This window comes from Enhygromyxa salina, from assembly GCF_002994615.1.
Lineage (GTDB): Bacteria > Myxococcota_A > Polyangia > Nannocystales > Nannocystaceae > Plesiocystis > Plesiocystis salina_A.
In genome coordinates this window covers 1-93,808 of the sequence record NZ_PVNK01000184.1, presented here as the reverse complement: position 1 = coordinate 93,808, position 93,808 = coordinate 1, and the positions used below count along the sequence as shown (strand labels likewise).

At 70.5% G+C, this 93,808-nt stretch carries 72 protein-coding genes, 4 tRNA genes and 1 pseudogene; 30 read left to right on the top strand and 47 right to left on the bottom strand.

The window, feature by feature from the left end; all coding sequences use genetic code 11:
- Window positions 1–1,265, top strand: a pseudogene (locus ENSA5_RS38010) (hypothetical protein); the annotation flags it as partial.
- Window positions 1,266–1,287: 22 nt separating this feature from the next.
- Complete coding sequence (locus ENSA5_RS21430) at window positions 1,288–2,148, top strand: DUF4097 family beta strand repeat-containing protein (RefSeq protein WP_106393535.1); 861 nt, start codon at window positions 1,288–1,290, stop codon at window positions 2,146–2,148.
- Window positions 2,149–2,208: 60 nt separating this feature from the next.
- Here the strand turns inward: ENSA5_RS21430 and ENSA5_RS21425 are convergent.
- Window positions 2,209–2,292: transfer RNA gene (locus ENSA5_RS21425), tRNA-Leu, on the bottom strand.
- A gap of 60 nt (window positions 2,293–2,352) precedes the next feature.
- A complete protein-coding gene (locus tag ENSA5_RS21420) occupies window positions 2,353–3,558 on the bottom strand; it encodes a serine/threonine protein kinase (RefSeq protein WP_106393534.1) in 1,206 nt (401 codons plus the stop codon).
- A gap of 233 nt (window positions 3,559–3,791) precedes the next feature.
- Between ENSA5_RS21420 and ENSA5_RS21415 the strand changes: the two genes are divergently transcribed.
- Both ENSA5_RS21415 and ENSA5_RS21410 read left to right on the top strand, forming a co-directional pair.
- Window positions 3,792–5,537, top strand: a complete 1,746-nt coding sequence (locus ENSA5_RS21415; protein ID WP_106393533.1) for a serine/threonine protein kinase — start codon at window positions 3,792–3,794, stop codon at window positions 5,535–5,537.
- A gap of 75 nt (window positions 5,538–5,612) precedes the next feature.
- Window positions 5,613–6,263, top strand: coding sequence for a YqgE/AlgH family protein (locus tag ENSA5_RS21410; RefSeq protein WP_106393532.1), 651 nt, complete (start codon window positions 5,613–5,615; stop codon window positions 6,261–6,263).
- A gap of 418 nt (window positions 6,264–6,681) precedes the next feature.
- Here the strand turns inward: ENSA5_RS21410 and ENSA5_RS21405 are convergent, their stop codons facing one another.
- From ENSA5_RS21405 to ENSA5_RS21395, 3 genes are all read right to left on the bottom strand, one after another.
- Window positions 6,682–8,448, bottom strand: a complete 1,767-nt coding sequence (locus ENSA5_RS21405) for a hypothetical protein (protein ID WP_106393531.1) — start codon at window positions 8,446–8,448, stop codon at window positions 6,682–6,684.
- A gap of 37 nt (window positions 8,449–8,485) precedes the next feature.
- On the bottom strand, window positions 8,486–9,121 hold the full coding sequence (locus tag ENSA5_RS21400) for an MlaC/ttg2D family ABC transporter substrate-binding protein (protein ID WP_258182952.1): 636 nt from the start codon (window positions 9,119–9,121) through the stop codon (window positions 8,486–8,488).
- A 212-nt stretch (window positions 9,122–9,333) separates the two neighbouring features.
- On the bottom strand, window positions 9,334–10,476 hold the full coding sequence (locus ENSA5_RS21395; protein ID WP_146155952.1) for a hypothetical protein: 1,143 nt from the start codon (window positions 10,474–10,476) through the stop codon (window positions 9,334–9,336).
- Window positions 10,477–10,564: 88 nt separating this feature from the next.
- Here ENSA5_RS21395 and ENSA5_RS21390 point away from each other — a divergent pair.
- A tRNA-Arg gene (locus ENSA5_RS21390) sits at window positions 10,565–10,638 on the top strand.
- 67 nt (window positions 10,639–10,705) lie between these two features.
- On the opposite strand, the gene ENSA5_RS21385 is transcribed toward ENSA5_RS21390, so the two are convergent.
- The 3 genes from ENSA5_RS21385 to lepA all read right to left on the bottom strand — a co-directional run bounded on the left by ENSA5_RS21385 (window position 10,706) and on the right by lepA (window position 15,925).
- The gene (locus tag ENSA5_RS21385; RefSeq protein WP_106393529.1) at window positions 10,706–11,455 is read right to left on the bottom strand and encodes a hypothetical protein; all 750 of its coding nucleotides are present in this window, start codon (window positions 11,453–11,455) and stop codon (window positions 10,706–10,708) included.
- Window positions 11,456–11,648: 193 nt separating this feature from the next.
- Complete coding sequence (gene lepB / locus ENSA5_RS21380) at window positions 11,649–14,075, bottom strand: signal peptidase I (protein WP_106393528.1); 2,427 nt, start codon at window positions 14,073–14,075, stop codon at window positions 11,649–11,651.
- Between the two features lie 8 nt (window positions 14,076–14,083).
- Window positions 14,084–15,925, bottom strand: a complete 1,842-nt coding sequence (gene lepA / locus ENSA5_RS21375) for a translation elongation factor 4 (RefSeq protein ID WP_106393527.1) — start codon at window positions 15,923–15,925, stop codon at window positions 14,084–14,086.
- 318 nt (window positions 15,926–16,243) lie between these two features.
- On the opposite strand from lepA, the gene ENSA5_RS21370 reads away from it, so the two are divergent.
- On the top strand, window positions 16,244–17,104 hold the full coding sequence (locus tag ENSA5_RS21370; RefSeq protein WP_181198013.1) for a hypothetical protein: 861 nt from the start codon (window positions 16,244–16,246) through the stop codon (window positions 17,102–17,104).
- Window positions 17,105–17,372: 268 nt separating this feature from the next.
- Window positions 17,373–17,744 (top strand): hypothetical protein, encoded by a 372-nt coding sequence (locus ENSA5_RS21365; protein WP_106393525.1) that lies wholly within the window; start codon window positions 17,373–17,375, stop codon window positions 17,742–17,744.
- 47 nt (window positions 17,745–17,791) lie between these two features.
- Here ENSA5_RS21365 and ENSA5_RS38005 read toward each other — a convergent pair whose 3' ends face one another.
- On the bottom strand, window positions 17,792–19,075 hold the full coding sequence (locus ENSA5_RS38005; protein WP_181198012.1) for a cytochrome c3 family protein: 1,284 nt from the start codon (window positions 19,073–19,075) through the stop codon (window positions 17,792–17,794).
- Window positions 19,072–20,589 carry a hypothetical protein gene (locus tag ENSA5_RS38000; RefSeq protein ID WP_181198011.1) on the bottom strand — a complete coding sequence of 506 codons (1,518 nt, stop codon included), beginning with the start codon at window positions 20,587–20,589 and terminating at the stop codon, window positions 19,072–19,074. The genes ENSA5_RS38005 and ENSA5_RS38000 overlap by 4 nt, the downstream gene beginning before the upstream one ends.
- Before the next feature lie 209 nt (window positions 20,590–20,798).
- On the opposite strand from ENSA5_RS38000, the gene ENSA5_RS21355 reads away from it, so the two are divergent.
- Window positions 20,799–22,673: a hypothetical protein gene (locus ENSA5_RS21355; protein WP_106393524.1), complete on the top strand. Its 1,875-nt coding sequence runs from the start codon at window positions 20,799–20,801 to the stop codon at window positions 22,671–22,673.
- A 10-nt stretch (window positions 22,674–22,683) separates the two neighbouring features.
- Window positions 22,684–24,279, top strand: coding sequence for a tetratricopeptide repeat protein (locus tag ENSA5_RS21350; RefSeq protein ID WP_181198010.1), 1,596 nt, complete (start codon window positions 22,684–22,686; stop codon window positions 24,277–24,279).
- Window positions 24,280–24,313: 34 nt separating this feature from the next.
- On the opposite strand, the gene ENSA5_RS21345 is transcribed toward ENSA5_RS21350, so the two are convergent.
- Complete coding sequence (locus ENSA5_RS21345; RefSeq protein ID WP_106393522.1) at window positions 24,314–28,234, bottom strand: hypothetical protein; 3,921 nt, start codon at window positions 28,232–28,234, stop codon at window positions 24,314–24,316.
- A 26-nt stretch (window positions 28,235–28,260) separates the two neighbouring features.
- Window positions 28,261–32,226: a DUF3857 domain-containing protein gene (locus ENSA5_RS21340; protein WP_106393521.1), complete on the bottom strand. Its 3,966-nt coding sequence runs from the start codon at window positions 32,224–32,226 to the stop codon at window positions 28,261–28,263.
- Between the two features lie 68 nt (window positions 32,227–32,294).
- On the opposite strand from ENSA5_RS21340, the gene ENSA5_RS21335 reads away from it, so the two are divergent.
- Window positions 32,295–33,161 carry a decaprenyl-phosphate phosphoribosyltransferase gene (locus ENSA5_RS21335; protein WP_106393520.1) on the top strand — a complete coding sequence of 289 codons (867 nt, stop codon included), beginning with the start codon at window positions 32,295–32,297 and terminating at the stop codon, window positions 33,159–33,161.
- Window positions 33,162–33,165: 4 nt separating this feature from the next.
- Here the strand turns inward: ENSA5_RS21335 and ENSA5_RS21330 are convergent, their stop codons facing one another.
- Window positions 33,166–34,449: a succinylglutamate desuccinylase/aspartoacylase family protein gene (locus ENSA5_RS21330; protein ID WP_106393519.1), complete on the bottom strand. Its 1,284-nt coding sequence runs from the start codon at window positions 34,447–34,449 to the stop codon at window positions 33,166–33,168.
- Window positions 34,450–36,366 (bottom strand): CBS domain-containing protein, encoded by a 1,917-nt coding sequence (locus tag ENSA5_RS21325; protein WP_106393518.1) that lies wholly within the window; start codon window positions 36,364–36,366, stop codon window positions 34,450–34,452.
- A gap of 182 nt (window positions 36,367–36,548) precedes the next feature.
- On the opposite strand from ENSA5_RS21325, the gene dtd reads away from it, so the two are divergent.
- Together dtd and ENSA5_RS21315 are read left to right on the top strand one after the other, a co-directional pair.
- Window positions 36,549–37,001: a D-aminoacyl-tRNA deacylase gene (dtd, locus tag ENSA5_RS21320; RefSeq protein ID WP_106393517.1), complete on the top strand. Its 453-nt coding sequence runs from the start codon at window positions 36,549–36,551 to the stop codon at window positions 36,999–37,001.
- Between the two features lie 40 nt (window positions 37,002–37,041).
- Window positions 37,042–38,235, top strand: coding sequence for a serine/threonine-protein kinase (locus ENSA5_RS21315; protein ID WP_106393516.1), 1,194 nt, complete (start codon window positions 37,042–37,044; stop codon window positions 38,233–38,235).
- Window positions 38,236–38,243: 8 nt separating this feature from the next.
- Here the strand turns inward: ENSA5_RS21315 and ENSA5_RS21310 are convergent, their stop codons facing one another.
- The 5 genes from ENSA5_RS21310 to ENSA5_RS21290 form a co-directional block, all read right to left on the bottom strand.
- On the bottom strand, window positions 38,244–38,816 hold the full coding sequence (locus tag ENSA5_RS21310) for a hypothetical protein (RefSeq protein WP_106393515.1): 573 nt from the start codon (window positions 38,814–38,816) through the stop codon (window positions 38,244–38,246).
- Between the two features lie 20 nt (window positions 38,817–38,836).
- Complete coding sequence (locus ENSA5_RS21305) at window positions 38,837–39,577, bottom strand: SDR family NAD(P)-dependent oxidoreductase (RefSeq protein WP_106393514.1); 741 nt, start codon at window positions 39,575–39,577, stop codon at window positions 38,837–38,839.
- A gap of 31 nt (window positions 39,578–39,608) precedes the next feature.
- Window positions 39,609–41,024, bottom strand: a complete 1,416-nt coding sequence (locus ENSA5_RS21300; RefSeq protein ID WP_106393513.1) for an FAD-binding oxidoreductase — start codon at window positions 41,022–41,024, stop codon at window positions 39,609–39,611.
- Window positions 41,025–41,115: 91 nt separating this feature from the next.
- A complete protein-coding gene (locus tag ENSA5_RS21295; protein WP_106393512.1) occupies window positions 41,116–42,237 on the bottom strand; it encodes a mechanosensitive ion channel family protein in 1,122 nt (373 codons plus the stop codon).
- Between the two features lie 57 nt (window positions 42,238–42,294).
- On the bottom strand, window positions 42,295–43,680 hold the full coding sequence (locus tag ENSA5_RS21290; RefSeq protein ID WP_258182950.1) for a KamA family radical SAM protein: 1,386 nt from the start codon (window positions 43,678–43,680) through the stop codon (window positions 42,295–42,297).
- A 112-nt stretch (window positions 43,681–43,792) separates the two neighbouring features.
- On the opposite strand from ENSA5_RS21290, the gene ENSA5_RS21285 reads away from it, so the two are divergent.
- Genes ENSA5_RS21285 through ENSA5_RS21275 form a run of 3 tightly spaced genes read left to right on the top strand, consistent with a single transcriptional unit; the run spans window position 43,793 to window position 46,288 of the window.
- The gene (locus ENSA5_RS21285) at window positions 43,793–44,395 is read left to right on the top strand and encodes an NADPH-dependent FMN reductase (RefSeq protein ID WP_106393511.1); all 603 of its coding nucleotides are present in this window, start codon (window positions 43,793–43,795) and stop codon (window positions 44,393–44,395) included.
- A gap of 16 nt (window positions 44,396–44,411) precedes the next feature.
- A complete protein-coding gene (gene cutA / locus ENSA5_RS21280) occupies window positions 44,412–44,741 on the top strand; it encodes a divalent-cation tolerance protein CutA (protein WP_106393510.1) in 330 nt (109 codons plus the stop codon).
- Window positions 44,742–44,755: 14 nt separating this feature from the next.
- Window positions 44,756–46,288 (top strand): metallophosphoesterase, encoded by a 1,533-nt coding sequence (locus ENSA5_RS21275; RefSeq protein ID WP_106393509.1) that lies wholly within the window; start codon window positions 44,756–44,758, stop codon window positions 46,286–46,288.
- A 33-nt stretch (window positions 46,289–46,321) separates the two neighbouring features.
- Here the strand turns inward: ENSA5_RS21275 and ENSA5_RS21270 are convergent, their stop codons facing one another.
- Both ENSA5_RS21270 and ENSA5_RS21265 read right to left on the bottom strand, forming a co-directional pair.
- Complete coding sequence (locus tag ENSA5_RS21270) at window positions 46,322–48,589, bottom strand: prolyl oligopeptidase family serine peptidase (RefSeq protein WP_106393541.1); 2,268 nt, start codon at window positions 48,587–48,589, stop codon at window positions 46,322–46,324.
- A gap of 34 nt (window positions 48,590–48,623) precedes the next feature.
- A complete protein-coding gene (locus tag ENSA5_RS21265; RefSeq protein WP_106393508.1) occupies window positions 48,624–52,589 on the bottom strand; it encodes a serine/threonine-protein kinase in 3,966 nt (1,321 codons plus the stop codon).
- Between the two features lie 55 nt (window positions 52,590–52,644).
- On the opposite strand from ENSA5_RS21265, the gene ENSA5_RS21260 reads away from it, so the two are divergent.
- On the top strand, window positions 52,645–53,709 hold the full coding sequence (locus ENSA5_RS21260; protein WP_106393507.1) for a DUF1365 family protein: 1,065 nt from the start codon (window positions 52,645–52,647) through the stop codon (window positions 53,707–53,709).
- A 42-nt stretch (window positions 53,710–53,751) separates the two neighbouring features.
- Window positions 53,752–55,467 carry a C45 family autoproteolytic acyltransferase/hydrolase gene (locus ENSA5_RS21255; protein WP_106393506.1) on the top strand — a complete coding sequence of 572 codons (1,716 nt, stop codon included), beginning with the start codon at window positions 53,752–53,754 and terminating at the stop codon, window positions 55,465–55,467.
- A gap of 84 nt (window positions 55,468–55,551) precedes the next feature.
- Here the strand turns inward: ENSA5_RS21255 and ENSA5_RS21250 are convergent, their stop codons facing one another.
- Window positions 55,552–56,289 (bottom strand): pyridoxine 5'-phosphate synthase, encoded by a 738-nt coding sequence (locus ENSA5_RS21250; protein WP_106393505.1) that lies wholly within the window; start codon window positions 56,287–56,289, stop codon window positions 55,552–55,554.
- A gap of 46 nt (window positions 56,290–56,335) precedes the next feature.
- Window positions 56,336–57,811 carry a replication-associated recombination protein A gene (locus tag ENSA5_RS21245; RefSeq protein ID WP_308726564.1) on the bottom strand — a complete coding sequence of 492 codons (1,476 nt, stop codon included), beginning with the start codon at window positions 57,809–57,811 and terminating at the stop codon, window positions 56,336–56,338.
- 89 nt (window positions 57,812–57,900) lie between these two features.
- On the opposite strand from ENSA5_RS21245, the gene ENSA5_RS21240 reads away from it, so the two are divergent.
- Window positions 57,901–59,016, top strand: coding sequence for a hypothetical protein (locus ENSA5_RS21240; protein ID WP_106393504.1), 1,116 nt, complete (start codon window positions 57,901–57,903; stop codon window positions 59,014–59,016).
- Between the two features lie 2 nt (window positions 59,017–59,018).
- Here ENSA5_RS21240 and ENSA5_RS21235 read toward each other — a convergent pair whose 3' ends face one another.
- The 5 genes from ENSA5_RS21235 to ENSA5_RS21220 all read right to left on the bottom strand — a co-directional run bounded on the left by ENSA5_RS21235 (window position 59,019) and on the right by ENSA5_RS21220 (window position 65,286).
- The gene (locus ENSA5_RS21235; protein ID WP_106393503.1) at window positions 59,019–60,536 is read right to left on the bottom strand and encodes a hypothetical protein; all 1,518 of its coding nucleotides are present in this window, start codon (window positions 60,534–60,536) and stop codon (window positions 59,019–59,021) included.
- Between the two features lie 93 nt (window positions 60,537–60,629).
- Window positions 60,630–60,791 carry a hypothetical protein gene (locus ENSA5_RS37995; protein WP_181198009.1) on the bottom strand — a complete coding sequence of 54 codons (162 nt, stop codon included), beginning with the start codon at window positions 60,789–60,791 and terminating at the stop codon, window positions 60,630–60,632.
- A 39-nt stretch (window positions 60,792–60,830) separates the two neighbouring features.
- The gene (locus ENSA5_RS21230; RefSeq protein WP_106393502.1) at window positions 60,831–63,104 is read right to left on the bottom strand and encodes a carboxypeptidase-like regulatory domain-containing protein; all 2,274 of its coding nucleotides are present in this window, start codon (window positions 63,102–63,104) and stop codon (window positions 60,831–60,833) included.
- A 235-nt stretch (window positions 63,105–63,339) separates the two neighbouring features.
- Window positions 63,340–64,536 (bottom strand): alanine racemase, encoded by a 1,197-nt coding sequence (alr, locus tag ENSA5_RS21225; protein WP_181198008.1) that lies wholly within the window; start codon window positions 64,534–64,536, stop codon window positions 63,340–63,342.
- Window positions 64,537–64,620: 84 nt separating this feature from the next.
- Entirely contained in the window at window positions 64,621–65,286 is a 666-nt protein-coding gene (locus tag ENSA5_RS21220) for a Crp/Fnr family transcriptional regulator (protein ID WP_258182953.1), read from the bottom strand.
- A gap of 315 nt (window positions 65,287–65,601) precedes the next feature.
- On the opposite strand from ENSA5_RS21220, the gene thiS reads away from it, so the two are divergent.
- From thiS to ENSA5_RS21185, 7 genes are all read left to right on the top strand, one after another.
- Entirely contained in the window at window positions 65,602–65,808 is a 207-nt protein-coding gene (gene thiS / locus ENSA5_RS21215; RefSeq protein WP_258182948.1) for a sulfur carrier protein ThiS, read from the top strand.
- Window positions 65,809–65,811: 3 nt separating this feature from the next.
- A complete protein-coding gene (locus ENSA5_RS21210; RefSeq protein WP_106393498.1) occupies window positions 65,812–66,606 on the top strand; it encodes a thiazole synthase in 795 nt (264 codons plus the stop codon).
- An 8-nt stretch (window positions 66,607–66,614) separates the two neighbouring features.
- A complete protein-coding gene (locus ENSA5_RS21205; protein ID WP_106393497.1) occupies window positions 66,615–67,337 on the top strand; it encodes a thiamine phosphate synthase in 723 nt (240 codons plus the stop codon).
- A complete protein-coding gene (locus ENSA5_RS21200; protein WP_106393496.1) occupies window positions 67,303–68,277 on the top strand; it encodes a S26 family signal peptidase in 975 nt (324 codons plus the stop codon). Before ENSA5_RS21205 ends, ENSA5_RS21200 begins: the two co-directional genes overlap by 35 nt.
- Window positions 68,278–68,340: 63 nt before the next feature.
- A tRNA-Thr gene (locus tag ENSA5_RS21195) sits at window positions 68,341–68,413 on the top strand.
- 366 nt (window positions 68,414–68,779) lie between these two features.
- Window positions 68,780–69,151 carry a hypothetical protein gene (locus tag ENSA5_RS21190; RefSeq protein ID WP_146155948.1) on the top strand — a complete coding sequence of 124 codons (372 nt, stop codon included), beginning with the start codon at window positions 68,780–68,782 and terminating at the stop codon, window positions 69,149–69,151.
- Between the two features lies 1 nt (window position 69,152).
- Window positions 69,153–70,649 (top strand): cytochrome c biogenesis protein ResB, encoded by a 1,497-nt coding sequence (locus ENSA5_RS21185; protein ID WP_106393494.1) that lies wholly within the window; start codon window positions 69,153–69,155, stop codon window positions 70,647–70,649.
- A gap of 15 nt (window positions 70,650–70,664) precedes the next feature.
- On the opposite strand, the gene ENSA5_RS21180 is transcribed toward ENSA5_RS21185, so the two are convergent.
- The 8 genes from ENSA5_RS21180 to ENSA5_RS21145 all read right to left on the bottom strand — a co-directional run bounded on the left by ENSA5_RS21180 (window position 70,665) and on the right by ENSA5_RS21145 (window position 77,793).
- A complete protein-coding gene (locus ENSA5_RS21180) occupies window positions 70,665–71,816 on the bottom strand; it encodes an acyl-CoA dehydrogenase family protein (protein ID WP_106393493.1) in 1,152 nt (383 codons plus the stop codon).
- A 16-nt stretch (window positions 71,817–71,832) separates the two neighbouring features.
- A complete protein-coding gene (locus tag ENSA5_RS21175; protein ID WP_106393492.1) occupies window positions 71,833–72,381 on the bottom strand; it encodes a hypothetical protein in 549 nt (182 codons plus the stop codon).
- Window positions 72,382–72,400: 19 nt separating this feature from the next.
- Window positions 72,401–73,564 carry an acyl-CoA dehydrogenase family protein gene (locus ENSA5_RS21170; RefSeq protein WP_106393491.1) on the bottom strand — a complete coding sequence of 388 codons (1,164 nt, stop codon included), beginning with the start codon at window positions 73,562–73,564 and terminating at the stop codon, window positions 72,401–72,403.
- Between the two features lie 14 nt (window positions 73,565–73,578).
- Complete coding sequence (locus ENSA5_RS21165; protein WP_106393490.1) at window positions 73,579–74,379, bottom strand: enoyl-CoA hydratase/isomerase family protein; 801 nt, start codon at window positions 74,377–74,379, stop codon at window positions 73,579–73,581.
- 2 nt (window positions 74,380–74,381) lie between these two features.
- Entirely contained in the window at window positions 74,382–75,242 is an 861-nt protein-coding gene (locus ENSA5_RS21160; protein WP_106393489.1) for a 3-hydroxybutyryl-CoA dehydrogenase, read from the bottom strand.
- Window positions 75,243–75,262: 20 nt separating this feature from the next.
- Window positions 75,263–76,441 (bottom strand): thiolase family protein, encoded by a 1,179-nt coding sequence (locus ENSA5_RS21155; RefSeq protein WP_106393539.1) that lies wholly within the window; start codon window positions 76,439–76,441, stop codon window positions 75,263–75,265.
- Between the two features lie 143 nt (window positions 76,442–76,584).
- Window positions 76,585–77,538, bottom strand: a complete 954-nt coding sequence (locus tag ENSA5_RS21150; protein WP_106393488.1) for an alpha/beta fold hydrolase — start codon at window positions 77,536–77,538, stop codon at window positions 76,585–76,587.
- Window positions 77,539–77,583: 45 nt separating this feature from the next.
- The gene (locus tag ENSA5_RS21145) at window positions 77,584–77,793 is read right to left on the bottom strand and encodes a TIGR04563 family protein (protein WP_106393487.1); all 210 of its coding nucleotides are present in this window, start codon (window positions 77,791–77,793) and stop codon (window positions 77,584–77,586) included.
- Between the two features lie 406 nt (window positions 77,794–78,199).
- Between ENSA5_RS21145 and ENSA5_RS21140 the strand changes: the two genes are divergently transcribed.
- The 3 genes from ENSA5_RS21140 to ENSA5_RS21130 all read left to right on the top strand — a co-directional run bounded on the left by ENSA5_RS21140 (window position 78,200) and on the right by ENSA5_RS21130 (window position 80,380).
- On the top strand, window positions 78,200–78,565 hold the full coding sequence (locus tag ENSA5_RS21140; protein ID WP_106393538.1) for a TraR/DksA family transcriptional regulator: 366 nt from the start codon (window positions 78,200–78,202) through the stop codon (window positions 78,563–78,565).
- Between the two features lie 107 nt (window positions 78,566–78,672).
- Window positions 78,673–79,725 (top strand): prolipoprotein diacylglyceryl transferase, encoded by a 1,053-nt coding sequence (locus tag ENSA5_RS21135; protein ID WP_106393486.1) that lies wholly within the window; start codon window positions 78,673–78,675, stop codon window positions 79,723–79,725.
- A gap of 7 nt (window positions 79,726–79,732) precedes the next feature.
- Entirely contained in the window at window positions 79,733–80,380 is a 648-nt protein-coding gene (locus ENSA5_RS21130) for an esterase/lipase family protein (protein WP_106393485.1), read from the top strand.
- Between the two features lie 18 nt (window positions 80,381–80,398).
- Here the strand turns inward: ENSA5_RS21130 and ENSA5_RS21125 are convergent, their stop codons facing one another.
- The 4 genes from ENSA5_RS21125 to ENSA5_RS21110 all read right to left on the bottom strand — a co-directional run bounded on the left by ENSA5_RS21125 (window position 80,399) and on the right by ENSA5_RS21110 (window position 83,107).
- Window positions 80,399–81,568 (bottom strand): agmatine deiminase family protein, encoded by a 1,170-nt coding sequence (locus ENSA5_RS21125; protein WP_106393484.1) that lies wholly within the window; start codon window positions 81,566–81,568, stop codon window positions 80,399–80,401.
- Entirely contained in the window at window positions 81,565–82,485 is a 921-nt protein-coding gene (locus ENSA5_RS21120) for a 5'-3' exonuclease (RefSeq protein ID WP_106393483.1), read from the bottom strand. The genes ENSA5_RS21125 and ENSA5_RS21120 overlap by 4 nt, the downstream gene beginning before the upstream one ends.
- 58 nt (window positions 82,486–82,543) lie before the next feature.
- Window positions 82,544–82,617 (bottom strand) — tRNA-Met (locus tag ENSA5_RS21115).
- 136 nt (window positions 82,618–82,753) lie between these two features.
- Entirely contained in the window at window positions 82,754–83,107 is a 354-nt protein-coding gene (locus ENSA5_RS21110) for a hypothetical protein (RefSeq protein WP_146155947.1), read from the bottom strand.
- A 514-nt stretch (window positions 83,108–83,621) separates the two neighbouring features.
- Between ENSA5_RS21110 and ENSA5_RS21105 the strand changes: the two genes are divergently transcribed.
- Complete coding sequence (locus ENSA5_RS21105) at window positions 83,622–85,337, top strand: TIGR02996 domain-containing protein (protein WP_106393481.1); 1,716 nt, start codon at window positions 83,622–83,624, stop codon at window positions 85,335–85,337.
- Here ENSA5_RS21105 and ENSA5_RS21100 read toward each other — a convergent pair.
- From ENSA5_RS21100 to ENSA5_RS21070, 7 genes are all read right to left on the bottom strand, one after another.
- A complete protein-coding gene (locus tag ENSA5_RS21100) occupies window positions 85,319–86,743 on the bottom strand; it encodes a hypothetical protein (protein WP_106393480.1) in 1,425 nt (474 codons plus the stop codon). The two genes, ENSA5_RS21105 and ENSA5_RS21100, sit on opposite strands and share 19 nt — an antisense overlap.
- Window positions 86,744–86,749: 6 nt before the next feature.
- Complete coding sequence (locus ENSA5_RS21095) at window positions 86,750–87,496, bottom strand: hypothetical protein (protein WP_106393479.1); 747 nt, start codon at window positions 87,494–87,496, stop codon at window positions 86,750–86,752.
- A 91-nt stretch (window positions 87,497–87,587) separates the two neighbouring features.
- Entirely contained in the window at window positions 87,588–89,033 is a 1,446-nt protein-coding gene (locus ENSA5_RS21090; protein WP_146155946.1) for a hypothetical protein, read from the bottom strand.
- A gap of 42 nt (window positions 89,034–89,075) precedes the next feature.
- The gene (locus ENSA5_RS21085) at window positions 89,076–90,473 is read right to left on the bottom strand and encodes an MlaD family protein (protein ID WP_106393477.1); all 1,398 of its coding nucleotides are present in this window, start codon (window positions 90,471–90,473) and stop codon (window positions 89,076–89,078) included.
- Window positions 90,473–91,411: an ABC transporter ATP-binding protein gene (locus ENSA5_RS21080; protein WP_258182947.1), complete on the bottom strand. Its 939-nt coding sequence runs from the start codon at window positions 91,409–91,411 to the stop codon at window positions 90,473–90,475. The genes ENSA5_RS21085 and ENSA5_RS21080 overlap by 1 nt, the downstream gene beginning before the upstream one ends.
- Window positions 91,408–92,217 carry an MlaE family ABC transporter permease gene (locus ENSA5_RS21075; protein WP_106393476.1) on the bottom strand — a complete coding sequence of 270 codons (810 nt, stop codon included), beginning with the start codon at window positions 92,215–92,217 and terminating at the stop codon, window positions 91,408–91,410. Before ENSA5_RS21075 ends, ENSA5_RS21080 begins: the two co-directional genes overlap by 4 nt.
- Window positions 92,218–92,256: 39 nt before the next feature.
- On the bottom strand, window positions 92,257–92,808 hold the full coding sequence (locus ENSA5_RS21070; protein ID WP_146155945.1) for a hypothetical protein: 552 nt from the start codon (window positions 92,806–92,808) through the stop codon (window positions 92,257–92,259).
- 315 nt (window positions 92,809–93,123) lie between these two features.
- Here ENSA5_RS21070 and ENSA5_RS21065 point away from each other — a divergent pair, with 315 nt between their 5' ends.
- Window positions 93,124–93,600: a DUF6484 domain-containing protein gene (locus ENSA5_RS21065; RefSeq protein ID WP_146155944.1), complete on the top strand. Its 477-nt coding sequence runs from the start codon at window positions 93,124–93,126 to the stop codon at window positions 93,598–93,600.
- Window positions 93,601–93,808 lie beyond the last annotated feature (208 nt).

Below are 93,808 nucleotides of genomic sequence, written 5' to 3'. Positions count from 1 at the left end.
AGCCTGAGGGGGAAGGGGAGGGGGAGTCACCCGCAGCCGATCCCCCCGCCCAGCCCCCAGGTTCGCTGATCCTCGCGCCCGGCGTGGCCGGCCAGTATGAGCTGCTCGACGACCAGGGCCAGCCCATCGTCGAGGCCTTCGAGCTCGGCGCCGACGAACAGACCGAGCTCTCGCTGCCGACCGGGGTCTACTATCTGCGCGGTCCGGGCGAAGGCGACCCCGCGCCCGTCGTCGTCGCCTCGGGCCTGCGCCTGGTCTGGGACGGCGAGCGCGTGCTCGCGGCCGACCTCTGGGAGGCCGACCAAGCTCGGGTCACAGCCGAGGCCGAGGCCGAGGCCAAAGAAAAAGCCCGCGCCGAGGCCGAGGCCAAAGCCGAGGCCGCCCGCGTCGAACAAGCGCGACAGGATCAGCAACTCGCGCCCCCGGGCGACCCTCCAGCACCTCGCGCCCACGGCCACCGTCACAACTGGCGCGCCTGGGCCAGCCCGCTGGCCTCGACCTTCGTCCCCGGCGTCGGCCAGTTCTTCAACGGCCAGGGCGGCAAGGGCACGGGCCTGCTGTTCGGGACCGTCGGCAGCCTCGTCGGGGCGGCGGCGCTCTACAGCCTCGGCAACGACGGGACCCGCGGGCTCGGGGCCGAGTACGCCCGCCTCGTCGGCTACGGTGTGTTGTCGAGCGCGGCGCCCTTGCTGTGGATCTACGCGATCACCGACGCCTATCGGGTCGCGGTCGACGAGGAGGTCGAGCCCGCCCTCGAGCACAACGTCCGGCTCAGCGTCACCCGCATGATGACCGTGGGCTTTCGCGCCGACACCCGTCGCCCCGGCTTCTACGACGACTGGAGCGTCTCGATCATGGGCCAGGCGACCCGGCGGCTCACGGTCGGGCTGTCGGATCTCTCGGTCAAGCCCGGCGGCCTCGACGGGCCCCAGGTCTGGCAGTTTGGCGGGCGCCTCGACTACCGCGTGTTCGATCGCAAGCGCCTGTGGATCGATCTCGGCGTCGGCTCGATCCTCCAGGTCGCCGTCGGCAGCGAGCGCAGGCCCCTCGACCCGACCCTGGCCTCACCCGGCACGACGACCAAGTTCGGGGCGGTGCCCTACGGCCAGATCGACCTGCGCTACTTCGTGCTCGACCGCGTCTCGCTCGAGCTGATCCCGCGCTTGGCGGTGCCGCTCACGACCCGCTACTACTCGGCCAAGCGCGCCTTGCCGCGCTACGCACCCCAGGCCGAGCTCGGCGTCGGGGTCTCGACCTACTTCTGACCATCACAACCTCGTGATCCCCATGCAGCCCCTGCTCGAGCCCTTCGCCCCCCTGGCGCGCCACGTCATGAACCCGAGGCTTCGGGGCGCGCTGGCTTGCGGACTCGGGGCCGCGCTGCTCGGGGCCTGTGTGTTTGGGTTCCGCGGTGAGGTCGACTTCGCCGACGAGGCCAGCCTCGCGGGCGTCGAGACCGTGCAGCTGCACCTGCCCGCGACCGAGCTCGTGGTCGCCGGGGACGGGGCGCGCAGCTTCGTCGACTGGCAGGGCAGGTGGGTCACCCTCGGCGGCAGCGCCCCCGACGCGCTCACGAGCGCGCACAAGGCCGAGCTGCTCTGGGAGACCTGGGAGCAGGTCGGGCGCCTCTCGGCCTCGCTGCCCGCCGAGATCCGCGACATCACGGCGCTCGACAGCCTCGAGGTCCAGACCGCCAGCTACATCGCCCACGAGATCGTCGGCACCGGCGACGTGTTCGTGACCGGCGTCGACGCCTATGTCTCGGTCGAACTCGACGGCGGCGACGTCCAGATCCTCGGGGGCACCGAGCAGCTCCGGGTCCACACCACGAGGGGCGACGTCGAGCTGAGCACCTCGGCGGCGGTCGATGTCTACAGCGGCTTTGGCCGGGTCACGGTCGACGCCGAGGCCGGCCGCGACATCGAGATCGAGACCACCGGGCAGGTGGTCGTCAACCTCGCCAAGGTCAGCGATCTCGACATCGACATCGAGGGCGCGGGCGCGTTGGTCATCGATCTCGACACGGCCTCGCACGTGGGCGCGGGCAACTACCGCCGCTCGATCGGCCAGGCCAGCGCCGCGCTGCGCGTCCGCTCGCACGGCGGCCGCGTCGAGCTCGGCATGCTCGCGCTCGTCGACGATCCCTGAGCTCCTGGGCTCCGAGGTCGAGGTCGAGAAAAAGGCCCGGGACCTCGCGTCCCGGGCCGATACCAGAGGCCGGACTCGAACCGGCAAGGGGTCACCCCCGGCGGATTTTGAGTCCGCTGCGTCTACCAATTTCGCCACTCTGGCGAGCGGAACGGAGCTTTAACACGAGGCCGAGAGGCCCGCAAGCTCAGGCGCGCGGGTGGGTCAGGCGCGCGGGTAGGTCAGGCGCAGCGTGAAGCCTCCAATGCCGAGCTCGTCACCCGCGCCGATCGCCGCGCGCTGCGAGATCGGCTGGCCGTTGAGGGTGATCGTCCGCCCGCCATCGAGCACGCGCAGCTCGGCCTGCTTGGGCGGCCCCTCCCACTCGAGCAGGGCCCAGGGCTGGTCGTCACCCTCGACGCGCAGGCGGATGTCGAGCCCGGGACCGAAGCCGACCCGGTGGGCGCCCGGCGGGACCATCCGGTACGCGACCCCGCCGCCTGGATCGGTGACCAGCATGGTCGCAACCGGCGCCTGCCCGAGCTCGTGGTGGAGCACCCAGCCGAGCGAATTGGCCAGCACGCCCGCGTCCTTGGGCCGCTCTTCGGGCTTCTTGGCCAGGCAGGTCTCGAGCAGATCGGCGAGGTTCTCGGGCACCTTCACGCAGCTCGCGTGCTCGCGCAGCGGCACGATCGGCTGCTTGACGTGGGCGTTCATCCAGTCGACAGGATCGTCGGCGAGCGCGCGGACGACCTCGCTCCGGGGCCGGTCGGCCCAAAACGGGCAGTGGCCCGAGAGCAGCTCGTAGAGGATGACCCCGAGCGAGTAGACGTCGCTCGCGGTGGTCAGGGTCGACGAGTAGACCTGCTCGGGCGGGGCGTACTGCGGGGTCCCGACCAGCACGTGCTGAGTCGTGACGTTGTCGCCGGCCAGCGCGTTGGCCCCGAACCCTCGGGCCGACGCGAAGTCGATGATCTTGAGGTTGCCGTCGGGCTCGACCCAGAGGTTGCCGGGCTTGAGATCGCGGTGGACGACGCCGCGGGCGTGGACCTCGGCGAGCCCGAGGCAGGCCTGGTGGATCAGCCCGACCGCTTGGGCGGCCGGCATCGGGCGATCGAAGTCGTGCCAGTGATCGAGGCGCGCGCCGTCGAGGCCCTCGAGCACGATGTGCCAGTGATCGTTGGCGCCCATGCCCGAGTCGAACACCCGGATCACGTGGGTGTTGGTCAGCTCCTCGAGGACCGTGATCTCTCGCAGCGCGCGGCGGGCTGTGTCTTCGTCCTGGACCGAGTCGAGCGAGACCCGAACCGCCAGCGGCTGCTCGTAGCCCTCGGCTGTGCACCGATAGACCCAGGATCCGTCGTACTTGCGCGCGACGGAGAGAATCTCGAATTTCTCGTACTTGTCACCGGGGTTGAGCTGAAGGGCCATCGGTGTCGAAGCTAGCGCGGAGGGCGGCCGCCTCACAAGCGTTCAGATCCGAGCTCGCGGACCCATCCCAGGTTCGGGACGGGCGACGCGTTCGTGCACGGGCGGTGAGCGGGCATACGTCGCCGCCTCGTCCTCGGCCCTGCGACAGGGCGGTGACCGGCGCGGTTGAGTTTTTGTGACTCGCTTCGGATACTGGACAGGCGTCTCGATAGCGGGGCGATGACAGGCGGCCCGTGAGCGAATCGGCCAAGCTTCACTCGGACCTCGACGCGCTCGTCGGGGCCGTGCTCCACGATCGCTACGAGGTCCAGTCGCTGCTGGGATCGGGGGGGATGGGCGCGGTGTTCCGGGCCCGCCACACCGGGCTCGAGCGCGACGTGGCGATCAAGGTCCTGCGCCCCGAGCTCGGCCGCGACAGCTCGGTGGCCAAGCGCTTCGAGCGTGAGGCGACCAGCGCCTCGCGCCTCGACCACCCCAACTGTGTGCGCGTGACCGACTTCGGCACGACCGAGGATGGGACGACCTACCTGGTCATGGAGCTGCTCGAGGGCAGCGAGCTCGAGGCCCGGCTCGGGCGCCCGTGGGCCCCCGAGGCGATGATCGAGACCGCCAAGCAGATGCTCTGCGGGCTCGAGCACGCCCACCACTTCGGCATCATTCATCGCGACCTCAAGCCCGAGAACGTGTTTCTCACCACGGACTTCCGCGGCGAGGAGCTCGTGAAGCTCGTCGACTTCGGCATCGCCAAATTGCTCGACGAGCAGGGCGTCGAGAAGCTCACCCGTCAGGGCATCGTGTTTGGGACCCCGCGCTACATGGCCCCCGAGCAGGCCGCGGGCGGCAAGATCGACGCGCGCAGCGATCTCTACGCCGCGGGGCTGATCTTCTACGAGATGCTCGCCGGGCGGCCGCCCTTCGAGGCCGACGAGCCGGCGCAGTTGTTGCGGATGCAGATCATGGCTCCGCCGCCGCCGCTGCCCGAGAGCGTGCCCGCGGCGCTCGCCGGGGTCGTGGACAAGCTGCTCGAGAAGTCCAAGGCAGATCGCTACGCCAGCGCCCGCGAGGTCATCGACGCGCTCGAGACCGCGGCGGCCTCACTGGCCCCAGGGCCTCGCTCGGGCCCGAGCCTCGCGCTCACGCCCGCCCCGGGTTCGTCCAACCAGCCCGCCCGCTCGGGCGTCGCGTGGCAGCCCGCCGCGCAGCCGAGCGCCGCGGTCCGAACCGGCGCAACGATTTCGACCAGCCAGCCCGAGGCGAGCATGCCGTCCGGCGCCGGCTCCTCGATCGCGCGCGGCGCCCCGACCCACGCCTACGCGTCGAGTGGACATCTCGGCGTCGGCCAGCTCTCGACTGGCGCCTACGACAGCCTCGGCGCCAGCGCGGCGGCCAGCCCAATGCCCGCGGATCTGGCCCTCGCGGGTTCGCACGCCGAGGTGGTGGTGACGTCCGTGATGGATCTCGACGGCCCGCCGCCCGAGCGCCGCCTGCGTGTGGGGCTACCGATCGCCATCGTCGCCGCGCTGCTCCTGGTCGCAGCCGCCGTCGGCGGGATCGCCAGCACGCTCGGGGGTGATGACCCCGCTGTGGCCGAAGCCGAGGCGACCAACCAGGCCCTCGCCGACGAAGCAGCGCCTGACGAGCAATCGGCCGCCGAGCCCGCTGGGGTCGTGCCCGGCCCGGTCCGTCCCGAGCCCTTCGACGACCGCGCAAGGGGTCCAAGGCGGGGACCACGACCCACGCCAGAGCCTGACGACGCCGGCGGATCAGGAGGGTCCACAACCGATGACAGCGACGCGAGCACTGTCGACGAGGATCCACGCGAGATCGATCGCAGGCGCAAGGCCGAAGAGAACCAGGCCAACGAGGACAAGAAGCAACACAAGGACCGGAAGAAGCACGAGAAAAAAGCCAAGGGCAAGAGCAAGAGCAAGGGCAAGGGCAAGGCCAAGGGCGAAGGCAAAAACAGCGCGCCCCAGTGATGCACAGCGGGGCGGTGCGAGCGGCCGCCGTGATGGGGTGTGTGCGGCCGCGAGGCGATGAGCTAAGCTGGTCGAGTGACGATCGGGGAACGAAGCGAGCGCGGTCTGGCCCGGCACCTCCTGTGTGCGGTCCCCCAGCTGCTCGACCCCAACTTCCACCGCTCGGTCGTGTTGATGCTCGACCACGGTCAAGAGGGCGCGCTGGGCCTGGTCCTCAACAACCCGATGCCCACGACGATCCACGAGGTCGCGCAGTCGCTAACCCTGGATTGGGCCGGAGATCCAGACGAGTGCGTGCGCCTCGGGGGTCCGGTCGAGCAGATTCGAGGGTGGTTCCTCCACGATCAAGGCCGCTGGGACAGCGACGCCGACCAGCTCGCCGAAGGCCTGTGGCTCACGACCTCGCTCGAGGCAGTGCTCGACGAGCAAAACGATCCGGGCAGGGCTCGAGGCGGGGCTCCGGGCGCGCGCTTCGGCGGCGGCGGCTCGCGCTTCATGTTCTTGCTTGGCTACGCGGGCTGGGCCGGGGGGCAGCTCGAGACCGAGATCGCGGCGGGCAGCTGGGTCGTCGTCCCGATCGTCGAAGAGGGCGAGGACGACGTCGGGGTCGGCGTCGATTTCCTGTTCGACTGCGAGCCCGACCACATGTGGGCGCGAGCGCTGGGCGCGATCGGAGTAGATCCCCAGCGCCTCGTCGGCATGCAGGGCACGCACACACTGCACTGAGGCACGCCCTCGATTTTTCCACGCGTTGCGCGTCCCATGGACGCAGCAAACAAGCGTCTCGAGCACGCGTCTAGAGCCCCCTTTAGGGGGCCACGGATCCCGCTGCGAGGCACATGAGAGCCCACCGAGGGACGAGCGCAGCGAGGAGCGACCGGCCGCGCAGCGGCCGTGCGTGGCAAAGTGCAGGGAGGGGCCAGGGGGGTCATAAAAGCCCGGCCAGGGGGCTCATAGAAGCCCCCTTTAGGGGGCCACGGATCCCGCTGCGAAGCACATGAGGGCCCACCGAGGGACGAGCGCAGCGAGGAGCGACCGGCCGCGCAGCGGCCGTGCGTGGCAAAGTGCAGGGTGCCCAGGGGGGTCATAAAGGCCCGGCCAGGGGGGTCATAAAGGCCCGGCCAGGGGGGGGTCATAGAAAACCCTAGGGCAGGTCGACCCCGGTGCACAGATCCAGCCCCGGCGACTGCAGGTCGATGAGCGCAGCGCGGGGGAGCGCCGAACAGCAGGCATCCTCGACCCGCGGCGCCTGCTTGTCCTCGCCCTCGAGGGCGACGCGCGCGATGAGCTCGGACGGCAGGCCGAAGCAGCAGCTCGTTCGCCCGGGCGTGTTCCCCTCGGCGCCGGGAGACTCGGACTCGCAGGTCGGCGCGGCGAGGCAGCGCGGGCCAGGGTCGAGGCAGCGCACGCGCACGCCGGGGCTCTCGACGGACTCCGTGAAGTCGAGCACCGTCTCGGTGTTGGACAGCAGCGCGCCGCCGACGAGGCCGTCGGGTTGTGCGCCCTCGGGCACCACCTCTCGCCGCAGCGCGATGACCGGCGCCGCGGTCTCGGGGACGATGAGGGTGGGGAGCCAGGCGCTGGTGTCGGGTCCGGTCTGCTCGTCGCCGAGCGCGACCTCCCCGATGACCACGACCGAGGCGCCGACCGAGGCCTCGGGCACAGCCGCGGGTCGATAGGGCCGCCCCTCGTCATGGAACAGATCGCACTGCCGCTCGAGGCCCTTGCGTCGATCACGCAGCCGTGTGCAGGGCGAGTCTCCGCTTGGTTGGTCGAGGCCCTCGAGCAGGCCCAGCGAGCGGATCCGCAGCCGTCGAAGCCCGTCGAGGGCGGGCCAGCCGGGCAGCACGAGCTGACCGGCGTCGGACTCGAAGCAGGCGGGGACGTCGGACTCGGGCAGGATCGCGGCGCAGCTCGGGAGCTGGTCGAGCGGACCGAGCAGCCGCCCGGCGCTGTCTTCGAACAGGACCACCCCCGGCGCGCCCGTGGCCACGACCAGCGTCGCGCTCTCGCCCATGTCGTCGGAGCAGCCCGTCGGGTTCAGGCCGCCCGTCGTCTGCTGGCAGGCGTCGTTGATCCAGCTGACCGTGCACGGCGGCGGCGCGACGCAGGCGTCGACGAGCGCGCGGGTGCTCTCGAACAGCAGATCCTGGTTGTCTTGATTGAGGTTGAAGTCCGACAGCCGGCAGTCGAGGCCCGGGCCGAGCTCGCAGCGGTCGTTGAGCAGCCGACCGAGCAGCCGACCGGGATACTGGAGGCGCACGTAGGCGCGGCCCTGATCGCCGAGCACCGTCTCGGTCCCGGGGTACTCCGAGAAGAACGCGAGCGTCGGCGGCTCGCCCACGAGGTGGCGCAGCTCAACCGAAAAGTCACGCAAGATGTTGCCGCCGATGACCCCGCCGACGCCGACCGGCGTGAGCTCATCGCCCGCGCTCCAGTCCCAGCCGTCGACCTCTGTTCCGGGCGCGTGGACCATCGGCGCGTTGTAGAGGCGAAACGAGGCGGTCGTGCCCGAGAGGATGTCGGGGTCTTCGGGCGCGTCGAGCAGGCCTCCAGCTGCCCGCAGCTCGACGCAGTCCTGGCCGAAGCTGAGGGTCCCGTCGCTGCTCGGCAAGATCGAGAGCGGTGTGCCGCTGTCGATCAAAAAGGGCAGGCAGGCCGACGCCGGGCAGCTATCTGGTGGGCCGTCGCAGAAGCTCTCGCAGCCGCCGACCGGCCCGGGGCAGGAGCCCGGCAACCAGGCGAGGCGGGGCAGGGGAGCCGCGGGGTCCGAGGCGAGCTCGATCGCTCGGCTGAACTGGCCCTCGCCGACGACCGTGGAGTCGCTGCATCCGCCCGCCACGGCGAGCACGGCGCCGAGCCCCGAACCAAACAAGACGAGCGCGGTCCGGGGGCGGAGCGCGCTCGTCATGGGTGCTGGGATCAGGCCGGCGATGCGGCCGAGTTTATCAGGGGTTGGCGTCGAGGGAGCCGAGCTTGGCCTCGAGTTTGCGAATGATGCCGTCGATGCCCTCGGCCTTGGCGATCTTGTTGAACTCGTAGCGGTAGGTCTTGGCCAGGCTCACGCCGTCGGTGATGATGTCGCGGACCTGCCATGCGCCGTCGACCTTGTGCATCACGTAGTCGACGGTGATGCTCTGCTCGCGCCCGTTCTTCTCGATCTTGACCCGGGTCGTGACCTTGTAGATGTTGTTCTTGCCCTCGACCTGACCGACGTACTCGACCGGGTGCTTCTCGGCCTTGCGGATCATCCGCAGGTAGTTCTCGCGGATCAGCCGGGTCAGCAGCGCGTCGAACTCGTCGCAGCGCGAGCCACAGACCCGCGCGTAGTTCTTGGGACCGCCCAGGGCAGAGCTCGAGAGGTAGTCGTAGTCGAGCAACCCATCGACCTTCGCCTGGAGTTTGGCGTCGCTCGCGTTGTCTTTGACCAGCTTCACGACGGCCTCGTGCTTGGCCTTGAACGCCTCGATGGCGCTGTCTTGGGCGGCGGCGACGCTCGGGGTCGCGGTGACGACCGCGACGGCGGCGAGGCCGAGGAGTCCGGTCAGGGAAGCGGTGAACACGCGGGCGCGGAGTCGATTCATCAGAGTTCTCGAGTTGTCGGAGTCTGTCGCGGGGGCCAAGACGACCTCGCCGCCGCCAGTATTCAGCATCCATGGCGGTCGGGGAGGGCGCCCGCGCGTGAGTTGATCCGTCGTATCCTGCATCAGTCGCGGCGCCCGCCTCTAGAATTGCTCTCCAAAAAAGACAAGTTAAATCATTGTGTTGAGCTGACGCTTCGAGGTGAGTTCGAATGTCAGCCGAGCGCGCGCAGGGCAATTGATCCGAGCAGCGCGACGGGCGGTGCTGCGAGCGCGACCCCGGCCGCGATCCCTGCGTAGCCGCGCCGTTTCAGCCTCGAGAGGGGCAGGGCGCCCGCCAGGCGTGCGCGGGCTGCCCGCTCTCGGATGAGTGTGCCCGCGGGCACAACCCACGCACCGATCGCCGCCACGGCCACCGCGACCGAGTATCCGCTCGGCGGATCCGCGCGGGTGGCGGTGTGGACTGCGAGTCCCACGACCAGACCCAGGCGAAGGTAGGGCAGCGCCGTGATCCGCCAAAACTGGATGACGACCAGCCTGAGCCAGGGGTCGGAGATCGCTCGGGCCCACGCCGGGCTGGGCTCCGGCTGCGGCGGACCGGCGAGCGTGCGGGTCGCCTCCGCGAGGCGCGGGACCGCCTCCCAGACTCCGCGGCGATACAGCGCAGGGGCCGCGAGACGAAGAGCGATGGCGATCAGCGCGGGGGTGAGGCCGAGGCCGAGTTGAGTCGAGCTCACCGCGTGGCCGTCGACCCAGCGCTCGAGCGAGAGCTGACCCGGCATCGCCAGCAACACCGCCAAGCCGACGGCGAACGCGGGCGCGTAGAGGTGAACCACCGCCTCGGGCGTGGTCCAGCCGCCGCCGAGGCTGCGCTGGAGCTCGTGGGCCCGGCTGGTCTCGGGGAAGCGCCTGCCGAAGATCGCCGCGCTCGCCGACGCGACCGGCTCGAGCAGCCCCGCGAGCGCGGCAAACCAGCAAAATTCGAGCACCAGCGCCGTATCGGAGCTGATCCCACGCGCGCTCGGCCGCCCGGGGATCGCCAACATGAGCGCCGCCGCGCCGAGCGTGGCCGCGACCAGGAAGGGGGGATGGTGCGAGCGGACCGCGGCTTGCCAGTGACGCGCGGCGCCGATCGGCAGGGGGAGCCAGCGCATCCGCGCGGGCGCGTGGAGAAACGCGAACAGCCGCGCGTGGAGCCCGGACAGCAGCACGAGCGGGCCACCGAGAAACACCAGGCTGCGCTGGGTCGCCGCCGGCTCATCCGCGACCAGGGTCATCAGACCCGACCAGATCGCGGCCGCGAAGGCCGGGATCAACCAGGTCGCAGACAGGGGCCGATCAGGTGGGAGCCGGCGCACGACCCGAATCTACCCAAACTCTTGGCTCTCGCTACGCTTGCGTGTAGAGCCCGAGACGGCCACACTCCGCCTCCGTGTCCAGGCACGCGCGCTCGTAGCTCAGTCGGATAGAGCACAGGTTTCCTAAACCTGGGGCCGCAGGTTCGAATCCTGCCGAGCGCAAAGAAAACCCCAGATCTCCGCGGCCGTCGGCCCCGCTCATGGGTCGCGCGGCGCGCGGAACCTCTGGCTACAGTCGGCGCGCGCCGTCACTCTTGGGCTTGGGCTTGGGCTTGGGCTTGGGCTTGGCCGGATCGCAGGGTTCCTTCGCGCCTTCGACTTCGACTTCGACGTCGCCCATCAGATCGACTGGCTCGGGGGGTGCGATCTTGCCCATGATCTCGTGCTTGGGATTGGGCATCGGCGGAGGCTCGACCATCGGCGGAGGCTCGACCATCGGCGCTTCGCCCATGACCAGCAGGGGCTCGGGCGGGGCGATGTCATCCTCGACCTCAAGGATCGGCTCGGGCGGCTCGGGATCGATGGCGATCGTCCCGATGAGCTCGGCCTCGGGTTCGGGCTCGGGTTCCTCGACGGCGGGACAGCTGCCTTGGCCGCGCTCGGCGGCGAAGCTCCACGGGCCGACCTCGTACACGCAGCGATCGTGCTGGATCTCGTCGGGCTCGCTATCTGAACAGCCGGTTAGCATGGCGAGGGTCATGCCAGCGGCGGCGAGGGTCGCGCGCCACACGCTCGGCGCGGGCGCGAGCTCCGGGACGAACTTGATGTTGCCAGCGCCGTCGGCCTTGTAGCGGACGCAGACTCGGCCCTTGGCGCTCTGTTCGGCCAGGACCTTCCGGGCCTTGCGCTCGGTCATCGCCGACAGGTCATGGACGTGCTTCGTGCACATCTCGCAAAAGCGACGACCGTCACCCTCGCGACTCATCGCGTCCCAGTTCTCGTGGCAGGGGTCTTGAATCGGCAGGCGAAAGCGGCTCATGGGTCCAGCAACGAGAGCAGGTCGAGATCATCTTACGCCATATTTTACTTTACATAATCTACCTTATCGGACTTTTATCTGAGGGCCGGAGACGAGGGACATCCACCAGAACCCGGCCCAGCCCGGCTTCCAGCCCATCCCACAGCCGATCTCGCGGCCAACCTCGCAACCAGCCTCGCAACCAGTTGGGCGCTCAGTCGATCTTCTTCCAGAACCGACTCGTCGGCCACCAGATGACCTCGGCGCGACCCTTGACGTTGCCGCGCGGCACGAAGGGTCGCGGACGACTGACGCTCTTTTGGACGAAGTTCTCGGGATCGCGGCCCTTCTCGCTCACGCGATCGGCCAGCGCCCGCGCGGTCGCGCGGTCTGGACACAGGCCCGGCCGACACGCGAGCTCGACGAGCAGATCGGACTCTGGGACCGTGAACAAGAACGTGTGGCCGTTGGCCGTGTCCGCATACCACGCGACCGGCCCCAGCCCCTCGACGGCCTCGGCGTTGGACAACTCCTGCTGACGAGCGCTTATCGCGCCGTCGAGCCCGCCCTCGGGCGCGAGCTCGACCTCGATGTTGATCGAGTGGCTGTCGTCGAGGACCACGCCGACGACGGACAGGTGGTCCCAATAGTAGGCGTTGCGCGGCTCGACCGGCACTTCGGGGAGCTTGCCAACCTCGGCCTGGCCGAGCAGCTCGGGCAGCCGCTCGCGCTCCTTGGCGACGATCGGAAAGCGCGAGGCGACATCGGTTGCGAGCGCGACGGCGTCTGCCTGGGTCTTGCACCGCTTGGGCCCACACGCGAGGACCGAGAGCAGCTCGTAGGTCTCGTCGGTGTGGACGATCGTCCACACGCCCTCGCGCTCGACCACCCACGCGTCGGGGCCGAGATCGGTGACCGCGGCGCGCTCGGCGAGCTCGAGCTCGTAGCGCTCGTGCATCGTCTGGCCGAGCGGCCCGGCCCCAAGCTCGGCCAGCGCGGCGTCGCGCAGGACGGCGAGGCCCTCGTGCGGGGCCCGCCAGGCCCGAATGTGGACCCCCGTCTGCTCGGGCCCGAAGCGACGCTCGAGGAAGCGCGCCTCGGCCTGGCCCCGCCCCGGATAGGTCTTGGCCCGGCCGTACTCGTAGCTGAGCAGCTCGCGGGCGTCGAAGTCGGGGTTGGCCTCGAAGGACTTGAGCACGGTCGCGGCCCGCGAGGCCATGTCCGACGGCCGGTCGCAGCGCTTGGTCCCGCAGTGGAGCCTGAACACGACGTCGGTGTCGGGGGCCTGGAAGATCAGCTCCGAGGTCGGCTCCTCGCGGACGTAGCGCATCTCGCCGAGCTTGGCCCCGAAGCTGGCGAGGTGCGGCTCGACCCGGTCCTTGCCCGTCAGCGACTCGAACGTGGTCGTGCCGTTGGCGCCGTAGTGGTGCGCGAGGCTCTCGTAGATCGCCCGCGCGTCGATCGGCGGCGAGCGCCAGGCCTCGAGGACCAGGCCGCGCGCGGGCTCGCTGCGCTCGGCCAGGTAGCGGGCGCTGTCGCGGCTGCCGTCGTCGTTGGCCTGAATGACGTGGCCCTCGTCGTGGAGCTCGAGGCGCTCGTGCTCGACCTTGGTCAGGTCGCGGATGTCGGGTCGTGACAGCAGCCCCGCGGCGGTGACCCGGTCTGCGGTCACCGTCCACGCGAGCGAGTCATGGGAGGCGTTGCGGTTGTCGCCCATGACCAGGAGGTGGCCCTCGGGGACCAGGAAGGTCCGCATGCTCGGGTCGGTGGTCCGCAGATCGTCGCGGTAGCGGACCTCGTAGCTGTGCTCGTCGAGGGTCTCGCGGTAGACGCTGCAGTTCTCGATGGCCTGGGTCGAATTCTCGGCCTGGCAGCTCTTGTCGAGCAGCTTCTCGCGCGCGACCTTCTCGAAGCGCTCGCTGCCCGCGCGCTTGAGCTCGAGCTTGCGGCGGTCGCTGTTGACCCGGATCGTGTCGCCCGGGAGCCCGATGACGCGCTTGATGAAGTCGTCGGACTCGTCGAGCGGAAAGCGAAACACGATCACGTCGCCGCGCTCGATCCCGGAGATCCAGTCTTCGCCGACGATCCTGGTCGTCAGCGGGATCTGGACGCCGTAGGCGAACTTGTTGACGAAGATGTGATCGCCCGCGCGCAGGGTCGGCATCATGCTGCCGCTGGGGATCTTGAACGGCTCGTAGATGCACGAGCGGACCGCGAGCGCGACGACCACGGCGATCGCTATGTTCTCGATCGTGTCCCGCAGCGCGCTCTTGCGCGCGAACGAGGCGTACTGGTGCAGGAGCTCGTCGAGGTGCTCGGCCTGATCCTCGAGCTCGGCGAGGTCCTCGTTGGGCCGCTGGCCCCGGAGCCGCTCGATCTCGGCCACGGTCGCCTCGAGCTCCTCGACGATCGAGGGGTCGATGCGCGACCGATGCTTGCGGAGGATCTTCTTGGCCTCGCGGCTGAGCATCCGCGCGCCCGAGCGCACGTGGCCTGCGGACCGCGTCGCGGTCCGCCCCGCGCGCTTGACGTTGGCCCGCGCGGCTCGGCCGGCGATCGCAGACGTGACGCCGGTCTCCCCTTCCTTACCCGGGCCGCTCTCGCCCTCCCCGGTCGCGTCCTGGTTGTCGTTGTCGGCCATCGGCGAGCTTACTGATCGATCTTGAGGATCGCATGGAAGGCGCCCTGTGGGATCTCCACGTTCCCGACCGCCTTCAGACGTTTCTTACCCTTTTTTTGCTTCTCGAGCAGCTTGCGCTTGCGGCTGGCGTCGCCGCCGTAGCACTTGGCGAGGACGTTCTTGCGCAGGGCCTTGACCGTCGTTCGGGCGATGACCCGCCCACCGATCGCGGCCTGAATCGCAACCTCGAACTGCTGGCGCGGAATTTCTTCTTTCATCTTGACGCACAGATCGCGGCCGCGCAGGAACGAGTTGTCGCGGTGGGTGATCAGCGACAAGGCGTCGACCTTCTCGCCGTTGACGAGCAGATCGAGGCGCACGAGGTCGGCCTGGCGATACTCGCCGTGCTCGTAGTCGAGGCTGGCGTAGCCGCGCGAGATGCTCTTGAGCCGGTCGTAGAAGCCGAACACGACCTCGGCGAGGGGCAGCTCGTAGGTCAGCTGGACCCGGGTCTCGGTCATGTAGGTCAGATCTTGCTGGATCCCGCGGCGCTCCTGACACAGCTTCATGACCGGGCCGAGGTGCTCCTCGGGCAGCTGGATGCGGCCGATGATCATCGGCTCCTCGATCGTCTCGATGTCGCCGGCCTCGGGGAAGCGCGCGGGGTTGTCGATGATCTCGACGTCGCCGCCACGGTGCGTGACCCGGTACTTGACGCTCGGCGCGGTGGTGATGAGGTCGAGGTTGTACTCGCGCTCGAGCCGCTCCTGGATGATCTCCATGTGCAGGAGGCCGAGGAAGCCGAGGCGAAAGCCAAACCCGAGCGCGTCGGAGGTCTCGGGCTCCCAGGTCACGCTGGCGTCGTTGAGCGTGAGCTTGCCGAGGGCATCGCGCAGATCTGCGTACTGGTTGCTGTCGGTCGGGAACACCCCGGCGAACACCATCTGCTGGACCTCCTTGAAGCCCGGCAGCGGCTCGCAGTGCGTGTCCTCGGCGAGCACGATCGTGTCGCCGACCTTGGAGTCAGCGACCTCCTTGACGTTGCAGATCAAGAACCCGACCTCGCCGGCCTCGAGCTTGGTGAGCTTGAGGGGCTCGGGCGCGAACACGCCGACCTCGAGCACGTCGAAGACCTTGTTCGTGGCCATGAACCGGACCTCGCGCTTGGGCACGAGGGTCCCGGACATGACCCGGACCAGCGAGATCACGCCGCGGTAGGTGTCCCACCACGAGTCGATGACCAGGGCCTGGAGCGGGCCTTCGGGGTCGGCCCGCGGCGGCGGCACGTAGGTGACGATGGCCTCGAGCAGCTCGTCGATCCCCTGCCCTGTCTTGGCGCTGACGGCGATCGCCTGGCTCGCGTCGAGCCCGACCATCTCCTCGATCTCGTTCTTGGCGGCCTCGATGTCGGCGCTCGGGAGGTCGATCTTGTTGATGACCGGGATGATCTCGAGGTTGGCGTCGAGCGCGAGGTAGACGTTGGCGAGGGTCTGGGCCTCGACGCCCTGGGCCGCGTCGACGACGAGCAGGGCCCCGTCGCAGGCCGCGAGCGAGCGCGAGACCTCGTAGTTGAAGTCGACGTGTCCGGGCGTGTCGATGAGGTCGAGCTGGTAGACCTCGCCGTCGTCCGCCCGGTAGTTCATGCGCACGGCCTGGGCCTTGATCGTGATGCCGCGCTCGCGCTCGATGTCCATGCGATCGAGGTACTGGGCGGTCTTGTCACGCTCGCCAATCAGGCCGGTCTCCTCCATCAGGCGATCGGCCAGGGTGCTCTTGCCGTGGTCGATGTGCGCGATGATGCAGAAGCTGCGAATGTGCTCGCGGACCGGGGGCTTCGCGGCGTCACCGGCGGGCTTGGGGGTGCTGGTCATGGGAATCCGCGGCTGCGGATACCATATAGGCCCTCCGCAGGCACCCATGACCTTGCCACGCACGGCCGCTGCGCGGCGCCCTGAAGGGGGCTCGAGCTCTCCGGTGCATAGGTCACGCTTGGCGGGGAGATCGAGCGCGGCCGGCGCCTTCCCCGTGGTGGCCACGATCAGTCGGGGCCGTGAGGCGGTGGATGTCCGGCAGGCGGGGAGCCTTCACGGGGGGTGTGGAGGGCGCATGTGCTTGCTCGGTGGAGGTCGCCAGCCTAACCTTGCGCCACGGTGGGGACTCGAATTCATGGTCGCGCGGGGGTTGCCTGCGTGTTGGTCTCGGCGCTCGCGCTGACCTTCGCGGCGGGCTGCAAGAACAAGGGGAACAAGGGCGAGACCGAGGACCCCGATGGCGCGAGCGCGTCGACCGACGACGCCAGCCCCGATCCCGGGACCCGCGCGGGCGAGGGCGAGCCCGACGGGCCCGGTCGCAGCCGCAACGCCAAAGATCTCAAGTACCTGACCGTCGACGGCGATCGCTGTGATCGCAGCAACAAGCGTGAGCACCAGGTCGACGTCAACCAAGACGGCTACGCCGATCTCGTCACCCTCTACGCGACCGACGCAGGCGGTGAGAAGCTCGCGTGCAAGCAGGCCGATCTCAACTTCGACGGCCGGCTCGACGCCTTCATCCATTACGCCCCCAGCGGCGAGGTCAGCCGCGAGCAGTACGACACCGACTTCGACGGCCGCATCGACATGGGCCGCTACTACGAGATGGGCAAGCTCACCCGCGACGAGCTCGATCTCAACCAAGATGGCTTCGCGGACTCGTGGCGGATCTACGACGACGGGCGCCTCGTCCGGGTCGAGACCGATCGCGACGCCGACGGGCGCGCCGACATGTTCACCTACTACGTCGGCAAGCAGATCGATCGCATCGGCTACGACGTCAACGGCGACGGCAAGGTCGACACCTGGGATCACGACGCGGCCCGCCGTGCCCGCCTCGCGCAGGCCAAGCGCAAGGGCGCCGAGGACCAAAAGCCCGAAGAAGAGGTCTACGTCGACGAGGACGAGGCCGAGGCCGAAGACGCCAAGGGCAGCAAGGGCAAGGGCAAGGGCGCGCAGAAGCCCAAACAACAAAAGCCCAAGCCGAAAGAGCCCAAGCAGCAGGCGCCCACGGGCTGAGAGAGCTCCTGGGGGCCCCTCCCCTCGGCGCTCCACTCGAGTTCGGGGGTGGGTTCGGACATGGGCTCGGGGGTGGGTTCGGGCGTCGTCGACACGATTCGACGCTGGGCCTCCAGGGTTTCGCCGAGCCCAGGCAAAAAAACACGGGCAGCCCGGGCGGGAGCGAGTCCCCGGCGAGCTTGCACACACCGCGCAGCTGCGCGCGGGTCCGGCTTTGGCCAAGTTGACTGCTGTCAGCGCCGAGGCGACGCGGTAGAGTCAGGCGGACATGAGCAACGAAGAGCCCGAAGTCGACCCGCTCGGCGAGGACGACCGCGACGAAGGCGAGATCGACGACTTCGGCGCGCCCTTCGAGTCGCGCTCGTTCGGCGGCGAGTTCGTGTGGGCCAAGGCCGAGGGCTACACGTGCAAGATCCTTCGGGTCCGGGCGGGCGAGAAGGTGCTGGTCTCGACCCGCGGGCGCAAGGACATGATCGTGATGCTGACCGGTGGTCGCGCGATCCTCGAGGTCCTCGAAGGCGACGACATCGACCGGGTCGAGATGCTGCCCGCGGCGCCGATCCACGTCCACCCCGAGCGCGAGCATCGGCTGGTCGCGATGACCGACGTCGAGATGTTCACGGTCTACTCGCCCGAGTAGGCCGCGGGCCCGCGTGAGCGTGGCGCGTTGCGAGCGAGCTCGAGCTCTCAGAGGCACTCGAGGGCGATGTCGCCGGGCGCGTGGCACTTGAGACAGACCCGGCGGTTGCGGCTCTCGAGCGCCGAGCAGCGAGCCGAGCCCGCGAAGCCCGGACCGTGGGGGCTGGCGTTGAGGCCGGGGCTCGCGGCGCCGGTCGTCGCGTGACAGGCGAGGCAGGCGTCCTCGGTGTGGCAGCTGGCGCAGGTCGAGATGTTGCGCTGGGCCGGGAGCGCGTGGCCCTGGGGGCTGCCGGGCGGGCCGCTCCACGCCGCGGGGTGAAAGCGCAGCGGCGAGCCGACCCCAAACGCGGCCTCTTCCCCCTCGGAGGTCACGCCCATGCGCAGGTGGCAGCCGCGACACTCGGTCTGCAGGCGGTGACAGCTCGAGCAGTCCTGGGTGTTCGCGCGCGCGTCGATCGCGTGGCTGGTCAGGTAGTCGCCGGCGTGCAGGCGCATCGGCCGGATCGGCCCGGCGTGGCAGTCGGCGCAGAAGTTGTCGTCGTGGCAGCTCGCGCACAGCTCGGGGTCGGCCTTGGCGATCCCGACGTGATCGCGGACGAAGGCGAGGTCGTGCGTGGCCCCGCGCGCGCTCGGGCCCTTGGGCAGGAGCTTGGGCGCGCTCGCGTCGTCGCCGATCGCGGTGAGCAGGCGCCCGTCCTTGCCGCTCGGGTGGCAGGTGCTGCACTTGTCGCTGGCCTGTTGGCCGTCGTGACAGGTCAGGCAGGTGGCCTCCTTGGGCAGCTGGGCGATCGTCGCGCGCCCGACCTTGGTCATGTCGCCGTGGCAGGTGGCGCAGTCGGCCCCGCGGTCGAGGTGGGCCTGGTGCGAGAAGTTGAGGTTGGGCCGGGGAAAGATCGAGGTCGCGGTCACGCGCTGATCCTCGACGTGGGTGTGGCACTCGGCGCAGCGCGGGGTCTCGCCCTCGGCCACGCGGGGGTGCTGATCGCCGTGGCAGGCGTCGCAGGCCTCGCCGGTCGGGAGGTCGTTTTGCGACGAGAGCTGGCTGCGATCGATGCGCTGGTGGCACTGCTTGCAGTGCATGCCCTCGGCGAGGTGCACGGCGTGATCCATGCGCACGCGGATGTCCTGCTGGGGGTAGACGGGCCCGCCCGGTCGGCGCGGACCCTCGCTGCGCGCGACGGTCGCGGGCGGCTCGCTGATCGGCTGCTTGGGCCCGAGGGTCCAGGCGAGGGTCGGCGCGGCGAGGCCGAGCACGAACGCGAGCACCAGCAAGGTGGCGACCGGGGCCCCGAGCCAGGCCCCGGGCGGCGGCGCGCGGTGAGTCGCGCTCACGAGCCACGCCTCCCCGCGCGAAAGCTCCAGTCGACGGACAAGTTCGCGAGCCCGCGGAAGGCGTGGACGAGGAAGGGCGTGAGCAGCTCCTCGGCGAGCAGCGTCAGGTGGACGCCGTCCCACAGCTTGAAGTCGGCGCCGGCCTGAAACGACAGGCCGTAGCCCTGGCGCTCGGGCACCTGATCGTCGACGTAGCGGGTGAAGTAGCTGCGCAAGTCGATGCCGATGCGGTCGTTGAGCACCCGGACCTGGCTGTCGACGCTGCCGCCCGCGCGCAGGCCCCCCTCCCCGCCCTGGACGAAGGCGTCGGTCCGGACCGAGAAGCGCTTGCGCTGCCACAACGCCGCGAGCGCCCCACCCCAGCCGAGCGCGAGCCGAGACTCGGGCTCGACGCCGAGCGCGGCGGTCGGCTCGTTTCGGAAGATCCGCGTGCTCCCGCGCCCGAGCAAGGTCCAGCCGCCGCCGGCCTGGACCTGGTAGCTCAGGCGGACATCCTCGAAGGGCTGGAGCGTGAACAGGTTGAAGATCGAGTCGAGGTCGAAGCTCGGGATCGTGCGCAGGTACTGAGCCCGGATCGCGTGGCGCTCCGAGACCGCCACGCCGAAGCCGGCCGAGAGATCGTCGAGGCGCAGGGTCCCGAGGTTGAAGCGCGCGGCCGCGAAGGGCGAGAACACGCCCTTGGCCAGGCTCATGTTCAAGGTCGCCGAGACCAGCTCCTGGTCGACGCCAGCGATCACGCCCTCGTTGACCGAGCCGTCCGGGGCGCCGGTCGGCTCGAGGATGTTGCGGTTGATCCCGGCCGGCGTGAAGGTGCGGCGATAGGCCACGCGCGCGTGGATCCAGCGCAATTCGCTGAGCGAGATCGCGGCGCCCATCATCGGAGACCCGGCCCGATCGGCGGGCTCGTTGCCGGAGGTCCCGTCGAGCTCCCAGGTCGGCCAGCCGAACACGTGGGCGCCGTTGACCTGGAGGCCGCCGAAGACCTCGACGGCGAGGTGCGCGGGGGTGTTGGCCCGGGCCCAGCCGCCGTCGAAGGCGTACCAGTCGAGGCCGCTGGTCTCGAACTGGCGCCCCGCCCTGAAGTCGAAGAAGCCGCCGAGGCGGCGGCCCTGGAGGTAGCCGTACATCAGGTCGATCTGGCGTCCGTCGATGCTGTTGAGCACCGGCCCGGAGTCGAGGCCAGCGTCGCGGAGGAAGTCGCCGAAGTCCTGACGCACGCGCATCGACGCGACGATCTCGAGCTGGCCGTCCTCGTCCTCGCGCCGCCACTGATCGACCTCGCGGGGCGGCAGGAGCTCGTAGACCCCGAGGTTCAAGTACTGGACCAGGCGCGTGCGCCGAAGCAGGCGCGGCTCGGGCCCGGGGGCGACGACGACGTAGCTCTCGCCGATCGTGCGGGCGCCGATCCGAACCTCGGTCGCCGCGGCGACACGCGGGACAAACCCCACGCACGCGCCCAGGACCAGGCAACGCCAGGCCTTGGCCAGAGCTGGCTGTGCCGCCCGCAGGACCATCCGTACCCCGCATGCTAAACCTTTTTGGCCCCCGCAGGCGCCCGCAACTTCGCAACGCAGGGCCGCAGGCGGCCGCTCGCCCCGTCCTCGCTCGGTGGGCGCTCCTTTCCACGAACTTTCCCGATCTGCCCATGTCGGACCCGACCGTGCCTGCCCGCGCCCCGTGTGTCTTTGCTGTCAGCTCCCGGTGGCTGACGGCCCTGTTCCTCATGACGAGCAGCGCGTGCGTCGGGCGCGGGGAGCGAACGACGGCGCCGCAGCAGGAGCTGCTCGCGGCCGGGTGGATCGACGGCGAGACCGTCGGCGCGGCGGCGGTAGACGACGCCGAGCGGCTCGCGGTGCTGGCCGAGGCCGGGCTCCGCGGTCGGGTCCTGCGCCTGGATCGCCTCTTGGATCTCTACGACGGCGCGCGCTTCGGTCGCGACAAGGACGCGCGGGAGAGCTTGTGGCTCAGCCTCGGCGGCTACTCGAGCACCCGGGGGATCGACGCCAGCCGCGAGGTCGTCCTGCGCCTGCTCGACGAGGCCTACGCCCTCGAGGATCTCGCCCTCGCGCAGCCCGAGGCGCTGACCGAGGCCGAGCACCGCTTCGTGGCCGACGCGATCATGCTCCTGAGCACCGACATGTTCCTGCCCGACTCGGCCGAGTCGCTGATCACCGCGACCTTGGCCTATCGGGTGCTCGCCGAGGACGGGCACCCGCGCGTGGCCGACAACGCCCACTGGCGCCTCTATGACCACGTCCGCGGAGTGCTCGCGGGCGCGGTGGAGATCGGCCCGGAGCTGCGCCCGGACGTGCTGATCCACGCGCTCTACGCCGAGCGCGAAGATCTCTCGGCCTGGCTCGAGGATCTCGCGCCCCACGCCCGCCCGCCGCTGCCGAGCCCGAGCGAGCTGTGGTCCCTGCTCGAGCGTCACCGCGACGCCCTCGCCGAGCTCCCGCGCTGGCGGCCAGTGCTCGCGGCTCGGGCCCCGCGCGAGGCCGAGCTCCACGACACGGTCATGGCGCTGCTGCCCCGGCCCCGCGATCCCGGCTGGGTGCTGGCGGAGCTGCCCCAGGGCACGGGTCAGCACGAGAGCCTCGCGCCCGTGGCCTTGCTCGAGCCCGGCTCGCTCCGGCTCGAACCAAGCTCGACAAAGCCGCGGGAGTTCGGGCCGCGCGATCCGGAGGTCGTCGCCGCGGTCGAAGGGCTGCTCGCCCGCGATGGTCGAGGGACGATGCTGCTGGCGTCCGCGCCGGACGTGCCGGCGCCCGAGTACGCGGCGACGCTGCAGGCGCTGGTCGCAGCCCGCGCCGCGGTGATCGAGCTCGCGGTCCACGAGCCGGCCCTGGCTCGCGATCAGAGCGACGGTGGCGGCAGCGACAAGGTCGTGGTCGCGCTGCCGCTCTACGTCGCGCGGGCGGACGACCTCGGCGCGGGTGCCCGGGCCCTGCGTGACAGCCGGATCCACGTCCAGCTCAGCGGTCGTGGGCCGCGCGTCCGCGTCGACGGGCGCTGGCTGAGCGCGGCCCCGGCCCTGCCCAGTGATCTGTTGGGTCTGGTCCAGGATCTGCGCCGCGCCTACCCCCGCGAGCACACCGTCAGCCTCGCGCTGGCCGACAACATCCGCCACCAGCAACTCGTCGATCTGCTCGCGACGCTCTCGGGCGGGATCACGCCCTCGTTTTTGGCCGTCGGGTGGCTCCCCGACGCGAAGATCGACGCCGAGATGTCCGCCGATCCTGAGCTCGATCGCGCGCTCGGCCTCCGGATCGGGCTAGGCGCCGAGTCCCTCGCGGTCAGCCGCACGGGCGCCGAGGCGCTGCCAGCTGACGAGTGGGCCCGCGTCGTCCAGGCGACCGACGCGATCCTCAGCTGCGTCCCGGAGCTCGAGACGGCGCTGCCCAAAGCCGGCGTCACGCTGACGCTGTCCTTCGACGCGCGCAAGCTGGTCAGGGTCGAGGCCGACGGACGCCGGGTCGCGCGCGAGCGCCTCGACGCCTACGAAGGCTGCGCCCGGGATGGCCTCGTCGGGTTCCAGCTGCGCGAGCACGAGGCCCCGTTCACGACCTCGCTCGTCGTCCGCGCGCGCGCGAGCGAGTAGGCTCGCACCCGTGGGGACGACGAGCGAGCACGACCTGACCCGCTTCGCCGCGCGCGGGCCGAGGGCGGTGGCCCTGTGGGCGGGCCTGGTCGCGCTCACGAGCGCGTGTCGAAGCGACGATCCTGCCCCCGCCAAGACCCCGATCCGGCGCGCGCCCGAGGTCGCCCAGGGCCGCCCGACACCCGAGCCCGAGCTGCCCGAGGTCGCGGAGCTCGATCTCGAGGTCACGCTTCGGGCCTCGCAGACGCGCGTCGGTGAGGCCGTGCGTGTCCACGTGTCGCTGTGGCGCGCGGCGGCGGGCTCGGGCGAGGTCCTGACCCCGACGCTGAGCATCGAGGGTCCGGCCGAGGCCGAGGCCGTCGGACGCGAGCTGCTCGAGGCCCGCGGCGAGCTCCTGCGCGAGCGCTTCGATTTTCGCGTCGAGCCGAGCGCCCCGGGAGCTGCCACGATCACGGTCGCCATCCCCGGTCGCCCGGAGCGACGCGAGCTGGAGCTCGAGATCCGCGCGGCGCTGGCCAAGGCCGAGCTCGCGGCCCTCATGCGGACCCACGGTGGCCAGCTCGAGCGCGGCCGCTCGCTCGCGCGTCAGGGCGACTACCGCCGGGCGATCGAGGTCTTTCGCGTCGCCCTCGACGAGCGCCCGGACGAGCCCGGCCTCCTCGGCGAGCTGGGCTGGGCCGCGTTCTTGGCCGATCAGCACAACCTCGCGCGACGGGCGACCCGCGAGGCCCTGCGGCTCGAGTCCAACCCCGACAAGCGCGGGTCCCTGCTCTACAACCTCGGGCGCGTCGCCGAGGCGCTCGGGCGTGACGACGAGGCCCGCGTGGCCTATCGCCGCTCGCTCGCGGCCCGCCCGAGCTCGGACATCGTCAGCGCGCGGCTCGCCGCGCTCGAGGCTCGACGCCCGCGCGCCTCGCTGTGCGTGGGTCCCCCCTGTCCCCTGGCCGAGGCGGTGACCGCCTTCGCCGCGTGTGAGCTGATCGAGGAGGAGAGCTGCGCGCTGTTCGAGTCCCCGGGTCACTGCCGCTGCTCGCTCGACCCGCTCGAGGCCCTGGGCCCCTGGCGACTCTTGACCCTCGTCGACCCGGGCGGCGAGCTGGGTGTCGGCCACGTCTACGTGCTCCTGTTCGAGATCGACGATCCGGAGGCCGACGAGCCCCGCTACCACCTCTTCCCTCCCCTGCTCGCGTCGCGGGCCCTGGGGGCGTTTCGCGGCGGCATCGAGTCCGCCAACCTGATCCCGGGTGCCGACACCGAGCTCCTTCGCGTTGACTTCGCCGGTCAGATCGAGCGAGGTGCCGGCTCCGACGGCTCGGACGGCTCCGACGCTCCGCAGCTGCGCGCCCGGGCGTGGACGCTGCTGTGCGCCGAGGGCAAGGAGCGGCCGACCTGCGCGGCCCCGCTGCTGACCGAGTACGAGACCGACTCGGGCGCCTCGTTTGTCGCGCCGGTCACGATCGAGAGCGGGCGCGTGGTCCAGATCGTCGAGGCGGGCGTGGCCCCAGACCCGGCCGCGCTGGCCCGAGACTTCCCCGGCCGTGGCGTCCAAGTGCTCGGTAGGCCCCGTCAGATCGACGAGCTCCTGGCCCCGCCCGGGCCCGGGTGACTCGAGCGAGCTCGTACCGCGGGCCCAGCGGCGCTCAGTGGGCCCGCAACAGCTGCTGCTCCGCGGCCTGGATCCGCGTGGCAAAGGAAGCGAGCGAGCGATACTCGCGGGCCTCGACGATCCCAGGCGTGAGCGTCGAGCGGCTCTCGAGCACGAGCTCGTGCTTGCCCACGCCGCCGGCCGAGACCGTCCGCGTGTAGCTGCCCCAGCTGTCCTCGACCGTGACGTCGGCGGGCACCTCGGTGAAGCTGGGCCCGTCGAGCAGATAGCGGACCTTGGCCTCGAGCACGGGCGCGTAAGGGATGACCATGCCGCTCCAGCGCTTGGGCAGGCGGGTGTAGCCGGTCGCGGGATCGATCGGGACGGCCGACGCGAGCATGATCAGCTCGCCGCCCTGCACGACCCCGCCGTTGCGGGCCCGGGCCGAGAACTCGATGACCAGGGGGAGGTCGAGCTCCCACTGGTTGCCAAACTCGAGGTGCTCGAGATCCAAGCTGGCCCCGGGCAACATCCGCGAGAGCTCGGCCTGGGTGAAGACCTCGGGCAGGCGATCAGCGTCGACCTTGTCGAACACGTCGCGCCAGATGATCGCCTCGAGCCCGCGCAGCTCGATGGTCCCGTGCACGCGCCCGCCCCCGCCCTCGTCGAGGGCGATCTCGACGTCCCAGCGGCGCAGGTCGCCGAAGCGCTCGGGGTTGCTGGGCACGTCGACGTAACCGGCCGCGGGCTCGTCGTCCTCGAGCCGCAGGCGCAGGGCCCGGCCGTCGGCGTAGCTCGGCGACAGGTAGCCGATCGGCACGACCTCGGAGCTGGTTCCGACCAGCAGCGGCGGCTTGGCGCTGCCCTCGGCCTCGCCGTCGAAGATCGCCAACATCGCGGTGTCGTAGCTCTCGACCAGCGGGTTGCCGCCCTCGTAGATCGTCGGGCCGAAGCGGTCGCGCAGCAGCCAGACCTGGCTGTCGATCCCGACCGCCTCACACATGGCTCGCAGCAGCATCAGCCGCCCACCTTGGCGAGCCGAGAGCGTGACCGTGGCCGGCGTCGAGAGGTCGCCGCCGTCCTCGATCTCGTCGACGACCCAGCGCCACAGCGCGTCGACCTTGTCGTGAGTGTTGGTGTACTGCTCGGTGACGCTGTACGCGATATCGCGCAGCTCGGGGTTGGTCCGCTGGGCCGGGCGCAGCTGGACGGCGAGCTGGTCGAGCCAGTCGTCGACCGAGAGCGGGACGTGGACCTGGATCATCGGCAGCTCGTCGAGCATCGAGCGCGCGCCCGGCTCGGTCCCGAGCCGCGGGACCTGGCGGGCGAGAAAGGTCAGCTCGGCGAACTCGCCCTCGCGCAGCGAGACCGCGCGCCGCGTGGGCTTGGGCGGGCTGTTGCGGGCCTCGATCTTCACCTTGCCCTCCATCGACTGGGGCATCACGACGATCAGCTCGGATCGATGAAAAGGAACCTCGGGCGACTGAAAGCGGAACCGGCCGAGATCGACGTGGCCCGGGAGCGCGGCCTCGGGCTCGCTCTCGAACACGAACTCGATCTCGACGACGTCGCCGATCGCGAGGCCGCGCAGGCTCAGGCCGTCCTTGCCGGGGATCGACTCGGGCTCGACGATCGTCCCGTCGGGCTTGATCGAGTGCATGGTCAAGAGCTCGACGCCGGGCTGGCTGAACTCACCGTGGGCGTCGATCGACTGATCGCTGAGCACGTGGAACATCTGGTGGACGATGTGCCGATGGCCGCCGTTCTCGTAGAGGATGCTGACCTCGCGGTCGAGGAGCAGGACCTCGCTGACGCCCTCGGACGCGAGGCCTTGCTCGACGTCGCCGCGGTACTCGGCGAGCGCGTCCATGCCGTCGATCCGCCAGTTCATCAGCTCGTCGGGGATGCCCACGTGCTCGCCGATCTCGCGTAGGCGCGAGCTGTGCGGGTAGCGATCGAGCGCGGCGAGCAAGAACTCGCGGGCGGCCTCGGGGTCGCCCGCGTGGGCGTGGAGATCGGCCAGCTCGATCTGCGACAGCGCGCGGTAGGGCGCGATCGCGAGGGTCCGCTGGTGCCACGCGATCGCGTCGTCGTAGCGGCGATCGGCGATCGCGATCTCGGCCAGGGCGTCCATCGCGTCGATGTCGTCGGGGATCCGATCGAGCTGCTCGGTCCACAGCGCGGCGGCCTCGTCGTAGCGCTGGCGCTGGACGGCGAGGCGCGCGCGAACCCCGATGCTGCCCGGGCACTTGGCCAGGTCCTCGGTCAGCTGGTCCTCGGCGACGACCTGGGTCCGCTCGCGGATCAGCTCGCGCCGGGCCATCAACACGTCGCAGCTTTGGGGGTGGATCGCGGCCGCGACCTCGAGCGCCTGCTCGGCTTGAAAGTCGCTCCCGCGCCGCCGGTAGGCGTCGAAGCGCAGCATCGCGAGCATCAGCGCGCCCGCGCCCGAGACCGCGCTGTCGGGCATCGCCTCGAGCTCTTCGACGACCTCGGCGACCTCGCCCCGATCGAGGCGCAGCGAGAGCAGCGAGAGCTGGGCCCGGGCGAGGCTGGGGTCGAGGGCCAGGCTCTGCTCGAGCTCGCTCTGCTGGCGGGTGGCCGAGCTGGTCTTGCCCCGCGAGGGGTCGCGGAACTCGAAGTCGGACAGCAGCAGGTGAGCCTCGGCGAAGCCCTGGGACACCTCGCGCAGGCTCAGCGCGATCTGCTCGGCGCGGTCGGAGTCGCCGTCGGCGAGGGCGTCGTCGAGGGCCAGGAAGTCACGCAGCGGCGCGTAGACCGGGCCGCGCAGGCCCAGCTCACCGCCGGCCCAGGGCTGGATCTCGAGCATGTGCTCGGCCCCGGCCTCGAGCGGTCGACTTGGGTCGTGATCGAGGCGCCAGTCGCCCTTGGTGTCGGCGTCGGCCCGGACCTTCAGCCCGCGCCCGGCGAGGTCGGTCGCCCGCAGCAGCAGCCACACGCGCTCGCTCGGGATCGCGGTCCGGACCTCGACGCGGTGGACGCCGGGCCCGGCCGGGATCACGAAGGTCGGACCGTCGACGGGGTAGCGATCGGTCCGATCTTTGGCCCAAACCAGCTGGTCGTCGACGTAGACCCGGGCGTCGCGCTGGGCCCCGACCGAGAGCCGAAAGGCGCGCTCATTCGCCGGGACCTCGACGGTCGTGCGCAGCCGACGGATGCCCGAGTTGGGCTCGGGGTTCCAGACCCGAAAGGCACACGAGAGCTGGGTGGCGACGGCGCCCTCGGGGTCGGGGGTGAACGAGCGATCGACCTCGAGCCGGGCGAGCTCGAGCGGCCCGCGGTAGCCCTCGAGCTCACCGACGACCCAGTCTTGGATGCAGCCTTGCTGGGCGTAAAAGGGCCGGTAGTCGGCGCCGAGGCGCCGCGCGATCTTGGCCCGGGTGCTGAGCAGCTGCTCGACGGTCTCGCCCGGGTAGCTGTCGAGATCGAGCCCGTCGAACAGCGCGGTGAACTGCTCGGCGTCGCCGAGGCGCAGGCCGTCGAGCGAGTCGAGCGCGCGGGCGGCGAGGGGCGTGAGCGCGAGGGCCAGGACGCGATCGCGGCGCTTGTCGTGGGCCGGGGCGTCGCGCAGCAGGGCCGCGTACTCGGCCCAGGCCCGGTCGAGGTCGAGGTGGCTCTTGGCGATCGTCGCCCGCGAGAAGCGAGCCAGGGGCGGCGGGCTGTCGAGGCTCGTGAGCCGATCGAGGTGGGAGCTCGCGCGGCTCGGCTCGGCGAGGTGCAGCCAGTAGACGTGGGCGAGCTCGAGCCGGGCGTCGTGGTCGTCGGGGTGCTTGGCCAGCCAACGCTCGAGTTGCTCGGCGTGCTCGGCCGCGGCGCTCTGATCGAAGATCGCGTCGCGGGCCTGGGGCCGGCAGCCCGAGGTGACCGGGACGATCAGCGCGAGCAGCAAGAGGGTCAGCAGCGCGAAGGGGCGGCGCCGGGTCATGGTCGAGGTCGGGGCTGCGGAGGACATCATCAGGGGGCCTGGGCACGAAGGGCGCGTCAGCGAGACGCGCTGGCCTCGAAGGCTTGGGCGAGGGCCGCGTCGACCTCGCGCAGGAAATCGCGGAACGCCTCGTACTCCGCCGGCTCGACGCGCGGGCGCGAGAACTCGAGGCTGGTGGTGATCGTCGCGCTGCGGGCCTCGGCCTCGACCTCGAGCTCGAAGCGCCCGAAGGGCGACTCGACCCGGCTGGGCTTGGGCGTGTGGCTGAGCTCGAGCCCGCGCGGGAGCGTGTAGTGGATCGTGCGGACCTCGCTATTGGGCACGCCGAGGACCAGCGGCTGCTCGCGGCGAGCCTGGGGCGCGACCGAGCGCAGGAGCTCGACCTCGTGGCCGAGCACCCGCCAGCGCAGACCGGCGGCCTCGCTCCCCTGCCCCGCCGCCTGGACCTGGGCCCAGCCCGGGACGCTGAGCTTGGCCTCGACGCGGACCGGGGCGAGGACGTCGTCGATGCCGGGGAAGCTCGCGCTGCGGACCTCGATCCCGGGGAAGGTCCGCGACAGCTGCTTGGTCAGGAGCTCCTCGCGCTGCTCCTTGGCCTCGAGGGTCGCGCGCCACGAGGCCGCGCCGGTCCCGACGAGGGTCATGTCGTGGTCGACCTCGGCGCTGCCCTCGGGCCCGAGGCGCACGCCGATCTCGAACTCGCTGCGGTTCTGATCGGGCGTGGCGTAGGGGATGGTTCGGAAGCTCGCGCCCTCGCCGTCCTCGATCACGACCACGCTCGCGCCCTGATCGCCGGCCGGGAGCTCGAAGGCCCCGGAGTGCTCGGCGGTGCCGTCCATGAACAGGTCGTACTTGGGCACGTAGACGATCGCGTGGTTGAAGGCCGAGAGGCTCGCGGGGCTGTCGTCGATCGTCCCGAGGTCGCGGGTCCGGACCAGGACCAGGTGACTGGCCACGCCGATCTCGGCGAGCATGACCTTGAGCAGCGAGGCCTTGTCCTTGCAGTCGCCGAAGCGGCGGTTGTAGATGTCGGTGGTCCGGTAGGGCTTGTAGCCGTGGATCCCGAACTCGAGCCCGACGTAGCGGGTCTCGCGGATCACGTGGCGGTAGAGGGCCGCGACCTTGTCGCGCTCGTCGGCGTCCTTGGGCAGCGCGGCGAGGGCCTCGGCGACGCCGGCTTGGATCGCGTCGTCGACCAGGAGCTGGCCCTCGACGAGGCCCCAGTACCAGCGCCCGACCTCGTCCCAGGTCGCGTAGGTGCTGACGTGGAGGTAGTCGGCGACCTCGGTCCAGCCGGGCATGTCGGCCTCGGAGCGGAGCCCGGCGAGGTCGTCTCGGGTCAGACGGTAGACGCCGGTCTGGCCGTCGGCGCCGGGCTCGTGGTCGAGCTTGTGGTTGAAGTGGAGCTTCAGGTCCGCGGGCGCCTCGAGCACGTACTCGAGGTGGCGGGTCGGCTCGAGGCTCTGGAGTGGGACCAGATCGCCGTAGTACTCGTCGAACTTGTTGCGCGAGGCCACGTCGCGGCGCACGAACGCGACCTCGACCACGTCGCCGACGCGGAGGCCCGGGAACTGCACGGCGACGCCGCGCTGGTCGTAGTACATGCGGTAGCCCGCGGCCCCGACCGAGTAGTGGCGGGTGATCCCGATGTCCTCGATCCGCCCGTCGCGTCGGTAGACCCGCGCCCGGCGGACCTCGACGTAGCTCTCGTCGGGCTCGTAGCCGAAATCGTGGCGGGCCTGGCTCTCGATCCCGCGCTCGTCGAGGATCTTGATGATCCGGTGATCGAGGCGCTCGCCGAGGCCGCTCTGGCCGATCCGGGTCGCGATCATGCGGTGGAGCACGGCCGCGTCCTTGCCCTTCCAGCTCTTGGGCTCGGGCCCGTCGTCGGCGGCGGCGACGACCTCCTCGAGCTCGACGGCGTAGCGCGTGAACACGTCGTCCCCCGCGGCCCCGAGCGTGGTCAGGAGGTCGCGGAGCTCGGGCTGCTGGGGGTTGAGCTCGAGGCTGCGCTGGAACGCGAGCACGCTGCCGGCCTGGTCGCCCGCGCGGCTCTGCAAGAAGCCGAGCGCGGTGTGCAGCTGCGGGTCCTGGGGCGCGAGCTCGACGGCGGTCTCGAGCGCGGCGACGGCCAGGTCGTAGTTGGTCGCGGCCTCCTCGAGGCCGGCGAGGCGACGCCAGGCCGAGGGCCGCCCCGGGGCCGCGGCGACGAGGTCGCGCGCGAGGGCGACCGCGGGCTCGATCTCGCCGAGGCGCAGGTGCGCCTCGATCCGCTGCTCGATCACCGCCGCGTCGCCGCTGTGCGCCCGGCTGTGCTGCTCGAGCAGCGCGAGGCCCTCGCGGACGCGCCCGAGCTCGATCTCGCGGCCGGCCGCCTCGCGCAGGATCGTGGCCGAGTCGGGGTAGCGACGGCGCAGATCTTCGAGCCAGGTCATGGCCGCGAGATCGAAGCCGTCGTTGGACAGCCGCTCGAGGTGCGCGAGCTCGATCAGGGCGTCGTCGGGCGCGACGCGGCGGGCCTCGTCGAGCAGGGCCTCGGTCCGGCGCTCGAGCCCGAGGGCCGCGTTGGTGTAGGCGAGCTCAATCAGCATCTGCGAGTGCTCGATGATCGCCTCGTCGCCGATCGCCTCGGCTCGCTCGACGCCCTCTTCAAAGGCCGCGCGGGCCCGGGCGGAGTCGTCTTCGGCCAGGCCCAAGAACAGCGCGCTGCGGGCCGACTGCACGGCCGCGTCGGCCTCGCGGGCCTGATCGCGGCCGGTGAAGTCCTCGCGCGAGAAGGGCCCGACCCAGCTGTAGAACTCGGTGAGGGCCAATTCGTCCTCGGGCGCGACCCTCGACCGGAGCTCGTCGTCGGCGGCGTCCTCGAACAGCTTGCGCAGCGACAGCGGAGGCTTGGCCGCGCGCGCGTCGGGATCGATCTCGCTCGAGCTCTGCTCCGGGGCCGCCGCGGGCAGCACGGTCGCGTCGACCGGGGGCGAGCCGTCGGCCTCGAGCCCCGGGATCGGCGCGCCGTCGGCCCCGCTGATCCGGGCGAAGAAGCCCCAGGCGCCGGCCTCACAGCCGACCTTGACCAGGATCCGGTTCCAGCCAGCCTCGAGGGTGATCGCGTAGGCGTCTTGGAGAGGCTGCGGGCGGCGGTAGGCCTGGCCCTCGCCGACGAGCTCGGGCCCCACCCAGATCTTGTGGGCGCCGCCGGTCCCGACGTGGATGACGGCCTCGGTCTGCTTGGGCGCGTGGACCCAGGTCGTCGCGTAGCCGGTGACGTACTCGTTGGGCCGGAGGAACTCGTCGAACGAGACGTAGCCGCCGGCGAGGGTGTTCTCGGGCTCGTAGGGGCGCCAGTCGACGGGCTCGCCCGCGAGCTTGCCCTCGAAGCTCTGCCCCGGCGCCCAGTCTTCGAGCTCGGGTCCGAAGGCGTGGTCGTGGCCGGTGCGGTTGGCGTTGTCGAAGGGTCCGACGATCCGCCACGAGAGCAGCGCGCCGTGCTCGGCGTAGAGCGCCCGGGCCTCGTCGAGCTCGCCCGCGTCCTCGTGGAGCTGAGCGCGGCCCTCGGCGGCGAGCGAGCGGACCAGGGGGTGCCGACGGCGATCTTCGCGGATCTCGTCGACAAAGGAGATGAGCTCGGCGCGATCGACCTCGCCAGACAGCGCGGGCAGCAGACCGAGCAACGCGAGCGCCGCGACGTGGTCGCGGCCGCGGTGGTCGGCGAGCAGATCTCGGCGACGCTCGAGCTCACGCTGCCACCGACCGACCATCCCGGCCGCGGGGTCGAGCACGCCCGGCTCCCACAAGGGCGCGTCGAGATCGAGGACAGCGTCGCTCGAGCTCGGCTGGGGCCCACGATCTGCGGGGATCACGACCGACCCGGGCGCGTCCGCGCCGAACCCGACCCCGAGGACCCCGGGATCCGTGACCGCGCCCGCGACGGGGCCGGAGCCGGCCGCCGCCTCGCTCGAGCACAGCGCCAACACGCTTGCGAGCGCGAGAGAGGAGAGCAGGGCTCGCTTGGGCTGGCGATTCATCGTCTGGTGACCTCCGTCGGCCCGAGGATGGAACATCCGGCGGCCTCATGCCATAGTCTCGCCCCGCCGTGTTCCTGGGCCTGCTCAAGACCCTCAGGCCGAAGCAGTGGATCAAAAACGCCTTCGTCGGCGTTCCTCTGGTCTTCGGTCAGAAGCTCCTGGACCTCGACGCCCTGTGGCGCGTCGCGGCCGCCTTCGCGTTGTTCTGCCTGGTCTCGGGCTGCGTGTACGTGATCAACGACATCGTCGATGTCGAGAAAGATCGCGCCCACCCCAAGAAGAAGAGCCGGCCGATCGCCTCGGGCAAGCTGCCGCCGTCGATCGCGCGCAACTTCACGATCGTCGCGGTCCCGTTCGCGCTCGGGGCCGCGTTCATGCTCGCGCCGCTCTACGCGGCCACGCTCGGCGGCTACTTCGGGCTCAACATCGCCTACTGCTTTTGGACCAAGAAGGTCCCCTACCTCGACGTGCTCTCGATCGCGACCGGCTTCGTGCTCCGCGTGCTCGCGGGCGCGCTGGTCATCGGACTGCCGCCCTCGCCGTGGCTCTTGGGCTGCACCGCCCTGCTCGCGATGTTCCTCGGCTTCGGCAAGCGCGCCCACGAGTTCGCCCAGTCCGGGGCCAAGACCCGCTCGGTGCTCGAGCACTACTCCGGCGACGCGCTGCGCTGGGTCCTCCACACGCTCGCGCTGCTGACCGCCGTGGTCTACGGGCTCTACACCCAAAGCGCGCACGTGGCCGCGACCTTCGGCGACGCCCCGCTGATCTACACCCTGCCCTTCCCGATCATCGGGATCCTGCGCTTCATCCACCTGGTCACCTCGCGGCCCGACGCCGAGAGCCCGACCGAGGAGATGCTCCGCGACTGGCTGTTCATGGGCAACTTCGTGGTCTGGCTGGTGGTGACCGGGCTCGTGCTCTACTGGGGCCAGTAGCCTGCTAGTCCGGGGCGAAGGCCTCGCCGATCGTGCTCGCCCGACCGCGGCGCTTGCTCTCGGCTTGGCGGCGCCGCGCGACCCGAAGCTGCCCGTCCGCGGGCACGTCCTTGCGGTAGCCGAGCAGGCGCAGGACCTTTTTGACGGCGGGCCGGTTGCCGACGCGGCCAACGGTGATCTCGTCGGCGACGCTGTCATCGACCTCGATCCCGGGCAGGTAGGGCAGCAGGCGATCGACCTCGAGCTTGCGCAGCGCGGCCGAGAGCTGGAGCCGCGCGTTGCCGAGATCGCGGGCGATGAAGAAGCCGTCCTCGCCCTGGCCCTGGTAGAGCGGCATCAGCACGCGGCCGGTCGCCGGCGAGCCGATCTCGCCGTCGCGGTCGATCGCCAGGCGCTGGTTACGGCGGACGTCCTGGAAATTGTGAAACCCGGGGTCCATGCGAAACCCGTCCTCGGGGGTGATCGGGTGGCGGTAGACGATCTCGACGGCGCGCGGCAGCCCGGCCGCGGCCTGGGCCAGGCGCGCCTCGCAGCGCTCGAGCTCGGGCAGCTCCTCGCGCGCGATCAAGCCGTTCGCGACCAGCGCGATCCAGATCGCCGCGACATGGTTCTCGACGGTCCGCGGATCGTCGTGTTGACCGCCCTCGAAGCCGACCGCGACGTGGCCGAGGTCGGCGAGGTAGCCGAGCATCGTGCCCCCGACGGCCTCGTCGAGCCCGAAGATGATCGGGGCCCGGAGCTCGTAGGCGAGCGGCCGATTGCGGAGGGTGTCGGCGACGACCGAGAAGGGCGGACCCTCGGCCGAGAAGCTGTGCAGATCCATGACCACCAGCGGGTGGTCGAAGGTCTCGTCGAGGCGATCGAAGATCTTCAGGAGCTCGCGCTGCTCGACGTCCTCGGGCGAGTCTTCACTGTGGGCCTGGTCGCGCAGGCGGGCGAGGTGATCCGGGAACCACCCCCGGTTGAGATCCCGGGTCATGAAGCGGGCGTTGTGGGCCAGCGCGCGCATGTTGCCCGCGAGGCCCAGGAGCCGGCCCTGGACCGGGATTCGACGCCGCCGCAGCTCGTGCAGGACCCGCTGCAAGGCGATCACCCCGCTCGGCTCGTTGCCGTGGATGCCCCCAATGATGACCAGGGTCGGCCCCGGCGCGACGCCCTCGTGCGCGCCGAGCCAGCGCCGGGTCAGGGTCGCGCCTTCGGGCGGCCACTCGGGGGTCGGCCGGCTTGGCGTGGTCGAACCGGGGCCGAGGTCAGCCTCGGACTTCTCGAGCCCCCGCCGGTCCTGCACTCACTCTCCTCGGAGATAATTGTCGAGCAGGCGGCTGGAGACCTCGATCAGGTCGTGCTCGGTCACGATCCCGACGAGCTTGTCACCTTCGACCACCGGCACCGACCCAACCTTTTTGTCGCGCATGAGCTGGAGGACCTCGAGGGTCGTGGTTCCAGGCTCGACTGTGATCGGATCGGTCCGCATGATCTCGCGCACGGCCACCTTCTCAGCTCCAGCACGATCGAGGTGCCCGCGCGCGACCAGACGTAACACGGCGCGGTGGGAGATCAAGCCGACCAGCTTGCCTTCGTCCTCGACGGGGACGTGGCGAATGCGCTCCCAGTCCATGAGGCTCGCCGCGAGGTCGACGAGGTCCTCGGGGTGGACGGTAAACAGGTCCGTGGTCATGAACTGGCCCACGGTCAGGTAGTTCTCGCGGACATCGCTGACCTTCTCGAAGGCCGCCGGTTTCCAGGTGTGCACGGGGTCGCCGGCCTCCTGGTGCTCGAGCATCGCGTGGGTCAGCGCCCGGGACCGGACATCGCGCGGGCCGTCGACGGGCATCTGGGCCAGCGACTGGATCGCCCACCGCGCGCCCGTGACGCCCTCGCGGACGCGATCCTCGACGACGCCGAGGTAGCGATCGATGTCGGCGACGTCGATCGCGTGGGCCTGGAGCCCCGCGCGCGCGAGCGGCAGCAGCGTGTCGAGGATCAACTTCGACGCGTCGTAGGTGCGACCGTCGATCCAGGTCAGCCGGGCGTCGAGGCCGTAGCGAGCCGACGAGAAGAAGTTGTGCTTCGCGTCGTCGAAGTCCATCGCCTTGCGGATGTCGCTGACCTGATCGCCGAGGCCGGACATCAAGCCGAAGTAGAACGCCGCGCTGCCGACCTCGTCGACGACGCTCGGCCCCGCTGGCAGCGCGCGGTTCTCGATCCGCAGGTGCGGGACCCCGTTGGCGACGCCATAGCAGGCCCGGTTCCACCGGTAGACCGTGCCGTTGTGGAGGCGCAGGGCCTTGAGCTCGGGGGCCTTGCCCTGGCGCAGGGACTCCATTGGATCCTCATCGAGCGAGGTCGAGAGCACGACACGAAAGCGGGCGATGTCCTCGCGGAAGATCTCGAGGACCGAGTCCTCGACCCAGCGATCGCCAAAGCCGACCCGCGGGCGGGCGCTGCGGGCCTTGTGGGCCTCGTTGCGGGTGTCGACGGAGTGGTGGAAGAGGGCCACGCGGGTCTCGTTCCACAGCCGCTTGCCCATCAGCACGGGCGAGTTGACCGACGAGGCCAGGACCGGCGCGGTCACGACCTGCGCGAGGTTGTAGAGCCGGGCGAACTCGCCGGCCTCGACCTGAAAGTGGATCTGGAAGCTGGTGTTGGCGGCCTCGAGCATGACGTTGTCATGGGTCAGCTCGAGCTCGTCCTTGCCCTTGATCAGGACGTGGAAGTCCTGGCCCCCGCGCATCCGCTGCATCGCCCGGTTGAGCGCGAAGTAGCGCGGCAAGGGCGTCATGTTGGACATGACCAGATCGGGCTTGCGCAGGGTCGGGAGGATGCCGGACAGCACGACCTTGGCGTCGTGGGCAGCGGCGGCCTTGCGCGCGACGCCGAGGACCTCCTCGACCTCGGTCTCGAGCGCGCGCAGACACCCCCCGGTGAAGTCTTGGGGCGAGAGGTTGGCCTCGAGGTTGAACTGGGCCAGCTCGGTGGTCAGGCGCGGATCGTTGGCGGTCTCGAGCACCTGGGTCGCGACCGGCGCGACCGAGAGCGTGCGATCGACGAGGAACATCTCTTGCTCCGCGCCGATCCGCCGGACGCCCGACTCGATCATGCCCCGCTCGATGACCTGCTCGAACGCGTGGACGTCGGCGAGGATGGCCCGCATGAACGCACGCAGCTCAGCATCATCGGCCCCGGTGACCTCTTGTTCGCCCATCTATTGTCACGGTACGCAAGCGGCAGGCCCGCGTGCAAGTCGCCGCGAGCGGATTGTCGACCTCGACCTCCGGCGGCGGCCCGATGCCAGGACCCGGGTCACCGCCACGGGCGCCCCCAGGCCGCTCCGCAGGCTGTCGGCGGTGGCGAGCCCCTCGCCGCGACCATGGGTACTATCGCCCAGTGAAGAGCGTAATTCAGCGAGTCAGCCGGGCCGAGGTCCGGGTCGGGGGCGAGATCGTCGGGCAGATCGGGCGTGGAGTCGTCGCCCTCGTCGGTGTCGAGCGCGGCGACGGGCTCGCCGATGCCCACATGACCGCACGCAAGCTCGCGGGGCTGCGGATGTTCCCCGGTGACAAGCCCATGGATCGCAACCTCGTCGACGTCGGCGGCGCGGCGCTGGTCATCAGCCAGTTCACGCTCGCGGGCACGATCCGCAAGGGGCGGCGCCCGAGCTTCGACCGGGCCGAGGATCCGGACAAGGCCGAGCCGCTGTACATGGCCGTGGTCGAGGAGCTGCGCCAGCGCGGGATCCCGACCGAGACCGGGCGCTTCGCGGCGGACATGGAGGTCGAGCTGGTCAACGACGGGCCCGTGACCTTGATGATCTTCACCGAGGGCGGCGTCGTGCGCTGAGCGGGTTGCTTTTTTGCGCGCAGATCTCGACAGTGCCCGGGTGCCACGCGAAGGCCTGCAGCGCTACCAGATCATGGAGTCGCTCGGCGCGGGTAGCCAGGGGCACACCTACCGCGCGATCGATCGTGAGACCGACGACGAGGTCGCGATCAAGGTCCTGTCGCTCGAGGGCGCGCGCGAGTGGAAGGCCTTCGAGCTGTTCGAGCGCGAGGCCAAGACCCTCGCGGGCCTCCGCCACCCGGGCATCCCCCGCTACCGCGACTACTTCAGCAGCGAAGACAGCGGCGACTACTTCCTGGTCATGGATCGGGTCCGCGGTCGGACGCTGGCCGAAGACATGGGCGCGCCGGGCCGCTTCGACGAGGCCCGGCTGCGCCAGCTGATGCGCGGGGTCCTCGACATCCTCGCCTACCTCCACGGGCTGACGCCGCCGATCATCCACCGCGACATCAAGCCCGCCAACATCATCGTCGACGATGAGGGCGTGGTTCACCTCGTCGACTTCGGCGGGGTCCGGGTCGCCACGCGGCTCGAGGGCGGCTCGACGATGATCGGGACCTTCGGCTACATGGCGCCCGAGCAGCTCCACGGCGACGCCGGGCCGGGCGTCGATCTCTACGCGCTCGGGGCCACGATCGCCGCGCTCGCCAGCGGTCGCCCGGCCGACGAATTGCCCCACGAGGGGCTCGCGATCGACCTCGAACAGCTGGTCCTGCCCGACAGCCTCCGCCCGGTCCTGCGCGCGCTGCTCGAGCCCGATCCACGGGCGCGGGCGCGCTCGGTCGCGCAGGTCCGGGCGCTGCTCGACGGGCGACAGCCTTCGCAGCCCCGTCGGCCGACCGCCCGGGCCGAGCCGAGCGAGACCAGCGCGCTGGCCGTGCCCGGGATCGTCCAAGAGCTGGCCGAGACGCCCAAGCCGATGTCGATCCTCGTGTGGCTGGCCGCGCTGCTCGGGGCCGGGGTGCTGATCGTCGTCGAGTTCGCGGTCCTGCCGATCGTGTATCTGATCCTGCGTGCCCTCGCCGACAACAAGCGCAACAAGGGCGAGGCGATCGACGATGACAGGGCCGGCATCACCTCGCTGCGGGATCTTCGACGCTCGGCCGCGCGTCGGCGCGAATTGGTCGCCCACATCATTCAAGGCACCTCGCCGCTGCGCGATGACCCCCCTGCCCTGCCGCCCAGCGCCAAAGATCGCCAAGAGGCCGGCTCTGACGACGCGACTCCGGACTGAGCGCCGCGCTAGCGCGGCTCCGGCAGCGGCTTGGGCGGGCGGTCGAGGTGTTCGCTGCGCTCGACCAACATCTGCACGCTCGCGAGGTGGCGCTCGACCAGGGCCTCGAGGTAGGTCTCATTCGACGCGAACACGCTCGCGGCCTCGCCGGTCAGCACGCGCAGATCATGGTCGAGGCAGGCCTCGAACTCCCACAGATCCCAGCGCTCGTCGGGCGACACGTACAGCCACCCCCCGAGCTGGATGGCCGCGTCGCGCAGGCACCTGCTGCTCCAGACCAGGACCGAGAGCCGGACGCCGAAGGCCCGCGGATCGACCCCGCGCTGGCGGTCGAGGGCCCAGCGCAGCATCAAGAGCAGCATCTGGGCCCGGCGCAGGCTGTTGAGCGCGGTCTTCCACCGCTCGGGCTCCCGCGCCTCGGGCAGCTGGTCGCGGGCCTGCAGCCAGCGGACGCGGACGAGGTCGCGGCCACCTGCGAGCCCGCACGCGCCGCACTCCCAAGCCTGCTCGCCGGCTGCGAGATGATCGAGCAGATCGGAACCACACGCGCGACAGCGCTGACGTTGGAGGACGGGACGCACGGGCCAGGCAGAGCTTACGCTCAAAAGCCGATCCGGCGCATCACGAAGCGCGGCAGCGAGCGGATCACGAGCATGATGTAGCGCCAGATCCACGGCGCGTAGACGACCGGCTTTCCGCGGTCGATCGCGCCCAGCACCCGGGCCGCGACGGCGTCGGCCTCACCCGCGAAGGGCGGCGGCTTCAGGTTCGCGGTCATCCCAGTCTTCACGAACCCGGGCTTGACGCAGATCGTCTCGAGGCCCTCGGCCCGGTACTTGTGGTCGAGGCCCTCGAGGTAGGCCGAGAGCCCGGCCTTGGCCGCGCCGTAGATCACGACGGGCTTGCGCCCGCGATCGCCGGCCACGGAGCTGAACACGCACAACTTACCGCCGCCGCTCGCTAGCAGCTTGACCCGGGCGTGCTCGCAAAAGCCCACGGTGTTGGCGAAGTCCACGGTCACGAGCTTCAGCGCGAGCTCGGTGTCGGCCTCGAGCTGGTCTTGGGTTGCGAACAGACCGGCGGTCACGACTACGCAGTCGAGCTTGCCGAGCGCGGCCTCGGCTGCGTCGAGGGCCGGCCCGAAGCCGCTCGGATCCGCGAGATCGCAGGCCACGGTCTGGACCTCGCGCTCGTCGCCTGCGCGGGCCTCGAGGTCGCGGGCCGAGCGCTCGAGCTCGTCGGGGTTGCGCCCGAGCAGCACCAGCCGATCTCCGCGCGCCGCCATCAGGCGAGCGAGTGAGCGACCCATGCCCTTGGTGGCGCCGAGGATGGCTACGTGCATGCGCCCTAGGTACCGTGTTTGCGCGCCAGCGTCAGCTCGGATCGCCCAACACGCGGACGGACTGGGCGCTGCGCAGGCGCAGGTCCGGATCCCAGCGGCGCCGGACGGCCATGAAGCGCTCGAGCCGCTCGCCCTCCATCGCGCGGAAGTGCTCGGGCCGAGTGAAGGCGTCCTTGGCCAGGTAGATGCGCCCGCCCTCGGCCAGCGTGGCCTCGTTGAGGCGATCGACGAGGGCCTGGGTGTCCTTGCGAACGGGGATGTCGAGGGCGATCGAGATCCCGCGGGTCGGGAACGAGAGCATGGCCTCGCTCTGCGGCCCGCAGTCCTTGATCACGCACAAGAACGAGGCGCCGCCCTTGGTCGTGGTCAGGACCTCGAGGAAGCGCCGCGCGGCCTCGGGCCCGGCCGCGTCGGGCAGCACGCACTGATACTGGGTGAAGCCCTTGCGCCCGTAGGCCCGGTTCCAGTGGCGGACCTTGTCGAGCGGGTAGAAGAAGCTCTCCCAGTGCACGGGCTTTTGCCGGTGGGTCGGCTTGCGATACACGCCCGCGTTGAACACCCGGACCGTCAGGGGGTTGAGCGTCCAGCTCGGCAGCATGAAGGGCACGGTCAGGCGCGAGAAGGGCTGCGCGGGCTTGGCCCGGGCCTCGTCGGGGGTCGCCCAGCGGCCCCGAAACAACACCCCACGCCCGAGTCGTCGGCCCCTCGACACGCAGTCGATCCAGCCCATGGTCATCGGCCAGTCGCGGGCCGACTCCTTGAGCAGGCGGATGTAGTCGCCGATGTCGGGCACGCGGATCGTCTCGCCCCAGATCCAGGTGCTCGGGATCTTGTCCATGCGGAACTCGACCTCGAGGATGTGGCCCGTGAGGCCCATGCCGCCGATCGTGGCCCAGAACAGATCGGGGTGGTCCTCGGGCGAGCACCACAGCACGCGGCCGTCGGCGACGCGCATCAGGAGGCGGCGCACGTGCTGGCCGAAGCAGCCGGCGACGTGGTGGTTCTTGCCGTGGACGTCGGCCGCGACCGCCCCGCCGAGGGTCACGAACTGCGTGCCCGGGGTCACGGGCGGGAACAGACCCCGGGGGATCATCAGGCGGTTGATCTCGTGGAGGCTGAGCCCGGCCTCGGCCCGCATGATGCCCGTGTCCGGATCGAAGGCGAGGATCCGATCGGCGAGCACGGTCCCGGCGACCTCGAGCTCGCCCGGTGGCGGCAGCGCGGAGTCACCGTAGGCGCGGCCGAGCCCGCGCGAGAGCACCCGCCCGGCCGTGAGCGCGCGCAGATCCTCGGACCGGACCTCGACCCCGGGACCCGGGAGGTTGCCCCACCCGACGAGGGTCGGCTGCCCGCCCGGCCCCAGGCTCGGCCCGGGGACCAACCTGGCGCTCGGGTCACGCAGGGGAACCAGGGTCTGGTCGGCGGCGACGCTGTCCGCGGTCTCCATCAGCTGCGAGCTTAGGGGGGAGCCGCTGGAGTCAGCAAGCGCCGCGGGGCGCTTGCACGACAATGGCGAGGGTCGGGCACACGCTCGCCCCTCAGCGGGGCAGCTCGCGCTCCATGGCCTCGGGCGCGCCGGGCGGGAGGCTCTCGATGTACAGGCTCTGGCTCGGGAACGCGAAGCTCAGCCCGATGTCCTGGAAGCGGCGCATGATCTCGAGCAGCAGCTCCTCGCGGATCTGCATGTACTCGTCCCAGCGCGTGGTGAGCGTGAACGCGTAGACGAAGATGTCGAGGCTGCTCGCGCCAAAGTTCGTGAAGTTCACGAGCATGAAGTCCTGCGAGACGCGCTCGTCGCCCTGGAGGAGCTCACGGATCGACGCGACGCCCGCCTGAACCTGGCTGGGGTTGGCGTCGTAGGTCACGCCGATCGTCAGCTTGATTCGGCGCTTGCGCATCCGCGACCAGTTGTTGATCGCGGTCGTGGTCAGCGCCGAGTTCGGCACGGTGATCAGGCTATTTGCGAAGGTCCGGATCCGCGTGACTCGCAGACCCACGGCCTCGACGGTGCCCTCTTGGCTGCCGATCTCGACCCAGTCACCGACCATGAAGGGCCGGTCGACGAAGATCACGATCGACCCGAACAAGTTGGCGATGGTGTCTTTCGACGCGAGCGCGATCGCGGCCCCGCCGATCCCGAGCCCCGCGAGGACCGAGCCGACCTGACCGCCGAGGTTCTGGACGATGACCAGGACCCCGACGACGAGGATCGAGATCTTGGCCAGGGTCCGCACGACCGGGACGAGCTGGTCGTCGAAGGTGCTCGCGGTCTGATCCGCGCGATCGCCCCAGATCGCCGTGAGGCCGTTGGTCAGGCGGGTGCCGAACCACATCAAAAAGGGCATCTGCGTGGCGAACAGCAGCTTGAGCGAGCCCAGGGCGGTCGCCGCCAGCGCGCGGTCGCCCGCGCCGTCCGCCATCATGATCACGTAGGCGATCCAGACCGCAGACACGATGATCGCCCAGCGCAGCGGGCCGTCGAGGGCGATGATCACCGCGCCCCGGATCGAGTCGGTGTTGGCCTTGTCGGCGACCCGCGACAGGACCAAATTGATGACCCAAGACAGCGCGAGGCCGATGATGATCGCAAGCAGGACGTAGCCGACCTGGTGCACGCTGATGTCGCTGCCAAGCAGCTTGGTCGCTAAGAATTCACTCATGGCGGCGCCGGGGCTGAGACTCTACATGTCCAGCCAGGAGCGTCAAACCAACCGGGTTCAGTGGACGATCTCGAGATGGAGCGGGCGCTCGCCTCGACCCTCGCGCGGGCCGGACTCGAAGCCGGACTCGAAGCCAGACTCGGAGGCGGACTCGAAGAAGAATTGCTCGGCTCCGAACGCCGGTCGCAGGTCGCTAAACCACGACGCCTGCGGATCAAATTTTGCGTAGAAGGGCTGCCGAACCAGGCTCGGGTTGCGAGCCTGCAGGAGCTGGAGCGCGAACACACGCTCGCCCGCGATCTCGGCGACGCCGTCGATCAGGACCTTGCCCGGGAACGCCGACATCGTCGGCCCGCGGACCGTCCGCGCGAGGCCGGAGACGCGCTGGTAGGCGGCGCGGAACACCTCCCACGCGCGGACCAGCGGGACCTCGAAGAAGCGCTTGGGCCCCGTGTCACGCTCGACGAACATGTAGTAGGGAATGCAGCCCAGGCGCACGCCCGCGCGCCACAGCTGGGCCCAGGCTTCGGGATCGTCGTTGACGCGCCGGATCAGCGGCGACTGCATGCGGATCTGTGCGCCGGTGCTGCGGATGCGGGCGACGGCGCGCTGGGCCACCTCGGTGCTGAGCTCGCGCGGGTGGCTGTAGTGGCCCATGATCGCGAGGTGGCGCCCGTTGGCGGTGATCCGCTCGAACAGGCGCAAGGTTGGATCGGCGTCGGCGTCGGTGACGAAGCGTTGCGGCCAGTAAGCGACCGACTTGGTCCCGATCCGGATGTCGATGTGCTCGAACTCTGGCGTCAGCAGCGGCTCGAGGTAGCGCGCCAACACCTTGGCCTTCATGACCATGGGATCGCCGCCGGTGACCAAGACCTCCCGAACCTCGGGATGGGCCCGGAGGTAGGCGGTGAGATCGGCGGTCTCCCGCGACTCGAATTTTGTCGAGGGGTTGCCCACAAACTGCGCCCAGCGGAAACAGAAGGTGCAGTACGCGTGGCAGGTCTGGCCCTGCGCCGGGAAGAACAGGACCGTCTCGCGATACTTGTGCTGCATGCCCGCGAGGGCACGGCCACCGAGGCTCGGCACGTTGTGGGTCATCTGCCCCGCCGGGTGCGGGCTCAGGCGCCCGCGAATCTCGTCGGCGGTGGCCTTGATCTGCGCCTTGGGTGCGTCGCTGCGGACGAGCTCCGCCATCTGTGCGTAGTCGGCGGCGTCCAGCATCTCGCGCTGGAGGAAAGTCAGCGCAAAGATTGGGTCGTCGGGGACCCGATCCCAGTCGATCAGTTCGCGGACAACGTACGCGTTGGTCTTGAACGGAAGGACCGCCGAGACCACCTGCAGGCCGTCTCGGAGCTCCTCGGGCAGCCGACGCCACTCGGGGAGCTCGTTGATGTTGGCGCGAGTGATAGCGCGGTATCGATTACTTTCAGCGTGATCCGGCAACAGCCTGCCATATGCCAGAGAATCACGGGCTTTTCAAGTCGCGCACCGGCCCAGCGGCCGTCAGCGGCCACCAAGCATTGCCGACCCGCGACCGGCGTTCTACACAGCACGCATGGCGCCGAAGATCCTGGTCGTGTGCGGCTCGAGCCGTGAGGACGGAAACCTCGAGCAGGTCGTCGGTCTCGCCGCGACCGCGGCGCGCGCGGCCGGAGCCGAGGTCCGAGAGCTGTTCCTGCGCGAGGTCCAGCTGCCGATGATGGTCTGGGGGGACCCGCATCAGGCGATGGCCGACGAGGTCGTACAGGTCCGCGCGCTCGCGAGTTGGGCCGACGGCTTCGTGATCGGCACGCCCGAGTACCACGGCAGCATGAGCGGCGCGCTCAAGAACTGGTTCGACTTCCTCTACGCCGAGTTCGCCGGCAAGTTCGCCGGCGTCGTGGCCACGACCGGCGGCGGCACCGGGGACATGTCGATCACCGCGGTCAAGACCTGCTTCCAGTGGTGCCACGGCTTCGTCCTCCCCTTTCACGCCGCCGCGAGCGCGGCCGCGTTCACGGGCGCGCAGCTGACCGACCCCCGCGTGATCGATCGAGTCGAGCGTGTCGGTCATGACGTGGCCCGCTACGCCCCGCTGCTGCGGGCGAGCTTCGACGCCGCGCGGACGATCGAGGGGCCCGCCGGGGGCGTCGCCAGCCTCCACGGCGACGCGGGTTGATGTCACACTCCAGTCCATGCCCGACGCCGGCCTCCGCTTGCTGTTTTGCACAGCCCCGAGCGACGCGGCCCCCGACATCGCCCGCGCGCTGCTCGAGGCCAAGCTGATCGGCTGCGCCAACCTGATCCCGGGCGTCCGCTCGCTCTACTGGTGGGAGGGTGAGATCCAAGACGACGCCGAGGTCGTGATGCTCATGGAGTGTCCGCGCGAGCGCGTCGACGAGGCCGTCGCGGCGCTGACCCGCGCGCACCCCTACGACGTGGCCAAGATCGTCGTGCTCGAGCCGAGCGCGGTCAACGAGCCCTACCTGGCCTGGCTGCGCGCAGCCTGCCCGCCGGCCTGCTAACATCAAGCGGCTCCATGCACGATCTCGTCGTCGTCAGCGACCTCCACCTCGGGCGTGGCAAGAACCTCCACACCGGGCGCTACCACGAGCTCGAGGCGTTCTTCTACGACGATGATTTTCGCTCCTTTTGCCAGTGGTTGATCGACGACGCCCACAAGCGCAACGCGGACCTGCGCCTGATCATCAACGGCGACGGCTTTGATCTGCTGCGCATCGATCGCCCGCCCCAGACCCCCGAGGCGACCTTCGTCGAGCGGCAATTTGGCCCGTTCATGACCCCCGATCGGGCCGCCCGGGACATCGCCGACGTGCTCGACGGGCACCCGGGCTTCGTCGACGGCCTCGCGCGGATCCTGGCCGCCGGTCACGAGGTCGTGATCTTGCCGGGCAACCACGACATCGAGATCCAGTGGCCGCCCGTGCGCCGACAGATCGAGCGCTCGATCCTCGCCCGCCTCCACGAGCAGCTCACGAGCGCGCGCGAGGTCGACGAGGCCGGCACTCGCCTGTTTTTTCCACCGTGGTTTTGGTACGAGCCCGGCCGCGTGTGGATCGAGCACGGCTGCCAGTACGACCCCGAGAACGCCTTCACCTACTGGCTGCGCGGCGCCCTGACCGAGGCCCCCCGCGAGGTCCACGAGGCCGAGTACGACATGCCGCTGGGCAACTTCTTCCAGCGCTACCTGTTCAACGGCTTCGGGGCGATCACCTTCATCGTGCCCAGCACCCGCGCGCACATGCGCTACGCCAAGTGGCTGCTCGCCAACAGCCCCCACCTGATCTCTCGCGCCGTGCTCAGCCACGCACGCTTTTGGCCGCAGGTCATCCGCCGCATCGCCCAGAGCCAAAAGCGTGCGCGCTCGGTCTACAGCGAGACCCACAAGCGCGCGCTCGCGGAGCTCGCCGAGCACCCCGAGGCCGGCGCGCTCGGTGACAAGCTCTACAAGATCGACGCGCTCAAGGAGCGCGGCGCGAGCGTGGTCGAGGCGGTCAGCACCCTCACGCGCCAGGCCCTGCGCGTGCTCCTGGTCATCGTCGCCCTCGCCGGGCTCGCGTTCGGGCTGTGGTTCGCGGGCTTCCACGCGATCGCCGAGCTCAAGGGCGGGTTCATGGTCAAGGCGATGCTCTTCATGCTGCTCGACTTCGCGTTCTTGATGGCCGCGATCTTCGGCATCGGCTGGGGTCTGTTTCGCAGCCCGCGAGAGCGCTCGGCGCCGCTGCGGCGCGCGGCGCAAAAGATCGTCGAGCTCCTCGACGTCCCGATCGTCAGCTTCGGCCACACCCACGACGAGGTCCTGTGGCGCCTCCAGCGTCCCGACGGCAAGCCGGCTTGGTACTACAACACCGGCACCTGGCTGGCCGTGTTCACCCACGACGTGCTGATGCCCCGCGAGCGCGTGCAGTTCACCTTCTTGCATGTCCAAGGCCACGACGCGCAGCTGCGCTACTGGAGCCCTGGGCGCGGCAACGCGGCCCCGGTCGTGCTCCTCGACGAGCGCAACCCCGAGGCCGAGCCGCGCCGCCAAGCTGGGCTCGAGCCCCGCTGACCCGGGTCCTGGCCGCCGCTGGGTCGGCTCGTCCTAGTCCTCCGGAAACCCCTCGGGCAGGGTCATGTCGAGCTGATCGACCAAGAAGCCCCAGAGGTCGGCCCACTCCTCGATCTGCTTGGCCGTCGGCTTGCCCGCGCCGTGGCCGGCCTTGGTCTCGATCCGGATCATGACGGGGTCCTCGCCCTGGTGGGCGGCCTGGAGCCGCGCGGCGAACTTGAAGCTGTGCGAGGGCACCACGCGGTCGTCGTGGTCGGCGGTGTAGATCAGCGTGGCCGGGTACTCGGTCCCGTCGACGAGGTTGTGATAGGGCGAGTAGTCGAGCAGGGCCTGGAACTGCTCGGCGTCGTCGGCGCTGCCGTAGTCGCTGACCCAGGCCCAGCCGATCGTGAACAGGTGAAAGCGCAGCATGTCCATGACGCCGACGCCCCCGAGCACGGCGCCGAACAGCTCGGGCCGCTGGGTCATGGCCGCGCCGACCAGGAGGCCGCCGTTGCTGCGCCCGCCGATCGCGAGCTTCTCGGAGTTGGTCCAGCCGCTGTCGATCAGGTACTCGGCCGCGCCGATGAAGTCATCGAACACGTTTTGCTTGTCGAGCTTGGTCCCGGCCTCGTGCCAGGCCTCGCCGTACTCGCCGCCGCCGCGGAGGTTGGGCTGGGCGTAGATCCCGCCCATCTCGAGCCAGACCAGATCGGGGACCGAGAAGCGCGGCGTGAGTGAGATGTTGAAGCCGCCGTAGGCGTAGAGGTAGGTCGGGGCGTCGCCGGTCGGCTGGAGGCCCTTTTTGTGGACCAGGAACATCGGGACCTTGGTCCCGTCCTTGCTCTCGTAGAACACCTGATTGGTCTCGTAGCGGCTGGCGTCGAAGGCCAGGGTCGGCTCGCGCCACGGCTCGCTCTGACCGGTCGCAATGTCGTAGCTGTAGATCGTGTAGGGCCGCGTGAAGCTCATGAGCCCGTAGAAGGTCTGCTTGGCGTCCTGCTTGCCGCCAAAGCCGTAGACCGTGGCGATCGGCTCGGGCAGCTCGATGACCCGCTCCTGCTTGCCGTCGAGCCCGTGGACCCGGACCTCGTTCTTGGCGTCGACCATGTAGCGCGCGAACAGGCGGCCGCCGGTGAAGCTGACCGACTGCAAGGTGTGCTGATCTTGGGGGATGACCTCGACGAGCTTCGGCGCCGGGGCCTCGGCCTTCGAGCTGGCCAGGGTCTTGGCGTAGGCGTCGACGTCGATCTTGACCACCCGCCCGCGCGGGGCGTCGAGGTTGGTGAAGAAGTAGAACTCGCTGCCGACGTTGCCGATGAACGAGTAGGTCGCCTCGAGCTGGTCGATGAGCTTGACGACCGCGCCCGAGAGCGCGCCGCCGCGGCCGAGCTTGGCGAAATACAGCATGTTGCGGACGTCAGTCCCGACCGAGACGTCGATGATCAGGTACTTGCCGTCCTCGCTGACCTGGCCACCAAACTGCCGCTCGGGGTGCTCCGGATCGGCGTAGATCAGCTTGTCGGCGCTCTGCTTGGCGCCGAGCTTGTGATAGTAGAGCTTCTGGTTCTTGTTGACCTGCTCGAACTCGTCGCCCTCGGTCGGCGGGTCGTAGGCGCCGTAGAAGAAGCCCTTGTTGTCGGGCGTCCACGAGACCCTGGTGAACTTCGACCACTCGAGCAGATCCGAGCGATCCTTGCCGGTTGCGATGTCGCGGACCTTCCAGCGCTTCCAGTCCGAGCCCGCGTCCGACAGCGCGTAGGCGACGAGCTTGCCGTTGTCGCTGACCTTCAAGCCCGCGACGGCGGTCGTCCCGTCCTCGCTCAGGGCGTTGGGATCGAGCAGGACCTTGGGCTCGGCGTCGAGCTTGTCGGCCCAGTAGTAGACCGCCTGGTTCTGGAGCCCGTCGTTCTTGGTGAAGAAGAAGCGCCCGCCCTCTTGCCACGGGGTCCCGTAGCGCTCGAAATTCCACAGGCCCTCGAGCTTGGCCTGGATCGCGGCGCGCTCCTCGATGGTCTCGAGGTAGGAGAAGGTCACCGCGTTCTCGGCCTCGACCCACGCCCGGGTCTCTTCGGAGTCGAGGTCCTCGAGCCAGCGGTAGGGATCGGCGACGCCGACGCCGTGGAGGTCGTCGACCTGCGGTGAGACCCGGGCCTCGGGGTAGGCCCAGCGCGAGGTCGTGGTCGGGGAATTCAGGTCGTCGTCTTCGCCCTCGGTCACGGCGTCGGTCTCGTCGGGGTTTTGGGTCTGGCCCCGATCACACGCGAGCGCGAGCAGGCAACACACAGGAACGGACCACAAGAGAGGCTGGCGCTTGGACATCGGCGGGCTCGGACCTCGCTTGTAGCCCCGAGGCTCACCCGCGCGCAAGCGCGCGCGGGCCCCGGGGCTCACAGATCCGCGGATGAGCCGGCGCGGCGATCCTCGCGAAGCCCTCGCTGTCTTCGATGTCCTCGAGCTCGAAGTAGCCGGCCGCGTGAGCGGCAAAGTCCGGGCCCTCGCCCTCGTCGCCGAGGACCCAGGCCGAGCGCGCGCGGACGACCGCCAGATCCCCGCGCATGCCGTGGGCCTCGAACACCGCGGCGGCCTCGGCCCAGCGCCGCAGCGCGACGTCGCGATCCCCTTCGAGGGTGGCCAGGCCCGCCTCGATCACCGCGACGTGTCCGGTCAGCACCGGGTTGTCGACGGCGCGGAGCTTGGCCGCGAGGCGCCGGGCGCGGCGGGCGTGGCCCCGGCGGGCGCCGGGCGCCTCGTCGCGCTCGATCGCCGCGGCCAGGTAGCTGCGGCACAGGAGCTCCTCGACGTTGTGACGCGCGAGCCGATGCTCGGCCAGGAAGGTCCGCTTCATCTGGGTGAGGGTCTGCTGGGCCAGCGCGATCGCCTGCTCGGGCTCACGCGCGTGCAGGAGGATGCGGACCTGGGCGTAGAAGGCCCAGACGTCGCCGAACAGGTAGCGGCCGGGCTTCCACTCGTCGAGCGCCGCGCTCAGCACCTCGCGCGCGCGCTCGACCTTGCCGGCCGAGATCAGCGCGACGGCCATGAACGAGGACACCTCGACCAGCTCCTGCATGTCGCCGCGCTCGCGGGCGCCCTCGGTCGTGCCCTTGGCCCGCGTCCAGAACTCGCGGAAGCGGCCCTGGCACACCAGCGTCCACATGTGGTGGATCTGAGCCGTTCGCCGATCCCAGCTGGCTCCGGCCACGCCCTCGAGGCGCTCGATGATCTCGCTGTGGAGCTCGGCGCTGGTCGGGTAGCGACGCTCGAACCAATGAATGCTGGCCTCACACAGATCGATGAACCCGACCAGCTGCGGATCATCGAGCTCGGCGACCAGGCTGCGCGAGACCTGCAAATGATCCTCGACCCGCCGCCAGTCCCCCCCGGCCACGTCGATGACGCACTGGTAAGCCAGCGCCCGGGCGACGCGGTAGGGCTCCCCGGTAGCCAGCGACAGACGCAGGTTGCGAAAGTGGAACAGCGCGCTGAGCAGCGTCTCTTGGGTCGAGAGGCCGTTGACCACGGCGAAGCAGGTGTCGACCTGGTCGAGGCGCGCGGGCGCGACGGCCTTGGCCTCGCGGCGCACGAACGCGAACCCGCGCACGCGAAGCCGGAGCTGCTCCCACACCAGCGCCGCGACCGCCCCCGCCCGGGTCGCGGGCAGCCGCATGCCGACGGAGCGCAGCTGGTTGTCGAGCTCGGCCAGGCCCTCGTCGACGTGGCCGGTCTTGATCAGCTGGTCGGCGGCGAGGCGCCGATACTCCCGGGCCCGAACCGCATCGGCCCGCCCGCGCTGCTCGGCCTCACTCGCCAGCGACAACAACAGCTGCGCGGCCTCGTGGCCCCGACCGACGTTGATCAGCTGGGTCGCGAGGCGGACCCGCAGCTGCTCGATCCGGGCCGGGTCGCTGGCTTCGGGCAAGAGCTCGAGGGTCGTGCGCAGCAGCGCCACGGCGCGCAGGAACGCGAGCGAGTTGGCGGCCTGCGCGGCCGCGCGCTCGTAGTAGTCGGCCGCGCGGGCACGATCACCGCCGCGATCGAAGTGCTCGGCGAGGGCCTCGGGGTCGCTGCCGTGGTGCTCGAGCGCTCGCGCGAGCCGCAGGTGGGTGGCCCGGAGCTCGTCGCGCTCGAGCTCTCCGACGGCGACCTCACGGATGCGGGCGTGGGCGGTCTCGAGCACCTTCGACCCGCTGTCCCGACTCCGCGCGACGAGCAGCTCGGCGCTGCGCAGGTCCGGGAGCAGCGCGGCTGGATCGTCGAGCTCACTGGCCGTGAACGCGACCTCGCGCGCGACCGGTCGGCCGGCGACGGCGACGACCTCGAGCAGGCGCCGGCTGTCGGGGTCGAGCTGGAGGATGCGACGGACCACGAGCTGATCGAGCTGGCCCGGCGTCGCGCCCTCGGTCGAGGCCCCATGGACCATCTGCGCGACATAAAAGGGGCTGCCCTCGGCGCCGCGAGCGTAGCTGTCGGCGGTCGCGGAGTCGTAGCTGTCGCCCATCAGCGCCTTGGCCAGCGCGTGGGCCTCGTCGTCGGCCAGCGGGCCAATTCGGATCTTGCGCACGTCCCTCCCGGCGAGGGCCGCCGGGGCCAACAGCGCCCGGAGCGGCTCGTTGCTCGCCTGCTCGTCGCGGTAGGTCACCGCGAGCAGCATCGGCGGAGCCTCGGGCGGGGACACGAGCGAGGTCAGCAGCCGCGCGCTGTCGACGTTGGCCCAGTGAAAATCGTCGATGAACACGATCAGCGGTCGGCGCTTGGCGACGCCGTCGAACAGCTCGCGCAGGGCCGCGAACGCGCGCTGGCGCAGCTCGTGAACGTCGAGGCCGCTCGTCCGCGACGCTGGCGTGCGCCACAGATCATCGAGGACGGGAAACAGCCGCGCGAGCGCGACGGCGTGGGCCGGCTTCAGCGACGCGAGCGCGTCGGGCGGTAGCTGGCGGAGGTAGACCGAGAGCGCGTCGATGACCGGATCCAGGCCCTTGTAAGGCACCGACTCGCGCTCGAGGCAGCGGCCCTGGATCACGACGACCCGCTCGCGTCGGCGCACGCGTCGGATGAACTCGCGGACGATCGCCGACTTGCCGTAGCCGCTGCGCCCGCGGATATGGACCGTGACCTGGTGACGATCGGGCCCATGGATGCCCGCGAAGGCCCGCTCGAGCTGGGCGAGCTCGGGCGCGCGACCGACGAAGGGCGCCCGCGCTCGGATCATGCTGTCGCCCTCGAGCGTGAGCATGCCCCAGCTGCTGCCCGAGGCGCTGCCCAGGCCCGCGCCAGAGCCCGTGTCAGTCCGGCCATCGAGGATCGCGAGCAACTCCACGACGCTCGGACGCTCGACGGGATCGCGCGCGAGCAGCCGTCGGCACAAGGCCGCGAGGTCGGGTGGGATGTCGGGGACGATCTCGGCGATGTCCGGGGCGTCGACGTCCCGCTTGGCGAACAGGATATGGGCCACCGATCCGCTGTGGGGCCGGACCCCGCACAGACACTCGAACAACATCACCCCGACCGCGTACCAGTCTGCGGCCGGGCCGGTCGGCTCGAGCCCGGCCTGCTCGGGGCTCATGTAGGCCGGCGTGCCCATGATCTGATCGTCGGCCGCGCCATGCTGGGCCTCGGAGTGATCCTGGATGAGCCCGAAGTCGAGCACGACCACGCGCCCCTCTTCGGTCACCAGGACGTTGGACGGCTTCAGATCGCGGTGGATGCAGCCGTGCTGATGAAGCTCGCGGACCCCGGCCGCGAGCTGTCTGAGCGCGCGACGCAGGCGCGCGAGGTTGGGCAGCTCGCCCTCGGGGGTCCGCCCGCGCACGTACTCGTTGAAGGGCACGCCATCGATCAGCTCCATCGTGAAGAAGGTCGTCGCGTCCGGCAGGACCACGAGCTCGCCGAGGCTCACGAGGTTGTCGTGGGTGACGCCCGCGAGGGCGCGGAACTCTTGCTTGAAGCGGTACAGCAGGTTCGCGCTGCTTTGCTCGAGGCACTTGAGCGCGACGAGCTCCCCGGCACCCTCGCCCGCGAGGCGTCGCGCGGCGAACACCTGGCCCATGCCACCGGCGCCGAGCGGCTTCACAATCTCGAATTCAGCGTCAGCCTGGCCGAGGCGCTCGCCCACTGCCAACGCCGCCTGCTCGGACATACCGGGCGTCGCGAGGGTCGCGAGCGCCGAATTGGGCGCGAGCTCACCGCGCGTGACCAGCTCAGACTCGCTCTGGGTCGCCGACCTTGCCGCTGTCGCTGTCGCCGTAGCGAGGGCCCGCGCGTCGCCTGTACCGCTGTACTCGGGTCGGCCGTCGGCCGTCTCCGGGCCTTGGACAGACGCCATGGCCGGGAAGGTATCACGTGTTAAGCCTCGCCCAAGCCCGTGCTAGGTTGCGCCAATGCCGATCGATGGTGAACGTGGGCCGAGCGAATCTGGCGGTGACCTGGGCGATCTCCTCGACGAGTTGTTTGAAGATCTCGACAAGGTCGGTCGCGTGCTCCAGCGGGCTTTCCCGGGCGCGCGGCCCCAACCCGACGAGATCCGAGCGCGGCGCGAAGAGCACCGCCGCGCGACCTTGGACCTGGGACCGGGCGTCCCGCGCAACGGCGTCGACTCCGGCGACAGCCGCAGCGAGGCGGCCCGGCTGCAGGACCAAGCCTGCGGGAAGCACACGATCTACGCGGTCACCGCTCGCCACAAGCGCAGCAAGCCCTTCGCCTCAGACTGGGTCGGGCACACGCAGTCCGTGCGGGTCACGCTGCCCGCGACCCGGGCCGAGGCCGCGCCGATCTGGACCCACCTCGGCGTCGTAAAAGCCGAGGACCACCTGCTGTTCTCGATCGAGGAGCTCGTCAGCGGCTACGCCGAGGCCTTCGGCGCGCGGCCCAAGGTCGAGCGCGTCGACCTGATCACCGGCGCCCGCCACTACGACCTCGATCGCTTCTCTCCCCTGTCGGTGTTCCTCGCCTACGAGCGCGCTGACGATCGCCAGGCCAGCTTCTACGTCTACGAGAGCGGCAGCGCGATGGGCAACCCCGCGGTGCTCTACTGGGCTCCGACGATGGACGCCAAGATCGTCGCCAAGGGCGGCTTCTTGTTCACGCCCTTCGCCCGCGTGGACAACACCTACACGGGCAAGCTGATCATGAACCGGGCCAAGACCGAGCCCAGCATGCTCTCGATCGCGATCTCGCAGCACCCCGACGGCGGGCGCCACTACATCGACATCAGCGCCAGCTTCGAGGTCGTCGAGCCCGGCAAGGTCATCTGGCCGGTCGCCGACCAGATCCAGGCCGCGCTGCGGGTGTTCGCCATCGCCCAGGCCATGGGCTGCAAGCTCGAGGTCTGGGAGTGGGGCCTGGGCCAGATCGCCCGCAGCACCTTCGACTGGATCGTCGAGCCGCCCCAGCGCGGGCGCGAGCAGGGCTACTCGACCTGCTCGATGGACGAGCTCCCCCGCTAGCGGCGTCGAGGCCGCGACGGACTTGCAGTATAAGCAGCGTCCGTGCCCCGCCAATTTCAGAGCCAGGCGCAAGAAGGCCGCAGCGTGTTCGCCCTGCTCCGGGTGCTCGCGGTCGTCGGCGGAACCTTCGCGGTCCTGCTCGGGCTGCTGTACTCGGGCTACGTCGGCTACACCGAGCTCGAACCGACCGAGGTCGAGGTCGGGCAGCACGAGCTGATCGTCGACGAGACCGGGCGCCGCGTCGACTACGGTCGCTCGTGGCTGGCTCGTCGTGGAGGCCTGTGGGTCCTGCACTTCGAGGGCTCGCCGGTCGACATCGGCGACGCCCACGGCCACCTCGCTGGGCGCCTGTTCCGCAACGTCGACAGCCGCGTCGAGGAGCTGCTCGAGGCCCGCTATCGCGGCTTCCTCGCGAGCTGGGCCGAGCTCATGCTCCTGCGCTGGGACTACCGCGAGGCCGACGCGGCCCTCGGCCCCGACCACCAGCGCGAGCTCTCGGCCCTCGCGGCCGCGCTCCCCAGCGACGGTGAGGGCGAGCTCGAGCCCTACCATCGCCTGTTCCTCTACCAGTGCTTCCTCGATCTGACCCAGCGCCTCCAAGACGTCGTCGTCGAGGGCAGCATGTTCGCGGTCGCGCCCCGGGCCACGAGCGCCGGGCTCGAGGCCGGCAACCTCATCATCGGCCGGACCCTGAGCGTCGACTTCGGGCCCAAGTTCGAGGCCGACCGCGTCGTGGCCTTCTACTACCCCGACGGCAAGTACCCCTTCGCCTCGATCGGCTGGGCCGGGCTCGTCGGCGTCGTCACCGGGGTCAACGCGCGCGGCATCTTCGTCGCCGCCAACCCCGCCCGGGCCGACGACGCGCGCGAGACCGACGCGACTCCCCTGCCCCTCGTCTTGCGCCGCGTGCTCGAGGAGGCCGACACCCTCGAGCAGGCCGTCGAGATCATCGAGGCCGCCGAGCTGCGGACCGCCGGGGTCGTGCTGATCGGCGACGGCGTCCAGCGCAAGGCCGTGATCCTCGAGGCCGCGGCCCGGGTCAGCGAGGACACCCGCCTCGTGCGCGGCGACGACGAGCAAGCGATCTGGGCGACCGACCACATGATCCGCGAGGCCTTCGAGGCCGACGCCCACAACGAACGCATCCGCCGAACGACCTCCTCGGGCTACCGCTACGAGCGCCTCGCCGAGCTCCTCGCCGCGCCGGGCAACTTCTCGCCCGAGGACGCCGTGACCGTGCTCCGCGATCGCCGGGGCCTCGACAACATCGAGCTCGGCCTCGGCAACCGCAACGCGCTCGAGAACCTGCACACGATGCAGTCGATCGTGCTCGACGCGACCTCGATGGTCCTGTGGGTCGCCGAGGGCCCCTCGACGCTCGGACGCTACCGGGCCTTCGATCTGCGCCACCTGCTCGGCCGCCAGGGCTCGCGCCCCGCCGCGCTCGCCGACTTCCCCGCCGATCGCCTGCTCTACTCCGAGGAGTACCGCGACTACCAAGAGGCGCTCGAGGGCCTCGACTACGCCCACGAGCTGCTGGTCTTGGATCGCCCCAACGAGGCCCTCGCGGCCGCCCGGGTCTCGCTCGCGCTCGCGCCCGACATCGGCGAGCTCCACCGTCTGCTCGGCGACATCGAGCGCGAGCTCGACGATCCCGAGCAGGCCAAGATCCACTACCGGCGCTACCTCGAGCTGATCCCCGGTCGCCAGCGTGATCAAGAGCGGGTCAAGGGCATCATCGAAGAGCTCGGCGGCTGAAGGCTCGCTAGGACCCCCCTGGCCGCCCTGCACTTTGCCACGCTCGGTGGGCTCTCATGTGCCCTGCGGGGGCATGGATCGCCTCTACCCCTGGCACAGGGCCAGGTACTCGCGGACGACGGTGTCGAGGCCGACGAAGAGCGCGCGGGAGATCAGGGCGTGGCCGATCGAGACCTCGTCGAGGTGGGGCAGCGTGACGAACAGGCCGAGGTTGTCGAGGTCGAGGTCGTGGCCCGCGTTGATGCCGAGGCCCTGAGCGTGGGCGTGCTCGGCGACCGCGACGTAGCGCTCGAAGCTGCGCTTGCCCTCGTCCTCGCTGGTCTCGTAGGCCCGGGCGTAGGGCTCGGTGTAGAGCTCGACGCGCTCGACCCCGAGCTCGGCGGCCCAGTCGATCGCCGCGCGCTCGGCCTCGACGAACAGGCTCACGCGCACCCCGACGGCCTGGAGCCGAGCGATCGCCGGGCTCAGGAGCTCGCGGTCGCGCTGCGGGATCCAGCCGGCCTCGCTGGTGATCTCGCCGGGGCGGACCGGGACCAGCGTGCACTGATCCGGGCGCAGCTCGACCACGCGCTCGATCAGATCAGGCCGCGGATCGCCCTCGATGTTGTACTCGACGCGCTCGCGCTGCGGCGCGAGCCAGGCGTGAATGTCGAGCACGTCCTGCGCGGTGATGTGACGCTCGTCTGCGCGCGGGTGGACCGTGATGCCCGGTACGCCCGCAGCCACGCAGACCTCGACGGCCTTCACCACGCTCGGGACCGCGCCGCCGCGAGAGTTGCGGACGGTCGCGACCTTGTTGACGTTGACGCTGAGGCTGACCACGAACGCCGGTGTACTCCCAAATAGGGCCGCACCCAAGGTCGGCGCGTCAGCGTGGGTCCGACTCGTCTGGCTCCGCGTCCGAGCGCTCACCGGCCTGCTCGGTCCCGCGCAGCCGCGCGAGACGCCGCTCGGCCTCGGCCTCCCAGCCCTCCGCGCCCGACTCGACGTAGCGCCGCCTGGGCAGGTGATCACGCAGGATCTCCGGGAGGTGGCTGCGGTGCTCGGTGTCGACGTGACCGTCGAGATCGTGGGGGTAACGGTAGCCCTGGCCGTAGCCGACCTGCTTCATCAGCTTGTTCACGGCGTTGCGGATCTCGAGCGGGACCGGCAGCGGCCCCCGGCGGCGGATCTCCTTGCGGGCCGCGAAGTAGGCCTTGATCGTGGTGTTGCTCTTGGCCGCGAGCGACAGGTACACGGCCGCCTGGGTCAGCGGCAGCACGGCCTCGGGCATGCCGACGAAGCGCGCCGCCTCGGCCGCGGCCTGGGCCACGACCAGGGCCTGCGGATCCGCGTTGCCGACGTCCTCGGCCGCGAAGATGACCAGCCGCCGGGCGACGAACTCGAGCGGCTCGCCGGCCTCGAGCATCCGCGCCATCCAGTAGACCGCCGCGTCGGGATCGCTCGCGCGCATGCTCTTGATCAGCGCCGAGGCGATGTTGTAGTGCTCCTCGCCGTCGCGGTCGTAGCGGAGCTGGGTCTGCCCGAGGGCCTCCCCGACGAGCTCGGGCGTGAGCTCGAGCGGCCGCGGCTGCGGCTTTGCGCCGTCGCCCGAAGCCTCCGGGTCCGCGAGGTCCGCGAGGTCTGCCAGGTCCTCGGGGCGATCGGGCTCCGCGGGGATCGGGACCAGCTCGACCGCGAGCTCGAGCGCGTTGAGGGCCCGCCGCGCGTCCCCCTGTGACGCGAGCGCGATCGCCCCGAGCAGCCGGTCCTCGGCCACGACCCCGCGCGCGCCGAGGCCCCGCTCGCGGTCCTCGAGAGCCGCGCGCAGCAGCTGGATCAGCTGGGGGATCGCCAGCGGCCGCAGCTGGACCACGCGCGCGCGTGAGAGCAGGGCCGCGTTGACCTCGAAGCCAGGGTTCTCGGTCGTGGCCCCGATCAGCGTGCACACCCCAGCCTCGACGTGAGGCAGCAGCGCGTCTTGCTGGGCCTTGTTGAAGCGGTGAATCTCGTCGATGAAGAAGACCGTCGACCGGCCCTGGTAGTCGCGCCGCTGCGCCGCGCGGGCCACGATCTGGCGCAGTTCCTTGACCCCCGCGTCGGTCGCCGAGACGGTCTCGAAGCTGGCCCCGGTCCGCAGCGCGATGATCCGCGCGAGCGTGGTCTTGCCCGTGCCCGGCGGGCCCCACAGGATCATGCTCGGGATCCGATCGCTCTCGACGACGCGGCGCAGGAGCCGACCGGGCCCGGTCAGGTGATCCTGGCCGATGTACTCGTCGAGGGTCCGCGGCCGCATGCGCTCGGCCAACGGCACGAAGGCCGGGTCTCGCTTGCGCGCGTGAGCGAAGAGGTCGTCGTCTGCCAAGGGTCCGCGTCCGCGCGATCGATAGCAGGCTCGCGCGGCCGACCCAAGCGCGGTCGACCAAGCCGGCGCCTCGGGCTACCCTCGCGGCCATGGCGACCCGAGGGTTCGTGTCCAAAGTCTTCAGCCTCCCCACCGTCCTGGCTGCCGTACTCCTCGCTGGCGTGCCGATGCTGGGCTGCGCCAACAGCGATCTCGTCGAGACCGAGGTCCCCGCCGAGGGCGTCGAGCTGCGCTACGACCTCGAGCCCGGCGCGACCTTCGACGGCCACATCCGCCGCCGCGAGACCATCTCGATGCGCGGCCAGCCGATGTCCCGCTCGATCAACTTCACCGTCCAGCTGATCGTCAACAGCGTCGACGAGAGCGGCACCGCCAAGGTCGCGGCCACGGTCAGCAACATCGATCTCAACTGGGTCGTGCCCGGCCTCCCGGTCTCGATGAACGAGTTCAACCAGCGGGCCAAGGCCCGGCTCGAGGGCGTGACGATCCGGTTCTCGGTCGACGCCAAGGGCAAGGTCTTCGACGTGCCGCCCGCGCCGCCCGAGCTCGAGGAGGCCGAGGTCGGCGTGCTCGACTCGGTCATCGAGGGCCTGACCTCCGCGTTTTTTGTTGTCCCCGACGAGCGCCTCGGCGCCGGCGAGGGCTGGGAGCGCTCGGACACGCGCGGGCGCGAGGGCAAGCTCGGCAAGTTCACCAACGAGATCGTGCGCGGCAGCCTCGCCGGGATGTTCGAGCACAGCCAGACCAAGCAGCAGCTGGCCAAGCTCGAGATCGAAGGCGACAAGACCGAGACGACCACGACCAAGGACGGCTCGAGCGAGATCCGCACGCGCAGCGACATCACCGTGCTGTTCGACGCCAAGGCCAACTACATGGCCTCGATCGACAGCAAGATGACCCGCAGCCAGGGGCCCACGACCACGACCGTGCAGTTCGACGCCGACTGGACCCGCTCGATCGCCGGGAGCTCAGCCGGGAACACCGGGGCCGCGGCCGGCGACGAGAGCACCGTCACCCAGTCGATCACCGACCCCTGCGACGACAACTACGTCGGCCCCGACGACTGCCTCGACCCGTGCAACGTCAACTACATGGGTGACGCGGCCTGCGAGGCCGACGCGCCCGCCGAGGGCGACGCGCCCGCCGAGGCCGACGCGCCCGCCGAGGCCGACGCGCCCGCCGAGGCCGACGCGCCCGCCGAGTGAGCTCAGAGCTCGAGCGCGCCGACGCTGGGAGGATCGGCGAAGCACTCGCCGTCGAGGTCGCCGCTCAGCTCGTCGAGGGCTGTCCCCGCGCCGACGGCGGGGCTCGCCGGATCGAGGTGATAGTCCCCCGCGCCCGGGTCGGCGAACAGCGGGTCCTCCCCGATGATGCTGCCCTGCGCGACGCCCGGGAGCCCGCCCGGCGGGTCCGACTGGCCCGGGTTGTCGTGGCGATACCAGAGGTTGGTCTCGAGCGAGAACGAGCCCGGATCGGTGTTGCCCCCGACGTTGACCGCGACGTTGACCTGCCCGTCGAAGTACACAATGTTGTTGACGAAGCGGCCCTCGCTGGCTGGCAGGAACTCGTACACGTCGCCCGAGACGGTCTCTTGCAGGATGCGAAACACCCAGTTTTGGGGTGAGTCGATCACGTTGTTGGCCGCGAGGCAGTCGACGCAGCCGACGAAGGCGAAGGGCGTGACCCCGCCGCGGAACGAATTGGCGATCACGCGGATGTCGCGGGCCTCGGCGTTGGGTTGATCGGGAGACAGCGGGGGCCGGAAGTACTCGAAGCCGGTCGAGCCGCCCATGTTGACCCCGCGCTCGCCCGCGTCGTCGAAGGTGTTGGCGCGGATCTCGATGTCCTCGGCGCCGCCCTTGCACTGGACCGCGCCGCCGGCCCCCATCAGATCGGCGAAGGCGTTGCCGTGGATCAGCCCGCGGTGACAGCCGACCTGATCGATCGCGCTGCCCGAGCCCCCGCCGCCGCAGCGCTCGAACTGGCTGTCGAGGACCCAGTAGTCGTCGAGGCCCGAGAGCTTGAGGCAGTCCTGGTTGCCGCCGTTGCCGACGTCGTGAACCCACAGGTCGCGGAACACGATGTAGCGGCTCGCGTCGGGGTCGTCGTAGTTGCCGCCGTCGTCGGCGTTGATCCCGTTTTGGGTCGAGTTGACGACCTCGAGATCGTGGATGATCAGGTAGCGGACCTCGCCGAGCTTGAAGGCCTCACCGCCGCCGTCGATCACCGGCCGATCCTCGCCCTGCGCGCCGCCGATCCAGATCGGCGCGGCCTCGGTGCCCGCGAGATTGGTGATGTAGCCGCCGCCCGCGTAGCTGCCCTCGTGGACGACGACCGCCGTGCCGGGGCTCGCTAGACCCGCCGCATGCTCGATGCTCGCGCACGGGCTGCCCGGCGCGCCGCAGTCCGGGCCGTCTGCGCCGTCGGTTGCGACGTGAATTTCTGCGTCGGGGACCTTGCCGTCCTCGAAGGTCTGCGGCCCACAAGCGCCGTCGCCGTCGCCATCTCCATCTCCGTCGCCCGAGTCGCCGTCGCCGTCACCCGAGTCCCCGTCGCCGTCGCCCGAGTCGCCGTCGCCGTCACCCGAGTCGCCGTCGCCGTCACCCGAGTCCCCGTCGCCGTCGCCCGAGTCCCCGTCTCCATCGCCCGAGTCGCCGTCGCCGGTCTCACTCGTGCCTGTGTCCGCAGCGGGGCCCGAGTCGTCGCTGCAACCGGCGGCGAGCATGGCGAGGATGATCAGTGAACGAGAAGTCCGGGAAGCCATGCGCCATGGTCCCACACTCGCCGCGACTGTGGCGTCGGGTGCCAGCCATGTCCGTCAGGGGTCGACGCCTCCCGCCAAGATCAGCAGCGCGTGGGCCTCGACGGCGCGAGTCTCGGCGTCCGGCTCCTCGTCGCGCTCCTCGTCGCGCTCGGCTAGCCAGCGCCCGACCAGCAGCGGTCCGGCGATCGACAAGAGCGTCACGAGCGCGAGGCTCATGGCGATCAGTGTAGCTCAGGGCTCGGGGCTCGCCGCCGATCACCTGCCCGAGAGCGGGTCGAGGGTCAGGGTCACGCGGCTGCCCGGTGCGACCGACTCCTGCGCAGCCCGAGCCCGACCGCGCTCGCCCTCGGCGACGAGCTCGTAGCTGCGATCCCTGCGCAGCTGCTTGAGGACGAACAGGCCGTTCTCGTCGGTCAGGACCGGCGCCTCGCTGTACCCACCGCGCTCGATGTCGATGTCGAGGCTCGCGCGGACCCAGGCGTCGACGACCGGCAGGCCCTCGGCGTCGAGGACCACCCCGGAGATGACCCCGTCGCGCGGGGCCACGCGCAGCTCCAGGAGCTGCTCGTGGGCCGTGTCCGCGAGCTCGAGCTCGATCGGCGCGGGCCTGCCCTCGCCGTCGACCGGGCCGCTGCCGTCCTCCCACGACATCGCCCGGCCCTCGCTGTCCTCGACCCGGACCCGGTGCTTGCCGATCTCGAGCCCGTGGACGGCGAAGCGCCCGTCCGCGCCGGTCGGGGAGCGATCGGCCGCTCCGCCGCCGAAGACCACCCCCATCTTGGCCTCGCCGGCCTCCTCGGCTGGCGTGACCGAGACCACGACCCCCGCCTGGGGCACCCCGTCGCTGTCGAGGACCGTGCCCGACACGCTCGCGCCCCTGGTCAACGACACGACCACGCCCTCGACGTCCTCGCCTTTGAGCTCGAGCTCGAGCTCGCCCTCGAAGCCCGCGTCGTTCCCGGCCACGAGCGTGATCTCGCGCGCGCCCGGGCCCCCGCCCGGCCTCAGCGGCCCGAGCTCGAACTCGCCCGCTTCATCGGCCCGCGTCGTGACGATCGCGTCGGCGAGGTCGGCGAGGTCGGCGAGCTCGGCGAGGTCGGCGAGGTCGGCGAGGTCGGCGAGCTCGGGGTCCATCTGCACGCGGAGCCGCGCGGCCTGGCCCGGCTCGACGCGACCGCGCACGTAGATCCCGGTGTCGAGCTCGATCATCAGATCGCTGAGGTCTTTGTCGCTGATGACCGCCGTCGCCCCGCTCAGGTCCATGAGGTGGTCCTCCCCGATCGCGCCGACCTCCCAGGTCCCCGGCGGGACCCCGACGATCTCGAAGAAGCCGTCGCTGGCCGAGGGCGAGCTGGCCACGAGCAAGGCGAAGGGCCGCAGCTGCCAGGCGCCGACGAGCGCGCCCTCGATCGCCTGGTCGGGCGCGCCCTTGGGCACGACGAAGCCCGAGATCGTGTGCGCGGGGTCGACCCACAGCTCGACGCCCGTGACCTGCTCAGCGATCCCGAGCGGGACCTCTTCGGCGGCCACGCTCGCGTGGCCGCTGCTGCGCGCCGTCACGGCCACGACCCCCGCGCGCAGGCCCCGGAGGCGAAAGCGGCCCTGCTCGTCGGTCACGACGGCGCTGCCGTCGACGCTGATGTTGGTCGTCGCGTCACCGATGCCCCGGTTGCGCGAGTCGCTGAAGGTCACGCGCGCGCCCGCGACCGGGTCGCCCTCGGGCCGCGCGAGCACCACGCCCTCGATCGTGCCCCCAGGCACGGGCTTGAAGTCCTCCTCGCGGCCGCGATCGCGGACCTCGGTCAGGCGGGTCTCGGCCACGTAGTCGGGGTGGTAGGTCGACAGGGCGTAGCGACCCTCGGCGAGCTGGATCGCGTAGCGGCCCTCGTCGTCCGAGACCGTGGCCAGGGCCGCGTTGTCGAACCCGAGCCTCGCCGTCGACACGTCGGACACGCGCACGAGCGCGCCCTCGATCGGATCGCCGCCGATCTCGGTGACCCTGCCCGAGAGCAGGCTGCCACCGAGCGCGAGCTCGAGATCGAAGCTCGTCGGGCCCTCGCGCCCGGTCACGCGCAGATCGCTGCGGATCGCCGGCAACAAGCCCGCGGCCGTGGCCGTGACCATGTAGCCGCCCGGGTCGACCCCCGCGAGCTGCCACTGGCCGTCCTGATCGCTGACCGCGGTCAGCGGGCGGCTGGGCTCGCCCGGCTTCGGCGACTGGCCCTCGACGATGGCCTTGCGTGAGACCAGCACGATCGCGCCCGCGATCGGCGAGCCGTTGTCGGCCCGCGTGACGCGACCGCCGATCGCCACGCGCTCGGCGCTCACGTGCTCGGACCGCGCGGCCTGCTTGCGACGCAGCGCGTCTTGGGCGTCGACCCTGGCGTCCTCGGCGTCCTCGGCGTCCTCGGCGTCCTCGCCGTCCCTGGCGTCCTCGCCGGCTTGGGCCCACCACCACCCGGCGGCGACCAGGGCGAGCAGGGCGACGAGGCCGGCAGCGATCCAGGTGGTCGATTTGCGTGCGGCCATGATGAGAACTCTATCCCCGCCAGGTGGGCGCGGAACAAAGGCCCCGAGCCCCTCGGCCCAGACATGGCGAGCGCTCACCGCCCCGCCCGCGCCGCGCCCCGCAAGCTCGGCGAGCCGTCGACGTCTGCAGGTGGTCCCGCGCCGTCCTCCCCGCGAGACCTCACTGGACCGCCCACACCGGACTTGGGGGGTCCAGTGAGATCTCACCACGCGACGCTCGCGGGGCTCGGTCGGCTCACCGAGGGTGCTGAGGGTGCCGCGGCACCCGCTTGGAGATCCCGCAGCTGATCTCGTAGGGGATCACCCCGGCCCAGTCGGCGAGCTCGTAGATGTCGATCGCCTGACGCCCCTGGCGCCCCATCAAGGTCACGCGCTCGCCCTCGCGCGCGTCGGGCAGGTCGGTGACGTCGACCATCGACAGATCCATGGTCACGTTGCCGACGATCGGGCAGCGATGACCGCGGATCAGGACCTCGGCCCGCCCGCTCATGTTGCGCGGGTAACCGTCGCCGTAGCCGACCGGGAGGATGCCCAGGCGCGTGTCACGAGCGAGGGTCTGGCGGTGGCCGTAGGACACCCGGGCGCCGGCCGGGAGCTCGCGGATGCCGAGCAGGCGCGAGTGGACGCTCATGCCCATGCGCAGGCCCGCGAGCTCGACCGCCGCGCTCGACGCCGCGCCGTAGATCGCAATGCCCGGTCGGACCATGTCGAGGTGCGCGTCGGCGAAGCGCACCAGCCCCGCCGAATTGCAGACGTGACGAATGCTGGGGTGGATGCCGCGCTCGCCGAGCATGGCCAGGCACGCGCCAAAGCGCTCGAGCTGGGTCCGGCTGGTGCTCGTGTCGTCGGGGTCGTCGGCGCAGGCGAGGTGCGTCATCACGCCCTCGATGTGGAGCTCGCTCGCGGCGTGGGTCTCGTAGTAGTCGAGCAGCGCGCTCAGATCCGGGGGCAGCACGCCGAGGCGCGACATCCCCGTGTCGATCTTGATGTGGATCGGCAGCCGCTCGGCGCCGCTGCGACGGACCGCGGCGGCGAGCAGCTGCAGGTGCTGCGGCGCCCACACGACCGGCGTCAGCGAGCCGTGGACGACGACGTCTTCGGACCCCGGGTGGACCCCGCCGAGGACCAGGACCGGGGCTCGAACGCCGGCCTGGCGCAGTTCCACGCCCTCTTCGATCAGCGAGACCGCCAGGCCCCAGGCCCCGGCTTCGACGAACACCCGGGCGCTGTCGATCGCCCCGTGGCCGTAGCCGTCGGCCTTGACCACCGCCAACACCCGACAGCGCGGACCGACGTGGGCCGCGACCCTGCGCAGGTTGTGGGCCAGCGCGGACGCGTCGATCGCCGCCCAGGTCGGTCGGACCTCGACGATCCTCGGCTGTCGTCGATCGGGGCTGGGGCTGCGACGCTCGGGGCCTGTGTAGCGGCTCATCGGTGGGCGCAAGGGTAAGCGCATCGACCCCGACGACGCCCGCGGCCGCCGGGATCATCCCGCGAGGTCAAAGCCGCGGTCAGCTCAGGCCTCGGCCTGCATCAGCGTCTCGCCGAGGATCATCCGGCGCCCGCTCGAGCTCAGGAGGCCGCTGCGGGCCATCGAGCTCAGCGTGCGCGAGACCGTCTCGCGGCACGAACCCACCATCCGCGCGAGCTCCGACTGCGTCGGGACCGGCGCCAGGATCCAGCCCGCGTCCGAGGGCGAGTGGCGACCCTGGCGCTTGGCCAGCCGGACCAGCGTCCGACGCAGGCGCTCCTCGACGTCGCACAGCGCGAGCCCGCTGGCGACCGACTCGACGTCGCGCAGCTTCTGGCTCATCAGGCGCATCATGCGAACCATCGTGTTGGGATCGCGGCGGAGGTGAGTGAGCAGCACGTCCGAAGGGATCCGTGCGATGTCGCTCGCGACCGCCGCGACCGCCGTCGTCGACGCGCCCACGCCCTCCACAGCGCAGGCCTCGCCAAACACCTCGCCCGGGCCGAGAGAGCTCAAGATGATGTCGCGCCCACCGTCAGCGGCGCGAACCAGGTTCACCCGCCCTCGCAGGACCACCGACAGGCCATCGGGGTGCTGGCCCTCGCGCACGAGCACGGTCCCGCTCGACTTGCGCGAACGAACGACGGCCCGGGCGAGGACCTCGATCTCCTCGTTCCGGGCTGCGGTGAAGGGCTCGATGCAAGCCAGCATCTCCTCCACGGTCAGACGCTCGAGCGGAATTGACGGACGTCGAGATTCCATGACGGTGACGCAGAGCACATCCCGTGCCACGCCAGGCCCGGCTCGCCATTGTCGCTAAACACTTGATTTCATTGAACACCGAATAGGTGCGGGGGGGCCCGAACCGCCCAGATCTGCTGTTGCGTGCACGATACAGGTGATGGGAGCGGGCCACTGTGTCCTGTGATGCGCGCCACACCGTGCGCTGGCATGCGCAGGCGGATGGCTCGCAATCGCGCATCCCGCCGGGGTGCGCAGACATGCGCGAGACAGTACCTTCCCGCCGTGCCGACGACGATCGTCCTCAACGGTGAGTCGCGCGCGATGACGGACGGCCAGACCGTGGCGGAGTTGCTGCGCGAGCTCGGCCTCGACCCCCGGCAGGTCGCCGTCGAGCGCAACCGCGAGATCGTACCCCGCGCCCAGCACGGCGAGACCGTGCTCGCGGATGGCGATCAGCTCGAGGTCGTGACCTTCGTCGGCGGAGGTTGAAGCGTGACCAACACAAACACCAACGACCCTAGCGAAGACACCTGGGAGCTGGCCGGTCGGACCTTGCGATCGCGGCTGATCGTCGGGACCGGCAAGTACGCGGACGGGCCCGAGACCAAGGCCTGTCTCGCGGCCAGCGGCGCCGAGATCGTGACCGTGGCCCTGCGCCGCGTGGACCTCAAAGCGAAGGACAACCTCCTGAGCTGGATCGACCGCGAGCGCTACACCCTGCTGCCCAACACCGCGGGCTGCTACACGGCCGAAGACGCGATCCGCACGCTCCGCCTGGCTCGGGAGCTCGGGATCGCGGATCTGGTCAAGCTCGAGGTCATCGGCGATCCCAAGACCCTGCTGCCGGACAACGAGGAGACCCTCGAGGCGGCCAAGATCCTGATCGACGAGGGCTTCGTCGTGCTGCCCTACTGCACCGACGATCCGATCGTGTGTCGCAAGCTGCAAGATCTCGGCTGCGCCGCCGTGATGCCCCTCGCGGCGCCGATCGGCAGCGGCCTCGGGATCCGCAACCCCCACAACCTCGCGCTGATCATCGAGCAGGCCACGGTCCCGGTCATCGTCGACGCGGGCGTCGGCACGGCCTCGGACGCGGCGGTGGCCATGGAGCTCGGGTGCCAGGGCGTGCTGATGAACACCGCGATCGCCCACGCGAAGCGGCCCGTGCAGATGGCCGAGGCCATGCGCCTGGGCATCCTCGCCGGGCGCCAGGCCTTTCTCGCCGGCCGCATGCCTCGGCGCATGCACGCCCACGCCTCGAGCCCGACGATCGGGCTGATCGAGTAGCGTCGCGCGTGCGCCTGCTCGCGATCACGCCCCCGCGGGGGCTCGCCGGGTACGACGAGCTCGATCCGGGCCTGGTCGACGCGTGGGTCGAGGCCGGCGCCGCGACGCTCGGCCTCGCCGTGCTCCTGCGCGAGCCCGGGGCCGGGCCGCGGCAGATCCTCGAGGATCCGCGGCTGCTGCCCCTGCGCCGGGCCCTGGCCAGGCACGAGATCCCGGCGCTGTTGTCGGTCGACCCTGCCGCGGGGAGCGCGTCGATGATCGCCGCCGCCGATCCCCCGCTCGCGGGCGTCCAGCTCCGCGCGGACCCCTCGCTCGAGACCTGCAGGAGCTGGCGCGCGGCGCTGGGCCCGGGCGCGACGATCGGTCGCTCGGTCCACGGTCCGACCCCGGGCCTCCCCGACCCGAGCGTCGACTACACCTGCCTCGCGCCGATCTACGCCCCCAACACCCGCCTGCCCGGCGAGGCCAAGCGCCCGATCGGTCTCGACGGTCTGCGCGCGTGGGCGGCCACCTGCGACGAGCTCATCGCCCTCGGTGGGATCGCGGCCGACAACGCCGCCGCGTGCCTCGCGGCCGGCGCCAGCGGGGTCGCGGGGATTCGCCTGTTCTTTGGTCGAATGGCCCCCACCCAAGACAATGTCGCGGCCCTTTGCCAGGTGTTCGCCTCCCGCGGACCCGCGCGGGCCGACGGCAGCGATGTTTCACAGGCGCAAGCGCGACGACGACGATGACGAGCCCCGGGGCCGCCGCGGGCGTGGGGTCTCGCGTGAGCGCAGCTTTTCGACCAGGGTCGCCTACTGCGTGCTCGTCGGTGGCGCGGCCCTGATCGTCACCCGCGCCTCGCTTGCGACGGTCATCCAGGTCCACGGCGACGGCATGGCCCCGACGATCCTCGACGGCGAGTCGGTCGTCATGGTCCGCGGCACCTGGGGCATCGAGGCCGGCGACATGGTCGTCTACGATCCGACCCCGCCCCGGCCCCTGCCCGAAGAGGCGTGCGACGAGGAGGCCCCCGAGGCCGACCCGCGCCGCTCCCCTGCCCCCGGACCGAGCGACGGTGGGGCTGCCGTCGACGAGTACCGCGCGCCCCAGGGCGAGCTGCACGACGTCTCGGTCGTCGACGTCGACGACGTCGAGAGCAACTGGGAGCGGGTCCGCGAGCGCGGCAACCGGGCGCGGCCGCGCAATTTTCGGGTCGGCCGCGTGCTCGCCGTGCCCGGCGACACCGTGATCTTCAACGAGCCCGACGTCGCGCTGGGCCTGGTCGTCAACGGCTCGGCCCTGCGTCAGAAGCTCGACGACCCGATCCGCCTGGTGCTCTCGGGCAAGCCCGCCCCGGGTGAGGACGCCCGCGACGCCGACAGCCCCCGGCTGCGGACGCTCGCCTGGGAGACCCTCGGAGACACCCGCTACCCCGTGCTCGTCGGCGGCGCGGCCCCGGACTGGGCCAGCATGGGCCTGCCCGAAGATCTCGGCCCGATCGAGGTCCAGGCCGACGGCTACCTGATCCTGGCCGACAACCGCGACGAGGGCGCTTGTTGCGACAGCCGGGCGCTCGGCTGGGTCAGCCCCGAGAGCCTGCGGGGTGAGGTTGTGCTGCGTCTGGCGGGGGATCCCGGGGCCGCGCCCGACAGCGATCCCCGCTCCCGTGGGCTCGCCCGGCTGCCCTGAGGGGGGAGCGTTTTTTTGGTTTGACGCGCGGCGGGGCTGGCATTAGAACCAGCGCCCCGACCCGCCCAGATAGCTCAGTTGGTAGAGCAGCGGTTTCGTAAACCGCAGGTCGCAGGTTCAAATCCTGTTCTGGGCTCTCGAGTATGGCCGCTAGATGGCATCTAGCGGTCATTTTTCATGGTTGGCCCGCTGCGCTGCCGCCATCTCGCCGCGCTGGCCTGGTCGAAGAGCTCGAGCCCGGCGACACCCGTCGCCGTCGCGCCCAGGCCCGCCAGTCCGGTCTGGAGCAGAGCCTCGGGTGTAGGTGTCAATCGCACTCAGACGCGCTTTAAACCACCATTCAGCGACCAGCCTTGGTCTTTCGCCGGGCTCCGATATTTACGGGAACTTTTCCGGGGCCAACACGTCAGCAGGTGGCTGGCCCCACGATGCCCATCCCTCGCTGTCGCTCGCTGTCGCTCGCCTCCCAACGCTGCGTCCTCGCGCCCCTTCGGAGGGACCGGTGACCGGGTCGACGGTAGAAGTGCCGCAGCTCGGGGACCGCGCGCGGCTGCTCGACAACCCCTTTTACGTGCTCGAGCTCGCGGCCGACTGCACCCGCGCCGAGGTCGAGCGCGCAGGCCAGAAGCTGCTGGCCATGCTCGAGATCGACCTCGGCGGCGCGCGGACCTACCCGACCCCCTTCGGCTCCGGCCGCCGCGACGCCGCCAAGATCCGCGAGGCCATGGCCGAGCTTCGGGATCCCCAGCGTCGCCTGTTTCACGAGCTGTGGGTGCTCGGCCGGCCGTGGACGAGCACCGCCTTGGCGGGCGCCGATCCGGTCGACGAAGGTGGCTTCAGCGCGGCTCGGTCCGCGCTCGGATGGCGGAGCTGAGATGCCGCTCTTCCCGCTCGCGTTCATGACCCTGGCGATCTTGCTGCCGACCCTGCTCCATCGCTGGGAGCACGTCGGGGTGTCCCCTCACCTGGCCCCGACGCAGTGGGCCCGGGGGCTGTGGGCGGTCGTCCTCTCGCTGATCTTGAGCTTCGTCGCGGCCCTGTTCGCGCTCTCGGTCGGCCGCGGTCACGCGATCAACATGATCCCGCTCGCGGCGGTCCTGGTCCTGCTCTTCCCCTGGCCGATCACGCGCTTCGTGCTGATCCCGCTGGGCTGGTGGCGGGCGGCGTGGAACATGGCCCAGCTGTCGGGCTGGGTCTGGCGCGGCGACGTGGCCGGGGGCCAGCTGGTCGCGGGCGCGTGGGCGGTGCTGCGTCGGCGTCGGCCGAGCGCAGCCGCGATCGCGTGGCTCTCGGCCGAGCGCGACGAGCTGCCGAGCCTCGGCGCGCCCGGGGTCCTCGGCAGCGCGCTGCTGGCCGACGCCCTCGGCGACCACGCCGCGGCCCGCCGACTGATGCAGATCGTCGCCGAGTTCGACGGGGATCAGCACCCGCCGCTGACCCGCTACCTCGCCAACGAGTGGCTGGTCGCCGACGCGGCCTCGCGCGGGGCCTGGGCCGAGGTCGAGCTGCGCGGCCGCTCGCCGCACCGCCGGTCCCGCGCGACCCGGCTGCTCGGGGACGTCGCGGCCCGGCTGATCGGCTATCCACCCGTGCCCAGCAACCTCGCCTTGATCCTGCGCTGGCTGGTCGCGCCCTCGCGGCTCCAGACCCTCGCCCTGGTCCGGCGCGCGCTTCGTGAGCCCCAGGCCGAGGTCGTGCCCGCGGTCCGGCGCCCGAGCGAGCTCCCGGCCGCCCCCCTCGAGGGCCCCGCGCTGCTCGCCGCCCACAGCGAAGCGATCGCCAGCGGCAAGATCCCGACCGATCAGCTGATGAGCCTCGGCCGAAGCTGGGACCGTCTGTTGGCCGACCCCGCCCTGCGCAGCCAGACCGCCCACCGTGCCCTGGCCCTGCGCGCCGGCGATCCCGACAGCGTCCTCGAGCGCCTCGGCCGGCAGGTCGAGGCCGATCTCTTCGCCCTCGCCCGGGCCGGCGCCGTGCCCCTGGCCGAGCTCGAGGGCGACTCCAAGGCCCTGCGCCGCGTCGCTCGCGAGCTGCGCCACGAGCTCCTCGACGAGCTAGCGATCATGTCCGAGGGCCTCGACGCCCGGGTGCGGGCGCGCCGGCAGCTCGCGCCGCTCGACGAGCTCCGCGAGTTCCTGACGATCCGCGAGCACTACGAGCAGGTCTGCGAGCTCGGCGGCAACGAGCTGGTCCGCGTCGCCTTCTCCCAGATCCACGATCCGATGTGCAAGCTCGCGGTCTGGCTGTGGGACGAGCGCGGCGACTCGAGCATCGCCAACGCGATGTTCCGTTGGCTCGGCCACGAGGCCGTCATGGCCGGCGACGAAGAGGCCGCGGAGCTGCAGCGGCGCAACGTGGCCTGCGGGCGCTGAGCCTCGCGCGGGCGATCAGGCCGAGAACTGCCGGACCACGTCTCGCCCGATGACGATGCGCTGGATCTCGCTGGTGCCCTCGTAGATCATCGTGACCCGGACATCTCGGAGGTAGCGCTCGATCGGGAAGTCCTGGGTGTAGCCGTAGCCACCGAGCATCTGCAGCGCCCGGTTGCAGGCCCAAAACGCCCGCTCGGACGACCACAGCTTGGCCATCGACGCCTCGCGCGTGAACCCCTTGCCCTGCTCCTTGAGCCAGGCCGCGCGGAGCACGAGCAGGCGCGCGGCCTCGAGCTCGGTCCGGCTGTCGGCCATCATCCACTGGATCGCCTGGAAGTTGGCGATCGCGCGGCCGAACTGCTTGCGCTCGATCGCGTAGCGGTTGGCGAACTCGCTCGCGGCCAGGCCGACGCCGAGGGCCAGGCTCGCGATGCCGATCCGACCGCCGTCGAGGGCCATCATCGCGATCGGGAAGCCGCGCTCGAGCTCGCCGAGCAGGGCCTCGTCGCCGACCTCGACGCCCTCGAACTCGAGCGCCGTCGTCGGGCTGCCGCGCTGTCCGAGCTTGTCCTCGGGCTTGCCCGCCGTGAGCCCCGGCGCGTCGCCCGGGACCAGGAAGCACGACACCCCGCGGGCCCCTGGCGCGTCGCTGGTCCGGGCCCAGACCACGAACAGCCCCGCGTCGGTTCCGCTGGTGATCCACAGCTTGGAGCCGTCGATGACCCAGCCCTTGTCGGTCTTGCGCGCGCGGGTGGTCATGCCGCCGGGATCGCTGCCCGCGCCCGACTCCGACAGCGCGAACCCGCCGACGACGTACTCGCCGCTGCACAGCTTGTTGACGTGCTCGACCCGCTGATCTTCGTTGCCGAACGCGCAGATGACCTCGGCGACCATGTTGGACACGCAGATCGCCACGGTCGTGGCCGCGCACGCGCGCGCGAGCTCGGTGACCGCGAGCGAGTAGGCCACGGCCCCGGCCTCGACGCCGCCATAGTCCGCCGGGACGTTGATGCCGAGCAGACCGAGCTCGGCGGCCTCGGCGAGGCTGGCCCGCGGGAAGCTGTGCTCGCGGTCGAGGCTGACGGCGAGGGGCTCGAGCACTCGCCCGGCGAATTGCCGAGCGGTGTCGCGGATCATCTCTTGGGTCTCGCTCGGCGTGAAGTCCATGGTGCTCAGGACCGCGCTACCAGGCCTCGCCGATCTGACCGTTGTAGGTGTGCGAGTAGGTCACCTCGGGCGGCGGATCGAACTCCCACCTGTAGACCTTCTCTTCGACGCACGCGCCGAAGTTCTCGGCCTTGCGCGGGGTCGCGCCGCCGGAGCTGACGTACTCGCCCTTGTCGTTGAGGGTCCGCCGCTCCTCGATGTCCTCCTGGAGCATCTCGGCCCCGCTGACCATGCCCGAGGGCTCGATCGTGAACTCGATGGCGAAGGTCCCCGCGACCCAGCGGTTCTCGAGCCGGTCCATCTCTTTTTCGAGGCAGGCCTCGAAGTCCGTCACGTAGACGGTGCTGATCGTGTCCTGGATCGCGGCCTGGGTCCGCGGGTCGATCGAGTCGCCCTGGTCTTCGACGGTCTCGTAGTCCGTCGCGACCATGTCTTCCGAGTACTTCTCGCCGCCGTACTCCGCGAGCATGTCTTGGTTGCTGGCGACCTTCGGTTTGCACCCGACCGCCGCGCTGAGGCTGGCGATCCCGACGAGGGTGAGAATCTTGCTGTGGGTCATCGTCATTCGTAGCTCCTTTGACCTGCTAGGCAGACAACGCCTTGATGATGTTCGAGGCTATCACCACGCGCTGAATCTCGCTCGTCCCCTCGTAGATCTCGGTGATCTTGGCGTCGCGGTAGTAGCGCTCTGCCGGATATTCGCTCACGTAGCCGTTGCCACCGAAGATCTGCACGGCGTTCTTGGCGACCTTGTTGGCGACCTCGGAGGCCATGAGCTTGCACATCGCCGACTCCGAGGTGTGGCGCTTGCCCGCGGCCTTGAGCGCGGCGGCGCGGTAGGTCAAGAGCCGCGCGGCGTCGATCTCCGTGGCCATGTCGGCGAGCATGAAGCTGATCGCCTGGTGCTTGGCGATCGCCTGGCCAAAGGTCTTGCGCTCGGTCGCGTAGCGAGCCGCGGCCTCGAACGCGCCCCGGGCGATGCCCAGCGCCTGCGCGGCGATGCCGATCCGACCGCAGTCGAGGGTGCTCATCGCGACCTTGAACCCGTCGCCGACCTTGCCGAGCAGCTGATCGCTGCCGACCTTGTGATCGGTGAAGAAGATCTGACACGAGTGGCTGGCGCGGATGCCGAGCTTGTCGTCCTTGGGCCCGCGCGTGACGCCCTCGGCGTTCATGTCGATGATGAAGGACGAGATCCCGCGGTGGCCCTTGTCGCGGTCGGTCATGCACATCAGGATCCCGACGTCGGCCTGGGGCCCGTTGGTGATCCAGTTCTTGACCCCGTTGATCACGAAGCCGTCCCCCCCGTTTGAGGAGTCGGGCACGGCCACGGTCGTCTGGGCGGCCGCGTCGGACCCGGCCTCGGGCTCGCTGAGCATGAAGCAGCCGAGCTTCTCGCCGGTCGCCAGCGGCCGCAGCCAGCGGTCTTTTTGGGCGTCGTTGGCCCACTTGCGGAGCGGATCGCAGACCAGCGAGTTGTTGACCGACATGATCACGCCGGTCGAGGCACACGCGGCGCTGATCTCCTCCATCGCGATGACGTAGGCGATCGGGTCGAGGCCGGCGCCGTCCCACTCGGGCTCGACCTCGATCCCGAGCAACCCGAGCTCGCCCATCTCGGCGACGACCTCCTTGGGAAACCGAGCCTGCTTGTCGATCTCGGCTGCGATCGGGGCCACGCTGCGCGCGGCGAACTCCCGAGCCATCCGACGGATCGCCTCTTGCTCCTCGCTGAATTCGAAGTCCACTGTGGTCCTGCTTTCTATTTGGCGGAGAATTGGGCTGCGCGCTTGTCGAGGAAGGCGCGCATGCCCTCGGCTTGGTCGGCGGTCTCGAACAAGCCCGAGAAGGCCTCGACCTCGAGTTGGTTGGCGGCCTCGAGCGGGAGCTCGGCGCCCTGATGGAGCACGCGCTTGGCCTCGGCGACCGCGAGCGGGCCCATCTTGGCCACGGTCTCGACGATGCCCAGGCAGGTGTCGAGGAGCTCCTCGGGCGCGACCACGCGGTTGGCGAGGCCGATGCGCAGGGCCTCGTCGGCGCGGATCATCTCGCCGGTCACGCACAGCTCGATCGACCGGGCGAGGCCGACGCGCCGGGTCAGACGCTGGGTGCCGCCGAACCCGGGGATGACCGCGAGCTTGACCTCGGGCTGGCCGAATTTGGCCTTGGCGCTGGCGACGATGAAGTCGCAGGCCATGGCCAGCTCGCAGCCGCCGCCGAGCGCGAAGCCGTTGACGGCGGCGATCGCCGGGATCGGGAGGTTGGCCAGCATCTCGCCGACCGCATGGCCCGCGCTGGCGAAGCTCATGGCCTCGTCGCGGCCCATGTCGACCATCGCGGAGATGTCGGCCCCGGCCACGAAGGCCTTGTCGCCCGCGCCCGTCAAGATCAGGCCGCGGATGCTCCAGTCGCCGGCCTCGATCTGCTGACCGAGGGCCTCGAGCACCCGCGAGAGCTCGGCGATGACCTGGGGGTTGAGGGCGTTGAGCGCCTTGGGCCGGTTGATGCGGACGATCCGCGCGGCGCCGCGGTCTTCGATCTCGAGGGTCTCGTAGTCGGCCATGATCAGCGCTTCTTGTAGTCGTAGAACCCGCGCCCGGTCTTGCGCCCGAGCCAGCCAGCGGCGACGTGCATGCGCAGCACGTTGGCCGCGCGGTACTTGTCGTCGCCGAGCTCGCGCAGGAGCACGTCGGCGATCGCCAGGCAGGTGTCGAGGCCGATCAGGTCGGCGAGCTCGAGCGGGCCCATCGGGTGGTTGAGGCCGAGCTTGGCCCCGGTGTCGATGTCTTCGGCGGTTCCGAGCCCCTCTTGGAGGGCGAAGCAGGCCTCGTTGATCAGCGGGATCAGGATCCGGTTGACGATGAAGCCCGGGCAGTCCTTGGAGGTGATCACCGTCTTGCCCAGCTTGGTCGCCAGGGCCTTGGTCGCCTCGTAGGTCGCGTCGTCGGTCGGCAGCCCGCGGATCAGCTCGACGAGCTTCATGATCGGCACGGGGTTCATGAAGTGCATGCCGACGACGCTCGCCGGGCGGTGGGTCTCGGCCCCGAGCAAGGTGATCGAGATCGACGAGGTGTTGGTCGCGAGGATCGCGTCCTTGTTGAGCGCGCGATCGAGGCTCCGAAACAGCCGCTTCTTGAGCTCGACGTTCTCGGTCGCGGCCTCGATCGCGAACTCCGCCGGGCCGAGGTCCTCGATGCCCGCGACGCAGGTGATCCGCGCGAGCGCGGCCTGCTTGGCGTCGGCGTCGAGCTTGCCCTTGGTCACGGCGCGGCTCATGAACTTGTCGATCCGGCCCTTGCCGGCCTCGGCGTGCTGCAGGTCCATGTCGGCGAGCAGCACCTCGTAGCCGGCCTGGGCCGCGACCTGGGCGATGCCGCCGCCCATCTGGCCAGCGCCGAGGACTCCGATGGTCTTGATTTCACTCATGTGCGTCGCGTCCTTTCGAGTTAGCGCTCGACCATCAGGGCCACGGCCTCGCCGCCGCCGAGACACAGCGACGCGACGCCGCGCTGCTTGTCGAGCGAGCGCAGGGCGTAGAGCAAGGTCACGAGGATCCGCGCGCCCGAGCAGCCGATCGGGTGGCCGAGGGCCACGGCCCCGCCGCGCACGTTGATGCGGTCGCTGGCGATGCCGAGCTTGTCCTGGTTGGCGAGGGCGACGACCGCGAAGGCCTCGTTGATCTCCCACAGATCGACCTCGTCGACCTTGGTGTTGGTCTTGGCCAGCACCGCCTGCATGGCGCCCGCGGGCGCGGTCGTGAACCACTCGGGCGCCTGGGCGAAGCCGGCGTAGCCCTTGATCACGGCCAGCGGGGTGATCCCGCGCTTGTCGGCCTGCTCGCGCGACATCACGACGAGCGCGGCGGCGCCGTCGTTGATCGAGGGGGCGTTGCCGGCCGTGACCGAGCCGTCCTTGTTGAAGGCCGCGCGGAGCTTGGGCAGCTTCTCGATGTTGCCGCGAAAGGGCTCCTCGTCCTTGTCGACGACGACGGGATCGCCCTTGCGCTGGGGCACGCTGACCGGCACGATCTCATCGGCGAACAGGCCCTCGTTGACCGCGTTTTGGGCCAGGCGGTAGCTGTGGGCGGCGAACTCGTCCTGGCGCTCGCGGCTGATGCCGCACTCGCGCGCGCACAGGTCACCGGCCTTGCCCATGTGAAAGTCGTTGTAGGGATCCCACAGACCATCGTGGACCATGCCGTCGACGACCGACTTGTTGAACATGCGGTAGCCGTCGCGGGCCCCGGGCAGAAGGTAGGGCACGTTAGACATCGACTCCATGCCGCCCGCGACGAAGATCTCACCGTCGCCCGCGCGGATCGCCTGGGCCGCGAGCATCACGGCCTTGAGGCCCGATCCGCACACCTTGTTGAGGGTCAGCGCGCCGACCGAGTCGGGCACGCCTGCGCCCTTGCTGGCCTGGCGCGCGGGGGCCTGACCGGTGCCCGCGGGCAAGACCATGCCCATGAGGACCTCGTCGAGCTCCTTGCCCTCGACCTTGGCCCGCTCGAGCGCGGCCTTGATGGCGATCGAGCCGAGCTCGGTGCCTGAGACCTTGGCGAGGGCGCCTTGAAAGCTGCCGATGGGGGTCCGAGCTGCACTCGCGATGACGACTTCTCGTGACATGTTCACCTCCTCACACCGATCGTTGGGCCGATTGAGGGCCGCGACGACGGTGGATCGCGTGCGGGTTACCACGGGCCTGGGCCCCGTCCAAGGGGCCAAAAACGTGTGTTAGCGCGACAATTCGTCGGCTGCGGCCGCAGGTTTCACGCCTTCGCCGAGGCCCGGCGTGCACCCTCGTGCGCGCCACCAGCCCTGGACGGCTCTGGCCCGGACAGCTCGGACAAGAAGTCCAGGAGCTGGTCGGCGAGCTCGTCGGGGTACTCGGCCGGGAGCGCGTGGGTGGCCTCGTCGATGACCTCCCAGCGGGCGCCGGGGATCGCAAAGGCCATCGTCCGCAGGCGCGCGACCGGCACGAAGCTGTCGCGCGCGCCCGCGATCACCATCGTCGGCACGCGGATGCTCGGCAACAGATCTTCGGCGGTGTGGCGCTGGGCTTGCTCGAGCATGGCGACGAACAGCTCGGGGTTCATGTCGGCCATCTGGCGCAGGTAGAGCTCGAAGTCGCCGCTGTCGATCCGCTCGGCGTTGACCTCGTAGCGCAGCCCGAACTCGATCGCCGGCTGGCTCGGGAGCACCGAGCGCCAGACCCGACTGGTCATCTGCCGGGCCACGCGCGTGGCCGCGACGACGAAGGGCAGCGCGAAGGAGAACGAGTCGGTGCCCTGGAACGAGGCCAGCGGCTGGCCCGGTGGCCCGGCGAGGGAGACCAGACCGAGCACCCGGTGCCGGTGGCGCCGATAGAACTCGAGCGCGACCTGAAAGCCCATGGAGAAGCCCAGGGCGACCACCCGCTCGATGCCGAGCGCGTCGCAGACGGCGGCGGCGTCGTCGGCGAGGGTGTGCATCCCGAGCCGCCAGGGCCGCGGCGGGCTCGGCGACTTGCCGTGGCCGCGGTAGTGCATCAGCACCACGCGCTGGCCCTCGGCGAGGCGGGGGCCGAGCCTGCGAAACGCCCAGCCGGAGCAGCCGATCCCGTCGAAGATCAGCAGCGCCGGGGCCGAGCTGGCGCTGCCGAGGCTGTGAACGTAGAGCCGCGCACCATCGTCGCGATCGACCCAGGTTCCGACGCCGTCATCAATCCAGTCGAGCTGGGCCAATGGACGCTACCCACCCTGTCGTGCCCTGCGCTGGAGCGCGGCTGATCACTCGGACTTGCCGCGATGATCATCCTCCATGTCGTCTTCGATGTCGTTGACGCTGGGGAATTTCATGATCTCGCGGCGGGCCAGCTTCCAGGCCTTCTGGACGATCCAGGACAGCGAGCGATCCTGTCGGGTCGCTTCATGCTGGATCTCCTTCAGCATCGCTTCGGGGAAATAGAGGCTCTGCTTGCGCTTGTCGGAGGTGGCCATCCGTTTGAATTCTCCCAGTGGGAAGAGGCGAAACGGTAGGATAAGGTGGGATCGCCGTCAACCATTTCGGTGGATGTGCCCTCCGCGCTCGCATGTCGGACGGCTGACCAGGGCGGCGATCCCCCCCTCGCTCGGCGCTCGTTGGGAGCGGGAGGGATCTCGCCACGCAAAAGCGGTGCCCCCGCCCTCCCCCATTTGGTCAGTCCGCCGCGGCCAGCAGCAGAAACAGCGTCCGGCCTCCACACGAACACAGACCCGCCGCAGCGGCAGACCGCGGCTAGACTCGAACCGGCGCGCGATTTTCCTTGTCCCGACCCGCTCGAGTCGATACGCTCCCCGCCCCACCAATCGTCAAAGATCCGCAGTGGCCAGCCGAAAGGACGGTGATCAGGTGACGTCCTCACACTTGACCAAAAAGCAGCTCGACAACTTCAAATCGCTGCTCAACGACAAACGGCGGCGCCTGCTGGAGCAGGCCCAAGAGACGTTGTCGAACGAGATGATCCTGTCCCCCGATGACCGCTTCGACGAGGTCGACCAGGCGTCCAGCGAGTACATGCAGTCGTTTTCGTTCCGACTGCGGGGCCGCGAGCGCCACTTGATGAACAAGATCGAGATCGCCTTGCGCAAGATCGAAGACGGCGAGTACGGCGTCTGCGAGGAGTGCGAGGAGCCGATCTCGACCAAGCGCCTCGAGGCGCGGCCCGAGGCCCCCTTGTGCATCCAGTGCAAGGAAGCCCAGGAAAAAGAAGAAGCGGTCTACGCCGACTAGTCGCGGCAGCGGGCCTCCCGCACAGGCCACCTGACAAACGCGACCAGGGTGATAGGCTCGCCCGACTTCGGCCGCGGTGACGCGGCCGACCTCCATTCGCAGCTGCCATGTACCCCGTCTTGTTCTCACTCGGCGAGACGCCGATTCATGCCTACGGCTTCCTGATCGCTGTCGCCCTGATCCTCGGCTGGATCCTGAGCCTCCAGCTCGCGCGGGCCGACAAGCTCCCGGCCGATCAGCTCGGCACCGGTTACGTGATCGCCGTCGGCGGCGGTCTCCTGGCCGCGCGCTCGATGTGGCTGTTCCAAAACCCCGACCAGTCCGAGGGCATCGCCTCGCTGATCCAGCTTCAAGCTGGGGGGCTGTCGGGCTTCGGGGGCGTGCTCGCGGGGCTGATCCTCGCGGGCGTCTACTGCCAGAACAAAAAGATACCGCCGTGGGCCTGGCTCGACTGCGCCGCGCCTGCCTTCTTGATCGGCGTCGTGCTCGAGCGGGTGGCCGCGTTCTTGTCGGGCGCGGACTTCGGCTACTACGTCGACCCCGACTTCTTCCTCGCGGTCCAGTTCCCGGCCGACTCGCCGGTCTACGACATCCAGCGCCGCATCCTCACCGGGATGCGGATCCCCGCCGACCTCTCGCTGCCCGTGCATCCCTCGCAGCTCTACGCGGCGGCTGCCGCGGCGGTCGGGGCGGGGCTCACCTTCGTGATCCGGGCCCGGCGCAAGTACTCGGGCCAGGTCGCCCTGTTCGCCCTCGGCTTCTACGGCGCCACGCGCTACCTGATCGAGGACCCCTTCCGCTACGACATGACCCCCGAGATCGCCGGGCCGGTGTCGCTTGGTCAGGTCACCGGGGTGGTCATCATCGGGCTGGTCGTCGGCGCCCACATCACGCGGCTCAAGAAGCTCGCCGATGATCCCCAGGGGCTCATCCAGTGGAAGGGCGGACCGTGGACCCCGGGCGCGGACGAAGGCAAGAAGAAGTCCGGCAAGAAGTCGTCTGGCAAGAAGAAGTCCGGCAAGAAGTCGTCTGGCAAGAAGAAGGCCGGCAACAAGACCTCCGGCAACAAGACCTCCACGGCCAAGAAGAAGTCGTCCGGCAAGAAGACCGAAGGCTCCGACGACGCGGGCAAGAGCAAGGCCAGCAAGAAGTCGGACTGAGGCGCCGATGGCCGAGCGAGTCCCGGTCGTGCTGCTCCACGGGGCGCTGCGCACTCCCCTCGGCATGCGACCGACGGCGCGCTCTCTCGGGCGCCGGGGCTTCGACGCGCGGTCCTTCGGCTACGCCACCCGCCGCGGCACCCTCGACGACCACGCCGAACAGCTCGAGGCGAGGATCCGCGCCTGGCTCGACGGCCGTCAGACGGCGGTGCTCGGGATCTTGACCCACAGCATGGGCGGCCTGGTTGCGCGGGCCCTCCTCGCCCGCCCGACGCTGCTGGAGCTCGCTCCTCGCCAGCGCCTGGTCATGCTGGCGCCGCCGAACAAAGGCGCGGTGCTCGCCGAGCGTCAGCGCGACTTCCCGCCCTTTCGCTGGCTCTACGGTCTCGCCGCCGATGAGCTGCAGCCGCCGCGCGTCGCCGAGCTGCCGCCGCCGCCGCCGAGCTGCGAGACGCTGATCCTGGTCGGGGGCACGGGCGACGGACGCGGCTACAACCCCCGGATCGACGGCGACGACGACGGCGTGGTCGCGAGCGACGAGACGCCCCTCCCCGGCCTCGAGCCGGAGTTCGTCGGCGGCGTCCACTCGACCTTGCAGTGGCGTGGCGACGTGCTCTCGCGGGCGGCGGCCTTTTTGGCGGGCGGATCGAGCTGAGCGGTCCTCAGTCGGTCCTCAGTCGGTCCACAGGCCGAGCGTCGCGCAGTGGATCGCACCGCCGGCGCCGATCATGTCGCTCGCGTCGATCGCCACGACCGGGAGCTCGCCGACTGCCTCCTGGACGGCCGCCTGGGCCTCGCGCTGCCACGGGGGACCGAGCTCGGGGTAGCTCGGCATCAGGTAGCGATCGGCGAGGCGCAGACCGTTGACGTAGCTGCGCGGGTTTCGGCCGGGCTCGGACGGCGGCGTGGGCACGTGCACGACATCGAGCGTGACGCCCTCGTCGAGCAGGGCCGCGGCCGCTCGGATGCCGCGCTCGGCGGCCTCGAGCCGCAGCGCGTCCTCGCTGGCGCCGCCTGGCTCGTCGACGATCCGGGCGACCATCAGGCGATCGGGTCCGACGAACTGGGCGATCATGTCGACGTGCTTGGTGTGCTCGGCGACCAGGGTCGGGACCACGGCGGTGACCCGACAGCCGAGCTGCCCGAGCAGCTCGGGCAGCGCCTCGGTGTCGGAGGTGACGCCGCGGGCGTCGAGGTAGTCGAGGCTCAGCACGCACAGGCCAGCGCCGTTGCTGATGAACGCCCCGCCGTCGACGGCCCACGGGAGGGCGTCGAGCGCGACGGCGTGGTGGCGCGCGAGCCAGCCGGGCGCGCCGTCGTCGTGCGCTCGCAGGGCATCATCGAGGGCGGCGTCGAGCCACAGCGAGCCGCCCCCTGCCCGGCGCAGCTGCAGGGGCCCCCAGTCGCGCACCCACGGCGTGTCGACGGCGTCTGCGTGGGTGGTGATTGGCTGTCCGTGAGCGCGCTCGAGCTTGGTGACGAAGCGCGTCAACGCCAAGCGGGCGCTGTCGCGCTCGCGCACGAGGGCGAGCCTCGTCCCGCTGTCGAGCACCTGCGCGGCGATCGCCGCGCTCGCCCGGGGCCAGGTCTGCGTGAACACCAGCAGGACCTGCCTGGGGACCTCGAAGTCGGCCCGGAGCACGCGACCGTCGACGGGGGCGCTGTGGATCACCACGGGCGCCGGGACCTGGCCGGGGATCGAGTCGGCCGGAGCTGCGAGGCCGGGCTCGAAGCCCGAACCGAGCGAGGTGGCGAGGAGCAGACGCAAGCAGAGCATTGATGAGACCCCCGCAGACGCCCTGCGCTTGGACAGCGCGGCCTCGGGGCCGCCATCGTAGGTCATTCCCTGGGCTGAAAACCGTCGAGCGCCAGCTCGAAGGACGCGAAGCCGAGCTCGCCGAAGAACGCGTCGAGGGCCCTGCGCGAGGGCGTCCAGCGGGGGATGTCCGCCAGCGCCCGAGGCAGCGGTCGATCGCTGCGCAGCGCGACGAGCTTGCGGCTCAGGCGAGCGCTGTCGGCGTTGCGCAGCAGGCTCTGGCTCCGCTTGGTCTGGCGAACGAGCGACGCGTTGGCCAACACGCCCGCGAGGTCGCCCCAATCTCGGATCAACGACGCAGCGATCTTGGGCCCGATCCCCGGGACCCCGGGGATGTTGTCGGTGCTGTCGCCCGCGAGCGCGAGCAGGTCGGCCAAGAGCGCGGGCGGGACACCGAACTTGGCCTCGACCTGTGCGGGGCCAAACGAGCGCCCGCTGAAGGGGTTGAGCTGACGGACAGATCCCGGGCCGCGGTCGGGCCCGCGGATCAGCTGCATCAGATCCTTGTCGTTCGACACGACCACGACCTCGAGCTGCGCGGCGACGGCCGCCTCGGTGTAGGCGCCGAGCAGGTCGTCGGCCTCGAGGCTCGCCTGGCGTACGGGGGACAGCCCGAGGGCCTCGCTGACCCGCCAGATCGGCTCCCACTGGCTGTCGAGCTCAGCCGGCGAGGGCCTGCGCTTGGCCTTGTACTCGGGGTAGAGCTCGCGCCGCCAGTTGTCGCCGGGCCCGTCGAAGATCGGCACCAGGTAGTGGGGATCGTAGCGAAGACGCAGCGCCCGCATGCGCCGGGTCCAGGCGACGACGGCGTTGATCGGGGTGGTCCCGTCGGCCGGGGCGAAGCTCGGCGGCGTGGCGTGAAACAGCCGGTGGACGAGGTTGTTGCCGTCGACCAGGAAGATGCGCTCGCCCGCGCGCGGCCCTGCCGGTGCCTGAGTAGCCAAGTGCGTGTCCCGCGGTTGAAGAAAAGGCCGCCAGCGGACGCTGGCGGCCTTGTGTGAGTGCCGGGGGGCAGACTTGAACTGCCGACCTGAGGGTTATGAATCCTCCGCTCTAACCAGCTGAGCTACCTCGGCGCGGGCCGGAGTACTTAAGCGAGTTATGTGTGCCCGTCAAGATGTCTCGACTGACCTTTGGATCCCTTCGCCAGCTCGACTCCCCGGCGGACCGACAAAGCGCGACCATTTGCCCCACAGAGGCATAACGGGGCGCTCAGTTGAGCAGGGTGATGTCGCCGTTTGCGCCACGTGAGACGAGGCGTGACCACCAGCTCGAGGGCCTGAGCTCGACTCGCCTGGTGGACGCGGGCCCGACGACGATCAGCGCAAACAGCTCACGCTTGACCTCGTCGAGCCGCCGCTGGGCCGAGCGGAAGTCCCGGTGCTGGAGGTTGAGGGTCAGGCACAGGCCCGAGACGAGCGAGAGCACGGACTCGGCGAGGTTCACGCTCTTCGCGTCATCTCGAACTCGGCGCTGGGCAGCGTTCTCGACGGCGCGCCGAGCAAAGTCGAGTTGGGTGCGCAGATCACCCTCATCGGTGCTGACGGCCTCACGCAACATCACCATATCTCGATTTGACACACCCGCCTGGCTCAAGAGCATCGGCAACCAGCGCCGCACGAGCTCGCGGATTTGCTCGTGGAGCGCCGATACTTCGGTGTAGCTCGACATCGGGGTGACCACGCTGCAAGCAAAGTGCCGACATTTCATCGGTGTGTAGTGCATATTCGGGCACGATCCAAAAGACAGCAGATTGGCCCTCAGTACAGTTAAAACATCAAAATTGAGCGAAAATACGCACACTTCAATTCTTTGGAATCACGGATCTCAGATTACTGACATTACATGATCCAAACATCACTGCGTCGCTCCCCGTCGCTTCCCGTCGCTCCCCGTCGCGTCCATCGATCCGCGCGTTGCACGGCCCGTGGAACAGCCCCGCGTCAGGTAGATTGCGGGCGCGGATGGGCCTGTTCGATCCAGAGCGCAAGCGCATCGTCGTGCGGGTCGCCGCCATCTCGACCCTCGCGCGCCGACCCCAGGGCACCGCGTCGGGCCCGTCGACCTCGGTGAGCCCCCGATGAGCGAGGCCCGGCGAGCGCTCGCGCGGTCCCTCGAGACCGCGACCACGGCGATGGCCGCGGGCCGACACGGGGCGATGGCGGAGCACCTGCGCGCGGCCTGGCGCGAGAGCCGAAACCCGAGCGTCGCGGGGCTCTACGAGCTGCTCCTGGCCCGTGTTCGGGCCGAGCCCCTCGCGGGCCGCGACCCGGCCGAGCGGGCCAGGAGCTGGCGTGAGCGGGCCGATCGGGGCCGCGGCGACCCCCTGCTGCTGCCGGTCCTCCTCGACGAGCCCTGGCACCCCGATCTGCCCGAGCTCGAGCGGCTGCGCGTGCTCGCCGACTGGACCCCCGATCCGCTCCTGGCCGCGGCCATGGCCTCGCGCCTGCGGCTGCCCCTGACACCGGTCGAGGCGCCCGGCGCAGCTGAGGTCGCCGCGAACACCGTCCGTCTGCTCGCGGCCCAGCGCGACCCCCGGCAGCTCGCGACCCTCGAGCAGCTCGCCCGCGAGCCCGGCGTGGGGTCCGAGCTCCGGCGCCAGCTCCGGGGCGCGATCTCCAGCCTCTCGGCGGTCTCGATCGTCCAGCTCGACGCGGGCGCGCGCGCGGCTCAGACCCAGCTCGAGCACCGGGCTCGGGATCAGCGCGCGCGCGAGGCCCGGACAGCCGCGCTGCGCGACGCGATCTACGCCGACCCCGACGCCGACGCGCGCCGCCTGGTCTACGCCGACTGGCTGACCGAGCAAGGCGATCCCCGCGGCGAGTTCATCACCTTGCAGCTCGCGCGGGCGGGGACCGACGCGCCGGCCTCCGCCCGCGAGCGCGAGCTGCTCAGGCGCCACGAGGCCGAGTGGGCCGGGGTCCTCCACGCGGTCCTCGGCCGCGACGGTCGCGTGTTCGAGCGAGGGTTTCTGTCCGCGGCCTCGATCGAGGTCGGCAAGCTCGACGCCGAGATCGTCGGCGCGAGCGAGTGGTCGACGCTGCGCAGCCTCGACGGCCACGTGCCCGAGCTCCTGGCCCTGCGCGGGCGCCTCGACCGGCTGCGCTCGCTCTACGGGTTCTTGGATCTCGAGCGCTTCGTCGCGCTGCGCGCCGCGGGCCGGCTGGAGTCCGTCGAACACTACGAGTGCTCGCTCGCCGATCCCAACCTCCGCTTCGACACCCCGCTGGGCCTGCGATCGCTGCTGGTCCGCCGAGCGGTCAACGCCCAGCTCCTGGTCCTGATCGACTCGCCGACCTGCGTGGGGCTCGAGGAATTCGCGGTCTACTACCACCGCAAGCGCGGCCAGGTCCGCGACTGGGTCGGTGACCACCGCGAGGACCCCTACCTGCGCACGCGCTACGAGCTCCTGCGCGATCGACTGCCCGAGCACGTCCGACGTCTGCGGATGATCGACGGGGCCACGACCCGCGCGACCCGGCCCGAGGGCTGCACCGTGACCATCGAGCGCGACGCCGCGGACCGGCTGACCCAAGTCACCCTCGACGTCCACGCGCCCCTCGACCCGAGCTCGGCCAGGTCCCCGGCGCCGCAGCAGACCCAGGCCCTGCTCGACGGACTCAGCCCCCTGCTCGACGCCGGGCTGTCGCAGCTGACGCTGGCCCGCGTGGACACGGCCCACTACGACCGCCCGGGCCTGAGCCGAGCGCTGCGCGAGCGCGCGCACGCGTCCGACGTCGAGTTTGTGGACGCCCGGGCCGCGAGCGACGAGCCGGGTCAGCGCGTGCCGAGGTAGGCGATCAAGGCCGCGCGCGTGTCCTCGGGCAGGTCCATCCCGTAGCGATGGCCGACGACGGGCCCGGGGCCCCGGACGCCCGCGCGAAACTCGGGCTCGAGCCGGGCCGGGCTGAGCAGATCCTCGAGCGAGGCGACGGTGCCGTCGTGGAGATAGGGGCCCGCGTCGGCGACCCGAACCAGCGCGGCGGGTCGGTAGAGCCCGGTCCCCCGCGCGCGGCCGAGGGCCAGGGCTGGATCGGTGCCGACCGAGCGGGCCGAGACCGGTTCGCCGGATCCGTTGGCGTACTCGTGACAGCGCGCGCAGGCCCGCTCGAAGGTCGCCCGGCCGAGCGCGGTGGCCGAGGCCGAGGCCGACGGCGGGTCCGCGCGAGGCGGCGGCGCGAGCGAGTACACGTACATCGCCAGGGCCCACGCGAGCTCGCGGGGCGGCCGGGCGCGCTCGCGGTTGGCGTGGAGCAGCTGCGTCTCCTGGCGGATCGCCAGGGCCGCGGGGTGATCGTGGCGCAGCGTGGCGGCCTGGGTCAGATGGGTCAGCTCGCGGACCCGCCACAGATCCGGGATCGCGACCGGATCCTCGTCTTCGTCGTCGGTGATGTCGGCCCGGCCGGGTCCCCAGCTGGCCATGCGCTGGGCGAGCTCGGCGGAGATCGGCGTGTTGCTGTCGCGGTAGTAGGCCAGGCGCATGGCGCCGTAGTCGAGTCCCCGATGGGCCCGGCCGGGGACCAGGCCGCCGCCCGCGTCCTCGCCGACGTGACACAGGGCGCAGGTGATCCCGACCTCCCGCTGGCCGTCGAGATCGTCGAACACCACGACCCCGGGCCAGCGCCCGCTCGGGTCGGGCCGGAGGCCGACGGAGGCCGCGAGCTCGGGGTTGGCGAGGGCGTGGCGGGCGAAGAGCTCGGGTCGCAGGGGGTAGTCGTAGAACACCCGCTCGCCGAGCTCGACCCAGGCGGCGAGGCTCGTGGGTCGCTGGCCGTCCCACAGCGGCGTCCCGGGCGGGGCCCTGAGCTCGCCGGTCTCGCGCAGCTGCTCGACGATCGGCGTCGTCACCTGTGTGACCTTCGGCCGCCACTGCGGGAGCCCGTCCCAGCCGCGATCGGCGTGGCCGTAGGCGGCCAGGCGCTTGCGCGAGTACTGGTTGTCGGGGTTGGTCAGCGAGGCCTCGAGGGCCTGGCGACGAAAGCTCGGGTCGTCGAGGTAGCGGCTCGCCTCGGCCTCGAGCCACGCGTCCGACCACGGCTCTGGCGCGGGCTCTGGCTCCGCGTCCGGCTCGACGGCGGCCGAGGCACGGACCGGCGGCGGCTCGCTCGCGGAGGTCGGCGCCGGCGCGGGCGCGGCCTCGCAGCCGAGCGTGAACCCGAGCGCGACCAGGCCCGGAGCGAAGACGCTGCCTCGCCGGAACATCAGCGCTCAGGTCACGATGACGTGGGGTTCTTCGCGGGGGAACTCGGGCGACACCACGGTCTCGACCCGACCGTCGACCTCGACGTCGACCTCGATCGTGAACATGTGGCCGAAGCTGCTCTCGCCGATCGCCTGCTCGACGGCGGTCCAGTCGGGCAGCCCGAGCTTGTAGCTGGCCTTGAGCGCCTCGCCGGGGCTGAGCTGCTCGTCCCAGGGCTGGTAGCGCTCCTCGGACCACGCGCTCGGCTTGCGCGACTTCAGCTCGCCGACCTGCCTGCCCTTCGAGAGCAGGCGGACGGCCTTGACCGCGACCGGGACCGCGGTCTGGCCCGAGGCCCCCGCGATCTCGATGGTCAGCTGCATGTTCGACTGATCACAGGGCTGGACGAAGCCCGGGGCGTCCCCCGGGGCGAAGCGCGCACCGGATCCCTCGTCGACACGCGGGGGCATCGCCGCCGGCTTCGCCATCGACTCGTCGGCGAGCGGCTCCGTCGGAGCTGGCGCCTGGGGGCTCGGCGCTCCGGGGCTCGGCGCTCCGGGGCTCGGCGCTCCGGGGCTCGGCGCGGGCGGGTCCGGGCAGTCTTGGATCATCTGGACCGAGGAGATCGCGATCTTGGCGCTGACCGGCGGCGGTGGCTCCTCGTCGCCCGCCTCGGCCTTGGCGGCGGTCTCGACCTCGCTCTTGTCGGCGTCGCCGGTCTTCGCGTCGCGTTCGGTGGCCGCACACGCGGACACGAGGGCGAGACAGAGCAAAGGGAGGGACGAGAGACGCAGCGTGGGGGGCATGGGGACCTCGCCCTCAGAGTGCCAGATACGCTGGCCCGCCACGGCAAAAAAGCGGCCCTCAGTCCGGGGCTGGGCCGACGCCCTCCGCCGCGTCGGGTGGCTCGGCCGGCTCGGCCGGCTCGGCCGGCTCAGCTGGCTCGGGGCGCGACAGGTTTCCCTGCGCGTTGTCTTCGGCGATGACCCAGCGAACGAGGGACTTGACCACGTTGACCCGGCGCAGCGTGGCCGGATCCTTGATGTGGTACAGGGGCTTGGGATCGGCGACCAGGCGACCGAGCGAGCCCTCGCGCCGGTCGATCGCCGAGCCGATCACCTCGAGCGCGGCCTCGATGTCGGCCATCGCCTCGAGCCCGGCCCCGATCGCCTCCTGGGTGCTGTCGCCGAGCCGGGCGCCGTCGGCCTGGAGGCTGGCGTTCTCGTTGACGAGGGCCGCGAGCAAGCTGGTGTTCTCGGGGTCGTCGAGGCCCGCGAGGATGCTCTCGATCTTGCCTGCGGCGGTCTCGACCTGCCGGGCGGTCCGCTTGGACTTGCGCTTCAGCTCGTCGAAGTCGGCCTGGGCCTCGGTCACGGCGTCTCGGGTCTCGCGCAGGGTCCGGCTGATGTCCGCGCGCGTGTCGGGATCGTTGAGGACCGCCCCGACGAGGCCCTCGGCCGCGGCGACCTGGCGCTGGATCTCGCTGACGTTGACCCGCAACGAGGCGATGTGGGCCTTAGTCGCCTCGTCGTTGAGCGAGTCGGTCAGGGCCGAGACCCCGAGCAAGCCCCGATCGACGTCTTCGGCGATCTTGTCGATCTGATCTTTGAGCCCGAGCACGTCCTCCATCAGCGACGACGTGGTCTGGAGGCGGTCGCCCGCGCGGATCTCCTCGTCGCTCACGCCGACCGTGATGTTGACCCGCGGATCGGCGAGGACGCCGTTGAGCACGATGCTGGCCCGGCTGTCGGTCCGGATGTACTGCAAGGAGCTGTCTTCGATCTCCATGGCCGCGCGGATCCGCTGGCTCTCGGAGTCGTAGTTGACGCACCAACCGGCCTGGCCCCACCAGCGCACGCCCCGGTAGCGCTGACGAAAGGCCCGGGTCACGCAGACCTGCCCGGGCTCGCAGCTGCCGGGGCCCTCGCAGCCTTGATAGTCGCTGCTGTGGCCGCTGTACTCCTCGAGCTCGGCGCACACGCCCTGGCTGGCGTCCTCACCGGAGCCGTCGGGGGCGCAGAACATCCACGGCTCGCACGCGTCGGTCCGGCCCTGGTAGGGGTGGCCAAAGTCCTCGGTCTGGGGGTCGCAGGGATAGCGCTCCGTAATGAACTGGATGTCGACGACCTTGCCGATCTGCTTGCCCGCGAGCTGGACCTCGGTGTCGCGACCGATGCTCCCGGCGTCGCGGAAGTCGGCGATGACCCGGGACTTGGGCACCAGCAGGCCCTCGCTGATCGCGATGAGCACGTAGGAGGCCATCATCAGCGCGCCGAGCGAGAGGCCGAACAGGGCCACGGCCGAGTTCACGCGTCGCTGCTCTCGCCGCGTCGGCACTGCTGGCGGCCCCCCTCAGTCGGTCGAGGCCGTCGGCCGCGCCGAGTCCTTGGCCTCGTCTTGCTCGATCACGAAGCGCACGAGCTTCTTGACCACGTTGACGCGCTCGATGTTGCCGAGCAGCTTGACGAGGTCGTCGTAGGCCTTCGGATCTTTGAGCAGCTTGCCGATCGTGCCCTCGCCGGCCGTGACCGAGTGGCTGACCTCGGCGACGACGACCTGGAGATCGGTGATCGCGGCCCGGGCCGAGTCGACGGCCTCGGCCGCGTTCTTGACCGCGTCGGCGGCGTCCTGGCCCATCTCTGGGTCGTGGAGGGCGCGCCCGATCACCGACTGGTTCTTGGGGTTCTCGAGATCTTCGAGGATGTCGCTGACGTTGCCGGCCGCGCGCGAGACGTTGCGCAGGGCGGGCCCGGCCTGGTTGTTGAGCGCCGACAGGGTCTCGTCGAGCTGGCCGGCCGAGTGGCGCACGGACTTGAGCGTGCGGCCAAAGTCGTCCTTGTACTCGGGCTCGTTGAACAGCGCGCCGACGAGGCCCTCGCCGTCTTTGATCTGCCGGCTGATCTCGTTGGCGTTGGCCAGGATGCCCTGGAGGTCGCGCTTGGTGTTCTCGTTGTTGAGCGAGGTGAACAGGCCCGAGATCCCCGACAAGCTGGTGTCGACCTTGTCGATGATGCCGCCGATCTGATCCTTGAAGATGTTGAGCTCCTCCATCAGCGAGGGCGTCGACTGGATCCGCCCGCCGGGCTCGATGTGGATCTCGCTGCTGCCAACGGAGATGTTGATCAGCTGATCTCCGAGGACCCCGTTTGACGCGACCGTGGCCCGGCTGTCGGCCCGCAGGTACTGGAGCTTGTCCTCGTCGATGCGCATCGTGACCTCGACGCGGCGGTGCTCGGTCGTGAACGGCACGCACACGCCCTCGGTCCCGGCCCAGCGGACCCGCTTGTAGCGCTGACGAAACTGGCGGGTCACGCAGACCTCGCCCTCGGCGCAGGAGCTGTCGTCGGCGCAGCCGGCGTAGGCCCGGGGATCGCCGTTGAAGTCCTCGAGCTCGGCACACAGCCCGCCGCCGCCGGGCATCGACGCGCACAACAGCGCCGGGTCGCAGTCATCGCTGCGGGTCTCGTTGAAGCGGCCGAGGTCCTCGCTCACGGGGTTGCACGCGTAGGTCGGCGAGATGAACGTGACCTCCTCGACGACGCCGATCTCCTTGCCCGCGAGCTGGACCTTGGACGCCTTGGTCAGGCCCGAGACCGTGCGGAAGTGCGCGCGGATCGTGGTCTTCTCGCTGAGCACGCCCTCGCTGATCGCGATCAGGAACAGCGAGGCGATCAGGAGGCCGCCAAACGCGACCACGAACATGCCAACGACGAAGTTGGTCCTTTGCTCGTCGCGTCGCTTGCCGGCCATCAGCCCGTGCGCCCCTCGATGAAGTTGCGGACCCGGGGATCATCGATCGCCCGGAAGGCCTCGACCTCGTCGACGAAGGGGAAGGACTTGTCGTAGAGCATGGCCACGCGGTCGGCGACGTACCAGGCCGTGGTCATGTCGTGGGTCACGACGATGCTGGTCACGCCGAGTTCGCGTTGGAGCTTGCGGATCATGCGAGCGATGCGGTTGCAGTTGCTGGGGTCGAGCCCGGTCGTCGGCTCGTCGTAGAGGATAACCTCGGGCCTCTGCGCGATCGAGCGAGCCAGCGCAACCCGCTTGCGCATGCCCACCGACAGCGCGGCGGGGATTTGTTCCATGATCCCGGGGTGATCGGCGGGCCCGAGGCCGACGAGGGTCAAGCTCTCGACGGCCCGGGCTTCGATCTCCTCGTCGCCCATGTCGGTGTGCTCGCGCAGAGCGTAGCCGACGTTTTGGACGATCGTCATCGAGTCGAACAGGGCCCCGCCCTGGAACACCATCGACACCCGCATGCGAATCTCGCGGAGCTGCTCCGCGTTCATCTCGCCCACGTCCTCGCCGTAGTAGAGCACCCGCCCGGCCTCGGCCCGGAGCAGCCCGATCATGAGCTTGAGGCACACGCTCTTGCCCTCGCCGCTGCCGCCGATGATCGTCAGCGTCTCGCCGAGGCGGATGTCGAGGTTCATGTCGCGGTAGATGACGTTGTCGCCGAAGGCCTTGTGGATGTTCTCGAACTGGATCAGGGTCTCGCCGCGGGCGCAGGTCTTGCCGTGAAACTCGCCGATCGTGGTCCCCAGCGCCCGCCGGACCCCCGAGCTCGACGGCAGCGCGGCCGCGCCGCGAGCGAGCGCCGCCGCGGTCTGGGAGCGCGCGGCGTCGGCGATGCGCCCGGGGTCGAGCGGGGCCGGGCCGGGCGTGCTGTGGTTGGCGTCGCTCATCCGATCGGCATGAAGAGGGTCGTGAGCGCGAAGTCGGCGAGCAGGACCGAGACCGAGACCGCGATCACGGTCTCGGTCGTCGAGAGGCCCACGGCCTCGGTCCCGAATTTGGTCGAGAAGCCCTGGTAGCAGCCGACGAGCCCGGCCAGGCCGCCGAACACCAGGGCCTTGGTCTGGCTCATGATGTAGTGCATCGGCTCGAGCTCGTCGATGTAGGTCGCGTAGAAGTAGCCGGCCGGCACGTCGAACACGGTGTCGGAGATCAGCATGCCGCCGAGCATCGCTATGACGTTGCCCCAGGCGACCAGCAGCGGCATGGCGATCGAGGCGGCGACGAGGCGCGGCCAGACGAGCTTTTTGATCGGATCGGCGCCGAGGGCCGAGATCGCGTCGATCTGCTCGGTGACCTTCATCGAGCCGAGCTCGGCGGTCATGCCCGTCGCCATCTTGGTCCCGACCGTGACCGCCAGCAGCGTCGGGACCAGCTCGCGGACCAGCGACAGCGCGGTCACGTAGCCGATCGAGTTCTTGGCCCCGAAGTCGGCCAGCGCCTCGCCGAACTGCCACGCGAGGATCATGCCGACGAAGAGCGACATCATCGTGGCCAGCGGGATCGAGCGGATCCCGAGCTGGAGGGTCTGGTAGGAGATGTCGAACAGCCCCAGCGGTCGCCGCGGACCCCTGCGGAGGGCCTGGCCGAGCATCACCGCCATGCCGCCGCACCACCTCACGCCCGAGGTGATCGTCTCGCCGAGGTTGGCGATCGACTCGCGCAGGGCCCCGCGGAGGGTCGGGTTCTCGCTCACGGCGCAGGCTCGCTTGTGACGTGAACAGGCATGGTGGGCTCAACGCTGGACCGGAAAGCCGAAGCCATCGATGACCTGCTGGAACTCGCCCGTGTGCTGGTCGAAGGACCGGGGCACGGTGATGTAGGTGAGATCGAACAGGCAGCCGTCCTTCTTGAGGACCACGTACTCGAGCATGACCTCGACGCCGTCGAGCTTCGCGCGGACCGTGGTCCGGAGGGCCTCGCGGTCGGCGATCGTCGTGTAGTACTGCTTTTGGCGCATGCGCGGGCGGCCCTCGGCGTCGAGTTCGCCGGTCGGCTCCTCGACGATCGCCCACTCCGAGTAGTCGATGCGCTGGTGATCGGTGAAGTCCTCGAGATCGCTGTCGCCGTGATCTTCACACTCGCCGTGGACCTGGATGATCGCGGGGTCGGTGCTGTGCTGCCACACGGCTTGAAACCCGGGCCCGGCGAGGGGCTCCCAGGCGGCGCCGGGCAGCCCGACGCGGTAGGTCGGCAGCTTGTTCTGGCCCTTCCACACGGGCTGATAGGGAGGCACGAAGATCTCGCCGCGGACGCCACGGCCGCAGCCGAGGGAGCCTGCGATCATGGCCATGACGATCAGCGCGGACGCGAGCAATGGCGCCCGAGCGACACGAGGCGCCAGCGGATGGGTCGAGGCCGTCACGGGGGCCGGAGTCTAACAGCGTTGGGGGCCGACGGCCCGACACCACGGGTAGCGGGGACGCTGTCGGGCTGCGCAGGGCGTGAACGATGTCACGGTGTTGGATCTGCACGAGGATCGGCCAACAAACTCTTGTAGACTTGGGCGATGCCCGATGGAAGCGCTCCACGTCCCGAGCCCCGCCGGGGCGGCGTCCCCTCCCCTGCACCGGCGCCGGGCTCGGGGCCGATGCAGCCGTGTTTGGGGCGCATCGTGGAGATCGACCCCGAGGGGCGAGCGCGGGTCACCTTCCTGAACCATGAGGGTCCGCCGGTCGTCGCCCGCGCGATCGGCATGGTCGCGCCAGAGCAGCTCGAGGACGCGCGGCGCGAGGCTCGGGTGATCTTGCTGGGCTTCCTCGACGGGCGCGCGGACTCGCCGGTCATCATGAGCCTGTCGTCGATGGCCGAGCTGAGCCCGAAGCCTGCGGAGCCCGAGCCCGAGCCCGACGCGGAGCTCGTCGCGCTCGAGCTCGAGCGCGCGAAGGTAATGGAGCTCGAGGTCGACGGCGAGCCCGGCAGGCAGGTCATCGAGGCCCGCGAGGAGCTGGTCCTGCGCTGCGGTGACGCGGCGATCACCCTTCGCGCCGATGGAACGGTGCGGGTGATCGGGCGCGACATCACGAGCTGGGCGCGGCGTCGCCACCGGATCCGGGGCGGGTCGGTCGCTATCAATTAGTCGATCGGGTTTCGGGCACCTCGTTTCGTTGATGAGGCGCTCGCTTGCCGATGCGACTCCGCGCCCGGCCGCAGGCGGTCCGAGCGACTGGGTCGGGTACCTCGTGTTCGTTGATGAGGCGCTCGCTTGCCGATGGGGCTCCATCGGCAAGCGAGCCCCCCATCAACGAACACGAGCCCCCCACCGGCAAGCAAGCCCCCCATCAACG

Coding starts and splice junctions, on each gene's coding strand:
- ENSA5_RS21235 (WP_106393503.1), bottom strand. CDS start 60,536: ATGCTCGCCGCCGGTTGCAGCGACGACTCGGGCCCCGCTGCGGACACA.
- ENSA5_RS38000 (WP_181198011.1), bottom strand. CDS start 20,589: ATGGTCCTGCGGGCGGCACAGCCAGCTCTGGCCAAGGCCTGGCGTTGC.
- ENSA5_RS21275 (WP_106393509.1), top strand. CDS start 44,756: ATGCACGATCTCGTCGTCGTCAGCGACCTCCACCTCGGGCGTGGCAAG.
- ENSA5_RS21085 (WP_106393477.1), bottom strand. CDS start 90,473: ATGGCCGGCAAGCGACGCGACGAGCAAAGGACCAACTTCGTCGTTGGC.
- ENSA5_RS21420 (WP_106393534.1), bottom strand. CDS start 3,558: ATGGCCCTTCAGCTCAACCCCGGTGACAAGTACGAGAAATTCGAGATT.
- lepB (WP_106393528.1), bottom strand. CDS start 14,075: ATGGCCGACAACGACAACCAGGACGCGACCGGGGAGGGCGAGAGCGGC.
- ENSA5_RS21305 (WP_106393514.1), bottom strand. CDS start 39,577: ATGCACGTAGCCATCCTCGGCGCCACCAAGGGCATGGGTCGCTCACTC.
- ENSA5_RS21260 (WP_106393507.1), top strand. CDS start 52,645: ATGCCGATCGATGGTGAACGTGGGCCGAGCGAATCTGGCGGTGACCTG.
- ENSA5_RS21175 (WP_106393492.1), bottom strand. CDS start 72,381: ATGACGATGACCCACAGCAAGATTCTCACCCTCGTCGGGATCGCCAGC.
- ENSA5_RS21355 (WP_106393524.1), top strand. CDS start 20,799: ATGACGAGCAGCGCGTGCGTCGGGCGCGGGGAGCGAACGACGGCGCCG.
- ENSA5_RS21125 (WP_106393484.1), bottom strand. CDS start 81,568: ATGACCTACGATGGCGGCCCCGAGGCCGCGCTGTCCAAGCGCAGGGCG.
- ENSA5_RS21135 (WP_106393486.1), top strand. CDS start 78,673: ATGTACCCCGTCTTGTTCTCACTCGGCGAGACGCCGATTCATGCCTAC.
- ENSA5_RS21145 (WP_106393487.1), bottom strand. CDS start 77,793: ATGGCCACCTCCGACAAGCGCAAGCAGAGCCTCTATTTCCCCGAAGCG.
- ENSA5_RS21070 (WP_146155945.1), bottom strand. CDS start 92,808: ATGATCGCAGGCTCCCTCGGCTGCGGCCGTGGCGTCCGCGGCGAGATC.
- ENSA5_RS21385 (WP_106393529.1), bottom strand. CDS start 11,455: ATGAGCCGCTTTCGCCTGCCGATTCAAGACCCCTGCCACGAGAACTGG.
- alr (WP_181198008.1), bottom strand. CDS start 64,536: ATGAGCCGCTACACAGGCCCCGAGCGTCGCAGCCCCAGCCCCGATCGA.
- ENSA5_RS21270 (WP_106393541.1), bottom strand. CDS start 48,589: ATGTCCAAGCGCCAGCCTCTCTTGTGGTCCGTTCCTGTGTGTTGCCTG.
- ENSA5_RS21265 (WP_106393508.1), bottom strand. CDS start 52,589: ATGGCGTCTGTCCAAGGCCCGGAGACGGCCGACGGCCGACCCGAGTAC.
- ENSA5_RS21430 (WP_106393535.1), top strand. CDS start 1,288: ATGCAGCCCCTGCTCGAGCCCTTCGCCCCCCTGGCGCGCCACGTCATG.
- ENSA5_RS21400 (WP_258182952.1), bottom strand. CDS start 9,121: ATGAATCGACTCCGCGCCCGCGTGTTCACCGCTTCCCTGACCGGACTC.
- ENSA5_RS21080 (WP_258182947.1), bottom strand. CDS start 91,411: ATGAGCGACGCCAACCACAGCACGCCCGGCCCGGCCCCGCTCGACCCC.
- ENSA5_RS21105 (WP_106393481.1), top strand. CDS start 83,622: ATGAGCGAGGCCCGGCGAGCGCTCGCGCGGTCCCTCGAGACCGCGACC.
- ENSA5_RS21345 (WP_106393522.1), bottom strand. CDS start 28,234: ATGATGTCCTCCGCAGCCCCGACCTCGACCATGACCCGGCGCCGCCCC.
- ENSA5_RS37995 (WP_181198009.1), bottom strand. CDS start 60,791: ATGAGCCTCGCGCTCGTGACGCTCTTGTCGATCGCCGGACCGCTGCTG.
- ENSA5_RS21295 (WP_106393512.1), bottom strand. CDS start 42,237: ATGAGTGAATTCTTAGCGACCAAGCTGCTTGGCAGCGACATCAGCGTG.
- ENSA5_RS21185 (WP_106393494.1), top strand. CDS start 69,153: ATGCCGCTCTTCCCGCTCGCGTTCATGACCCTGGCGATCTTGCTGCCG.
- ENSA5_RS21155 (WP_106393539.1), bottom strand. CDS start 76,441: ATGTCACGAGAAGTCGTCATCGCGAGTGCAGCTCGGACCCCCATCGGC.
- lepA (WP_106393527.1), bottom strand. CDS start 15,925: ATGACCAGCACCCCCAAGCCCGCCGGTGACGCCGCGAAGCCCCCGGTC.
- ENSA5_RS21130 (WP_106393485.1), top strand. CDS start 79,733: ATGGCCGAGCGAGTCCCGGTCGTGCTGCTCCACGGGGCGCTGCGCACT.
- ENSA5_RS21220 (WP_258182953.1), bottom strand. CDS start 65,286: ATGCTGGCTTGCATCGAGCCCTTCACCGCAGCCCGGAACGAGGAGATC.
- ENSA5_RS21285 (WP_106393511.1), top strand. CDS start 43,793: ATGGCGCCGAAGATCCTGGTCGTGTGCGGCTCGAGCCGTGAGGACGGA.
- ENSA5_RS21100 (WP_106393480.1), bottom strand. CDS start 86,743: ATGTTCCGGCGAGGCAGCGTCTTCGCTCCGGGCCTGGTCGCGCTCGGG.
- ENSA5_RS21180 (WP_106393493.1), bottom strand. CDS start 71,816: ATGGACTTCACGCCGAGCGAGACCCAAGAGATGATCCGCGACACCGCT.
- ENSA5_RS21325 (WP_106393518.1), bottom strand. CDS start 36,366: ATGGGCGAACAAGAGGTCACCGGGGCCGATGATGCTGAGCTGCGTGCG.
- ENSA5_RS21365 (WP_106393525.1), top strand. CDS start 17,373: ATGAGCAACGAAGAGCCCGAAGTCGACCCGCTCGGCGAGGACGACCGC.
- ENSA5_RS21240 (WP_106393504.1), top strand. CDS start 57,901: ATGGCGACCCGAGGGTTCGTGTCCAAAGTCTTCAGCCTCCCCACCGTC.
- cutA (WP_106393510.1), top strand. CDS start 44,412: ATGCCCGACGCCGGCCTCCGCTTGCTGTTTTGCACAGCCCCGAGCGAC.
- ENSA5_RS21200 (WP_106393496.1), top strand. CDS start 67,303: ATGTTTCACAGGCGCAAGCGCGACGACGACGATGACGAGCCCCGGGGC.
- ENSA5_RS21165 (WP_106393490.1), bottom strand. CDS start 74,379: ATGGCCGACTACGAGACCCTCGAGATCGAAGACCGCGGCGCCGCGCGG.
- ENSA5_RS21230 (WP_106393502.1), bottom strand. CDS start 63,104: ATGGCCGCACGCAAATCGACCACCTGGATCGCTGCCGGCCTCGTCGCC.
- ENSA5_RS21110 (WP_146155947.1), bottom strand. CDS start 83,107: ATGGTGATGTTGCGTGAGGCCGTCAGCACCGATGAGGGTGATCTGCGC.
- ENSA5_RS21405 (WP_106393531.1), bottom strand. CDS start 8,448: ATGACGAGCGCGCTCCGCCCCCGGACCGCGCTCGTCTTGTTTGGTTCG.
- ENSA5_RS21340 (WP_106393521.1), bottom strand. CDS start 32,226: ATGAATCGCCAGCCCAAGCGAGCCCTGCTCTCCTCTCTCGCGCTCGCA.
- ENSA5_RS21160 (WP_106393489.1), bottom strand. CDS start 75,242: ATGAGTGAAATCAAGACCATCGGAGTCCTCGGCGCTGGCCAGATGGGC.
- ENSA5_RS21300 (WP_106393513.1), bottom strand. CDS start 41,024: ATGGAGACCGCGGACAGCGTCGCCGCCGACCAGACCCTGGTTCCCCTG.